107 protein-coding genes, 11 tRNA genes, 2 pseudogenes and 1 riboswitch (2 of these 121 running past the window's edge) are annotated in these 111,270 nt (G+C 68.4%); of the genes and pseudogenes, 63 read left to right on the plus strand and 57 right to left on the minus strand.

Annotated features, from left to right (window positions below; all coding sequences use genetic code 11):
- From AB0F43_RS26480 to AB0F43_RS26505, 6 genes are all read left to right on the plus strand, one after another.
- Positions 1–846 carry the 3' portion of a Gfo/Idh/MocA family oxidoreductase gene (locus AB0F43_RS26480; RefSeq protein WP_360482230.1) on the plus strand. The gene continues 252 nt to the left of window position 1, outside the view, so 846 of the gene's 1,098 nt are visible here — the last part of the coding sequence; the start codon falls outside the window, past its left edge; the stop codon is at positions 844–846.
- 122 nt (positions 847–968) lie between these two features.
- A complete protein-coding gene (locus tag AB0F43_RS26485) occupies positions 969–3,395 on the plus strand; it encodes a glycoside hydrolase family 2 protein (RefSeq protein WP_360482233.1) in 2,427 nt (808 codons plus the stop codon).
- Between the two features lie 23 nt (positions 3,396–3,418).
- Positions 3,419–4,771 (plus strand): APC family permease, encoded by a 1,353-nt coding sequence (locus tag AB0F43_RS26490; protein ID WP_360482236.1) that lies wholly within the window; start codon positions 3,419–3,421, stop codon positions 4,769–4,771.
- Positions 4,772–4,794: 23 nt separating this feature from the next.
- Entirely contained in the window at positions 4,795–5,181 is a 387-nt protein-coding gene (locus AB0F43_RS26495) for a hypothetical protein (protein ID WP_360482239.1), read from the plus strand.
- Positions 5,181–6,407 (plus strand): glutathionylspermidine synthase family protein, encoded by a 1,227-nt coding sequence (locus AB0F43_RS26500; protein WP_360482242.1) that lies wholly within the window; start codon positions 5,181–5,183, stop codon positions 6,405–6,407. The genes AB0F43_RS26495 and AB0F43_RS26500 overlap by 1 nt, the downstream gene beginning before the upstream one ends.
- A 32-nt stretch (positions 6,408–6,439) precedes the next feature.
- Positions 6,440–7,483 (plus strand): DUF3048 domain-containing protein, encoded by a 1,044-nt coding sequence (locus tag AB0F43_RS26505; RefSeq protein WP_360482245.1) that lies wholly within the window; start codon positions 6,440–6,442, stop codon positions 7,481–7,483.
- Here the strand turns inward: AB0F43_RS26505 and AB0F43_RS26510 are convergent.
- Positions 7,470–8,936, minus strand: coding sequence for an NAD-dependent succinate-semialdehyde dehydrogenase (locus AB0F43_RS26510; RefSeq protein WP_360482248.1), 1,467 nt, complete (start codon positions 8,934–8,936; stop codon positions 7,470–7,472). The genes AB0F43_RS26505 and AB0F43_RS26510 overlap by 14 nt on opposite strands.
- Before the next feature lie 56 nt (positions 8,937–8,992).
- Positions 8,993–10,066 (minus strand): MsnO8 family LLM class oxidoreductase, encoded by a 1,074-nt coding sequence (locus tag AB0F43_RS26515; protein WP_360482251.1) that lies wholly within the window; start codon positions 10,064–10,066, stop codon positions 8,993–8,995.
- Between the two features lie 186 nt (positions 10,067–10,252).
- Between AB0F43_RS26515 and AB0F43_RS26520 the strand changes: the two genes are divergently transcribed.
- From AB0F43_RS26520 to AB0F43_RS26535, 4 genes are all read left to right on the plus strand, one after another.
- The gene (locus AB0F43_RS26520; protein WP_360482254.1) at positions 10,253–13,231 is read left to right on the plus strand and encodes a type 2 lanthipeptide synthetase LanM family protein; all 2,979 of its coding nucleotides are present in this window, start codon (positions 10,253–10,255) and stop codon (positions 13,229–13,231) included.
- On the plus strand, positions 13,228–13,443 hold the full coding sequence (locus tag AB0F43_RS26525) for a hypothetical protein (RefSeq protein ID WP_360482257.1): 216 nt from the start codon (positions 13,228–13,230) through the stop codon (positions 13,441–13,443). Before AB0F43_RS26520 ends, AB0F43_RS26525 begins: the two co-directional genes overlap by 4 nt.
- Before the next feature lie 104 nt (positions 13,444–13,547).
- Positions 13,548–16,472 carry an AAA family ATPase gene (locus AB0F43_RS26530; protein WP_360482260.1) on the plus strand — a complete coding sequence of 975 codons (2,925 nt, stop codon included), beginning with the start codon at positions 13,548–13,550 and terminating at the stop codon, positions 16,470–16,472.
- Positions 16,473–16,648: 176 nt separating this feature from the next.
- Positions 16,649–17,878, plus strand: a complete 1,230-nt coding sequence (locus tag AB0F43_RS26535) for an ROK family transcriptional regulator (protein ID WP_360482263.1) — start codon at positions 16,649–16,651, stop codon at positions 17,876–17,878.
- Positions 17,879–17,977: 99 nt separating this feature from the next.
- Here the strand turns inward: AB0F43_RS26535 and AB0F43_RS26540 are convergent, their stop codons facing one another.
- Complete coding sequence (locus AB0F43_RS26540; protein ID WP_360482266.1) at positions 17,978–18,727, minus strand: alpha/beta hydrolase; 750 nt, start codon at positions 18,725–18,727, stop codon at positions 17,978–17,980.
- Positions 18,724–19,164 carry a hypothetical protein gene (locus AB0F43_RS26545; RefSeq protein ID WP_360482269.1) on the minus strand — a complete coding sequence of 147 codons (441 nt, stop codon included), beginning with the start codon at positions 19,162–19,164 and terminating at the stop codon, positions 18,724–18,726. Before AB0F43_RS26545 ends, AB0F43_RS26540 begins: the two co-directional genes overlap by 4 nt.
- Positions 19,165–19,273: 109 nt before the next feature.
- Between AB0F43_RS26545 and lysX the strand changes: the two genes are divergently transcribed.
- Both lysX and AB0F43_RS26555 read left to right on the plus strand, forming a co-directional pair.
- Complete coding sequence (gene lysX / locus AB0F43_RS26550) at positions 19,274–22,642, plus strand: bifunctional lysylphosphatidylglycerol synthetase/lysine--tRNA ligase LysX (RefSeq protein ID WP_360482272.1); 3,369 nt, start codon at positions 19,274–19,276, stop codon at positions 22,640–22,642.
- Between the two features lie 290 nt (positions 22,643–22,932).
- Positions 22,933–23,724 carry a hypothetical protein gene (locus tag AB0F43_RS26555; RefSeq protein WP_360482275.1) on the plus strand — a complete coding sequence of 264 codons (792 nt, stop codon included), beginning with the start codon at positions 22,933–22,935 and terminating at the stop codon, positions 23,722–23,724.
- Here AB0F43_RS26555 and AB0F43_RS26560 read toward each other — a convergent pair.
- Entirely contained in the window at positions 23,721–24,320 is a 600-nt protein-coding gene (locus tag AB0F43_RS26560) for a hypothetical protein (RefSeq protein ID WP_360482278.1), read from the minus strand. The two genes, AB0F43_RS26555 and AB0F43_RS26560, sit on opposite strands and share 4 nt — an antisense overlap.
- 178 nt (positions 24,321–24,498) lie before the next feature.
- Between AB0F43_RS26560 and AB0F43_RS26565 the strand changes: the two genes are divergently transcribed.
- Positions 24,499–25,173: an alpha/beta hydrolase gene (locus AB0F43_RS26565; RefSeq protein ID WP_360482281.1), complete on the plus strand. Its 675-nt coding sequence runs from the start codon at positions 24,499–24,501 to the stop codon at positions 25,171–25,173.
- Here AB0F43_RS26565 and AB0F43_RS26570 read toward each other — a convergent pair.
- Positions 25,160–26,533 carry an L-serine ammonia-lyase gene (locus AB0F43_RS26570; protein ID WP_360482284.1) on the minus strand — a complete coding sequence of 458 codons (1,374 nt, stop codon included), beginning with the start codon at positions 26,531–26,533 and terminating at the stop codon, positions 25,160–25,162. The two genes, AB0F43_RS26565 and AB0F43_RS26570, sit on opposite strands and share 14 nt — an antisense overlap.
- 89 nt (positions 26,534–26,622) lie before the next feature.
- A riboswitch (glycine riboswitch) is annotated at positions 26,623–26,715 on the minus strand.
- Positions 26,713–27,078, minus strand: a complete 366-nt coding sequence (locus AB0F43_RS26575; RefSeq protein WP_360482287.1) for a DUF3817 domain-containing protein — start codon at positions 27,076–27,078, stop codon at positions 26,713–26,715. Its footprint overlaps the riboswitch before it by 3 nt.
- Positions 27,079–27,201: 123 nt before the next feature.
- Between AB0F43_RS26575 and AB0F43_RS26580 the strand changes: the two genes are divergently transcribed.
- Complete coding sequence (locus AB0F43_RS26580) at positions 27,202–28,671, plus strand: alpha/beta fold hydrolase (RefSeq protein ID WP_360482290.1); 1,470 nt, start codon at positions 27,202–27,204, stop codon at positions 28,669–28,671.
- Positions 28,672–28,777: 106 nt separating this feature from the next.
- On the opposite strand, the gene AB0F43_RS26585 is transcribed toward AB0F43_RS26580, so the two are convergent.
- The 3 genes from AB0F43_RS26585 to AB0F43_RS26595 all read right to left on the minus strand — a co-directional run bounded on the left by AB0F43_RS26585 (position 28,778) and on the right by AB0F43_RS26595 (position 31,438).
- On the minus strand, positions 28,778–29,002 hold the full coding sequence (locus AB0F43_RS26585; protein WP_360482293.1) for a hypothetical protein: 225 nt from the start codon (positions 29,000–29,002) through the stop codon (positions 28,778–28,780).
- 195 nt (positions 29,003–29,197) lie between these two features.
- A complete protein-coding gene (locus AB0F43_RS26590; protein ID WP_360482296.1) occupies positions 29,198–30,628 on the minus strand; it encodes an aminopeptidase P family protein in 1,431 nt (476 codons plus the stop codon).
- Positions 30,629–30,715: 87 nt separating this feature from the next.
- Positions 30,716–31,438 carry a GntR family transcriptional regulator gene (locus AB0F43_RS26595; RefSeq protein WP_360482299.1) on the minus strand — a complete coding sequence of 241 codons (723 nt, stop codon included), beginning with the start codon at positions 31,436–31,438 and terminating at the stop codon, positions 30,716–30,718.
- A gap of 157 nt (positions 31,439–31,595) precedes the next feature.
- Between AB0F43_RS26595 and AB0F43_RS26600 the strand changes: the two genes are divergently transcribed.
- The 6 genes from AB0F43_RS26600 (at position 31,596) to AB0F43_RS26625 (ending at position 36,525) form a co-directional block, all read left to right on the plus strand.
- Positions 31,596–32,915 (plus strand): divalent metal cation transporter, encoded by a 1,320-nt coding sequence (locus AB0F43_RS26600; RefSeq protein WP_360482303.1) that lies wholly within the window; start codon positions 31,596–31,598, stop codon positions 32,913–32,915.
- A gap of 15 nt (positions 32,916–32,930) precedes the next feature.
- On the plus strand, positions 32,931–33,683 hold the full coding sequence (locus AB0F43_RS26605; protein ID WP_360482306.1) for a 5-oxoprolinase subunit PxpA: 753 nt from the start codon (positions 32,931–32,933) through the stop codon (positions 33,681–33,683).
- The gene (locus AB0F43_RS26610) at positions 33,683–34,288 is read left to right on the plus strand and encodes an allophanate hydrolase subunit 1 (RefSeq protein WP_360482309.1); all 606 of its coding nucleotides are present in this window, start codon (positions 33,683–33,685) and stop codon (positions 34,286–34,288) included. Before AB0F43_RS26605 ends, AB0F43_RS26610 begins: the two co-directional genes overlap by 1 nt.
- The gene (locus AB0F43_RS26615; protein ID WP_360482312.1) at positions 34,285–35,121 is read left to right on the plus strand and encodes a biotin-dependent carboxyltransferase family protein; all 837 of its coding nucleotides are present in this window, start codon (positions 34,285–34,287) and stop codon (positions 35,119–35,121) included. The genes AB0F43_RS26610 and AB0F43_RS26615 overlap by 4 nt, the downstream gene beginning before the upstream one ends.
- Before the next feature lie 81 nt (positions 35,122–35,202).
- A complete protein-coding gene (locus AB0F43_RS26620) occupies positions 35,203–36,117 on the plus strand; it encodes an alpha/beta hydrolase (RefSeq protein WP_360482315.1) in 915 nt (304 codons plus the stop codon).
- Between the two features lie 45 nt (positions 36,118–36,162).
- Positions 36,163–36,525: a hypothetical protein gene (locus AB0F43_RS26625; protein WP_360482318.1), complete on the plus strand. Its 363-nt coding sequence runs from the start codon at positions 36,163–36,165 to the stop codon at positions 36,523–36,525.
- A gap of 190 nt (positions 36,526–36,715) precedes the next feature.
- On the opposite strand, the gene AB0F43_RS26630 is transcribed toward AB0F43_RS26625, so the two are convergent.
- Positions 36,716–37,384 carry a helix-turn-helix domain-containing protein gene (locus AB0F43_RS26630; protein ID WP_360482321.1) on the minus strand — a complete coding sequence of 223 codons (669 nt, stop codon included), beginning with the start codon at positions 37,382–37,384 and terminating at the stop codon, positions 36,716–36,718.
- Between the two features lie 78 nt (positions 37,385–37,462).
- Here AB0F43_RS26630 and AB0F43_RS26635 point away from each other — a divergent pair, with 78 nt between their 5' ends.
- Entirely contained in the window at positions 37,463–38,218 is a 756-nt protein-coding gene (locus AB0F43_RS26635) for a DUF899 family protein (protein WP_360482324.1), read from the plus strand.
- A 105-nt stretch (positions 38,219–38,323) separates the two neighbouring features.
- Complete coding sequence (locus tag AB0F43_RS26640) at positions 38,324–38,665, plus strand: UBP-type zinc finger domain-containing protein (RefSeq protein ID WP_360482327.1); 342 nt, start codon at positions 38,324–38,326, stop codon at positions 38,663–38,665.
- On the opposite strand, the gene AB0F43_RS26645 is transcribed toward AB0F43_RS26640, so the two are convergent.
- The 6 genes from AB0F43_RS26645 to AB0F43_RS26670 form a co-directional block, all read right to left on the minus strand.
- Positions 38,666–39,667: a proline racemase family protein gene (locus tag AB0F43_RS26645; protein ID WP_360482330.1), complete on the minus strand. Its 1,002-nt coding sequence runs from the start codon at positions 39,665–39,667 to the stop codon at positions 38,666–38,668.
- Positions 39,664–40,566 carry a dihydrodipicolinate synthase family protein gene (locus AB0F43_RS26650; RefSeq protein ID WP_360482333.1) on the minus strand — a complete coding sequence of 301 codons (903 nt, stop codon included), beginning with the start codon at positions 40,564–40,566 and terminating at the stop codon, positions 39,664–39,666. The genes AB0F43_RS26645 and AB0F43_RS26650 overlap by 4 nt, the downstream gene beginning before the upstream one ends.
- Positions 40,563–42,245, minus strand: a complete 1,683-nt coding sequence (locus tag AB0F43_RS26655; protein ID WP_360482336.1) for an FAD-dependent oxidoreductase — start codon at positions 42,243–42,245, stop codon at positions 40,563–40,565. The genes AB0F43_RS26650 and AB0F43_RS26655 overlap by 4 nt, the downstream gene beginning before the upstream one ends.
- Positions 42,242–43,402, minus strand: coding sequence for an FAD-binding oxidoreductase (locus AB0F43_RS26660; RefSeq protein WP_360482339.1), 1,161 nt, complete (start codon positions 43,400–43,402; stop codon positions 42,242–42,244). Before AB0F43_RS26660 ends, AB0F43_RS26655 begins: the two co-directional genes overlap by 4 nt.
- Before the next feature lie 72 nt (positions 43,403–43,474).
- Positions 43,475–44,059, minus strand: coding sequence for a helix-turn-helix domain-containing protein (locus AB0F43_RS26665; RefSeq protein ID WP_360483197.1), 585 nt, complete (start codon positions 44,057–44,059; stop codon positions 43,475–43,477).
- Between the two features lie 93 nt (positions 44,060–44,152).
- A complete protein-coding gene (locus tag AB0F43_RS26670) occupies positions 44,153–45,205 on the minus strand; it encodes an SDR family oxidoreductase (protein ID WP_360482342.1) in 1,053 nt (350 codons plus the stop codon).
- A gap of 71 nt (positions 45,206–45,276) precedes the next feature.
- Here AB0F43_RS26670 and AB0F43_RS26675 point away from each other — a divergent pair, with 71 nt between their 5' ends.
- Entirely contained in the window at positions 45,277–46,137 is an 861-nt protein-coding gene (locus AB0F43_RS26675) for a LysR family transcriptional regulator (protein ID WP_360482345.1), read from the plus strand.
- Here the strand turns inward: AB0F43_RS26675 and AB0F43_RS26680 are convergent.
- On the minus strand, positions 46,128–46,310 hold the full coding sequence (locus AB0F43_RS26680) for a DUF3099 domain-containing protein (RefSeq protein ID WP_360482348.1): 183 nt from the start codon (positions 46,308–46,310) through the stop codon (positions 46,128–46,130). The genes AB0F43_RS26675 and AB0F43_RS26680 overlap by 10 nt on opposite strands.
- A gap of 1 nt (position 46,311) precedes the next feature.
- Positions 46,312–46,761: a MarR family transcriptional regulator gene (locus AB0F43_RS26685; RefSeq protein ID WP_360482351.1), complete on the minus strand. Its 450-nt coding sequence runs from the start codon at positions 46,759–46,761 to the stop codon at positions 46,312–46,314.
- Positions 46,762–46,884: 123 nt separating this feature from the next.
- Here AB0F43_RS26685 and AB0F43_RS26690 point away from each other — a divergent pair, with 123 nt between their 5' ends.
- Together AB0F43_RS26690 and AB0F43_RS26695 are read left to right on the plus strand one after the other, a co-directional pair.
- On the plus strand, positions 46,885–48,144 hold the full coding sequence (locus tag AB0F43_RS26690; RefSeq protein ID WP_360482354.1) for an MFS transporter: 1,260 nt from the start codon (positions 46,885–46,887) through the stop codon (positions 48,142–48,144).
- Between the two features lie 181 nt (positions 48,145–48,325).
- Complete coding sequence (locus AB0F43_RS26695) at positions 48,326–49,123, plus strand: serine protease (RefSeq protein WP_360482357.1); 798 nt, start codon at positions 48,326–48,328, stop codon at positions 49,121–49,123.
- Between the two features lie 34 nt (positions 49,124–49,157).
- Here the strand turns inward: AB0F43_RS26695 and AB0F43_RS26700 are convergent, their stop codons facing one another.
- The gene (locus AB0F43_RS26700) at positions 49,158–49,907 is read right to left on the minus strand and encodes a sortase (protein ID WP_360482360.1); all 750 of its coding nucleotides are present in this window, start codon (positions 49,905–49,907) and stop codon (positions 49,158–49,160) included.
- A gap of 1 nt (position 49,908) precedes the next feature.
- Positions 49,909–50,883 carry a hypothetical protein gene (locus tag AB0F43_RS26705; protein WP_360482363.1) on the minus strand — a complete coding sequence of 325 codons (975 nt, stop codon included), beginning with the start codon at positions 50,881–50,883 and terminating at the stop codon, positions 49,909–49,911.
- Between the two features lie 551 nt (positions 50,884–51,434).
- Between AB0F43_RS26705 and AB0F43_RS26710 the strand changes: the two genes are divergently transcribed.
- The gene (locus AB0F43_RS26710) at positions 51,435–52,142 is read left to right on the plus strand and encodes a TetR/AcrR family transcriptional regulator C-terminal domain-containing protein (RefSeq protein ID WP_360482366.1); all 708 of its coding nucleotides are present in this window, start codon (positions 51,435–51,437) and stop codon (positions 52,140–52,142) included.
- A gap of 83 nt (positions 52,143–52,225) precedes the next feature.
- Here the strand turns inward: AB0F43_RS26710 and AB0F43_RS26715 are convergent, their stop codons facing one another.
- From AB0F43_RS26715 to AB0F43_RS26725, 3 genes are all read right to left on the minus strand, one after another.
- Positions 52,226–53,515 (minus strand): dihydrolipoamide acetyltransferase family protein, encoded by a 1,290-nt coding sequence (locus AB0F43_RS26715; RefSeq protein WP_360482369.1) that lies wholly within the window; start codon positions 53,513–53,515, stop codon positions 52,226–52,228.
- A 76-nt stretch (positions 53,516–53,591) separates the two neighbouring features.
- Positions 53,592–54,578 carry an alpha-ketoacid dehydrogenase subunit beta gene (locus AB0F43_RS26720; RefSeq protein WP_360482372.1) on the minus strand — a complete coding sequence of 329 codons (987 nt, stop codon included), beginning with the start codon at positions 54,576–54,578 and terminating at the stop codon, positions 53,592–53,594.
- A gap of 3 nt (positions 54,579–54,581) precedes the next feature.
- A complete protein-coding gene (locus AB0F43_RS26725; protein WP_360482375.1) occupies positions 54,582–55,670 on the minus strand; it encodes a thiamine pyrophosphate-dependent enzyme in 1,089 nt (362 codons plus the stop codon).
- Positions 55,671–55,787: 117 nt separating this feature from the next.
- Between AB0F43_RS26725 and AB0F43_RS26730 the strand changes: the two genes are divergently transcribed.
- A complete protein-coding gene (locus AB0F43_RS26730; RefSeq protein WP_360482378.1) occupies positions 55,788–56,279 on the plus strand; it encodes an Lrp/AsnC family transcriptional regulator in 492 nt (163 codons plus the stop codon).
- Between the two features lie 63 nt (positions 56,280–56,342).
- Here AB0F43_RS26730 and AB0F43_RS26735 read toward each other — a convergent pair whose 3' ends face one another.
- On the minus strand, positions 56,343–57,320 hold the full coding sequence (locus AB0F43_RS26735; protein ID WP_360482381.1) for a LacI family DNA-binding transcriptional regulator: 978 nt from the start codon (positions 57,318–57,320) through the stop codon (positions 56,343–56,345).
- Between the two features lie 78 nt (positions 57,321–57,398).
- Between AB0F43_RS26735 and AB0F43_RS26740 the strand changes: the two genes are divergently transcribed.
- The gene (locus AB0F43_RS26740; RefSeq protein WP_360482384.1) at positions 57,399–58,712 is read left to right on the plus strand and encodes a Gfo/Idh/MocA family oxidoreductase; all 1,314 of its coding nucleotides are present in this window, start codon (positions 57,399–57,401) and stop codon (positions 58,710–58,712) included.
- On the opposite strand, the gene AB0F43_RS26745 is transcribed toward AB0F43_RS26740, so the two are convergent.
- Entirely contained in the window at positions 58,662–59,204 is a 543-nt protein-coding gene (locus tag AB0F43_RS26745) for an AAA family ATPase (RefSeq protein WP_360482387.1), read from the minus strand. The two genes, AB0F43_RS26740 and AB0F43_RS26745, sit on opposite strands and share 51 nt — an antisense overlap.
- Before the next feature lie 36 nt (positions 59,205–59,240).
- Entirely contained in the window at positions 59,241–59,672 is a 432-nt protein-coding gene (locus tag AB0F43_RS26750; RefSeq protein WP_360482390.1) for a VOC family protein, read from the minus strand.
- A 106-nt stretch (positions 59,673–59,778) separates the two neighbouring features.
- Between AB0F43_RS26750 and AB0F43_RS26755 the strand changes: the two genes are divergently transcribed.
- Positions 59,779–60,750 carry a 2-hydroxyacid dehydrogenase gene (locus AB0F43_RS26755; RefSeq protein ID WP_360482393.1) on the plus strand — a complete coding sequence of 324 codons (972 nt, stop codon included), beginning with the start codon at positions 59,779–59,781 and terminating at the stop codon, positions 60,748–60,750.
- A 6-nt stretch (positions 60,751–60,756) separates the two neighbouring features.
- Here AB0F43_RS26755 and AB0F43_RS26760 read toward each other — a convergent pair whose 3' ends face one another.
- Positions 60,757–61,281, minus strand: a complete 525-nt coding sequence (locus tag AB0F43_RS26760) for a DinB family protein (RefSeq protein WP_360482396.1) — start codon at positions 61,279–61,281, stop codon at positions 60,757–60,759.
- 125 nt (positions 61,282–61,406) lie between these two features.
- A complete protein-coding gene (locus AB0F43_RS26765; RefSeq protein ID WP_360482399.1) occupies positions 61,407–61,814 on the minus strand; it encodes a VOC family protein in 408 nt (135 codons plus the stop codon).
- A gap of 231 nt (positions 61,815–62,045) precedes the next feature.
- Between AB0F43_RS26765 and AB0F43_RS26770 the strand changes: the two genes are divergently transcribed.
- Positions 62,046–62,420, plus strand: coding sequence for a VOC family protein (locus tag AB0F43_RS26770; protein ID WP_360482402.1), 375 nt, complete (start codon positions 62,046–62,048; stop codon positions 62,418–62,420).
- Positions 62,421–62,424: 4 nt separating this feature from the next.
- Here the strand turns inward: AB0F43_RS26770 and AB0F43_RS26775 are convergent, their stop codons facing one another.
- Positions 62,425–62,841, minus strand: a complete 417-nt coding sequence (locus tag AB0F43_RS26775; protein WP_360482405.1) for a hypothetical protein — start codon at positions 62,839–62,841, stop codon at positions 62,425–62,427.
- On the minus strand, positions 62,841–63,215 hold the full coding sequence (locus AB0F43_RS26780; RefSeq protein ID WP_360482408.1) for a nuclear transport factor 2 family protein: 375 nt from the start codon (positions 63,213–63,215) through the stop codon (positions 62,841–62,843). Before AB0F43_RS26780 ends, AB0F43_RS26775 begins: the two co-directional genes overlap by 1 nt.
- Before the next feature lie 996 nt (positions 63,216–64,211).
- Between AB0F43_RS26780 and AB0F43_RS26785 the strand changes: the two genes are divergently transcribed.
- The 3 genes from AB0F43_RS26785 (at position 64,212) to AB0F43_RS26795 (ending at position 68,061) form a co-directional block, all read left to right on the plus strand.
- Positions 64,212–65,009 carry a GDSL-type esterase/lipase family protein gene (locus tag AB0F43_RS26785; RefSeq protein ID WP_360482411.1) on the plus strand — a complete coding sequence of 266 codons (798 nt, stop codon included), beginning with the start codon at positions 64,212–64,214 and terminating at the stop codon, positions 65,007–65,009.
- A gap of 62 nt (positions 65,010–65,071) precedes the next feature.
- Positions 65,072–65,812: a hypothetical protein gene (locus AB0F43_RS26790; protein ID WP_360482414.1), complete on the plus strand. Its 741-nt coding sequence runs from the start codon at positions 65,072–65,074 to the stop codon at positions 65,810–65,812.
- Between the two features lie 353 nt (positions 65,813–66,165).
- On the plus strand, positions 66,166–68,061 hold the full coding sequence (locus tag AB0F43_RS26795) for a heparinase II/III family protein (RefSeq protein WP_360482417.1): 1,896 nt from the start codon (positions 66,166–66,168) through the stop codon (positions 68,059–68,061).
- 198 nt (positions 68,062–68,259) lie between these two features.
- Here the strand turns inward: AB0F43_RS26795 and AB0F43_RS26800 are convergent, their stop codons facing one another.
- Positions 68,260–68,826, minus strand: a complete 567-nt coding sequence (locus AB0F43_RS26800) for a DUF664 domain-containing protein (protein WP_360482420.1) — start codon at positions 68,824–68,826, stop codon at positions 68,260–68,262.
- A 57-nt stretch (positions 68,827–68,883) separates the two neighbouring features.
- On the opposite strand from AB0F43_RS26800, the gene AB0F43_RS26805 reads away from it, so the two are divergent.
- A complete protein-coding gene (locus AB0F43_RS26805) occupies positions 68,884–69,354 on the plus strand; it encodes a GNAT family N-acetyltransferase (protein WP_360482423.1) in 471 nt (156 codons plus the stop codon).
- A 517-nt stretch (positions 69,355–69,871) separates the two neighbouring features.
- On the opposite strand, the gene AB0F43_RS26810 is transcribed toward AB0F43_RS26805, so the two are convergent.
- Both AB0F43_RS26810 and AB0F43_RS26815 read right to left on the minus strand, forming a co-directional pair.
- Complete coding sequence (locus AB0F43_RS26810) at positions 69,872–70,264, minus strand: hypothetical protein (protein WP_360482426.1); 393 nt, start codon at positions 70,262–70,264, stop codon at positions 69,872–69,874.
- A 133-nt stretch (positions 70,265–70,397) separates the two neighbouring features.
- A complete protein-coding gene (locus AB0F43_RS26815; RefSeq protein WP_360482429.1) occupies positions 70,398–70,997 on the minus strand; it encodes a hypothetical protein in 600 nt (199 codons plus the stop codon).
- A 549-nt stretch (positions 70,998–71,546) separates the two neighbouring features.
- Here AB0F43_RS26815 and AB0F43_RS26820 point away from each other — a divergent pair.
- Positions 71,547–71,825 (plus strand): hypothetical protein, encoded by a 279-nt coding sequence (locus tag AB0F43_RS26820; protein WP_360482431.1) that lies wholly within the window; start codon positions 71,547–71,549, stop codon positions 71,823–71,825.
- Between the two features lie 206 nt (positions 71,826–72,031).
- Entirely contained in the window at positions 72,032–72,379 is a 348-nt protein-coding gene (locus tag AB0F43_RS26825; RefSeq protein WP_360482434.1) for a hypothetical protein, read from the plus strand.
- Between the two features lie 925 nt (positions 72,380–73,304).
- On the opposite strand, the gene AB0F43_RS26830 is transcribed toward AB0F43_RS26825, so the two are convergent.
- A complete protein-coding gene (locus AB0F43_RS26830) occupies positions 73,305–73,640 on the minus strand; it encodes a metalloregulator ArsR/SmtB family transcription factor (protein WP_360482437.1) in 336 nt (111 codons plus the stop codon).
- An 87-nt stretch (positions 73,641–73,727) separates the two neighbouring features.
- Here AB0F43_RS26830 and AB0F43_RS26835 point away from each other — a divergent pair, with 87 nt between their 5' ends.
- Both AB0F43_RS26835 and AB0F43_RS26840 read left to right on the plus strand, forming a co-directional pair.
- Positions 73,728–74,831: a cation diffusion facilitator family transporter gene (locus AB0F43_RS26835; RefSeq protein ID WP_360482440.1), complete on the plus strand. Its 1,104-nt coding sequence runs from the start codon at positions 73,728–73,730 to the stop codon at positions 74,829–74,831.
- A 310-nt stretch (positions 74,832–75,141) separates the two neighbouring features.
- Entirely contained in the window at positions 75,142–75,315 is a 174-nt protein-coding gene (locus AB0F43_RS26840) for a hypothetical protein (protein WP_360482443.1), read from the plus strand.
- 2 nt (positions 75,316–75,317) lie between these two features.
- Here AB0F43_RS26840 and AB0F43_RS26845 read toward each other — a convergent pair whose 3' ends face one another.
- The gene (locus AB0F43_RS26845) at positions 75,318–76,604 is read right to left on the minus strand and encodes an adenylate/guanylate cyclase domain-containing protein (protein ID WP_360482446.1); all 1,287 of its coding nucleotides are present in this window, start codon (positions 76,602–76,604) and stop codon (positions 75,318–75,320) included.
- 315 nt (positions 76,605–76,919) lie between these two features.
- Complete coding sequence (locus AB0F43_RS26850; protein WP_360482449.1) at positions 76,920–77,165, minus strand: hypothetical protein; 246 nt, start codon at positions 77,163–77,165, stop codon at positions 76,920–76,922.
- A 215-nt stretch (positions 77,166–77,380) separates the two neighbouring features.
- Between AB0F43_RS26850 and AB0F43_RS26855 the strand changes: the two genes are divergently transcribed.
- On the plus strand, positions 77,381–78,151 hold the full coding sequence (locus tag AB0F43_RS26855; protein ID WP_360482452.1) for a trypsin-like serine protease: 771 nt from the start codon (positions 77,381–77,383) through the stop codon (positions 78,149–78,151).
- A 172-nt stretch (positions 78,152–78,323) separates the two neighbouring features.
- Here AB0F43_RS26855 and AB0F43_RS26860 read toward each other — a convergent pair whose 3' ends face one another.
- Positions 78,324–78,833 (minus strand): GNAT family N-acetyltransferase, encoded by a 510-nt coding sequence (locus tag AB0F43_RS26860; RefSeq protein ID WP_360482455.1) that lies wholly within the window; start codon positions 78,831–78,833, stop codon positions 78,324–78,326.
- A gap of 153 nt (positions 78,834–78,986) precedes the next feature.
- Positions 78,987–79,424 carry a hypothetical protein gene (locus AB0F43_RS26865; RefSeq protein WP_360482458.1) on the minus strand — a complete coding sequence of 146 codons (438 nt, stop codon included), beginning with the start codon at positions 79,422–79,424 and terminating at the stop codon, positions 78,987–78,989.
- Positions 79,425–80,167: 743 nt separating this feature from the next.
- On the opposite strand from AB0F43_RS26865, the gene smpB reads away from it, so the two are divergent.
- Positions 80,168–80,647 (plus strand): SsrA-binding protein SmpB, encoded by a 480-nt coding sequence (smpB, locus tag AB0F43_RS26870; RefSeq protein ID WP_360482461.1) that lies wholly within the window; start codon positions 80,168–80,170, stop codon positions 80,645–80,647.
- Positions 80,648–80,934: 287 nt separating this feature from the next.
- Positions 80,935–81,501 carry a hypothetical protein gene (locus AB0F43_RS26875; protein WP_360482464.1) on the plus strand — a complete coding sequence of 189 codons (567 nt, stop codon included), beginning with the start codon at positions 80,935–80,937 and terminating at the stop codon, positions 81,499–81,501.
- Here the strand turns inward: AB0F43_RS26875 and AB0F43_RS26880 are convergent.
- On the minus strand, positions 81,470–82,159 hold the full coding sequence (locus AB0F43_RS26880; protein ID WP_360482467.1) for a TetR/AcrR family transcriptional regulator: 690 nt from the start codon (positions 82,157–82,159) through the stop codon (positions 81,470–81,472). The genes AB0F43_RS26875 and AB0F43_RS26880 overlap by 32 nt on opposite strands.
- A 353-nt stretch (positions 82,160–82,512) precedes the next feature.
- Here AB0F43_RS26880 and AB0F43_RS26885 point away from each other — a divergent pair.
- The 3 genes and pseudogenes from AB0F43_RS26885 to AB0F43_RS26895 form a co-directional block, all read left to right on the plus strand.
- Positions 82,513–82,818, plus strand: a pseudogene (locus tag AB0F43_RS26885) (DDE-type integrase/transposase/recombinase); the annotation flags it as partial.
- Positions 82,819–82,925: 107 nt separating this feature from the next.
- Complete coding sequence (locus AB0F43_RS26890; RefSeq protein WP_360482470.1) at positions 82,926–83,141, plus strand: IS3 family transposase; 216 nt, start codon at positions 82,926–82,928, stop codon at positions 83,139–83,141.
- A gap of 487 nt (positions 83,142–83,628) precedes the next feature.
- Positions 83,629–83,775, plus strand: coding sequence for a helix-turn-helix domain-containing protein (locus AB0F43_RS26895; protein WP_360482473.1), 147 nt, complete (start codon positions 83,629–83,631; stop codon positions 83,773–83,775).
- A 591-nt stretch (positions 83,776–84,366) separates the two neighbouring features.
- Here AB0F43_RS26895 and AB0F43_RS26900 read toward each other — a convergent pair.
- Positions 84,367–84,891: an HAD family phosphatase gene (locus AB0F43_RS26900; protein WP_360482476.1), complete on the minus strand. Its 525-nt coding sequence runs from the start codon at positions 84,889–84,891 to the stop codon at positions 84,367–84,369.
- A 233-nt stretch (positions 84,892–85,124) separates the two neighbouring features.
- Here AB0F43_RS26900 and AB0F43_RS26905 point away from each other — a divergent pair.
- Positions 85,125–85,481: pseudogene (locus AB0F43_RS26905) on the plus strand (tyrosine-type recombinase/integrase); the annotation flags it as partial.
- 145 nt (positions 85,482–85,626) lie between these two features.
- Here the strand turns inward: AB0F43_RS26905 and AB0F43_RS26910 are convergent.
- A tRNA-Thr gene (locus AB0F43_RS26910) sits at positions 85,627–85,702 on the minus strand.
- An 899-nt stretch (positions 85,703–86,601) separates the two neighbouring features.
- Here AB0F43_RS26910 and AB0F43_RS26915 point away from each other — a divergent pair.
- The 15 genes from AB0F43_RS26915 to AB0F43_RS26985 all read left to right on the plus strand — a co-directional run bounded on the left by AB0F43_RS26915 (position 86,602) and on the right by AB0F43_RS26985 (position 91,316).
- Positions 86,602–86,670 (plus strand) — tRNA-Trp (locus AB0F43_RS26915).
- A 271-nt stretch (positions 86,671–86,941) separates the two neighbouring features.
- Positions 86,942–87,017, plus strand: a tRNA-Pro gene (locus tag AB0F43_RS26920).
- A gap of 92 nt (positions 87,018–87,109) precedes the next feature.
- A tRNA-Arg gene (locus AB0F43_RS26925) sits at positions 87,110–87,183 on the plus strand.
- A gap of 2 nt (positions 87,184–87,185) precedes the next feature.
- Positions 87,186–87,262, plus strand: a tRNA-His gene (locus AB0F43_RS26930).
- A 107-nt stretch (positions 87,263–87,369) separates the two neighbouring features.
- A tRNA-Leu gene (locus tag AB0F43_RS26935) sits at positions 87,370–87,443 on the plus strand.
- Positions 87,444–87,526: 83 nt separating this feature from the next.
- Positions 87,527–87,973 (plus strand): HNH endonuclease, encoded by a 447-nt coding sequence (locus AB0F43_RS26940; RefSeq protein ID WP_360482479.1) that lies wholly within the window; start codon positions 87,527–87,529, stop codon positions 87,971–87,973.
- Between the two features lie 32 nt (positions 87,974–88,005).
- Positions 88,006–88,078: transfer RNA gene (locus AB0F43_RS26945), tRNA-Gln, on the plus strand.
- A gap of 32 nt (positions 88,079–88,110) precedes the next feature.
- A tRNA-Ser gene (locus AB0F43_RS26950) sits at positions 88,111–88,203 on the plus strand.
- Between the two features lie 79 nt (positions 88,204–88,282).
- Positions 88,283–89,425, plus strand: coding sequence for an RtcB family protein (locus tag AB0F43_RS26955; protein ID WP_360483200.1), 1,143 nt, complete (start codon positions 88,283–88,285; stop codon positions 89,423–89,425).
- 44 nt (positions 89,426–89,469) lie between these two features.
- A tRNA-Ser gene (locus AB0F43_RS26960) sits at positions 89,470–89,559 on the plus strand.
- An 11-nt stretch (positions 89,560–89,570) separates the two neighbouring features.
- Positions 89,571–89,644 (plus strand) — tRNA-Glu (locus tag AB0F43_RS26965).
- Between the two features lie 84 nt (positions 89,645–89,728).
- The gene (locus AB0F43_RS26970; protein ID WP_360482482.1) at positions 89,729–90,559 is read left to right on the plus strand and encodes an alpha/beta hydrolase; all 831 of its coding nucleotides are present in this window, start codon (positions 89,729–89,731) and stop codon (positions 90,557–90,559) included.
- A gap of 77 nt (positions 90,560–90,636) precedes the next feature.
- Positions 90,637–90,981: an isoprenylcysteine carboxylmethyltransferase family protein gene (locus tag AB0F43_RS26975; protein ID WP_360482485.1), complete on the plus strand. Its 345-nt coding sequence runs from the start codon at positions 90,637–90,639 to the stop codon at positions 90,979–90,981.
- Positions 90,982–91,065, plus strand: a tRNA-Tyr gene (locus tag AB0F43_RS26980).
- Positions 91,066–91,127: 62 nt separating this feature from the next.
- Positions 91,128–91,316, plus strand: a complete 189-nt coding sequence (locus AB0F43_RS26985) for a hypothetical protein (protein ID WP_360482488.1) — start codon at positions 91,128–91,130, stop codon at positions 91,314–91,316.
- 137 nt (positions 91,317–91,453) lie between these two features.
- Here AB0F43_RS26985 and AB0F43_RS26990 read toward each other — a convergent pair whose 3' ends face one another.
- The 7 genes from AB0F43_RS26990 to AB0F43_RS27020 form a co-directional block, all read right to left on the minus strand.
- Positions 91,454–92,833, minus strand: a complete 1,380-nt coding sequence (locus AB0F43_RS26990; protein ID WP_360482491.1) for an FAD-linked oxidase C-terminal domain-containing protein — start codon at positions 92,831–92,833, stop codon at positions 91,454–91,456.
- On the minus strand, positions 92,830–93,696 hold the full coding sequence (locus AB0F43_RS26995) for a U32 family peptidase (protein WP_360482494.1): 867 nt from the start codon (positions 93,694–93,696) through the stop codon (positions 92,830–92,832). The genes AB0F43_RS26990 and AB0F43_RS26995 overlap by 4 nt, the downstream gene beginning before the upstream one ends.
- Positions 93,693–94,871 (minus strand): DUF2088 domain-containing protein, encoded by a 1,179-nt coding sequence (locus tag AB0F43_RS27000; RefSeq protein WP_360482497.1) that lies wholly within the window; start codon positions 94,869–94,871, stop codon positions 93,693–93,695. The genes AB0F43_RS26995 and AB0F43_RS27000 overlap by 4 nt, the downstream gene beginning before the upstream one ends.
- A 158-nt stretch (positions 94,872–95,029) precedes the next feature.
- On the minus strand, positions 95,030–96,862 hold the full coding sequence (locus AB0F43_RS27005) for an IlvD/Edd family dehydratase (RefSeq protein WP_360482500.1): 1,833 nt from the start codon (positions 96,860–96,862) through the stop codon (positions 95,030–95,032).
- Positions 96,859–98,310 (minus strand): aldehyde dehydrogenase (NADP(+)), encoded by a 1,452-nt coding sequence (locus tag AB0F43_RS27010; RefSeq protein WP_360482503.1) that lies wholly within the window; start codon positions 98,308–98,310, stop codon positions 96,859–96,861. The genes AB0F43_RS27005 and AB0F43_RS27010 overlap by 4 nt, the downstream gene beginning before the upstream one ends.
- Complete coding sequence (locus AB0F43_RS27015) at positions 98,307–99,197, minus strand: fumarylacetoacetate hydrolase family protein (RefSeq protein ID WP_360482506.1); 891 nt, start codon at positions 99,195–99,197, stop codon at positions 98,307–98,309. Before AB0F43_RS27015 ends, AB0F43_RS27010 begins: the two co-directional genes overlap by 4 nt.
- Positions 99,198–99,208: 11 nt before the next feature.
- Complete coding sequence (locus AB0F43_RS27020; RefSeq protein ID WP_360482509.1) at positions 99,209–101,956, minus strand: UxaA family hydrolase; 2,748 nt, start codon at positions 101,954–101,956, stop codon at positions 99,209–99,211.
- Between the two features lie 117 nt (positions 101,957–102,073).
- Between AB0F43_RS27020 and AB0F43_RS27025 the strand changes: the two genes are divergently transcribed.
- Both AB0F43_RS27025 and AB0F43_RS27030 read left to right on the plus strand, forming a co-directional pair.
- On the plus strand, positions 102,074–102,754 hold the full coding sequence (locus AB0F43_RS27025) for a GntR family transcriptional regulator (protein ID WP_360482512.1): 681 nt from the start codon (positions 102,074–102,076) through the stop codon (positions 102,752–102,754).
- Between the two features lie 89 nt (positions 102,755–102,843).
- Complete coding sequence (locus AB0F43_RS27030; RefSeq protein WP_360482515.1) at positions 102,844–103,479, plus strand: hypothetical protein; 636 nt, start codon at positions 102,844–102,846, stop codon at positions 103,477–103,479.
- 15 nt (positions 103,480–103,494) lie between these two features.
- Here AB0F43_RS27030 and AB0F43_RS27035 read toward each other — a convergent pair whose 3' ends face one another.
- Entirely contained in the window at positions 103,495–103,839 is a 345-nt protein-coding gene (locus tag AB0F43_RS27035; protein WP_360482518.1) for a VOC family protein, read from the minus strand.
- An 89-nt stretch (positions 103,840–103,928) separates the two neighbouring features.
- Here AB0F43_RS27035 and htpX point away from each other — a divergent pair, with 89 nt between their 5' ends.
- A complete protein-coding gene (gene htpX, locus AB0F43_RS27040; protein WP_360482521.1) occupies positions 103,929–104,807 on the plus strand; it encodes a zinc metalloprotease HtpX in 879 nt (292 codons plus the stop codon).
- Between the two features lie 49 nt (positions 104,808–104,856).
- Here the strand turns inward: htpX and AB0F43_RS27045 are convergent, their stop codons facing one another.
- From AB0F43_RS27045 to AB0F43_RS27075, 7 genes are all read right to left on the minus strand, one after another.
- The gene (locus tag AB0F43_RS27045; RefSeq protein WP_360482523.1) at positions 104,857–106,053 is read right to left on the minus strand and encodes a Gfo/Idh/MocA family oxidoreductase; all 1,197 of its coding nucleotides are present in this window, start codon (positions 106,051–106,053) and stop codon (positions 104,857–104,859) included.
- A gap of 152 nt (positions 106,054–106,205) precedes the next feature.
- Positions 106,206–106,883, minus strand: coding sequence for a glycerophosphodiester phosphodiesterase family protein (locus tag AB0F43_RS27050; RefSeq protein ID WP_360482526.1), 678 nt, complete (start codon positions 106,881–106,883; stop codon positions 106,206–106,208).
- Complete coding sequence (locus tag AB0F43_RS27055; protein WP_360482529.1) at positions 106,880–108,199, minus strand: ABC transporter substrate-binding protein; 1,320 nt, start codon at positions 108,197–108,199, stop codon at positions 106,880–106,882. The genes AB0F43_RS27050 and AB0F43_RS27055 overlap by 4 nt, the downstream gene beginning before the upstream one ends.
- Positions 108,200–108,201: 2 nt before the next feature.
- Positions 108,202–109,014, minus strand: a complete 813-nt coding sequence (locus AB0F43_RS27060) for a carbohydrate ABC transporter permease (protein WP_360482532.1) — start codon at positions 109,012–109,014, stop codon at positions 108,202–108,204.
- Positions 109,011–109,964, minus strand: a complete 954-nt coding sequence (locus AB0F43_RS27065) for a sugar ABC transporter permease (protein ID WP_360482535.1) — start codon at positions 109,962–109,964, stop codon at positions 109,011–109,013. The genes AB0F43_RS27060 and AB0F43_RS27065 overlap by 4 nt, the downstream gene beginning before the upstream one ends.
- Positions 109,961–110,767: an inositol monophosphatase family protein gene (locus tag AB0F43_RS27070; RefSeq protein ID WP_360482538.1), complete on the minus strand. Its 807-nt coding sequence runs from the start codon at positions 110,765–110,767 to the stop codon at positions 109,961–109,963. The genes AB0F43_RS27065 and AB0F43_RS27070 overlap by 4 nt, the downstream gene beginning before the upstream one ends.
- Before the next feature lie 142 nt (positions 110,768–110,909).
- Positions 110,910–111,270 carry the end of a 2-hydroxyacid dehydrogenase gene (locus AB0F43_RS27075; RefSeq protein WP_360482541.1) on the minus strand. Its footprint extends 659 nt past the window's final position, so 361 of the gene's 1,020 nt are visible here — the last part of the coding sequence; its start codon lies off the right edge, out of view — the gene reads right to left on this strand; the stop codon is at positions 110,910–110,912.

The raw sequence follows: 111,270 nt of genomic DNA on the forward strand, positions 1-111,270 counted from the left end.
GTTGCCGCAGGCAAGCATGTGTGGAGCGAGAAGCCGTTCTCCCTGGACCAGGACAGCGGCCTCAAGCTGCTGGCGACGGCCAAGGACGCCGGCCTGCGGCTGGGTTGCGCGCCGGACACCATCCTGGGCCCGGGCCTGCAGGAGTCGCGCCGGATCATCGAGCGCGGTGAGATCGGTACGCCGCTGACCGCGCTGACCCTGATGCAGTCCCCGGGCCCGGAGTCCTGGCACCCGAACCCGGCGTTCCTGTTCCAGGAGGGCGCCGGCCCGCTGTGGGACATCGGCCCGTACTACCTGACCACGCTGGTCCAGCTGTTCGGGCCGGTCGCGGCGGTGGCCGGGCTCGGCTCGAAGTCGCGGGAGAAGCGGACGATCGGCTCGGGCCCGCTCGCGGGCACCGACTTCGACGTGACCGTGCCGACGCATGTCAGCGCGATCGCGAAGTTCGAGTCGGGACAGTCGTCGCAGAGCATCTTCAGCTTCGACTCGCCGCTGCCGCGGGCCGGGTTGGTCGAGATCACCGGGTCCGAGGCGACCCTCGCCGTACCGGACCCGAACCGGTTCGACGGGGAGATCAAGATCCGCCGCCGCGGCGCGGAGGACTGGGAGACGATCGCGAACACCGAGGCGTCGGCCGAGCGCGGTACCGGAGTGCTGGACATGGCGCGGGCGATCCGGGAGGACCGGCCGCACCGGGCCACCGGCGCACTCGCGTTCCACATCGTCGACGTGATGGCCTCCATCACCCAGTCGATCGACACCGGCGCGTTCGTGGACGTGACCAGCACGGTCGAGGTCGCGCCGATCCTGCCGGGCGACTGGGACGTGCACGCCGCCACCCTGTGACCGCACTCCTGCTGGATCCCCGGTGAACCGTCGTGTTCGCCGGGGATTCCGTCCCTGACAGACCGCCCCCGGCCCCAGGGAGCGGTGTGCGCCAACTAAACCGGTTCATCTGGAGAGCTCCTGTGACATCCGTGAATGCAGTCCCGCTGACCACCGCGGGCGGCGCCGCCTGGACCGTGCGTGCGCTCGACGGGCAGTTCGGCAAGACGATCGCCGCGACGGTTCCGGGTGAGGTGCACACCGATCTGCTGGCGGCCGGTGAGATCCCGGATCCGTTCGACGGTGACAACGAGTCCGCGCTGGGGTGGATCGGGCGGACCGGCTGGAGCTACCGGACGTCGTTCGAGTGGGTTGCGGACGGCAACGACGTCCAGGAACTGGTGGCCGAGGGCCTCGACACGGTCGCGACCATCACCCTGAACGGCCAACAGATCGGGCGTACGGCGAACCAGCACCGCACCTACCGGTTCGACGTGACCGGCCTACTGGTAGCCGAAGGCAACGAGCTGGTGATCGACTTCGCCGGGCCGGTGACGGCGGCCGAGGAGATCGCGGCCGGGTACGGGACCTGGCCGCACACGAACCTCCATCCGTACAACGCGTTGCGGAAGATGGCCAGCAACTTCGGCTGGGACTGGGGACCGGACGTCGCCACGGTCGGCATCTGGCGGCCGATCCGGATCGAGTCGTGGTCGGGCGTCCGGATCGACTCGGTTCGCCCGCTGGCCGGCCTCGACGGGGATCGCGGCGTACTGAACACCGAGTTCACGCTGGCCTGGGCGGACGGCTTCACCGAGGACGTGACCGTCACCGTCGAGGTCGGCGGGACCACCACGGAGCTGACTGTTGCCGCCGGCACCAAGACCGCCTCGGTCACGTCGACCGTCGATACGGTCGACCGCTGGTGGCCGCGGGGACACGGCGAGCAGCCGTTGTACGACGTCACCGTCTCGGCACACGGTGATCGCTGGCACGGCCGGGTCGGATTCCGGACCGTCTCGCTGAACGTCGACCCCGACAAGGACGGCACGCAGTTCGTGCTGTCGGTCAACGACAAGCCGATCTACGTGCGCGGGGCGAACTGGATCCCCGACGACGCGTTCGTGACGCGGCTGAACCGGGCGACGTACGAGACCAGCATCCAGGACGCGGTCGACGCGGGGATGAACCTGCTGCGCGTGTGGGGCGGCGGGATCTACGAGAGCGAGGACTTCTACGACATCTGCGACGAGCAGGGGATCCTGGTCTGGCAGGACTTCCTGTTCGCCTGTGCGGCGTACTCGGAGGACGAGACACTGGCCGCCGAGGTCGAGGCCGAAGCGCGGGAGGCGGTCACGCGGCTCAGCAAGCACGCGAGCCTCGCGGTCTGGAACGGCAACAACGAGAACATCTGGGGGTACGTCGAGTGGGGCTGGCGGGTGCCGCTGGCCGGGCGACCCTGGGGTGCGGGCTACTACTTCGACCTGCTCCCCCGCATCGTCGCCGAGCTCGACCCGCGCACGCCGTACTCCCAGGGCAGCCCGTACTCGTTCGACCAGTTCATCCACCCGAACGACGAGCGGCACGGCACCATGCACATCTGGGACGTCTGGAACCAGGTGGACTACACGACGTACCGGAAGTACAAGCCACGGTTCGTGTCGGAGTTCGGGTTCCAGGGACCGCCGGCCTGGTCGACGCTGACGTCGGTGGTGCACGACGAGCCGCTGGATCCGTACGGCGAGCAGATGCTCGTGCACCAGAAGGCGTTCGAGGGCAACCTCAAGCTGGAACGCGGTCTGGGTGATCACCTGCCGAAGTGGAAGGACATCAACGACTGGCACTGGACGACCCAGCTGAACCAGGCCCGGGCGATTGCCTTCGGCATCGAACACTTCCGCAGCCTGTACCCGTTGAACACCGGTGCCGTCGTCTGGCAGCTGAACGACAACTGGCCGGTCGTCTCCTGGGCCGCCGTCGACGGTCACGGCATCCGCAAGCCGCTGTGGTTCGCCTTGAAGCGCGTGTACGCCGAGCGGCTGCTGACCGTCCAGCCCCGCGAAGGCGAGCTGGTAGTTGCCGCGCACAACGACACCGATGCGACGTGGTCGACCGAGCTGACCGTCACCCGCCGGTCCACCGGCTCCGACCTGCTCGCCCGGGAGACCTTCGCCCTGGAGGTCGAGCCGCGGTCGGCAACGCTCAGTTCGCTGCCCGGGTCGATCGTCAACCCGACCGACCCGACTCGTGAGTACCTCGAGGTCCGGGGTGCCGACGGCACCACGACGTACTGGTACTTCGTCGAGGACACCGCGCTGCGCCTGGCCGGCGACGCTTACACCGCGTCGGTCGTGCCGACGGACGAGGGGTACGACGTGACCGTGACCGCGACCGCGTTGGCCAAGGATCTGGCGCTCTTCCCCGACCGCCTGGACCCGGCGGCCCGCGTCGACTCCGGTCTGATCACCCTCTCCGCGGGCGAGTCCCACACCTTCCACGTCACCGCATCCGAGGCGCCGACCAGCGTCGGTGTACCCGTTCTGCGCTCGGCCAACGACCTGGTGAGCTGAGAAGGCAGGCATACTGGCCCACCATGGCCCTTCAACGGGAGTCGCGGGGGCGGAGTCTGCGGCGGGACGCGCTGGGCGTCGGCTCTTCGACCGCGATCGGCATTGCTTCGACGGCACCGGCGTACTCGCTGGCTGTGTCGGTGGGACTACTCGCCGGGTACACCGGCGCGGCGGCTCCACTGGTGCTGGCGGCGAGTGCGGTGCCGGTGATCCTGGTTGCGCTGTGCTTCCGTGAGCTGAACAGGACCGAGCCTGACTGCGGTACGACGTTCCCGTGGACCGAGAGGGCGTTCGGCCTGGGCACCGGGCGGATGGTCGGTTGGACCACGGTGATGGCGTGTGTGCTGGTGATGAGCAACCTCGCTCAGGTCGCCGCGGTCTACACCTACCTGCTGCTCGGCCTGGACAGCGCCGCCGACTCACGGCTCGCCCAGGCCGGGCTCGGCACCGCCTTCATCATGGTGATGGCCTTGCTGGCCTATCGCGGCATCCGGGTCGCGGCGGCCACGCAGTTCGTGCTGCTGACGGTCGAAGTGGTCGCGCTGCTGTGGTTCGCGATCAACGCGCTGCGTGAAGCGGGATCACTCAATATCCGCGATGGGGCGACCGGCGAGGGTGCGTGGGCGGCCGGCGTACTGGTCGCGGTGTTCCTGTACTGGGGCTGGGACTCGTCCTTCAGCGTCAACGAGGAGTCGCGCAACCCGCGGCGTACACCGGCCGTCGCTGCCCTGATCGCGAGCGGCTTCCTGATCGTCCTGTACGTCGTGGTCGCGTGGGCCGCGGTCGCGTACGCCGGGGTGGATCCGCTCGCGGACATCGCCGACGACGACTTCTTCGCCGTACTGTCGAACGATCTGCTCGGCACGGCGGGTGGGAAGGTCCTGGTCGGGGCGGTGCTGGTGTCGGCACTGGCGTCGACGCAGACCACGATTCTGCCGACGGCCCGGACGATGTTGTCGATGGCCCGGCGGGACGCGTTCCCCGGGCAGTTCGCGCGGGTCTCGGTCCGCTACCAGACGCCGACCGTGTCAACCTGGGTGTTCGCCGGGGTGAGTGTGCTGGTGTACGTCGTGCTGGTGCTGACATCGGACGCCGTACTGGCCGACTCTGTCGCCGCTGTGTCGGTGCTGGTGTCGCTGTACTACCTGGCGACGGCGGCCGCCGTACCGGTGTACTTCAAGGGTGCTCTGCGTGAGCGACTGGTGCAGCGCCTGGTGGTGCCGTTGCTGGCGAGCCTGTCGTTCGTGGTCGTGCTGGTGCTCGCGGTGGCGGATGTGGGGGCTGGGCCGCTGCTTGTGGTCGGTGTAACGATGGTGGTCGGAGCGGCGATCATGTTCTCGATGAAGCCGCCGGCCGAGGGGGAAGGCAGGCCGTGACACAAGCCGGGAAGCGTAGGCGGATGCGCAGCGGGGCGGTGACGCTAGGGCTCACCGCGCTGGTGGCCGCCTCGCTGACGGGTTGTTCCAGTGAGGAAGAGCAGCCGGACTACGCCGCGATCTGCGTGGACCCCCAGACAGAGACCCGCACCGACGACGACAACTGCAAGGACGAGACCGAGTACCACGGGTCCGGTGCCGGGTTCTTCTGGTTCTACATGGCCACCCGGGGCAGCGCGATCGTGCCGCCGGTCGGCGGTCGCTACAACGCTGCCAACGGCACCTACACGATCCCCCGGACCGGGTCGCCGACGATCAGGCGCGGTGGCCTGGACAGGGGTGGCGGCGATATCGGGACCATCACCCGCGGCGGCTTCGGCAAGTCCGGTCACGGGAGCTCTGGCGGCTGATGTGGCGGCACGCGATCAAGGCCCGGCCGCGCTGGAAGGACACCGTCGTCGAGCAGGGGCTGGTGTTCCCGATGACCGACCTGCCGGACGGCACCGAGACGCCGTACTGGAACGAGAGCGCCTGGTACGAGGTGACGATGGAGGAGGTCCTGCACCTCGAGCGCGTCACCGAGGAGCTGTACGAGATGTGCAGGCACGCGGCGTCGGTGATGGCCTCCGGTGACCGGTTCTCCGACACACAGCTCGGCCTCGCCCCCGGCACTCTGCCGCTGGTCCGGGAGTCGCTGAAGCGGGACGACCTGTCCGTGTACGCGCGGTTCGACCTGGGCTGGAGCGGGGCCGAGCCGAAGATGCTGGAGATCAACGGCGACACTCCGACCGGGCTGGTCGAGTCCGCGGTGATCCAGTGGAACTGGCTGGAGGACGTGTTCCCGGACGCCGACCAGTGGAACTCGGTGCACGACCGGCTGGTCAAGTGGTGGGCCGAGCACCTCGCGGCCGGCCACTTCCCGGGTAACGAGGCGCACTTCTTCAACTCCGGCGCCGAGACCTCCGGCGAGGAGGCGATGACAGTGGCGTACCTGCGCGACACCGCCGCGATGGCCGGACTGGCGACGTACGGGCACGAGATCGAGGACGTCGGCTGGGACTCGGCCCGGCGGTCCTTCGTCGACTGGGGCGGGAGGCCGATCCGGACCGCGTTCAAGCTGTACCCGTGGGAGGACATGCTCGACGACGAGTTCGGCCGCTACATCCTGGCCGGGCTGGAACCCGAGCCGGTGCGGTGGATCGAGCCGATCTGGAAGACGATGCTGTCCACCAAGGCGATCCTGCCGGTGCTGTGGGAGCTGTACCCGGACCACCCGAACCTGCTGCCGGCGTACTTCGGTGATCCCGGCGACCTGCTCGAGTGGGTGGCGAAACCGCTGCACGGCCGGGAGGGCAGCAACATCCGGATCCACACCGTGGCCGGCACCGAGGACCACATCCACGACGGGCCGTACGACACCTCGACGATGGTCTACCAGGAGTGGCATCCACTGCCGTCGTACGACGGGAATCGCGCCGTCATCGGCAGCTGGATCATCGACGGTGTCGCGGCCGGCATGATGGTCCGCGAGTCCGACGGACCCATCACCGACTACTACGCCCGTTTCGTCCCGCACGCCATCGGCACCAGCCCACGCCCGGACCAGGAGACGATCCAGGGCTGGCTGGCCGAATAGCGCGAAAGGTCGTCGTGGGCGATCGTTGAAGGATGAGATCGACACGGGTGGGCCTGGTGGCCCTGGCCGCTGTGGTCGCGACCGGCGCCTGCAACGACGCCCCGGCTGGGTCCCCGGTCCCGACCGCGCCCACCACGTCGACGGCACAACCCGACGACGGGGCGATCTCGATGAACGGTCGCGCCCCGCTCACCGGCGTACCCGTCCGCGGGCCACTGAGTCGGCCGGCGGTGACAGTCAAGGTCTCCAACACGTCGGACGCTCATCCCCAGCGCGGGCTCGGCCAGGCGGATCTGGTGTTCGTCGAACCGATCACCGGGTCGACCACGCGGCTCGCGGCCGTGTTCCACTCGCGGTTGCCGGCCCAGGTCGGTCCGGTGCGGTCGCTGCGACCGATGGACGCGGCACTGATCGGCCCCACCCGAGGTGTCGTCGCCAACACGATGGCCGACCGCTGGGTACTCGCGTACTTCGACAAGATGACGGACGTCGACGACTTCGGGACCCTGACCGTTGCGCGCGGCACCTACCACCTGGATCCGCGCCGGCCCGCGCCGAACCACGTGTTCGCCCAGCCCAGCAAACTCCTGGCCCTGACCAAACGGACCGCACCTACGCCGTACTTCACCTATGCCCCCGGCATTGCCCAGTCGACCGCAGGGCGCCTCGGTACGCCGGCAGCTTCGGTGCGGATCGGGTACGGCGGTCCCGCGACGGCGACCTGGATCTACCAGGCGAGCACCAAACGCTGGAGCCGCGCCGAGCAGTGGTCTCCGCACCGGCTCGAAGGCGGTGCCCTGGTCGCGGCCGACAACGTGCTTGTTCTCCGCGCCGCACCCGACCGTGGATTCCCGCAGGCCAAGGGCTCGATGACGATCCTCGACCTCACCGATGCCTTCGGCCCGCTGCAGCTGTTCACCGGCGGCAAGGTGGTCACCGGCCGCTGGGCCAAGGCCGGGGTCAACGATCCCTTCACCTTCACCGGCCCGGACGGCAAGCGGCTACTCCTCACGCCGGGCACGACCTGGGTCGAGTGCGTGCTGACCGGTATGCCGGTGGCCGTCAGTCCACGTTGATGGCGACGTACTTGATCTCCAGGAACTCGTCGATGCCGGCGGTGCCGCCTTCGCGGCCGAGGCCGGACTGTTTGACGCCGCCGAAGGGTGCGGCCGGGTTGGAGACGATGCCCTGGTTCAGGCCGATCATGCCGGTCTCCAACTGCTCGGAGACGCGCAGCGCCCGGCTCAGGTCGTTGGTGAACAGGTAGGAGACCAGGCCGTACTCGGTGTCGTTCGCCATCCGGACCGCTTCCTCCTCGGTCTCGAAGGCGGTCAGCGGGGCGACCGGGCCGAAGATCTCCTCCTTCTGCAACCGGGCGGTCCTCGGTACATCGGCCAGCACGGTCGGCTGGTAGAAATATCCGTTGCCCGAGGCAACCGCTGCGCCGGTGAGCACCCGGGCGCCCTGGCCGACCGCGTCGTCGACCAGGTCCTTCACCTTGTCCCGCTGCTTGGCGTCGATCAGCGGGCCGACGTCGACCCCGTCCTCGGTCCCGCGGCCGACCTTCAGCGCACGCATCCGCTCGGACAGCCGGGTCGCGAAGTCCTCCATCACCGACGACTGGACGTAGATCCGGTTGGCCGCCGTACAGGCCTCGCCGCCGTTGCGCATCTTGGCCAGCATCGCGCCGTCGACCGCCTTGTCCAGGTCGGCATCGGCGAACACCAGCAGCGGCGCGTTCCCCCCGAGCTCCATGCTCGTGCGCAGCACCTGCTCAGCGGACTGTTCGATCAGCTTCCGGCCGACCTGGGTGGAGCCGGTGAAGGACAGCTTGCGGGCGCGCCCGTCGCGGATCAGCGGCTCCATCACGCCGCCGGAGTCGCTGGTGGTGATCACGTTGAGCACACCGGCAGGCAGCCCGGCCTCGGTCATCAGCTCGGCCAGCTTGAGCATCGACAGAGGTGTCTGCGCGGCCGGCTTCATCACCATCGTGCAGCCGGCGGCGACGGCCGGGCCGATCTTGCGGGCGCCCATCGCGGCCGGGAAGTTCCACGGCGTGATCAGCAGGCACGGGCCGACCGGCTGCCGCATCACCAGGAAGCGCCCCTTGCCGTTCGGTGCGACCTGGTAGCCGCCGTCGATCCGGACCGCCTCCTCGGCGAACCAGCGGAAGAACTCGGCCGCGTAGGCGATCTCGCCCTTCGACTCGGCGACCGGTTTGCCCATCTCCAGCGTCATCAGCAACGCCAGGTCGTCGGCCCGCTCGGTCATCAGCTCATAGGTACGGCGGAGGATCTCGCCACGGTCCCGTGGCGGTGTCGCAGCCCAGTCCGCCTGCGCCGCGACGGCCGCGTCCAGGGCGGCCACGCCGTCCGCCGGACTCGCATCAGCCACTTCGCACAGCGTCGTACCGGTGGCCGGGTCCTCGACAGGCAGGGTCTTCCCGCCTGCGGCCGTCTGCCACTTGCCGCCGATGAACAACTCGGTCGGACACGCCTTGACGACTTCCTGCTCCCGCTCCCGTGACATGAGCCCGCCTTTCTCTAGTCCGGCAGTACCCACATTAGGTCGCGGTGACGGGAGATTCAGGCTGTGGCGATGAGCGGTGGGGCGTGCCGGGGGATGGTCCGGACCGTGCGGGTGAGACCGGCGGCGATGGTACGCAGGATGGCTGACCTCACCAGGCCGTCGAAGGCGAGCGGGACCAGCATGACCTCGTCGGCACCGGTGCTGGCGACCAGTGAGCCCAGTCCGGACACCACTGTGGCCCGCGAGCCGACGATATGGCCGGGATCGTCCAGCAATCGCTCAGCCCTGCCGCGCTCCCGGCCGGTCAGCGGTGGATCGAGTAGTTCCATCAGCTCCGCCGGTGTGGCCCGAGGCGACGCGGCAGCGAGGCGCGTCTTCACGCGGACGTACTCCGCGAACCGGATGATCGCCTCTTCCTCGGAGTCCGCCGCCACCACTCCGACCGTCACCGCGAGATACGGCTTCACCGTCGGCCCGCTCGACTCGAACTGATCCTGGTACGCCGCCACAGCCGCGGCCGTCGTCGCAGCAGCGCAGTGATGCGCCAGGAAGACCGGCAGCCCTCGTACGGCGGCAGTCGCGGCAGCACCAGGGTGATCGGCCAGAACGAAGACAGGTGGTGGCAGCCCAGCCAGCGACAGCCGTACGTCGCCGACTGGGGCTCGCCCGGGCAGGCCGTCACGCAGGAACCCACACAACTCGTCCAGCCGCTGCGGGAAGGTGTCACGGGCGGCACCGCCGAGTGCGGCCGCCGTACTGGGGACCAGACCAGGCTGCTGCCCTACGCCGAGGTCGATCCGGCTCGGATACGCCGCTGCCAGCGCGGCGAACTGCTCCGCGATGACAAGTGGCTGGTGCGTCGTGACCAACACGCCACCCGCGCCCAGGCGGATCCGGTCCGTCCGCGCGGCCAGGACGGCCGCGAGTACGGCCGGTGTCGCGCTGCCGACGCCTCGGACGCCGTGCTGTTCCCCCAGCCAGAACCGGCGGTATCCGAGGTCGTCGGCAGCCTGTGCGACCTCCGCGGTCTCCCGGAGCGCGGCCGCAGCAGACTGACCGGGCAGCTGCGGTACGACGTCGAGCACCGAATGCGCTGAGACGGGCAGTCCGGGATTCACGGGGGAGAGCACCCGCCAACCGTGGCAGCGTGACAGCGCATCGCGCATGGGTGTTCGGCACCCATGTTCAGGCCGGCGAACACCCACCTCCTGGCGGCAGCGCCGAATCCCGAAGATGGGGGTCGCTTACGCACTTCCAGGAAATATGGGGGCTCGTTACCCATGTCTAGGGCAGGGTGCCGATGGCAGCCTGTCCGCGTGCTCAACTCAGCGACCGCCCGGCCGGCCCGGACCGACCACCGCAACGCCTGGTGGTCCGCCGGGATGCGCCCGCACGAGCTGGCCCAGTCCGCGCCCGCCTGGGCCGAGTACGTCGAACGCAGCACCAGCCAGACCGCGTCTGCCGCCGGTCGCAGCCCCGCAGGGACCGATGCCGCCGGTGGCCACACATCAGGTGGGGCTGACGGAGCTTCGGGTGGGCACAGCGACTGGCGGCAGGCGCTTATGCGCTGCCTCGAACCACTGCTCTCCTCGGCGCGCCGCGATCTGGCCGCCGCCGGGCACACCGGCGTACTGGCGGAGCAGTTCCTGCACCGGCTCGGGCTTCGGCTGGTGAAGCTGGCGTCGCGGACGCTGGTCTTGGAGCTGGCCCGGGCGCGGGACCGTGGTGAGCTGGCCGGCGACACCCCGGCCGAACGTTTTCTGGACTTCACCCACCGGCTCGTTGGAGGGAGCGAGCTGGCGGAGTTCCTGGCCGCATACCCGGTGTTGGCCCGGGTCCTGGGCGAGTCGTGCCGGCAGGGCGTCGAGGGTCACCTCGAACTGCTGGCACGGCTCGCCGAGGACCGTGAGTCGCTCGTCACCGGGCTGCTGGACGGCCGTGATCCCGGTGCACTGACCGCCATCGACCCCGCGGGCGATCCCCACCGGGGCGGACGGTCAACGGCGACCCTCACCTTCGCGGACGGGCGACGGCTGGTTTACAAGCCGCGGTCACTCGACCTGCACGGCCACTTCAACGAGCTGGTCGAATGGCTGAACGACAAGACCGGGCTGGACATCCGCACCGTCGGCCTGCTCCCCCGCGACGGGTACGGCTGGTCGGAGTACGTCGTTCATCAGCCGTGCGCCGACCTGGCGGAGGTGCGCCGGTTCTACCACCGGCAAGGCGCTCTGCTGGCCCTGCTGTACGTGCTGGACGGCACCGACATGCACTACGAGAACCTGATCGCCGTCGGTGAGCAGCCGGTTCTCGTCGATGTCGAGACACTCTTCCACCCCAGCCACGCCGCAGACGGTGCGCTCAACCGTGACCCGGCGTACCGCGCACTGCTGAACTCGGTCTACCGCACCGCGCTGTTGCCGTTGCTGGTCAGCGGCGAGCACGGTGTGGCGGACATGTCCGGCCTGGGCGGCGACGCCGACGCGGTCACACCGACCAGCGTGGTCGACTGGGCAGACGCCGGTCTGGACTCGATGCACCTTGTCCGGCGCCCTGGGAAGACGCCTGGCGCGCGGAACCGGCCACGGCTCGATGGTGCGGACATCGAGCCGCGGGATCACGAGATCGCTTTGCTGACTGGGTTCCGGGCCGCGTACGAGGCGATCGCCTGGTACCGCGAAGAGCTGATCGGAGCGGACGGCATGCTGGCCCGTTGCGCGACGGACCAGATCCGTTTCGTACCGCGGAGCACCAGCCTCTACACCGGCCTTCTGGACGAGGCGACGCATCCGGACGCTCTCCGGGACGCGGCCGGCCGGAGCCGGCTGCTCGACCTGTTGTGGGACGCCGACGAGGCGCTGCACGTCGTGGTGCCGTACGAGCTGGCCGACCTGTGGGCGGGCGACGTACCGCTGTTCACCGCCCGTCCGGACAGCCGTGACGTGTGGGCGTCCGACGGCACCCGCATCTCCAACGTGCTGGCCATCGAAGGGCTCGCTGCGGTCGAGGCGAAGATCGCCGCCCTCAGCGACATCGACGAGGACCGCCAGAAGTGGCTGATCTCGGCGACCCTCGCCACCAGGCCGGAGCCGATCGTGCACTCCAGCATTGCCGGCCGGCCGGGTCTGGGCGCCACCGAGGCGGACCCGGTTCGCCTGCTCGCCGCCGCCACGGACATCGCCGACGAGATCATGGCGCAGGTCCACAGCGAGCGCGACGGTGCGGCGAACTGGTTGGGCCTGGAGCTCATCGACGACCACCACTGGGCCGTCAGGCCAATGGGCGCAGGGCTTTCGCACGGCTACACCGGTACGGCGCTCTTCCTCGCACAGGTCGGTGTGCTGACCGGAGCGCAGAAGTACTGCGAACTGGCGCGGGACGCGATCCGCCCGATCCCTGCCCTGCTGGAGAGCCTCGCGGCGGACCCGGAGTCCGCACAGCTCATCGGCCCGGGCCTGCACGGACTGGGCGGCATCAGCTACGGCCTCGACCGCCTGCACGCCCTCCTCGACGACTCCGACATCGCCACCTGGCTGGCCGCCTCGCTCGAACTCAGCGCAGGGCTCCAGCCCGACGAGTTCCCCTCGTACGCCGAGGGCGCGGCCGGTGGACTCGCCGCCATGCAGGCGATCCAAGGGTTCCCGGCGGCCACGCACCTGGCCAAGCGGTACGCCGACGAACTCGTCAACACCGTGGAGCTCGGGCTCCGTCGTGGCCGAGTAGCAGCGGACCACGGTTTCGCCCGGGGCTATCAGGGCATTGCCTGGGCTCTCGGCCGGTACGGCGTACCTGGTGACAGGTACATGGACGCCGCGCGTGCGGCGGCCGATCTGGACCGTCGAGAGCGCCCTGGTGGTCATGGCTGGTGCGCAGGTGACGCCGGGACCGCACTGAGTCGGCTGAGTGCCGGCGTACCCGCGGACCTCGACGCCTACCTGAGGACCGCAGCAGAACGTCCGGTGCTCGCCGACCTGAGTCTGTGTCACGGCGAGCTCGGCGCGGTGGAGCCACTGGTGTGGCTCGCCGAACGCGATCACCCAGCTGTTGAGCTGGTCCGGCGACGCCGGGCCGGGCTGGTGCTCGCCGCAGTACAGCAGTACGGACCACAGTGCGGGACACCGCGGGGGGTTCCGTCACCAGGCTTGCTGACCGGCCTGGCGGGAATCGGCTACGGCCTGCTCCGGCTGGCGTTCTCCGAACGCGTTCCGTCCGTCCTGCTGCTCGAACCAACCGCCGGGTCGACGCGCCCACCCATAGCGCCGGCACCCAATCCTTCGACAGGGGAGACAACATGACCGCCCAGCACCACAACTCGCACCACGACGAGCAGCCGGACGTCCAGCCGCAGCCGGCCGGTACCGACCCGATCGGTCCGATCACGTTGCCGAAGCGATCCAAGATCGGCGCCCGGGCGATGGCCCTGGTCGGCACCGTCGGCCTGAGCGCGTTCGCGGCCGCCGTCGCCGCGGACGGCCTCGCCAGCACCTGGCCGACGATCGAGAGCTAGGCCAAGCGTTTGATCACCGGGGTCGACCGGTCCACTGGAGGGTGGCCGGTCGACCTCTGCTGATCCGCTGCGGTGGCAGCAATACGTCGTTAGAGTTGGCAAGCATGCAGACCCGTGCGCCCAAAGTGGTCGGCAGAGACCGGGAGATCGACCATCTCCACGGTCTGCTGGCCGCGACCAGAGGTGGTCAGGGGGGTGCGGTCTTTCTGGTCGGCGAGCCCGGTATCGGCAAGAGCCGGCTGGCCGGGGTCGGTACGACGCGGGCGCTCGACGACGGCATGGCGACGCTCCGCGGCCGGGTCGGCGCCATCGGCACGATGGTTGCGTTCCGCCCGTTCACCGAGGCCCTGCTGTCACTCATCCGCCGGGGTGAGATGCCCGCCGCGGATGGGCTCGGTCCCTACCGTCAGGTGCTCGGCCGGCTCGTCCCCGACTGGGACGACGGTACGGCGCACAACACGGCAACGTCGGCCGTCGTACTGGGCGAAGCCGTCCTGCGGTTGCTCGCACTGGTCGGCAAGGACCGTGGCTGTCTGCTCGTGCTGGAAGACCTCCACGGGTCTGATCCCGAGACGCTGGCAGTGATCGAGTATCTGCTCGACAATCTCGAGGACCAGCCCATCGCTCTGGTCGCCACACTGCGCTCGGAGACCTGTGCGGCCTTCGAGCTCGCCCGGCTGTCGGCACAACGCGGTGCCGCCCACTTGATCGAGCTGCAGCCGTTGGACCGGGAGCAGGTAGGTGAATTGGCTGCGGGGTGTCTCGAGGTGTCACCGGACGGTGTACCCGACTCCTTGGTCGACAGGTTGTGGCGAGACAGCGCCGGAATCCCTTTTATCGTTGAGGAACTGCTGCAGGAGGCGAGCAGGTCCGGGCAGTTGCTGTCCAAGGCCGACGGCAGTGTGCAGGTCGTCGACGGGCTCCAGACCAATGTCCCGGCAGCCGTTGTCCGGAGCATCAGTAGCCGGACCGACCAGCTCGGGCCACAGTCACGTGACCTGCTGGTGCTGGCTGCGGTCATCGGTCACCGATTTCCGCTGAGCGTCGTACGTAAGGCCACAGGGACTGATGAACGGTTGCTGCTGGCTACCTTGCGGGCAGGTCTTGCCGCGCAGTTGGTCGGGCCGGACGAGCCGGTGCCGGACTGGTACGCGTTCCGGCATCCACTCACCGCTGACGCGCTGCTGGCCGGTCTCACCCCGACTGAGCGGTCCACACTCGCCAGGCGTTGTGCCGACGCGATCGAGGAGCTGCACCCAGGACTGCCCGGTGAGTGGTGCCAGATGGTGGCCGAGCTCGCAGAGACCGGCGGCGACATGGCACGGGCCGGCCGACTGTTCGCGACCGCTGGGCGGCGTTCGTTCGACGAGGGATCGATGGCCTCGGCGGTGAAGTTGCTGGAGCGCGCGACCGCCTTGCTGGCCGGCGATCCCGACACCGCCTACCGGGCCGAAGTACTCGGATCGTTGCTGATCGCACTGAGTGAGACCGGCCAGTTCGAGAACAGCACGGTCCACGCGGCGACGATCGAGGAGATGGCCGACCGCAACCTGGACAGCCGCAAGGTCGCCGCCTTGCACGTCCAGCTGGCGAACCTGGAACACATGGCCGGCCGCTGGTCGGCCGCGCTGACCCAGGTGGCGACGGCCCGCTCGTTGCTCGGTGTCGACGCCTGCGACGCCGACCTCGCGCCGGTCGACGCGATCGCCGCCCACCTCGAGCTGGCGCGGCCCAGTCCCGGCCGGCTCAAGGCGGCGACCGAGCTGGCCACCCGTGCCGCCGAGGCGGCCGAACGCGCCAAGCTGCCCGCGGTCGCCTGCGACGCGTTGCAACTGCTCGGCATCCTGTCCCGCGAGCACGACCTCGATCGGTCGATCGACTACTTCCATCGCGCCCGGCTGGTGGCCGAAGAGCACAACATGACCTTCCAGCGGGTCTGCTCGCACATCTTCCAGGCCGGCACGATCTGCCTGGCCGGCGGCAGCATCGTCGAGCTCGAACGAGCCCGCCAGCAGGCGCTGCGGATCGGCGCCATCCCGCTGGCCTACGAGGTGGACGGGATCCTCGGCCAGCAAGCGATCCTGCGAGCCGAGTACGACAAGGCCGCGGTCATCATCGACGAGTGCCTGGAGGTGACGCGGCGGCTCCGGCTCGGCCGCTCGGCGACGTACTTCCTGTCCACCAAGGCGATCCTGGAGGCACACCGAGGACGCCGTACGGCGATGGAGGAGACGCTGGCCGAGGCCGCCAACTGGGGTGGCGAGCGCGCGTCGTACGAACTGCCCTACTCCTACGGGCTGGCGCGGACGTTCTGCGCGCTGCTGGAGGAGAACCGCGAGCTGGCCGACTCCGAGATGGCCCAGGCCCTCGCGTACGACGCCCAGAACCCGACCACACTGCACACGTCGGGCAAGTACGGGCTGGGGCTGTTGCTCGGCGTACTGTCCGGCCGCAACAGCTGGGCGCACTTCGAGGCGATCACCGCCGCGGCGGCCAGTGGGATGCGGTGGAACAAGCAGTTCGTCCAGTTGGCGCACGCCGTACTGCTCGGCCGGGATGGTCAGGTCGACGCGGCGAACAACAAGGTCGTGGAGGCGCTGGAGACCGCGTCGCTCTACCCGCTGGCGCGCCACCTGGGTCTGCGGCTGATCGCCGAGCCGGCCCACGCCGACGGCTGGGGTGAGCCGGTGGCATGGCTGCGGCAGGCCGAGGACTACTTCCACAACGCGGAGATCCAGGCGGTGGCGAGTGCGTGCCGCAGTCTGCTGCGTCAGCTCGGCGTGACGGTGTCACAACGCCGGAGCGGGATCGAACAGGTGCCGGCGCATCTGCGTCAGCTCGGGATCACCAGCCGCGAGTACGAGGTCTGCAGGTTGCTGGTAGACCGGATCGGGAACAAGTCGATTGCGTCCCGGCTGCACATCTCGCCACGGACCGTGGAGAAACATGTGGCCAGCCTGATGACCAAGACCCAGCAACCGGATCGGGAGGCACTGAGCAGTTTCGCTCGGACCGTTCTGCAGGACTGAGTGCCCGGTCCGATTCCGGCACTGGTGCGTGTGCTGGGAGACGGGACGGTCGGAGGGTGATACTTGTCGACTCACGCTTTCGGCGACCGCCCGTCGGCGCGATACGGCACGACACGGTAATTTATGAACGCTCGCTTTCTATATAGGATGGGCGAGTGGCAGGCAAGGGGTCGGACATGAGCAAGGGAACGGTCGGCGGCGGCGGTACGACGATGCTGCGGCGGATCAACGTGGCCGCGGTACTGGACGCGGTACGCCGCTCCGCGCCCGCGCCACTGCGCGTCGCCGAGCTGGTCGAGCGGACCGGTCTGGCCAGACCGACCGTGGCCCAGGCCGTCGACGAACTGCTGGACGCCGGCTGGTTGCAGCAGCACGGCCCGGATTCCGCGGATCGCTCACTCGGCCGCCCGGCCATCCGCGTCTCGCTGCGCGGCCGTGCCGCGCCGGTGCTCGGCCTGGACGTCGGGCCGCACCGGGTCACCGTGGGTGTCTCCGACCTGGCCGGCCGCAAGCTCTCCCTGGTCCGGCGATCCGGCCCCGGCTGGACCGCGCAGGAGCTGCTCGGAGTCATCAGCGAGGTGATCACCGAAGCCCTGGCGGAGGCCGAAGTACCGGCCGAGGACATCGCCGCCGCGGTTGCCGCCAGCCCCGGCATCGTGGACGAGCACACCGGCCGGGTCCAGCTGGTCCCGAGTGTGCCGGGCTGGTCCGCGATCGACCTGACCAAGCACGTCCGCAGCCTGCTCGACTGCCCGGTGATGCTCGACAACGACGCCAACCTGGCCGCACTGGCCATCGCCGCCGCCCGTGGTGGCACCGGCACGCTGCTGGCCGTGCAGTGGGGTGAGCGGCTCGGTGCCGGCATCGTGATCGACGGCCGACTGCACCGGGGCACCGGCGCGGCCGGTGAGATCGGCTTCATCGCCACCGCGCCGGACGACGTCATCAACCCCGAGGACAGTCGGGGACCGCTGGAGCGCGCGGTCGGCTCGGAGGCCATTGCCGCACTCGGCCGCCAGGCTGCCCTCGATCACCCCAACTCCCGGCTGGCCGAGCTGGGCGGTGGGCAGCTGGACACGGCCGACGTGTTCGCCGCCGCGGCGGAGCGTGACCCGGTCGCGCAGTCCGTCGTACAGCAGGTCGCCCGCGACTTCGCGCGCGCGTTGGCCCCCGCCGTACTGGTGCTGGACCCGACTGCCGTGGTGATCGGTGGCGGTGTCGCCCGGGCAGGCGCCGTACTGCTCGACGCCATCTCCGACCAGCTACGACTGCTCACGCTGAACCACCCGAAGCTGGAGTTGTCCGCTCTGGCCGAGGACGCGGTCGTCACCGGCGCGATGCGGATGGCCCTGGACGAGGTCTGGCAGCGCAAGCTTCCGACCCCGGCCCTCACCAGCACGGCCTAAGCCGTCATCGGCCCTCTCACGCACCTCGCCCCGGCCGCACCGCACCAGCACGTGTAGCTGAGCTCGTAGACGACCCGACCGCCGCCATCGACGCGGCGGCTACCGGCGGACGGCGGCGGCGATGGCGTCGGGGCGATCGAGATGCACGAGATGGGCGGCGTCGGGCAGCACCTCGATCGTGCCGCCCAGCACGTCGGCCAGCCGCTGCTGGCCCGCCAGCCATTGGTTCGCGGTGAACCGCGAGCTCCCACCGGTGCCGACCAGGAGAGTCACCGGCGCGACCTCACCGACCGGCCCGGCGACCAGCTTGTCGACCTCGGCTGCCAGCACCCAGCTGCTCGCCAGCTCGTCCCAGAACAGCAGCCACGACAGGGCGTCGCCGTACCGCTTCCGTGCGGTTGCTTTGGACAACAGGTCCCGGTTGCTCGTGCTGCCCATCCAGACGATCAGCCGTCGCACCGCGGGACCCAGCAGCTGCGGTACGCCGATCCGCCCGAGCAACCGCAGGACCGCGCGGACCGCCCGATCACCAGGTGTCCCCGGGTAGAGCCAGCGCCAGCCGGTCTCCGAGGTGAGGCTGGTGTCGACGAGCACGAGCCTGGTCACTTCGAGCGGCCGGGTCAGGGCCCAGCGCAGCAGGGCCAGTCCGCCGATCGAGTGCCCGATCAGGCCGATCTTCGCCTCGGCCGGTACGCCGGCCGCCATCCGCAATTCGTCGACACTCGACGTGATCGGCGTACACCAGGGATCGATCACCCGGAGGTCCAGGCCCGGTAGCAACTCGACGACCCGGTCGAACTCCTCCGGAGTCTCGGCCAGACCGGGCAAGACGATCCAGATTGTTGTCATCGAAACAAAGCTTGCCTCAGGCCTGGTAACAATGTCGCCAGAAATAGACAAACCAGGAGGATCGAGGCCCGTTGCAGGATGCCCGGCGGATGCAGGTCGCCGCCGGTGAGCACCTCGAGGCCGGCCTCGATGCCGAGCCAGGCCTGGGTCACCGCGACCCCGCCGGCCAGTACGGCGACCACGCCGCCCCACGGACCACCCCAGCCGGAGCGGCGCAGGACCAGGACGGCGAAGATGCTCATGGCAACGCTTCCGACGCCCGCCATGGTCGAAGTGATCTCGTGCAGGATCAGCGCCGTACCGGCCTGGCCGGTCTGCTCGGCGGCTCGGCAGGCTTCGCTCAGCGACGGCGCGCAGTCCATCGGGGAGAGCGAGTCGAAGAGCACGCCGGCGGCGATCATCACGTTGCGCAGCAAGCGATACCGGACGGTCACCATGCCCGCCAGCGTCGCACACCGACCAAGGTATTGACTGTCACCTCAGTCCACCAGCTCGGTAGCACCAGCACTACCGAAAGTACCTTCGGCTTAGTGGGATGATCGCTGGGTGCGGTCGGAACAGGCAGAGGCGGCGGTCCCGCAGTGGCAGCAGCGTGCCGCGGTCTGGGTGGGCCGCATCGTGGTGGCCGCCTCGGTCTGGTCGTTCATCGCGATCCCGCTGCACCTGTTCGCGCCGACGTACGTGAAAAGGGTCGATCAGGCCTTCGACTTCTTCGGTATCCCGGCCGGGCACACGTTCTTCTCGGCCGTCTACCTGGCCGTTGTCGGCAGCGCGCTGCTGCGCGGCAAGCGGGCGGCGCTGCTCTGGGTGCTGTGGGTCTTCGAGGCCCTCTGGCTGATCGCGCAGACCACGGCCGTCGCCTTCACCAGCGTCCGGCTGGCCAACCCGAACGACACCGAACTGCTCCGCGACTTCGGCCCGGCCACGGTCCAGGACCTGGAGTGGGGCATCGTTCAGGTGATCGTGGTGGCCGCGATCATCGTGCTGCTGTGGAAGATCCGCGGCGCGTTCCCGGCCCGGCTGGCGCCCGGCACCCGGCGGCTCGCGGTCAGCGCGCTGCTGGGCGGCCTGCTGATCTCGGCCGCGGTCAGCATCACGCTGACCCAGATCTTCCCGAAGACACTGACCGGTCAGCGGGAGAAGATCGGCTGGGCGATCATCGCCGCACTTGGCCAGTCCCGCAGAGGGATGGGCGGTCACGAAGGACACGGCTGGATCGGCTTGTCGGTCGGTGCGATCTCGGCCGCTTCGGTGGTGATCGCGTTTGCCATCTTCCTGCGCTCGGTGCGCCGGGTCCGCTACCTCACCCAGCCCGAGGAGCTCGACGTACGGCGCCTGCTCCTGCTGCACGGTGAACGGGACTCGCTCGGGTACTTCGCCACCCGCCGGGACAAGGCGGTCATCTTCTCCCCCGCCAAGGACGCCGCGATCGCGTATCGCGTGGTCAACGGCGTCAGCCTGGCCAGCGGGGATCCATTGGGCGATCCGGCCGCCTGGCCCGGCGCGATCAAGGTCTGGCTCGCCGAAGCACGCACGTACGGCTGGTCCCCCGCGGTCCTGTCCGCCAGTGAGGAAGCGGCCCACGCGTACGTCGATGCCGGCCTGCGCGCGTTGTCGATGGGCGACGAGGCGATCATCGACGTCGCCGACTTCACCCTCGAGGGCCGGACGATGCGGCCGGTCCGGCAGGCGGTGACACGGGTTCAGCGGGCGGGATACCACGCGGAAGTGGTCCGGCACGGCGAGCTGTCGCCGGAGACGTTGTCGGAGTATGTCCACCTGGCCGAGAAATGGCGTGGCGGGCAGAGCGAGCGTGGATTCTCGATGGCGCTCGGGCGGCTCGGTGATCCGGCCGACGCGCGGTGCGTGATGGTGATCGCGCGAGATGCCGAGGGGTCCGTGCGCGGGTTGCTGTCGTTCGTGCCGTGGGGTGTGCGGGGCGTGTCGCTCGACCTGATGCGGCGGGATCCCGAGTCCGCGAACGGCTTGATGGAGTTCATGGTCACGTCGCTGGTGGACGCGTGCGGGGATCTCGGACTGCACCGGATCTCGCTGAACTTCGCGATGTTCCGGGAGATCTTCAGCGACGCGGAGCGGGTCGGGGCGGGCCCGTTCCTGCGGTTGACGAACGCCTTGCTGACGGCGGCTTCCCGGTTCTGGCAGCTGGAGAGTCTCTACCAGTCGAACGAGAAGTACCTGCCGCGGTGGTCACCGCGGTTGATCTGCTACTCGCGTGGCGCTTCGCTGGCCCAGGTGCTGCTCGCGGCCGGAACCGCGGAGGGGTTCCTGCCGGCGCCGCGGCCGTGGACCCGGGTCGACACTGTGGAGACGGCCGAGCGGCACGCGATCATGGCGGCGGACGGTGGTGCGTTCGCGACCGCCGTACGGGCGCAGGAGGAGGAGTTGCTGCGGCCGGCGTTGCCCGATCGGAAGCTGACCGAGCAGGAGCGGATCCGGCGGACGAAACTCATCGAGCTTGTTGCTGCTGGCATCGATCCGTATCCGGTGAGTGTGCCGCGAACGGAGACGCTGGAACGGGTCCGCGCGCTGTACCCGAACCTGCCGGCTGACCGACGTACCGGCTTCACCGTGTCCGTCACCGGGCGGGTGATGCGGATGCGGAACCACGGCCGACTGGCGTTCGCGTCTTTGCAGGACGGGCCGGCGCAGTTGCAGGTGATGCTGGCGGCCGACAGTTGTGGTGCCGATGCGCTCGACCACTGGCGGCGGCTCGTCGACATCGGCGATCACGTCAGTGTCACCGGCGAGGTGGTCACCAGCCGCCGGGGCGAGCTGTCGATCGCGGTGACGAGTTGGCTGATGGCGGCGAAGTGCCTGCATCCGTTGCCGGACAAGCGCAAGGGGTTCACCGATCCGGAGGCGCGGGTCCGGCAGCGGCATCTCGACCTGGTGATGAACCCGGACTCGCTGCGGATGATGCGGCACCGCAGTACCGCCGTACGGGCCTTGCGCAACGGCTTCGAGACGCGTGGGTTCATCGAGGTGGAGACGCCGATGCTGCAGGCGGTGCACGGCGGGGCGAACGCGCGGCCGTTCGCGACCCATATCAACGCCTACGACACCGAGTTGTTTCTCCGGATCGCGCCGGAGCTGTTCCTGAAGCGGCTCAGCGTCGGCGGGCTGGGCAAGGTCTTCGAGCTGAACCGGAACTTCCGCAACGAGGGCGCGGACGCGACGCACAATCCGGAGTTCACCTCGGTGGAGGCCTACCAGCCGTACGCCGACTACCACGTGATGCGTGAGCTCACCCGGGAACTCCTGATCGAGACCGCCACCGCGGTCTTCGGCAAGCCCGTCCTCCAGCGCCCCGACGGCGAGATCGACATCTCCGGCGACTGGCCGGTCATCCCCGTCCACGAAGCGGTCAGCCGCGCCACCGGTACGACGATCGACGCCGGCACCCCCGTCGACACCTTGCGCGACCTGTGCGCCGCCCACGGCGTACACACAACCGTCGAACTCACCGCCGGCGAACTGGTCCTCGAGCTGTACGACGAGCTGGTCGAGCCCACCACGACCCAGCCGACCTTCTACACCGACTTCCCGCTGGAAACCTCGCCCCTCACCCGCACCCACCGCACCGACCCCCGCCTGGCCGAACGCTGGGACCTGGTTGCCTTCGGCGCCGAAATAGGCACCGCCTACTCGGAACTGGTCGACCCGGTCGAACAACGCCGCCGCCTGACCGAACAGTCCTTGAAAGCGGCCGCCGGCGACCCCGAAGCCATGTCCCTCGACGAGGACTTCCTCACCGCCCTCGAGTACGCCATGCCCCCCACCGGCGGCCTGGGCATCGGCGTAGACCGCGTCATGATGATGCTCACCGGCCAGAACATCCGCGCCACCCTGGCCTTCCCCTTCGTCCGCCCGGCAGAAGGTCATCGCCGTCGGTAGCGGCCGGTAGCGGGTTTTTCATCGCTGGCGCGTTGCCACCCGCCAGCGGTTTCACAAGCCGCTATCGGGCCAGGCTTCGAGGCAACTTCGGCTGGCCCCTCGCCCCAACCCCCTAGGTCCGCATACCCTTTGCGGCACAGGGGGTGTGGGGCAACCTGTGGGGGAAGTACATGAAACGCTTTGCCGTGCTGTGCGCGGGCTTGGTCCTGCTGACCGCTTGTGGTGAGCCACCCGCGGCTGAGTCACGGGCAATTCCCACTGCCAACACGACGCCCGTGCAGGCACCGGTCGTGTCGACACCACGCGGGCCGCTCGGCTCGGCGGCGTACCAGGCCGAACTGACGAAGATCGAGCAGAGCCTGGCCGGTGACCTGCGGGCCCTGACCCGGGTACGAACCGCCGAGGCGCTGACCCAGACGATGGACAGCCTCGCCTCGTCGTTGAGCACCGCGGCGGAGGACTTGGCCGAGCTCTCGGTCACGACTCGGCTGGCCGGTGCCCACAAGGTGCTGTACGGCGGGCTGGAGACCGCGGCCGACTCCTTGTCCACGTCGGACCGGACCGAGCTGAACGCCCGCTGCGGTGGTGTCCCCTACGCCTCGCAGAAGGTCCAGCGTCAGCTACGTGCGGATCTGAACAGCGCGATCGTCTCGCTGCGCAAGCTCAAACTCCGCTTCGGCAGCACGCTGCCCGACCCCGGCCCCGAGCCGGAGACCGTCCGCCCGTCGAACGGCGACGTCCTGGTACGCCGCGGGCCCACCGGCAGCGGCCGGCTCCGGATCACGAACGGAACGACGAAGGACGTCGCGATTTCGATCGTCAGCACCGGGCAGCCGCCCAGCAAGCCACACGTGATGATGTACGTCCAGGCGCGCAAGACCGCCACCATCAGCCGGATCGGCGGACCCTACTCCATCTACTTCAAGACCGGCACCGACTGGAACCCGGAGCGCCGCCAGTTCAGCGCCGACTGCACCTTCCAGAAGTTCGCCCAGTCCTTCGCCCGCAACGAGGCCTGGCAGGTAGACCTCAAACCCACCATCACCGGCAACGCCCCCACCACCGAAGTCGAGGCCTACTAGAGGCCGAGCTTGTTCAGGAGGGAGCTGAGGACGGTGCCGAGGGTGGGTGGGTTGGGGTCTTCGGGGTTGTCGGGGGTGGGTGGTGGGTTGGTCGGGGTGGGTGGAGGCGGGTTGGTGGTGGCTGGGGGCTTGGTTGGCTGGGTGGTGGGGTTCTCGGTGGTGGCGGGGGGCTTTGGTGGGAGCTTGGTGGCTGACGGGAGGCTCGGGTCTTCCTGGTCCACCAATTGGGGGGCGGGTTTGGTGGTGGGGCAGGGGGTGGTGGGCTGCTGACCGTTGCTGGTTGTTGTTGCTGAGGGCAACGGTGTGGTGTGGCCGGGGGTCGGCGGGATGGTCGGCGCCGGGGACTCGGTGCCGCGCGGGACGGTCGGACCCCCGGTCGGGAGCCGGCTGGGCTCGAGGCCGGCGACCGGGTCGGCAGGCTCGGGCCCGCCATCGGGGAGCGGTAGGAACGCGGCGCCGATCCGGGCACCACCGAGCAGGGCGATGACGACGAGGACGGTGTACAGGAGCAGCAGCGCACCGGCCACGAGGGCGGCCTGGCGAAGCCGTCGGCGGTTCTGCCCAGGCGGAGCCAGTGCGGCAGAGATCGGTTTCACAAGTCCCGCAGAGTATCGGCTCCACCAGCGCTTGAAACAGCCTTTGGAAGAAATTCCACACTAGATCGCAACTATTCGGGAATCCCATTCCGATACGCATGCGTAGAATCGCGGTGAGTTAGCTGACGGCGCGCCAATCGGCCCGTCGTCGCAGGGATTCCTGTGTCAGCCTGCTCTCATGTCTTCTCTGGTGCTGCTGCACGGACTGGGGGCCAACGGCCGGGTCTGGGATGCCTGGCCGCAACCGCGGTTCGCCCCCGACCTGCCCGGACACGGCTCGGCCGCCGCGCTACCGGCGTACACCTTCGCCTCGATGGCCGCCGCGATCGCCGAGACTCTTCCGGTACGGCGTGACGTCGTGATCGTGGGCCATTCACTCGGCGGGGTGATCGCGCTCGAACTTGCCAGCGGCCGCTACGGCATCGAGGTGAATCGCGTGGTCGCCCTCAGTGTGAAGGTCACCTGGTCCCAGGACGACCTGGGCAGAGCCGCAGCCTTGGCGCGGAAGCCGATCGCGTGGTTCGACACTCGAGAGGACGCGGCCGCGCGCTTCCTCAAGGTCTCCGGCCTGCAAGGACTCGCCGACCCGTGCGATCCGGTGGTCGAGCATGGCTTGGCCGAGGCCGACGGGCGCTGGCGACTCGCCATGGACCCCGGCACCTTCGGCGTCGGCGCCCCCGACATGCCCGACCTGATCGCGGAGAGCAAGGCCGAGGTCGTCCTCGCCCGCGGCGAGCGCGACCCGATGAACACCGACGACGAGCTCCGTACCCTGCACGATCAGGTCGTGACCTACCCGGGTCTCGGACACAACGCCCACGTAGAGGACCCAGGACTGCTCAGCACTCGATGACGTTGACGGCCAGGCCGCCGCGTGACGTCTCCTTGTACTTGATCTTCATGTCGGCGCCGGTCTCGCGCATCGTCTTGATCACCTTGTCCAGGGTGACGACGTGCACACCGTCGCCGTGCATCGCCATCCGGGCCGCGTTGATCGCCTTCACCGACGCCATCGCGTTGCGTTCGATACACGGGATCTGCACCAGTCCGCCGACCGGGTCGCAGGTCAGGCCGAGATTGTGCTCCATCGCGATCTCGGCCGCGTTCTCGACCTGTTCCGGCGTACCGCCGAGGACCTCGCACAGGCCGGCCGCCGCCATCGAGCAGGCCGAGCCGACCTCCCCCTGGCAGCCGACCTCGGCACCGGAGATCGAGGCGTTCTCCTTGTAGAGCACGCCGATCGCGCCGGCGGTCAGCAGGAACCGGACGGCACCGTCATCCGTTGCCCCCGGCACGAACCGACGGTAGTAATGGAGCACGGCGGGAATGATGCCCGCGGCACCGTTCGTCGGCGCGGTGACGATCCGGCCGCCGGACGCGTTCTGCTCGTTCACCGCAAGCGCGAACAGGTTGACCCAGTCCATCACCTTGAGCGGATCGACCGACCACGGGTCCGCGCTCAACCGGGTGTGCAGCGCGTGCGCCCGCCGTGGCACCTTCAGACCGCCCGGCAAGATCCCCTCGGTCTCGCAGCCCTCGCGCACACAGTCCTGCATCACCTGCCAGATCCGCAGCAGCCCGTCGCGGATCTCGTCCTCGGTCCGCCAGGCCAGCTCGTTCGCCAGCATTACCTCGCTGATCGACAGCTGCGACTCGCGACACCGGTCCAGCAACTCGGCACCGGTTGTGAACGGGTACTTCAACGGCGTCGTGTCCGGCACGATCCGGTCCCCGGCGGCCGCGTCCTCGTCGACCACGAATCCGCCGCCGACCGAGTAGTACGTGCGTTCCCGCAGTACGTCGCCATCCGCCGTACGGGCCGCGAACGTCATCCCGTTGGGGTGGTAGGGCAACGCCTTGCGCCGGTGCATCACCAGGTCGGTGTTCTCGTCGAAGCGGATCTCTCGCACCCCGGCGAGCGACAGCCGGCCACGCTCGCGGATCGTCTCGACCCGCGCGTCGACGGAATGGGTGACCACGGTCTCGGGGTCCGCACCCTCGAGCCCGAGCAGGACGGCCTTGTTGCTGCCGTGCCCGTGACCGGTCGCACCGAGTGAGCCGAACAGTTGCGCCTGGACCGTCGCCGTCCGGGCGAGCAGGCCGTCGGTGGCCAGGCCGAGTGCGAACGTGCGGGCCGCGCGCATCGGGCCCACGGTGTGCGAGCTCGACGGGCCGATCCCGATACTGAACAGGTCGAAGACGCTGATCGCCATCGTGTGGAGGTTCCTTCCGGTCGCCGTTGACCGTTTGGTGTCCTCCCCGCTCTGTCAGACCGGATAGGGCCTAAGTCTTCCAGAGGTGCCTCGCCCGTACGGTGAAGGTGCCTGAGAGATTCTTGGGGAGAGTTGCTCCTACGGCGCCCGGGTCGTGCCCGGGACTCTCCCGCACGGGTTCATGCGGCTGTTGAGTTGACTGACGTGCGTGACGGTACGGCGACCCGCCGGCCGGCGTCAATCCGGCCGGTCCGCACCGCCCAGATCTCGAAGAACCAGGTGAACAACGGGGGAACGCTTGCCGCCAGCGCGGCCAGCGTGACCGGCCAGGACCAGCGCAGCGGCCCGCGCACCACCAGCACGGTGAGCACGTAGACGATGAAGATGCCGCCGTGGATCGGGCCGAAGACCTTCACACCGAGCTCGTTGTCGGACAGCACGTACTTGAACAACATGCCGATCAGCAGTCCGGTCCACGAGACCGCCTCCGCGATCGCCACCCACCGGAACCACACCGCGTGCTTGCCACTCGTCATCTCTGTCATCAGCGACAGACCCTAACAAGTCCCCCAAGACCCGGCCGGGGTCGGGCGAGGGGTCGTCCCCGATGTGGCCGAGCAAGCGATTGCCGAGGATCGGAGGAGCTTTCCAGACAGGAGATCTCCCGTATGAAGTTCAGACAACGCGCCCTCGCTTGCGGTCTGGCGCTGGGTGTCGCGACCGCCGGGCTCACGACGCTCCCGGTGTCGGCGGCACAGACCACCCCGACGATCCAGTGGGCCGACTGCAAGCCGGAGGGCAATGACAAGCCCGAGGTGGTCGCAGGCTCGCAGTGCGCGACCCTGCAGGTCCCGGTCGACTGGCGGAACCCGAACGGTCCCACCTTCGGCCTCGCCATCGCTCGTCGTACGACGAAGGGCGACCGCGTCGGCGTCCTGGTGTGGGGGCCGGGCGGTCCCGGTGACTCCGGCGTCGACCGGGTCAAGACCGGGATGAGCCGCTTCAGCCAGACGCTGCAGGACCGGTTCGACGTCGTCAGCTTCGACCCACGTGGCATCGCCCGCAGCAACCCGGTGAAGTGCTCGGCCGCGCTGCTGGCCAGGCAGCCGTCACCGATCATCAAGAAGCAGGCCGAGTTCACCGCGACGATCCACTACAACCGTGAGCTGGCCGCGGACTGCCGGGAGAACACCGGCCCGGTGTTCGACCACCTCGACACCTGGCAGACCGTGCGGGACGTGGACGCGATCCGCGCCGCACTCGGCGAGCCGAGGATCTCGTTCCACGGCAGCTCATACGGGACGCTGCTCGGCGGCCAGTACGCCGAGACATACCCGAACCGGATCCGTGCGATGGTCCTGGAGAGCGTGGTCGACCACAGCGCCGCGGGGGCCCGGTCCTTCCTCGACGCTCAGGCGGCCGCGGTCGAGGACTCGTTCGACGAGTTCGTGAAATGGTGCGACGCGGCAACGACCTGTGCACTGCACGGTCGCGACATCCACGCACTCTGGGCGGATCTGCTCGTCCGGGCCGACCGGGGCGAGGTGCCCGATCCGCGGCAACCGAACCTGCCGGTCACGCCGTACTGGCTGAGCTTCAGCGTTTTCCGCATGCTCTACGGACCGAGGTGGCCGCAGTTGGCGGAGACGCTGAAGACGCTCGAATCCAGCGCGCCGCCGACCGGGCAACCGCCGATCCCGACCGGTCTCGCCTCGAACCCGCTCGCGGTGTTCTGCCAGGACTGGAACCTTCCGGTCCGCGACTACAAGGAGTACGCCGGCTTGCTCGACCGACTGGCCCGGAACAACCCGGACATGCGCTATCCCGGCCAACTGATGGCCGTGTCGATGTGTCTCGGCCTGCCACCGGCGAACAACCCGCAGCACCGGTTGAAGGTCGGCGGTCTGGACAAGCCGATCCTGCTCGCCAATGCGATCCACGACCCGGCCACCGGCTACAACTCGGCGCAAAGCGTGGCCCGCCAACTCGGCCGGCACGGCGTCCTGCTGACTTATGAGGGCTGGGGTCACGGCAGCTACGACGGCGGCCCGTGCATGGAGACCACGATCGACGCCTACCTGATCTCGCTCGACGTCCCGAACCGCGGCACGGCCTGTCCCGCCGTACCACCGGTGTGAGAACTGCCCCAGGCAGGCGCCTCCCAACCTGGCCCTAACTGCTGATCCCGCGGAGTAGGCCGGGATCGGCAGCCAGGGCCCAGGCGCCTGCCTGGGCGTCGTGGACTCAGACCGGTACGCCGGAGACCTCGAGGACGCGATTGAGCTGGTCGCCGCGGACCGCGCGGCGGGACAGCAGGCGAAGCTCGGCGCAGGCGGTTTCGAGTGCCTGTCGCTGGGATCGGCAGCGATCGACGTACCAGAACGGGTCGTCGGGTTGCGGATCATCGGCGTCATCGATGTCGGCGTACCAGTGCTGGCCAGAATGCATCACTCGCACCCGCAGATTCATGGCTACTACTCCCCCGTGACTGGGGATCCCCGGGGTCCCCCCTGGACCCCAGTTGAATGCCGCCTCGGCCTGGCACGTGGTCGCGGCCCCCCACTGCCACGAGCCGGGCCGAGTCCGACTCTCCCCGCTGGCTACATCGTTGCCGACGGCGTCAGTGTTACTGCTTGTGACCGATAATTTTGTGTACTCGGCGAGCTACCGTGCGTTGAGGTGCGACTGGGTCCACTGTTCCAGCCCCGACGCGGTGATCGGCAGGTCCTCGGTGAGGATCTCGAGCCGGTCGGAGTGCACCACGACGTTGTCCTCGATCCGGATCCCGATACCGCGCAGCTCCGGCGGCACGGTCTCGTCGTTCGGATGGAAGTACAGCCCCGGCTCGACCGCGAGCGCCATCCCCGCCTCGATCTCTCCGGCGAAGTACGCCTCAGGCCGGGACGCGTCGCAGTCGTGCACATCCAGGCCGATGTAATGCCCCGTGCCGCAGACGATGTACCGGCGGTGCTGCTGCCCGTCCGGGCCGAGCAGCTCGTCGAGCGACACGTCGAGCAGGCCCCAGTCCCGCAGCCCCTCGGCCAGCGTGCGCAGCGCGGCGTACTGGAAGGCGCGGTACGGCGCTCCGACCTTGACTGCGTCGAGTGACGCCAGCTGCGCCTTGTGCACCAGGTCGTACACCTGCCGCTGAGCGTCGGTGAACTCGCCCGTGGCCGGGAAGGTTCGGGTGACGTCGGCGGTGTAGAGCGTCCGGGTCTCGACACCGGCGTCGAGCAGGATGACGTCTCCCTCGTTCACCGGGCCGTCGTTGCGGACCCAGTGCAGCACCGGCGCATGCTTGCCAGCAGCAACGATCGAGGCATACCCGACACCGTTGCCCGCGGTCCGCGCGCGCCGGTCGAAGGTGCCCTGCAGCCACCGCTCACCGCCGCCGCGAATGGCCTCGGGCAACTCGCGGGCCACATCGCCGAAGGCGAGCACGCTGGCCGCGACCGCCTCGCGGAGCTGGTCCAGCTCCCAGTCGTCCTTGATCCGGCGCAGCTCGGCCAGCGTCTGCCGCAGCGAGTTCCCGTCCGTCGGCGACGTCCGGACCAGTGCGTCCAGCATCGGCTCGACACCCGGCGTCGACAGCATGAACGGTACGGCGCCCCGCACGGCCGTCGGCAGCTCCTCGATCGGGCGGCAGGCGATCTGCAACGCCTCCGACCAGTCCTTCAGCCCCGGCACCGGGCCGACCCACAACTCGCCGTCGCGCGCGTTGGCGAAGAAGTCGGCCTCGTCCGGCCCGGCCGTCTCGCGCAGGTACAGCGTCGCGTCGCCGTCAGCCGACAGCACCAGCACGGCGCCCTCGGCCTGACAGCCGGTGAGCCAGACGAAGTCGCTGTCGGCGCGGAACAGATAGTCGGTGTCGTTCGACCGAACCGGCGCCCGGCCGGCCGCGACCGCGATCCGCCGGCCCGGCAGCGCCGCGGACAGCTTCTGCCGGTGCTCGGCCGCCGCCTCCGCCAGCCCCTCGGGCACTGTCACCGACCGGTCCACCGGTCCCCAGCCGCGCGAGATGAACTCCCGGAAACCCTTGGCGTCGATCGGGCGGTAGGACTTCGGCGTATCGTCGGTCCGGTCGTCTTCGGTCATGTGCTGAGCTCCCCTTTGCAGCTGACGGTCACAGCCATCAACTCAGGTGAGAGCAGGGCCGCGCAACCCCTTATCGAAAGTCGTGGATCACCTGGCGCGAAACGCCTCCAGCAGGCCTTGCTCGGAGTCGAGAAGGTACTGGTGGAGGTCGGCCGCTGCCTGTTCGTACTTGCGGGCCTCGAGCAACTCGAACAACCCCCGGTTGCGGGCGATGTACGGCTCGTGCAGCTCCTGCGGCGTCGCGATCACGTGGAAGAGAAGCCGCAACTCCGCCAGCAGCCGGCCGGTCATCGCGTCCATCCGGGCGCTGTCGGCCAGACCGATCAGGTGCTGGTGGAAGCGCATGTTCGCCGTACCGACCGCGGCCCAGCGGTCGGCGAGCGCGGCCGCCTCGGCCGCCTCGACATCGTCCTGCAGCGGCTCGAGCCGGCCGGCCGGCAACTCCGGGTCACGATCGGCCAGACCGCGTACGACGTCCACCTCGAGCACCCGGCGGAGCCGGTACAGGTCGACCACGTCTCGCTCGTCCAGCTCCGGCACGAACACACCGCGGTGCAGCTTGTAGACGAGCAGCCCTTCGTGGGTGAGCAGCCGGAACGCCTCACGCAACGTGTTCCGGCTGACTTCCAGCACCTCGGTCAGCTCGATCTCGGAGAGCTGAGCACCCGGCGGCAGCGCACCCTCGGTGATGCTGCGGCGCAGGATGTCGGCGGCCCGCTCGGCGGAGCTGCTGCGGTCCAGCCGCGCAACGTCGGCGGCGACCGTCCGCAACCACGCCTGCCGACCTTCGTCCACCTCACTCGTGCTCATGACCGCATCATCGCCCACTCGAGGTGTTCAGGGGAAGTTTAGTAGAACAAGACTCTTGCAGGATTGTTGAACAATCTCTACTCTCGTGGTCATCAGTCATCACTCACAGCCATGGAGACCATCCCGACAGCAATCCACCCGATCAGGAGCCACCGCCATGTCCGTCCGCACCGCCAAGCCAGGTAAGCCCCCGACCCGGCGACCCACCAGCAAGCCGGTCGCCCGCCGTACCAATCCCTATGCCCGCCGGCTCACCCCCGCGGCCGGGCGGAAGACGCCGGACAGCGCGATGAAGGCCGGGACCCGGTCGACGCTGATCGGCGCCGTGTTCCTGATGGCGACCTCCGCGATCGGCCCCGCGGTCATCACCCAGACCGCGCTGTTCACGGTGTCACTCGGTGCGGCGTTCGCCTTCGCCGTCGTCGCCTCGGTCCTGGTCGACCTCGCGGTCCAGCTGAACGTGTGGCGAGTGATCGGCGTCTCCGGCCGCAGGGCGCAGGAGCTGGGCAACCTGGTCGCCCCAAGACTCGGTACGGCGATGGCCGCTCTGCTGTTCGCCGGCGGGCTGGTGTTCACTGTCGGCAACCTGGCCGGTGCCGGGCTGGGCACGAACGCGATGTTCGGCCTGGACCCACGGCTCGGCGGCGCGCTCTCCGCAGTGGTTGCCATCGGCATCTTCTTGGCGAGGCAGACCGGCTTCGCACTCGACCGGGTGGTCGTGGTGCTCGGTGGGGTGATGCTGATCATCGTGGGCTGGCTGACTGTCGTCTCCGGCCCACCGGTTGGCCGGGCGCTGCGGAACGTCGTACTGCCCGAGCAGGCCGACTTCCTCGTCATCACCACCCTGATCGGCGGCACACTCGGCGGCTACGTCATGTACGCCGGTGTGCACCGGCTGCTCGATTCGGGAGTGAGTGGGCCGCGGTACGTCCGGGAGATCAGCCGGGCCTCGGTCGCCGCGATCCTGATCACCGGGCTGCTGCGCGCCGTACTGTTTCTCGCGATCCTCGGCGTCATCGCCGGCGGCGCGACGCTCGACCACTCGAACCCGGCCGCGTCGGCCTTCCGGCACACGGCCGGTGAGTTCGGCCTGCGGGCCTTCGGGCTGCTGTTGTGGGCGGCCGCGATCGCCGGTGTGATCGGGGCGGCGTACACGACCGTCACCTTCGTCACCTCGCGGACGAAGACCCCGGACGGGACCAGGACGACGCTGGTCGTGCTGTTCATCGCGGTCAGCACGGTGATCCAACTGTCCATCGGTACGGCGCCTGCGAAGCTGCTCGTGTTCGCGGGAGCAGTCAACGGACTGCTGCTACCGCTGGGGATCGGGGTACTGCTGTGGGTGGCGTGGCAGCGGGCCGACCTGCTGCGCGGCTACCGCTATCCGCGGCCACTGCTCGTGCTGGGCGGCGCGGCATGGCTGCTGACCGTGTATCTGGCCGTCCGGTCGGTCAAACCCGTGTTCTCATTGCTCTAGGTTGTAGGAGTGTTCATGGACCTCAACGCGGATCTGGGCGAGGGCTTCGGATCCTGGCCGATGGGTGACGACAGCGCGCTGCTGGACGTCGTCACCAGCGCCAACGTGGCCTGCGGTTTCCACGCCGGCGACCCGTCCATCATGCGCCGGGTGACCGGCCAGGCGGTCGAACGCGGGGTGGCGATCGGGGCGCACGTCGGGTACGCCGACAAGGCCGGGTTCGGCCGCCGGTTCGTCGACATCGAGCCGGCCGCCCTGCGCGACGAGGTCGTCTATCAAATCGGCGCCCTGGACGCGTTCGCCCGGCTTGCCGGCGACCGCGTCCGGTACGTGAAGCCGCACGGCGCGCTCTACAACACGATCGGGCATCACGAGGAGCAGGCCGCGGCCGTGGTCGGTGCGGTCCTCGACTACGACCGTTCACTGCCGGTGCTCGGGTTGCCCGGGTCCGCTTGGCTGCGGCTCGCGGCTGACGCCGGGCTGACCGTCGTACACGAGGCTTTTGCCGACCGTGCGTACACACCGTTGGGGACGCTGGTGTCCCGCCGGGAGGCCGGGTCGGTGCTGCACGACGCGGACGAGATCGCGGCGAGGTGTACGGCGATGGCGACCGGCGCGCCGATTCGGGACAGTGCGGGTGGGACGTTGAAGGTCGAGCCCGCGTCGATCTGCGTGCACGGCGACACGCCGGGGGCGGTCGAGATCGCGCGCCGGGTCCGGTCCGCGCTGGAAGGGGCGGGCGTCACGCTGAGCCCGTTCAGCCGGTGATGCGGATCCTGCCCTCCGGCGACCACGCCCTCCTGGTCGAGCTCGACGACCTTGACCAGGTCCTCGGCTACTACACCGCCCTGTCCGCCGACCCTCCTGAGAATGTCGTGGACATCGTCCCGGCTGCCCGCACCGTCATGATCACGACCACGGGCAGCCTGGGCGACTTGTCACGAGCCCTGCAGGCGGTCGAGCCGCGCGCCGGCACGCGCACCGCCGGCGACCTGCTCGAGATCCCGGTGACCTATGACGGCGAAGACCTCCAGGACGTCGCCGATCTGCTGGGCTGCACCGTCCCCGAGCTGATCCAGCGACACACGCTCGATGAATGGACGGTGGCCTTCTGCGGCTTCGCGCCCGGGTTCGGTTATCTCACCGGCGCCGGGAGCTGGGACATTCCACGGCGGAAGTCGCCCAGGACCAAGGTTCCGGCCGGCGCCGTGGCGCTGGCGGGTGAGTTCAGTGGGGTCTATCCGCGGGAGTCTCCGGGCGGGTGGCAGTTGATCGGGCGGACGGAGCTGAAGATCTTCGATCAGGAGCGGGAGCCGGCTGCCTTGTTCCATCCGGGGCGCCCGGTGCGGTTCGTCGACGCGGGTCGTGGATGAGCAGCCTCACCGTCCTCGAATCGGGGCCTTTGGCAACAATCCAGGACGGCGGCCGGATCGGCCAGGCGTCCCTCGGGATCCCCGCGTCCGGCGCCTGCGACCGTACGTCGTACGCGCTGGCCAACCGCCTGGTCGGCAACCTGCCGGGAGCGGCGACGATCGAGGTCACCTTCGGCGGACTCGTCCTGCACGCCGACACCGACCTCGTCCTCGCCATCACCGGCGCGCCCTGCTCCGGCGTACCGCTCAACGCGCCGACCGTGGTCAAGTCCGGCCAGGTGCTCGAGTTCGGCCCGCCGCGGACCGGCCTGCGCACGTACGTGGCCGTCCGCGGCGGCCTGGCTGTGCCCGCCGTGCTCGGATCGCGCTCGACGGACTTGTTGTCCGGTCTCGGTCCTGCCCCGTTGAGCTCCGGCCAGACCCTCCCCGTCGGCTGCGAGTACGGCCCGATGCCCGGCGTCGATCTCGCCCCCGTCGCGAACCCGCCCGGCGGCGAGGTCGTCGTACGCGTGACTCCGGGGCCCCGGCGGGACTGGTTCACCGATGCCGGCTGGCAGTCCCTCATCACCCAGTCGTACGTCGTCAGCAGCAACAGCAACCGGGTCGGCGTACGTCTCGACGGCGAACCGCTCGAACGCGCCCGCGAAGGCGAACTGGCCAGTGAAGGCATGGCCCTGGGTGCCATCCAGATCCCACCCTCCGGCCTGCCCGTCATCTTCCTCGCCGACCACCCGGTCACCGGCGGCTACCCGGTCATCGCCTACCTCACCACCGACGACATCAACACCTGCGCCCAACTCCGCCCTGGCCAACCCCTCCGCCTCACCCCCTGACGCCAGCCGGTCCACGCGGTGTCAGTGGGCGTGTCAGGGCGGCGGCGGGGCGGTGTCAGGCCGGACGTTGATAGTCGGGGCATGACAGAAAACAAGACTTCCTCAACTCGACTCACTCCTCCGCTCGGAGGGTTCCAGGAGATCGACGGGCGCCGGATCTTCGTGCACCGGTCGGGCAGCGGCGGGCCGGCCGTCGTGTTCCTGCCGGGCGCCAGCGCCGTCGGCCTGGACTACTACGGTCTCCAGCAACAGGTTTCGCAGTTCACCACCGCTGTGGTGTACGACCGCGGCGGCACCGGCTACAGCGATCCGCTCCCGCTGCCGCGCACCGCTGAGGCAGTCGCCACGGAGCTGCACGAGCTACTCCACGCCCAGAACATCGCCGGCCCGTACGTTCTGGTGGCGCACTCCCTCGGCGGGGCCTACGCGCATCGGTTCGCGCAGCTGTACCCGCAGGAGGTGGCCGGGCTGGTCTGGCTGGACGCCTTCCACGGCAACTGGGACGACTTCATGCCTCCCGAGGCGAGTCTGGCCGCGGGCGAGCAGATGGTACCGACGCGGGAGCAGCTCCAGCAGGCCGTGCCGTTCATGCGCGACATGGTGGCCGAGATGTTCGCGGACTGCCCGGAGCACGTGCGGGACGCGCTGGTCGACTACCACGTGAGTGACACCTGGATCCACGTCGGTATGGCCGAACGCGGCACCCTGGTCCCGCTTGCCGACGAACTGCGGGCCGGGCCGAACCTCCCTGACGTCCCGGTGATCGCGCTCACCCCGCTGGGCGTCGACCCCGGCCAGCAGGCGCTGATGTCGGAGGAGACGTTGCAGAAGGTGCATGACGGCAAGACGAAGTTGGACGCGGCCCTGGTGAGCTCGGTCTCGCACGGGGAACAGCGCGTCCTCTCCGACACCGACCACACCCGGCTGATCGCTGATCGCGCCGACGCCGTGGTCCAGGCGATCCGCGACGTCGTCGACCGGGCGACTCACGCCTGAATCCCCACACCTCGATCCCACAACAGATTCAAGGAGTACACCACCATGTCCATCACCCTTTCCGACCAGGACAAGAGCACCCTCCGCACCGCCGCGTTCGGCGCCGTCACGCTGATGTCGTACGCCGGTGTCGCCGGCTCGCCCCACAAGGTCGCCACCGAGGGCACGCTCGCCCTGGCCTCCGCGACCGGCCCGGTCGGGCACGTGCTCGCCGAGAAGACGAAGGACGTGAAGCTGAACAGCAAGTCCGGAGCCGCCCTCGCCGACCAGGTGCTGCCGGCCCTGACGGAATCCGTGGTCCTGCTCAGGAAGCAGGATCCGGCCGAGGCCGACAACTTCGCAACACCGTCCTCATCGCCGTCGAAGCCGCCGCCGGCACCCACCGCGGCGAGCCCAGCCCACCCGTGACCGAGATGGTCCGCAAAATCACCAAAGCCCTCGACGCCTGACGACACCTCAACCCACGCCACCGCGCCACCGCCCCCCGTGTCACCGAGTCCGGAGAGGACCGCGCGACACGGGGGCGTGGCGGGTCACGTAGGCCGATGTCGGGAAGGCGGGCGGCCCTCGCGGGGTGCTGGTCAAGCCTGTGGTGCGGCTAGTGCCGATCTGCGGAGGGCCGGATGCGCACGTTCGCGACGAGACGGCGTACGACCTCGGAATCGCCGGCGATCACGGCGTCACCCGCTACCAGCCCGGTCAGGTCGTCACCACCAAAGGCGGCGAGCAGGGCATCCGTCGTGGTGACCAGGGCCGCGTCCGGTTCTTCGGGCGGCTCGTGGGCAACCTCGGCTTCGGACGACGTGAGGCGTACGCCGAACACGCCGGCAGGACCGTGGTCGCGTAGTTCGACCCGGAGCGTCGCCTCGGGCTGCTCCGGAGTCGGCTCGAAGAAAGTGCGGATGGTCAGCATGGCGCTGTCCACACTCACGAAGCGCTGCTCCGCGGTCGGCGGCGCGGCCAGCGCCCAGGTGCCGAGCGCGACCACGATCGGCTCGAGGCCTCGACCCCACGTGGTCAGCTCATAGACCCGCACATTGCCTGGCGAAGGCAGCTGCCGACGGCGTACGACGCCCGCGTCGGCCAGCTCGCGCAGCCGGTCGGACAGCGCGTTCGGGCTGGCGGTCGGGAGCGCCTGCTGGAGTTCGGTGAACCGTTTCGGCCCGAGCAGCAGCTCGCGCACCACGAGCAGCGACCACCGCTCCCCCACGATGTCGAGGCCGCGCGCGATGCCGCAGGCCTGCCGATAACCACGCTGGACCGGCATGGAACACCTCCCTCTCGTACTTGCTAGATCATAGCAGTCACTATTAGCCTCATAGCATTCAACTTGAGGAGGAACCCCTTGTCCACGCCAGCGGCACCCCAGCTCACCGACCGCGAGACCTGGCAGCAGCAACTCGACGAACTCCGGCTTCGCGAGAAGGCGCACACGCGTGAGGGCGACGCGATCGCCGCGGCCCGCCGACGGCTGCCGATGGTCGAGGTCGACCCGACCACCCAGCTGGTCGGTGCCGACGGCCCGGTGCCCCTGCTCGACGCCTTCGAGGGGAGGTCCCAGCTGTTCGCGTCGTACCACATGTGGCACACCGGCAGGCCGGCCGCCGATCAGTGCGAGGGCTGCACGTTCTTCACCGGCCAGGTGCTCGAACTGTCCTACCTGCACTCGCGGGACGTCACGTTCGCGGTCTTCTGCCAGGGGCCGTTCGAGGAGTCGTCGCGCTACCGCGACTTCATGGGCTGGCAGGCCCCCTGGTACTCAGTGCCCGCTGAGTCGCTCAACTCCCTCGTCGCCGGGCGCGCATTTGGGATGAAGGCGTGCTACTTGCGCCAGGGCGACCGGGTGTTCGAGACCTACTGGACTACCGGGCGGGGCTGTGAGGCGATGGCGCCGTCGTACGGCCTGCTCGACATGACCGTCTATGGCCGGCAGGAGAACTGGGAGGACTCGCCGGAAGGCTGGCCGCAGGGCTTCCGGACCGACGGCGACCAGTTCCGGCTCGACGGCCGACCCACCTCGCAGTGGTCACGCCTCCACGCCGGCCGTGACGACGACCTGGGAGCCACCGAGCCCGCCGGCGGCAAGCACCACTGCCACTGAGAGTCACCGCCCGCGGCCAGCCCACGCGACGGGGCGGCCTGGCGGCGCGTGGGTCGACTGCCGGGTTGCTTGTCGGGGGGCGGGGAGCAGGCGAGGATGGCGGGCATGACGACACCGGGGATTGACAGTACGGTTCCGCCGAGTGGGACCGGGTGTGGGGATTGTCTGGAGGTCGGCGGGTGGTGGTTCCACCTTCGGCGGTGTGCGCAGTGCGGGCACGTCGGGTGCTGCGACTCGTCGCCGGCGCAGCACGCCTCCGCGCACGCCCGGGAGAGTGGCCACCAGATCGTGCAGAGCTTCGAGCCGGGCGAGGACTGGTTCTGGCACTACGGCGAGTCGCAGTACTACGACGGCCCGGCCCTCGCCCCACCGGACTCCCGCCCCGAGGACCAGCCGGTGCCGGGCGGCAACGTCCCCGCGGACTGGAAGTCCAAGCTCAACCGCTGATCACAGCACGAAGCCGGCCGGGAACGGGTCGTCGGGGTCGAGCAGGTACTGCCCCATCCCGGTGATCCACGCCCGTCCACGCACCGTCGGTACGACGCCAGGCCGGTCGCCGACCATGGTCTCCTCGAGGAGCCGGCCGGTGAACGTCGTACCGATGAAGGACTCGTTGACGAAGTCGGTGTTCAGCGCGAGCTCACCGCGGGCGTGCAACTGAGCCATCCGGGCGCACGTCCCGGTGCCACACGGCGACCGGTCGAACCAGCCCGGGTGGATCGCCATCGCGTTGCGGGAGTGGCTGCCGTTCTGCCCGGAAGCCGTGAACTGGACGTGCTTGCAGCTGTGGATGCCCGGGTCCAGCGGGTGCACCGGCCGGTCGGTGGCATTGATCGCGGCCATGATGTCCAGGCCGGCCGCCAGGATCCGGTCCTTCTCGGCCCGGTCGAACGGGATGCCGAGCTGCTCCAGCGGCAGGATCGCGTAGAAGTTGCCGCCGTACGCCAGGTCGTACGTGACCGTACCGAGGCCGGGTACGTCAACGGTCGCGTCGAGGGCATGACTGTACGCCGGGACGTTCTGCAGCGTCACGTGCTCGGCCCGACCGTTGCTCACGGCAACGTCCACCACGACCAGGCCGGCCGGAGTGTCCAGCCGGACCACCGTGGTCGGCTCGGTCACCTCGACCATGCCCGACTCGACCAGCACGGTGGCGACACCGATGGTGCCGTGACCGCACATCGGCAGGCAGCCGGACACCTCGACGTACAGCACGCCCCAGTCGGCGTCGGACCGGGTCGGCGGCTGCAGGATCGCGCCGCTCATCGCCGAGTGGCCGCGCGGCTCGTTCATCAGGAACAGCCGCAGGTCGTCCAGGTGCTTGACGAAGTACTCGCGCCGCTCGGCCATCGTCGCACCGGGGATGACGCCGACGCCGCCGGTGACGACGCGGGTCGGCATCCCCTCGGTGTGCGAGTCGATCGCGGTGATCGTCCGGACGGACCTCATCGCAAACTCTCCACTGCCTTCTTCATGTCCTGCTCCAGCTGGGCGACGTGCTCGGGCACCAGCGGTCCCCGCGGCGGACGACAGGGGCCGCCGTACCGGCCGACGTAGTCCATGCCGTACTTGATCGCCTGGACGAACTCGGTCCGCGAGTCCCACCGGAACGCGGCGACGAGCGGCTCGTACAGCGCCCGCGCCTCCTCCAGCTTGCCTTGTACGGCGAGGTCGTACAAACGGACCGACTCCTTCGGGAACACGTTCGGGAACCCGGCGAACCAGCCGGTCGCCCCCATCAGCAGCGCTTCCAGGGTGAGGTCGTCGGCGCCGGCGATGACGGCCAGGTCCGGCGCGAGTTCGCGGATCTCCAGGATCCGGCGGACGTCCCCGGAGAACTCCTTCACCGCGACGACGTTCTCGATCTGCGCGATCTCGGCGAGCAGGTCGGGGGTCAGGTCGACCTTGGTGTCGATCGGGTTGTTGTAGACCATCACGGGCAGGCCGGCCTTGGCGACCTCGCTGAAGTGGTGCACCACCTCGCCGCGGTTCGCCCGGTACATGGTCGGCGGCAGGCAGAGCACGCCGTCGGCACCGTCCTCGGCCGCCTTCTCGGCCCAGGCGCGCGCCTGGTGCGCACCGGCGCCGTGGACGCCCACCACCACCACACCGTCGTCACCGACGGCCTCGATGGCGGTCCGGGCCACGGCCCGGCGCTCGTCGTCGGTCAGCGACGAGTACTCCCCCAGCGAGCCGTTCGGGCCGACCCCGCGGCAGCCGTTGTCGACCAGCCAGCGGCAGTGCTCGGCGAACTTGTCCAGGTCCGGCCGCAAGCCGGCCGGCGCCTTCGCGTCCTCGGCGTACGGCAGTGCGGTGGCGACGATGACGCCGTCCAGCTTCTCGGTCACAGCTCCTCCTTGGTCGTGGCCTCAGCCTCAGCCAGATCCCGCAGCCTGACTGGCACGGCGATCGGTCGTTTCATTGATGGTTTGGGTACGTCGTTCTGTCCGGCCAACTCGGCCACGGTCCGGGCGCAGACCCGGCCCTGGCAGAGCCCGAGACCGGCACGGCTGGTGAGTTTCAGCGCCCGGCCGTCGGACACTCCCCGCTCGGCGACAGCGTCTTCGATATCGCCCCGCGTCACTTCCTCACACCGGCACACCACAGTGTCCCGCCTACTCCAACTCCGCCACCCGTCCCGCACCGGGTACGCCGCGGCCAGAGCAGCCGCGAACCGCCGGCCCTTCACGACCTTCTTGTAATCCGCCGGTGCTGCCGTATGCCCAGCAGCGGCAGCACCAGCGACTCGTCCTTCAGCCGCGGCCAGATCGGCCCCACCGATTCCGGTGAGCTCGCCGGCCGCGAACACAGCTGGGGTGCTGGTCTGCTGGTCGGCATCGACGACAACAGCCTGCCCACCGTCGGGTCCGGTGGTCAGCTCACACCGAGCCGACACCGCCAACTCCAACTGAGCCGTGAACCCGAACCCCAGACAGACCGCATCGACGGCTATTCGGCGCTCGGTCCCCGCGACCGGCCTCCAATCCTCATCCACCCGCGCGACCGTTACCGCCTCCACGCGCCCGTCTCCGTGGGCCGCGGTCACCGTCCACCCGTGCCGGAGCGGAATCCGCTGCCTGGCCAGCAAAGCGCCGTACCCGATCGCCTCACGAATCTTGCCAGAAGCAACCAAAGGATCGGTTGCCCAGCCCTTGCATACGGTCGTGATCGTGTTCGCCTCGAGCAACTCGACGACTTCGGCGCCAACGCCGACGAGGGATTCCGCCACCGGAAGCAGGAACGGACCGGTCCCGGCAACAATCACTCGCTTCCCCACCGCGACCCGCTGCCCCTTGGCCAACGCCTGCGCCGCCCCCGCGCTGTAGACGCCCGGCAGATCCCAACCAGGAAAGGGAAGTACGCGATCATAAGCCCCAGTCGCAAGGACGACTGCCTTGGCGTCAATCGCAAAGACCTCCCGCCCCACCCCATCAGCCGCCCCCCGCTGCGCCCACAACCGCTTCCCCTGCTCGAACGCCCAAACAGACGTCTCCGCCAAGCGCGTGATCCGGGGATGCGCCGCCAACCGATCCCGCTTCGCCACAAAGGCTTTCCACCCATGCTGGAACCGCCCAGGCCGGCGCACCCCGAACTCCGCCGCCACCTGCCGATTGAACTGCCCACCCACAGCCCGCGCGCTGTCGATCAACAGCACCTCAGCCCCACCATCCGCCGCGGCCAAAGCCGCCGCAATCCCGGCCGGCCCAGCCCCCACGACCGCAACATCCACTGTCCGGGCAGTTCCTGCCTGGGTGTTCGGTTGCCCGGTCGGCTCCGGCAGGACCGCGCCTTGTTGGGTGGTGATGGCGTCGCCGTCGTGGATTGTGCGTTGGCAGGCTCGGATGTCGGGGATGCCGTTGACGACCACCAGGCAGTCGTAGCAGGCCCCGATGCCACAGAAGACGCCTCGGGGACGTCCGGCGAAGCGGGTGGTGCGCCACGAGGGTTGGCCGTTCGCCAGGAGGACGGCTGCGACTGTCTGGCCGGGTGTCGCGTCGACCGGTTTGCCGTTCACGGTGATCTTCATGAGGCGAGCACCGCCGGGCGGTCAACGCGGAACGGATCCGGGGTGACGTGGGGTGTCAGGCCCAGGAAGAGTTCGGTGATGAGGCGGCCGGTGGAGGCGGCCAGGCCGATGCCGGCGCCTTCGTGGCCGGTGGCGTGCCACAGTCCCGCAAGTCGCGGGTCCGGCCCGATGACCGGCAGGTGGTCGGGCGCGTACGGCCGGAATCCGCCGTACGCGCGCATCACCGGCACGTCACCCAGGAACGGGAACAACCCGACCGCCTTCCGCGCGAGCTCCCGCAGCACCTTCACCCGAACCGAGTCATCGAACCCGATCCGCTCACGGCTGGACCCGATCAGCACCGTCCCGGCCCGCGTCGATTCCACCACCGTCGACGTCTGCAGCTCGGCGTCCCCGCTCCCGACCGCGCCGACGTAGTCCGCGTCGTACACCTTGTGCCGGACGCATTCCGGCAGCGGCGCCGTCACGAGGATCATCCCGCGCCGCGGCAGCACCTGGATCGGCGCACCCGCGGCACTACCGAACGCCCCGGCCCACGGCCCACACGCGTTCAGCACCGCACCACAAGCGATCTCTCCAGCAGATGTCTCAACACCCACCACCCGCCCCGCGAAGGTACGCACCGACAGCGCGGACACCCCCGACCGCACCGAACCCCCGCGATCCCGTACGGCGGTGAGCAGGGCCGTTGCCGCGAGCACCGGCTGAAGCTGCGCGTCATCGGGGTAGTGGACCCCGATCGTGACGTTACGCGTGAGCAGCGGCTCGAGCTCGAACACCTCAGCCGGCGTGATCACCCGCGCATCGACACCGGCCGCCTGCTGCTTGGCCGCAAACGCCTTGAGCGGCCCGGGATCGGTCGTCGCCACGACGACCCCACCCTTGGACTCCCACTCGACATCCGCGACCCGCTCCGGCAGCCGAGCCAGTACGGCGCCCCACTCGGCGCGCGACGCGATCGCCAGCTCCAGCTCGGGCCCGGGCTCCTTGTCCGAGACGAGCACGTTGCCCTCACCGGAGGCCGTCGTCTCCGCGGCAACCGCATCACGGTCGACAACGACGACCTTGACCCCTGCGGCGGTCAGCGCCTCCGCGCAGGCCGCGCCGACGATGCCGGCGCCGACGACAACCACGTCGGCCGTCGCAGCTCCAGGCATCGCACCGTCTCCTCGCCGTTCACTAAAATGAACGATATCGAGCGTACGGCGCGAGCCCGGCCCAGGTCAACGTCACGTCGGCAGATGCGGGCTGCCGGGGGTCACCGGCTGCGCGTCCGGCGGGTACTCGAGCAGCAGGACCGACCGCACCGGGCCGTCCAGCGCCTCGTACTCGTGCGGTCCGCCGGCCCGGAACGCGAGGTAGTCACCCTCGCCCAGTTCCTCGGTCCGTCCGCGTGACGTCACCCGGAGTCGCCCGCTCAGCACAATGTGATGCTCGGTCCCGGGATGCCCGTCCGAATGCTGAACCGCACCCGCCCGGACCTGCTGGTTGTAGATCTCGAACAGCCCACCCGGGTGCTCGAGCCGGCGCAGCATCCGCAGATCGATCGCCTCGCCGGACAGGACGTCGATGTCCGCGGACCGCACCAGCACCAGGTCCGCGCTCGGCGCCTCGCTCAGCAGGGCCGATACCGGTACACCGAGAGCGTTCGACAGACTGAACACCGTCTCGATCGTCGGATTACCCGCCCCGGACTCCAGCTGGGACAGCGTGCCCTTCGCGATCCCGGACCGCCGCGCCAGTTCCGACAACGAGATCCCCTGCTCGTCCCGTCGCGCCCGCAGATTCGCCCCGAGCAACCGTCCCGCACCCATCGCCGCCACAGCCGGAGCATGCCATACACATGGCCGCGCCTCCGGCACGGCGTGGTCACGGGGCCTTGGCTCCCGGCACCGGCGTGGGCCTGCTCACGGGATGACGCGGCGCCGCCGCAGCTCGGCGAAGATGCCGAAGAACATCTGGTCGGTGGCGACGTACTCGTGGAAGCCGGCCCGGCGCGACTTGGACGAGTCGGCGAAGAAGTCGTAGTCCCAGCCGAAGACGAAGTCGGCGAACGGCCACGAGGAGACTTCGGCGTACGACGTCTCCGCCAGGCCGTGCGTCGCCTGCATCTCCTTCCAGAGTGGCTCCTTGTCGGCCATCACGTCCTGCAACGACATCCGCAACGGCGGCGCGACGTCGAGGCCGAACCAGCCGGCCAGCTTCGGCCACAACTCGTTCCACCGGAACAGGTCGCCGTTCGTGATGTTGAACGCCTGGTTCGCCGCGGCGGGCGCGGTCGCCGCCCACACCGTTGCCTTGGCCAACAAACCGGCATCGGTCAGTTCGAGCAGAGCGCCGTACGCGCCGGGCTTGCCCGGGAAGCGCAGCGGGACGCCGAGTTCCTTCGAGATCGACGCGTAGACGGCGATCGCCACGGCCAGGTTCATCGGGTTGCCCAGGGCGACGCCACCGACGACGGACGGGCGCAGCGCCGACCAGGTCCACGTCTTGCCCTGCTGCCGCTGCTCCAGGAACTGCTGCTGGTCCACGTTGAACTCCGGCGGCAGGTGCGGCGGGTCGTCCTCGCGGGCGGGCGTCTTGAACGGTCCGAGGTGGGCGCCGTACACCTTGTAGCCCTGCATCAGGCTGGCGTGCCGCAACCCACGCGCGACCGGCTCGATCGCGTCGACCACGTTGACCAGCATGGCGAGGTTCGGCGGGACCAACTCGGCCCAGGTGGGGCGGTCCTGGTAGGCGACGTAGAACACATGTGTCACCTCGCTGAGGCCGGCCAGCTTCGCCCGCGTGTCGTCCGGATCCAGCAGATCGACGGCCACGTGCCGAACCCTGCCCGGCACGTCGGTACCGCCGCGACGGGACAGCCCGATTACTCGCCAATCACCAAGAGACGCCAGGTGCTCGACCAGATTCGTCCCGATCACCCCGCGCGCACCGACTACCAAAGCAACCTTGTCCATGCTGGACAGCCTTGCTGACCTGCGCTCATTAGTCCAAGACATAGTTTTTACCGAAGCCATAAACTGAGATCATGATGACGCTGCGGCAACTCGAGTACCTGGTGACGGTGGTCGACCAGGGGTCGTTCACGAAGGCCGCCGAGTTGCTACACGTGACCCAGCCGGCGTTGTCCCATCAGATCCGCGCGCTGGAGCGATCCGCCGGCGGGGCCCTGCTGGAGCGGCTGCCGCGCGCGGTCCGGCTGACCCCGACTGGCCGCGCGATGATTCCACACGCCCGAGCCACGCTCGCCGACGCCGAACGTGCCCGCTGCGCTGCCCGCCAGGCCGCCGGCCTGGAAGCCGGCGAACTGGAGATCGCCACCCTCTACTCGATCACCCTGGGCGTGCTGCCCGCCGCTCTGCGCAGGTGGCGGCAGAGCCATCCGGACGTCGGCATCCGGCTGTTCGAGCACCGCCACACCGATGAATTGGTGGAGGCGATGAACGCCGGTCAGGCAGATCTGGCCGTCGGCCCGGAACCCACCGGCTGGACCGGCAGGGCCTTCACGTTAGGCACCGAGGAACTCGTCGTCGTGGTCGCCGCCGACGACCCTGCAGCCGTCGGCGACACGATCTCTTTGAAGGACCTGGCCGACCGGGCCTGGGTGCACTACACGCCGGGTCATGGTCTGGCCGATGTACTCGATCTCGCTTGCGCACAAGCTGGTTTCGAGCCTCGGGTCGCCGTACGCACCGAGCAAACCGCTGCTGCGCCGGCCCTCGCGAGCGCCGGACTCGGACCGGCGCTGGTTCCCGGCAACATCCTGCCCGAGGGCTTCGAGGGGCACGTCCTACGCCCCGATCCCCCGGTCTGCCGGACGCTGACGGCGTACACCCGCGGCGAACCCGATCCTCTCGCCGCCGCCTTCATCACGGTCCTTCAGTCCTGACCCCTGTTGGCCACGATCACGGCGATCGGCGGCAGGACCGCCGCGACCGCGCTCATCCCGATCGCCACCGGGACGGAGAACAGCCGGACGACGAACCAGGCCAGCCCGATCAGGACCAGGCAGCTCCCCATCAGCCAGAAGTAGAGCTTGCGGTTGCCGGACCGCGGGGCCATCTCAGACCTTCAGTGAAAGCTTGCCCAGGGCATCGACCAGCGGAGCCAGCTCGGGCAGGTCGGCGGCCTTCTGCAGGGCAGCCGTCAGTACGGCGTCGTGCGTGGGCTGAGCCTGGTCGAGCAGGTCGCGGCCGGCCTCGGTGACCTCGGTGTAGATGCCGCGCCGGTCCGTCGGACACAGGTACCGCTGCAGCAGCTTGCGGTCCTCCAAGCGGTTCACCAGCCGCGTCGTGGCCGACTGGCTCAGCACGACCGCGTTCGACAGCTGGTTCATCCGCAGGTGGTAGTCGTCCTGCCGGGCGAGCACGTCGAGCACGCTGTACTCACTCACCGACAGCCCGTGCTGCCGCTGCAGGGCACGCTCCAGCTCGTCCTCGATCCGGGCGTGCAGAGCCGCCAGGGTTCGCCACCCCTGCGCCCGCGCCTCCGCAGCGTCGTCCGGCAGTCCCATCGCGCCTCCACTTGAACTTCACGATTGCATGCGCAATCATAACGCTTATGCAATAGCCCGCGTGTGCAACTATCGCGCACGCCGGTAACAGCCACCAGACTACAATCGAGGTGTTACCCAGTCATGCCTGCAGCCCTGCCGGCAGCCGCAAGAGGTGCGTCCGGGAGCGGAACCACCACACACCCCAATCCCGGAACGAAGCGACCGGTCGCCTTGCTCGCCTTGGCGATCGGTGCGTTCGGGATCGGCACTACCGAATTCGTCATCATGGGACTGCTGCCCGAGGTCGCCACCGACTTCGGCGTCAGCATCCCGTCCGCCGGTCTGCTCATCTCCGGCTACGCCCTCGGCGTCGTCGTCGGCGCCCCGCTGCTCACCGCGATCGGGTCCAAGGTCTCCCGCAAGACCGTGCTGGTCGCACTGATGGGCGTGTTCATCGCGGGCAACCTGCTGTCCGCGATCGCCCCGACGTACGACGTCCTGATGACCGGCCGGATCGTGGCCGCACTGTCCCACGGAGCGTTCTTCGGCGTCGGCTCGGTGGTCGCCGCGTCGCTCGTACCGAAGGCCAAAGAGGCGAGTGCGATCGCGTTGATGTTCACCGGCTTGACTGTCGCGAACGTGTTCGGCGTCCCGGGCGGTACGGCGCTCGGCCAGCAGCTCGGCTGGCGGTCGACCTTCTGGGCCGTCACCGCGCTCGGAGTTTTCGGGTTGCTCGGGATCATCTTCCTCGTGCCGCGACAGAACAGCTCCGAAGGACCCGGTCTGCGCAGTGAACTGGCCGTGTTCAAGAGCCTGCAGGTGTGGCTCGCACTGGCGATGACCGCGCTCGGGTTCGCCGGGGTGTTCGCGTCGTTCACATACATCGCGCCGATGATGACCGAGGTCGCGGGCTTCTCGGCCGGTGCGGTGACCTGGCTGCTGGTGCTGTTCGGCGGCGGTCTGGTCATCGGCAACCTGCTCGGCGGTAGGGCGGCTGACCGGTGCCTGATGCCGAGCCTGTACGTGATCCTCGCGCTGCTTGCCGTCGTGCTGGCCGCGTTTGTGTTCACCGCGCATGGGCGGGTGTCCTCCGCGGTGACGATCGCGGTGTTCGGGGCGGCTGGGTTCGCCACCGTGGCGCCGCTGCAGAAGCGGGTGATGGACAAGGCGATGGGCGCGCCGGCACTCGCCTCGGCGGCCAACATCGCCGCGTTCAACCTGGGCAACGCGGTCGGTGCGTACCTCGGTGGGCTGACCATCGAGCACGGCCTCGGCTACACCGCGCCCAACTGGGTCGGCGCCGCACTGGCTGCCTCCGGCCTGACCGTCGCAGTGATCTCCGGCCTGCTGGACCGCCGCCGTACCCCAGTCGTCGAGCGGTCCGCGCTCACTACGGTCTGAAGGCTTCAACGCGGTCTGGTGGGTCAGATAGAAGGGGCCGCGACTTAGGTCGCGTGACACAGGGATGACCCGTCACCGATGTGCCCAAACAATCGCTTGCACTACTCCTTGTGGCCAGGCAACTCTTCTTGGTCATGAGGCCGCACCGCCCAAGCGGCCCACGAACTCTGGAGTGTGAGGCATGTCCGGAAAGCTCAAGCTCGCCCGTGCCGCCTGCGCCGCCGCTGTCCTGGTCGCGGCCGCAGCCGGCGCGGTCGGCACCGCCGAGGCGAAGACCCCGCCACCGACGACGAACATCGTCGGCGGCACGCTGGCGAGCACCGCGCAGGCGCCGTGGGCGATCGCGCTGAACAACAGCCGTTCGCCGTCACCGAGCGGTCAGTACTGCGGTGCCACGCTGGTCAAGGCCAACAAGATCGTCACCGCGGCGCACTGCGTCACCCAGCCGATCAGCACCTACACGGCGATCCAGGGCCGGGACAACCTGAACACCACGACCGGCCGGACCTCGAAGATCTCCAAGATCTGGAAGGACCCGCAGTACGGGCAGGCGCCGGGCCACGACGTCGCCGTACTGACGCTGACCACACCGTTCACCGGTGTCGCCACGCTGCCGCTGGAGTCGAGCCGGTCCGCGGACGCGGTCGGAGCGCAGTCGACGGTCTACGGCTGGGGCAACACCGAGGGCACCGGGCCGGCCGACCGGTTCCAGAAGGTGCTCGTCCCGGTGCTCGGCGATGCGTACTGCAGTGATGTGTACTCCGCCTACGACTACGTGTCGAACGGCGAGATCTGCGCCGGCTACAAGCAGGGCGGCAAGGACTCCTGCCAGGGCGACTCCGGTGGACCGCTGGTGCTGAACGGCCGGCTGTTCGGGGTCGTGTCCTGGGGTATCGGGTGCGCCGACGCCGGCAACCCGGGTGTGTACGCCGAGGTCGCGGCGTACTACTCGGCTCTGACGGCCCAGATCAACAGCTGACCACTGACAAGTGGCCGGCCCGCCGGGCCGGCCACTACCTCTTCTTGGGTACGGCGATCACGACGGCGTTGCTGAGGTACGCCGTACCGTCCCAGTCCTCGCAGGTGACCAGGACCAGGCGGCCCGGCACGCTCTGGTTGAAGAGCTGCGCGGCCTGCTTGGCCAGCGCCTTCTTGCGATAGGTGAGCACCGACGTGACCACGTAGTTGAGCGTGCCGCGTCCGGTCGTCACCGCGACCGCGTCGCCGGCGGTCAGCTCGTCAAGATCGTCGAACGCACCGCCACCGTCATGGACGGTGTGACCGGTGATGATGGCCGAGCCCGTGGCCGCGCCGGGCTGGGCGCCGTCGGACCACCAGCCGACGAGGCGTGGGTTGGCCGGCGGGATGAGCGTGCCGCCGCGAGCGCGGATGCCCAGCACCCGGGCGGAGATCCCCAGGCTCGGCACCGTCACCTTGATCGGGTTCCCCGGCCGGGGCGGAGCTGTGCTCCTGATCTCCGGCGGAAGCGTGGTCCCGCTCGGACTGGTCGCCTTCGACGATGGCTGGGTCGACGACGGCTGGGTCGACGACGGCTCTCCGGATGACGGCTCGCCCGGCACGGCGGGCGCCGTACTCGTTGCTGACGGCAGAGACGACGAACCGGCCGCGGTGGGCGGCCGGTCGTCGTCACTTTTGAGCTGGATGTAGCCGCCGGTGAAGAGAAGTGCGGCGCCGGCCGCCAGGGCCCCGATCGTCCACCACGATGAACGAGCGCGGCCCGGACGGCGACGCTTCGCGGACATGTCAGGCAGAGTGCTGACCGCGCGTCTGCCGGGACTTCAGGATGCCGGCGAACACGAGCACACCACCGAGCATGAGCAGGGCGACACCCCAGGTGCTCTGCTTGCCGGCGATCGCGGACATGTTCTGCAGACCGCCGGACTGACCCGCGTCGACCTCGGTCGGGACCGCGACGGGCGGCGTGCTGGTCGAGCTGGCCGGGCCGTCAGACGGCGTGACCGCCGGGGTCTGGCTGGGCGTCTCGCTCGGGGTCTCGGACGGAGCTTCGGAAGGCATCACCGACGGCGTCTCGCTCGGCGTCACCGACGGCGTCTCGCTCGGCGTCACCGACGGGCTTTCGCTCGGCATCACCGACGGGCTTTCGCTCGGCATCACCGACGGGCTTTCGCTCGGCATCACCGACGGGGTTTCGCTCGGCGTCACCGACGGCGTCTCCGAAGGAGTCTCCGACGGAGTCTTCGACGGCATCGGCGTGCTGGTGATCTTCTTGACGCAGAAGGTCACGTGGCTGATGCCGTAGTACTTCCCGTTCTTCGCGTTCACCGGGGGGTGCAGGTTGTACCCAGCGGCGGTGCCGTTCGGCTGGTAGTTGTAGTAGTTGGCCGCCGACCCACCCTTCATCAGCGCGGCGAGCACGACGCCGCCGCTCGCGGTGAAGTCGACCTGCTCGCCGCCGGTCTGGTCACCGTCGTGATCCGGGTCGTCCACCGTCAAGGTGTGCTTGGTCCAGCTGACCGTCACGCCGTCCGCGGTCTGCTCACCGGGCGTCGCCGTGTCGAACTTGATCTCGGTCGAGCCCGGGACGACGTTCTCGCAGTTCGGGTTGCCGTCGATGATGTTGCCGTCGGCCGAGGCGGACGGAGCCATCGCGAGCGTGACGCCGCCCAGCGCGAGTGCCAGTGCGCCGGCACCGCTGAGCAGCGCGACCGCACGGGACCGCTTCGAGCGCCCGCGCGAGTCCACCGATGTGTCGTTCACAAGTCATACCCCATGTCTGAGGCCGGTCGTCCGACCGGCACGGTCGTCGGTGGCCCGCTGAGGCGGATCCCCCAGCCGGACCAGACGGCAATTGCCCATCCGTCGAACCGGCAAGAACCGGTGCGCCGAATCCCAGACCAGGCACGCCTTGTCGCGTACTCCGGCCCACCCCCGGGAGCCTCGGCCCTCGGGATTTTGGTGCCGTGGAGTCGTGACGCGCAACTGGTCGGTGCCAGACTCATCACGTTCTTTACGTTTTGCCACCCAACGTTTTCGGCCTCCGGCGGAGAGTAGTTGTCTCTCGCCACTGCTCCCGACTGGAGACCAGCGGTCCGCGGATGCAGTAGGTGCGCAGGTGTCCGTCGACGGCTGAGGCAACACCGAGAGAACCGGACCGGCCGGCCGGTGCCTGAAGGTCGTGGTGCCGGTGCTCGGAGACGCCGATCCTTTGACGAGTGGCCCGGTCGCACGGCGCTGAGAAAGTTAGTTGCTCCTCGCCACTAATACAGCGTTTTATGCTCTGATACGGCGTTTTCGCTACGCTGCTCCCCGTGGCGCGCGAAGCGGATCGGAAGACGGTGCTCGGATCGGTGTGGTTGCGGGCCGATCCGGCGCAGACGCGGGCACCGCTGAGCCGGGACGACATCGTCCGTACGGCGGTCAAAGTGCTCGACCGGGACGGGCTCGAGACGTTCTCGATGCGGCGGATGGCGGCCGAGCTCGGAACCGCCGCGACCTCGGCGTTGTACTGGCGAGTCGCGAACAAGAACGACCTGCTCGAGCTCGCCGTCGACGAGGTCATGGGCGAGGCGCTGGTGCCGGCCGACGAGGGTGACTGGCGCGACCAGGTGACGGTACTGGCACGAGCGGCGTACGAGGCCCTGTGGGCGCACCCGTGGGCGCCGCAATTGCTGGCGTCGCACGCCGGGCTCGGGCCGAATTACCAGGCGTTGGCGGAGCGGATGTTGACGATCCTCAGCTCAGCCGGCTTCAAAGGTGCGCATCTGGATGCGGCGGTCTCCGCGGTCTTCCACTACCTCATCGGCGCCGCGGTCACCGACGCCGCGTGGACGGCGACGGTACGGCGCAGCGGCCTCGGGCAGCACGAGTGGGCCACCGCCGCGGGCGACCAGCTCGGCGTCGGCGCCACGACTCTCGCGGCCTACCTGAGCCGCGAAGACCTGGCCGGCCCGGAGGCCCGCTTCACCACCGGCCTCCGCGCCATCCTGATCGGCCTCCGCCCACGCCAGCTCTCCTGAGCCCACTGTGTGCACGGCTCGAGCATTCCCACGCGATCAGAATGGAAATCCGGTGCACAAAGTCGGGGTGCGGAGGTCGGCGGTCAGAGGTCTGCGAAAACGGACGCCGGGTTCTCGAAAGCGTCCGCGACGAAGCGGAGGAAGGCGGCCGCGGTTCCGCCGTCGCAGACGCGGTGGTCGAAGACGAGGGACAGCTGAGTGAGCTTGCGGATCGCGAGTTCACCGCCGACCACCCACGGGCGGTCGATGATCCGGCCGACGCCGAGGATCGCGACCTGCGGATGGTTGATGATCGCGGCGCTGCCGTCCACACCGAAGCTGCCGTAGTTGTTCAGCGTGAACGTCCCACAGGACAGCTCGTACGGCGTCAGCCGTCCGGCCCGGGCGGACTCGGTCAACCGCCTGATCTCGGCATCGAGCGCCCGCGTGGTCAGCCGGTGCGCGTTCTGCACCGCCGGTACGACGAGACCGCGGTCGGTCTGCGCCGCCAGGCCGAGATTGATCCCGTCGTACTGGACCAGTTCCTCGCGCTCGGTGTCGACGAAACCGTTCAGTTCCGGGTACTTCTGCAACCCGGCCGCGACGAACCGCGCCATCAGCGCCAGCAGCCCCGGCCCGGAATCCTTTGCCGACCGCAACGACTCGCGCAACTCCACCAGCGCCGTGGCGTCCACGTCGACCCAGGTCGTCGCCTCCGGAATCTCCGCCCGGCTCCGGCTCAGCGTCGCCGCCACCGCCTTCCGGAACCCACTCATCGGGATCCGCCGCAGCTCCGGCAGTCCGGTCCGCGTGTCCTCCCCGGCCGGCACCTCCGCCGTCCGCTCGAGCCTTTGCGCGATCGCCTGCTCCACGTCCCGCCGCACGATCAATCCGTCCGGACCCGACCCGGTCAGGCTCTTGAGATCCACCTCGGCGTCCCGCGCCATCCGCCGTACCAGCGGCGAAATCACCAACGGCACCCGAGGCGCAGCGCTTTCCGGAACAAGAGTTGCACTGGGTGGCAGTGATCCTCCGGAAACCGTGGCCTGCGGCCGGGGTTTACGGCGGCGACCGGACGTGTTCCCGGCGCCCGTGCCGTAGCCGATCAGGACATTGCCCGATCCCGCCTTCTCCTCCTCGCGATACGTCGTCCCCGCGTCGGCTTCCGCGATGCTGATGAGTGGTTTGCCGACGGGGATGACCGTGCCCGGTTCGCCGTGGAGTTCTTCGACGACACCGGCGTACGGCGACGGCAGTTCGACCACCGACTTGGCGGTCTCGACCTCGGCGACCGGGGCGTCGACGGTGACCACGTCGCCGACCTTCACCAGCCAGCGGACGATCTCCGCCTCCGTCAGGCCTTCGCCCAGGTCCGGCAGCAGGAAGATACTCATCCGCGTCCTCGCTTCGCTCCGGGCGCCGATGAGGCACAAGTCGTACTGTACTTTCTGGTGAACTCGCTCCGCTCGTTCACGAGTCCTCCCACTGCAGGTCGTCGACCGCGTCGAGGATCCGGTCCACGCCGGGCAGCTGGTACTTCTCCAGCTTGGGCGGCGGGTACGGGATGTCGAACCCGGTCACCCGCCGGATCGGCGCGGCCAGCGAGTGGAAGCACTGTTCGGTGATCCGGGCAACGATCTCCGACGACACACTCGCGAATCCGCTCGCCTCCGCGACCACGACGGCCCGGCCGGTACGACGTACGGCCGCGGCCACGGTCTGGTCGTCGAACGGCACGATCGACCGCAGGTCGACCACGGTCAGCTGCCGGCCCTCGGCCGCCGCGACCTCGGCCGCCTCCAGCGCGACGGGCACCGTCGGCCCGTACGCGATCAACGTCGCGTCCGCGCCTTCCCGGCGTACGACGGCCGTCCCGATCCCGGGCTGGTCCTCGGTGAGATCGACTTCCTCCTTGGCCCAGTAGAGCTTCTTCGGCTCCATGAACACCACCGGGTCGGGGAACTCGATTGCCTTACGCAACAAGGTGTAGGCGTCCGCCACGGTGGCCGGCGTGACCACGGTCAGCCCGGGCGTGTGGGCGTAGTAGCTCTCGGAGGAGTCGCAGTGATGCTCCACGCCGCCGATCCCACCGGCGTACGGCATCCGGATCACCATCGGCAGCGTGACCCGGCCGCGGGTGCGGTTCCGCATCTTGGCGACGTGCGAGACGATCTGCTCGAACGCCGGGTACCCGAACGCGTCGAACTGCATCTCGACCACCGGCCGCATCCCGTTCATGGCCAGCCCGACCGCCATTCCGACGATGCCGGACTCGGCCAACGGGGTGTCGAAGCAACGATCCGCACCGAACTCGGCGGTCAGCCCGTCGGTGATCCGGAAGACTCCGCCGAGCGCGCCGACGTCCTCACCGAACATCAGCACCGTGTCGTCGGCCTTCATCGCGTCCCGCAGGGCCTGGTTCAGCGCCTGCGCCATGGTGATCTTCACGTGCGTCATCGCTCAGGCCTCCTCTCGCGCGAGCTCGTCCCGGAGGAACGCGGCCTGGTCCCGCAACTGCTGTGTCTGCGACGCGTAGAGGTGCGCGAAGAGGTCCGCCGGATCCACCTCGGGCTCGGGCATCAGCCCGTCTCTGAGCTGTGCGGCGACCTCCTGAGCCACGGCCTCTGCCCGCTGCCTGACCGAGTCGTCGAGCAACCCTTCCTGCGTGAGGTAGGTCTCCAGCCGCTTGATCGGGTCGCGATCGAGCCACGGCGTGACCTCGTCGTCGTCGCGGTACCGGCTCGCGTCGTCGGCGTTCGTGTGTGCCTGCACGCGATAGGTGTGCGCCTCGACGAGCTGCGGTCCCTCACCCGCCCGGGCCTTGTCCACGGCCTGTCCGAGGACGGCGAGCAGGCCGGCCAGGTCGTTGCCATCGGCCCGTTCTCCGGGAACGCCGTACCCGATGCCCTTGTGCGCGAGAGACGGCGCGACGCTCTGCCGGGCGAGCGGCACGGAGATCGCGTACTCGTTGTTCTGGATGAAGAAGACGACGGGTGCGTGGAAGACGGCGGCGAAGTTCAGCGCCTCGTGGAAGTCACCCTCGCTGGTGCCACCGTCACCACATAGCGCCATCACCACGGTGTCCTCGTGGCGAAGCCGGGCGGCGTGCGCGACACCGACCGCATGCGTGAGCTGGGTCGCCAATGGCGTGGACTGAGGCGCGACCTTGTGCGCGTACGGGTCGTAGCCGGAGTGCCAGTCACCGCGGAGCAGGGTGAGCGTCTCGATCGGGTCGACGCCGCGGCTGACGATCGACACGGTGTCGCGGTACGTCGGGAACAGCCAGTCGCCCTCGCGCAGCACCATCGTGGCCGCGATCTGACAGGCCTCCTGGCCGTGCGACGACGGGTAGACGGCGAGCCGCCCCTGCCGGACCAGCGCACTGGCCTGGTCGTTGATCCGGCGCCCCTTGATCAACTGAACGTAACCATCGACCAGGGCTTTCTTAGTGGGCAGCCGGTACGACGGATGGTCGTGCGGTACGCCGTCCTGGTCGATCAACCGGACTGGCTCAGCGGAGGGGAGCAACAGCTCCTCGACGGTAGTCATGGACCCTCCAACGCAGGAGACGGACGGTGGCCTCATCGTCATACTTCTGGCCAATCGGATCCAGACCTGAGAAAATCGCGAGACGTTTGGTCAACCAGCCCGCGCACGAGGAGCACAATGTCCGACGACACGACGGTGAGCCCCGGTCTGCCTGGACAGATGGTCGTCGCACCTGCACTGGACGAGATCGACCGGCAGATCGTCGAGGCGCTCGGCCGGGACGGACGTCTCTCGATCCGGGCGCTCGCCGACCAGGTGCATATCTCCCGGGCCAACGCCTACGCCCGTGTCGAGCGGCTCACCACAACCGGCGTCATCACCGGTTTCACCGCCACCGTCGACCCGCTCAAGCTCGGGCTGGCGACGTCGGCGTACGTCACGCTCAGTCTCCGGCAGAGCTCCTGGCGGACGCTGCGCGAGCAACTGCAGGCGATCCCCGAGGTCAAGCACATGGCCCTGGTCGGCGGTGACTTCGACGCCATCCTGCTGGTCCGCGCGGCCGACAACGAGGGCCTGCGCCGGGTGGTCCTGGAGAAGCTGCAGGCCATCCCCGAGGTGCTGGCGACCCGGACCGCGTTGATCTTCGAGGATCTAGGTCGTGTCTGGTAATTCAGCGCCGTGCCGAGTGCCGCGCAGTAGGCGGGGAATTACCAGACACGGCCTAAGGACGCTCTAGCAGCCGCAGGATCTCCTGAGAATCAGCTCGGTCGGGTAGGTCAGCGCCTCGATCGCGTCCTGTCCGTCGATCAGCCGACTGACCGCCTCGCGTGCCATCTGCTCCAGCGGTTGCCGTACGACGCTCAACGGCGGCCAGCTGTACTCCGTCTCCGCCGTACCGTCGAACGCCAGCACCGCGATGTCGTCGGGGACCGTCAGACCCGCCTCGTGGATCGCCCGCAGGACCCCGACCGCCTGCAGATCCGAGCTGGCGAAGATCGCCGACGGCCGGTTTGTTGCCGCAAGCAACTCCAAGCCCGCCTCGTGTCCACCGGGCCGGCTGAAGGTCGTGCGCGCGATCGGCCCGTCCTCCAGCCCGGCCCGCCGCAGCGCGTCCCGCCAGCCCAGCTCCCGTTCGGCCGGTCGCCCGTCGCGACTGCGACCGATCACCAGGCCGACGGTGTGGTGACCGTGACCGATCAGGTGCTCGACCCCAAGCCGCGCGCCCTCGCGGTACTGCGGTCTGACCGACGACGCCGCCGGGAGGACCCGATTGATCGCGACCACCGGGACGTCGACCTCACCGAGATCCAGGTCGTCGGTCGGCGCGACGAGCAGCAGTCCGCTGACCCGCCGGACCAGCAGCTCCGCGATCTTCGCCTGCTCGGTCTCCGGATCACCGTCGGCGCTGGTCTGCAGAACGACGTGCCCGCGGGCCGATGCCGCCTTGTCGATCGCCTTGGCGAGCTCGGCGAAGAGCGGGTTGCCGCCGTCCGGGGTGATCAGCCCGAAGGTGCGCGTCGTACCCAGCCGCAGCGCCCGGGCGGTCGCGTTCGGGCGGTACCCGAGGACGCGGATCGCTTCCAGCACCCGCTCCCGGGTCTCCGGCGAAACCGGCCGCGGGCCTTCGTTCACCACGTAGCTGACCACCGCCGTACTCACCCCGGCGTACTCCGCCACATCGTTCCGGGTGACTGGGGTGGCCTTGGGCATGTGCCGATAGTACGACCTTGACCGACCTGGAAAGCGATTGCTAGCGTGCTGGTTCTACACGAGTAGAAAGGGTCCGCCGTGCCCAGACGTTATGCAGTCGCAGGTACCGGTTCGCGGGCGCGGGCGTACGTCCGCGCGATCTTCGAGGAGCACCCCGAGGACGCCGAGCTGGTCGCGTTGCTCGACCCGAACCCGGGCCGCCTCGCGGTCCACGACCGGTGGGTGAAGGAGCTCGGCGGGCCGGAGCTGCCGCAGTACGGCGCCGACGACCTGGAACAGATGATCAAGGAACAGTCGGTCGACCGGGTGATCGTGACGAGCCCCGACTACACCCACGCCGAGGTCGTCTCCCGGGTACTGCGGGCCGGCGCGGACGTGATCGTCGAGAAGCCGCTGACCATCGACGCCAACGGAACCCGGCAGATCGTCGACGCGATGAACCAGTCCGGTAAGTCGGTCGTCGTCACGTTCAACTACCGCTACTCGCCGCGGAACAGCGCGCTCCGGCAACTGATCGCCGACGGCGAGATCGGCACCGTCACCAGCGTCGAGTTCCAGTGGGTGCTCGACACGCGGCACGGTGCGGACTACTTCCGCCGCTGGCACCGGGAGAAGCGGTTCTCCGGCGGCCTGCTGGTGCACAAGGCGTCCCACCACTTCGACCTGGTGAACTGGTGGATCGCCTCCACCCCGGTGCGCGTGTTCGCCTCCGGTGGACTGTCCTTCTACGGTGCCGACAACGCGGCAGCTCGTGGCCTTGGGCAACGACCTGCCCGCGGGACGATCGACCGTTCGGCCGACGACCCGTGGTTGCTCGACCTGCGCACCGACGACACCAACCGGCAGCTGTACCTGGAGAGCGAGCAGTACGACGGGTACATCCGCGACCAGGACGTGTTCGGTCCGGGGATCACGATCGAGGACAACCTGGCCGTGATCGCGGAGTACGCGAACGGTGCTCGGCTGAGCTACTCGCTGAACGCGCACTCGCCCTGGGAGGGGTACCGGGTCAGCGTCAACGGCACCGAGGGTCGCGCCGAGCTGGAGGTCGTGGAGCGCGCGGCGGTGATCGACGACCAGATCGACCCGAGCTACCCGGCCGAGCGCGTGGTCCCGGGTGACGTGCGGTCCGACGGCGAGCGGCTGGTGTTGCAGAAGCACTGGGCCCCGGCGGTCGAGGTCGAGATCCCGCGCGGGGTCGGCGGCCACGGCGGTGGCGACCGGCTGATCTACGCCGACCTGTTCCAAGGCCCCGGCAACGACCCGCTGAGCCGCGCAGCCGACGTCCACGACGGCGTACGGGCGGTCGCGGTCGGCATCGCCGCCAACGAGTCCCTGATGTCAGGCCGGCCCGTCGTGATCGCCGACCTGAACCTCGGCGGCTGGTCGTAACCCGGTCTCACCGAGGATCCGCTGGACGGTCGCCTCGAGCGAGCTCGCCTGATCGATCACGGTCTCGCGCGGCCGCTCCAGCAGATCCCTCGGTCGATACCACTCGGCCATGTCCTCGGCACTGAAAGCGGTTGCCTTCGCACGCATCCCGTGCCGCCGGACCGTCTCCGCCAACGGGATGTCCAGGTAGTAGAAGTACGCCGGGCCCGCGTGGTCGTCATGCAGTTGCTCGAGCATGTCGCCGTACCGCACCGTCGGCATGATGCCCTCGACCACGGCGTGGTAGCCGCGGTCGAGGGCATGCTTGGCGAGCTGCCGGATCGCCTGGATGTTGGCGCCGCCGGGCTGGTCCAGCTCCTCGAAGATGATCCGCCGGACGTAGTCCTGCTCAATCCAGGCGATACCGCGGCCGTACGTCGCTCGGATGGCTTCGACGATCGAGCTCTTGCCCGAACCTGAGTTTCCCCGGATGACGACCAGCGTTGGCTTCACCGGCCCGGACGGTAGCGGCCGGGTGTTTCCGCCGAATTACCAGGAGGCGGGGAGGCCCGGGCGGTGGGTGCCGAAGGTCCATTCGTAGCCCTCGGGGTCGGCGACGCGGCAGCGGTAGTTGCCCCACGCGGTGTCGGCCGGCTCCCAGATCGACTCGGCACCCGCGGCGACCGCCCTCTCGTGGATGGCGTCGACCTCCGCTGGGGAGTCGAAGGCGAGGTAGCTGCCGTGGCCGACCGTCTCGCCCTTGCGGATCGGCTTGTCGTAGCCCTCCTCGTCGGTGAACAGGGTGAAGGACACCCCGCCGTGCCGCATCTCCGCGTGCATGATCCCGCCCTTGTCGTCGGGCACCTCCATCGTCGTCTCGAACCCGAACGCCTTCTCCAGCCAGCGCAGGGCGCCGACCGCGTCGCGGTAGCCGAAGTACGCGTGGAACGTGGCTGAGGTGTTGTTGCTGTTGTCGGTCATGTCTCCAGGATCTAGAAGGTAGCGGTCAGTTTCTGGCCGCTACTTCGAGAGATCTCCCGACCGCGTCACTTGGTGCGGCTGGTGCGGTTCGGTGAGGATGTTGAGCATGGGATTGCCTGTGGTGCTGATGCCGGGACCGATGAATCCGGTGGTCGCGGAGGGTCTGGACGGGAAGGCCGAGGTGATCCGGCTGTGGGACGAGGCTGATCCGGACGCCGTGCTGGCCGAGCGGCGCGACGAGATCGTTGCCGTCGCCACCGGTGGGACACGGATCGACGGTGCGTTCCTGGACCGGTTGCCCGCGCTGCGGATCGTGGCGAGCTTCGGTGTCGGCTATGACCAGATCGACGCGACGGCGGCGGCCGAGCGGGGCGTGGTGGTGACGAACACCCCCGGCGTACTCGACGACGAGGTCGCCGACACCGCCCTCGGCCTGCTGCTGATGACGGTCCGCGAGCTTCCCCAGGCCGAGCGGTACCTGCGCGCCGGCAAGTGGCAGGACGGCCCGTATCCGTTGACCAAGGCAACCTTGCACGGCCGCCGGATGGGCATCCTCGGCCTGGGCCGGATCGGCCAGGCGATCGCGGACCGGGTCGCTCCCTTCGGCGTCTCCGTCGGCTACCACAACCGGCACCGCAAGGACGTCGAGTACCACTACTACCCGTCCCTGCTCGAGATGGCCCGCGACGTGGACATCCTGATGATCGTGATCCCGGGCGGCGACGACACCCGGCACCTGGTCAACGCCGAGGTCCTGGAGGCGCTCGGCCCCGACGGCATCCTGATCAACGTCGCCCGCGGCACCGTCGTCGACGAGTCGGCCCTGGTCGACGCCCTCCGCGACGGCACCATCCTCAGCGCCGGCCTGGACGTCTTCGAAGCCGAGCCGACCGTCCACCCCGGCCTCCTCGACCTTGCCAACGCCGTCCTGCTCCCCCACGTCGGCTCCGCCACCGTGCCCACCCGCAACGCGATGGGCAACCTGGTCGTCGAAAACCTCCTGAACTGGTTCAACTACGGCACCCCCCTCACCCCGGTCCCCGAGTCAGCCGACCTCCTCAAGCCCCACGACACCTGACCGGCATCAGGCGGTGGGGCGTTCGGATTCGGGGAGGTCCCAGATGCGGTTGTGGGTCCAGGCGTATTCCCAGGCCTGGATGTCGGGCGGCTGGATGCCGAGGCCGGTGAGGATCGCGCAGACCTGCTCGCGGTGGTGGTTGGCGTGGTTGAGAGCCTGGGCGATGAAGATGCCGACCCGGGTACCGCGGGTGTTGTTGTCGACGACCATCACCCGTTCGACGTCGATCGGCTTGATGAGGAACTCCTCCCAGAGCGCGCCCGCCTCGTCGTTCCAGCGCTCGAGCGTGTCGAAGTCGGCGGCCGGCTCACCGTCCACGTAGTCGAGCGGACTGTCCGCGATCCGGCGCAGGTAGCTGGCGTCGCACCGGACGATGTGATCGAGGGTCTCGAGGATCCCGCCGTACGTGCCGACGCCGGTGACCTCCAGCTGCTCGGCGGTGAGCTGCTGGTCGCGACAGAACTTGATCAAGCTCTTCGTCGCCCAGTTGTTGTGCCGGATCGGGTCGTACAGCAGGTCGTTGAGTCCCATGCTTCACGGTAGACCTCCGCCGACCTGCCGCCGTACCCGATTTCCGGATATGCGACAGCCGCAACACCCCATGCCGGTAAAGCGCCAGCCGTCCGTCCGGCAGGCGCGCCAACCCGGTCAGTTGATCAGCTCTGCGCGATGTTCACCATCCAGTTGATGCCGAACTTGTCGACGACCTGGCCGAACTCGTCACCCCAGACCTGCTTCTCCAGCGGCACCGTCACCTTGCCGCCCTCGGCCAGCTTCTCGTAGTACCCGCGCAGGTCCTCGTCGTCACCGCTGAGGCTGATCGAGATGTTCTCGCCAGGGTTGTACGACATACCGGGCGGCGTGTCCGAAGCCATCAGCGTGAACCCGGCCGGCGTCTCGAGCTGGGCGTGCATCAGCTTGTTCTCGTCGTCGGGCCCGCTGCTCGCACCGAACTCGGCGAACGTGTTGGTCGCCACGTCGCCGCCGAAGATGCCCTGGTAGAACTCCATCGCCTCCCGCGCGGTGCCGTCGAACTGGATGTACGGATTGAGCCGAGACGCCATCGGACTCCCCTTCCCCCTTGGTGGAAACACTCTTGGCCGCACAGTAGACCCGGCCACCGACAGTCCGCGAGACCCTGTCGGTCGCGATCCCGAGCCGTCACCACCCGGACGCCGACCGTGCCCCGATCCGCCGTCCACCGTGCGCCGCCCGGCTTCCGCCGTACGCCGGTTGTGCACAGGCGCGGGGAAAATCAGCCACCGATTGCCCGTGCTCGCGGTTAGGGTCTCGGCATGATCCTGCGACACATCACCATCGACGCCGGCAACCCGTACGAGCTCGCCCAGTTCTGGAGCACCGTGACCGGCTGGCCGATCGCGACCGGCGACGCACCCGGCGACGACGAGGTGCTCGTGGTCGCGCCGGATCCCGTCCCCGGCCTGCTGTTCATCGCCGTACCCGAGGCCAAGTCGGCCAAGAACCGCGTCCACATCGACTGGGTCCCGGACCAGCGCACCCGCGACGAGGAGGTCGAGCGCCTGGTGTCCCTCGGCGCCACCATCTACGAGGACCACCGCAAGCCCGACGGTCGCGGCTGGGTCACCATGCAGGACCCCGAACACAACGAGTTCTGCATCGAACGCAGCGAGTCCGAACGCTCCGCCTGACCCTTCACAGACGGTCCGCAAGCGCCGTCATCAGCCGGATGACGGCGTCAGGCTGAGCCGCCCGAAGCTCCGCCTCGTGCCGCGGCGACTTGGCATAGGCGATAGCAGCAAGCCCCGCCCGCCGACCGAACTCGATATCGCTCGGCGCCGTACGCGCGGCCGCCACCTCCCCCTTGATCGCCGCCCTCTCCACATCTTCGAGTACGGCGGGAGCCCGCTCGGCCGCGAACCGAAGCACGACCAGGTGTTCGACCGTACGCGCGATCGCCTCCGGCAGCACCACCCCCGCCGCCCGCAACGGCTCCCGAGCCGCATCCCCAATCGTCGACCCACTCCCCGGCGGAAACAGATCACACACCGGCCCATCAAAGTCGAGCAGAAACCCCTCCACCCGCCCCACAACCTCAACCAGCGAAGGCATCAGGTGATGGCGGTTGCCTGGGACCAGCCGATCTGCCAGCCGGAGGGCGTACGGCGGTAGCAGTCGAGATGCCAGGCCTCCAGTTCGCCGGGCTCGCGGCCGCCGACCGAGATCGAGATCGAGGATTTGTAGCGCAGTACGGCGACGTCGCCGTCGAGCATCACGTCGATCACCGAGACGGGCTCGAATCGCCGGTAGTCGATCTCACCGGACTCGATCCCGCCCAGGTACTCGGCCTTGGACCAAGTGTGCCCACTCGGCGTGACGATGACGAAGTCGTCCGCATGCACGGCGTCCGCCTCGGCAACCCTGCGTTCCACCAGACATGTCAACCGCGCCCGCTCGATCTCCCTCAGCCCATCGGCATCCAGCATGCCCAGCAACCTACCGCTCGTGGGGTGGGGGAGGAGTTGGGCTTTGGGGATGCCCAGCAGGCGGAGGGGTCGGTCGCGGGCGTAACCGTCGAGCTATCCAATGAGGTGGACTGTGGTGAGGCGTGCTCAGGGGACAACCCTCGGGAGCGGCTCCGGGCTGCGGGAGTGTGCTGGGAAGGACGCAGCTATTCCGGAGCAGCTCACCCGCGTGGTCACCTGCCTGCAGTGGATGCGATGAGCGGGCGTGGAGTCGCCAGATTTTGTCGGCCGGATGCGTCGGATTCCCTGGCCTTGGATAGGGGAGGGGCCGGTGTTCGATGGGTGGGCGATTTTGCCCGCATGCCGGTCACAATTAGGCAGAACCCGGGACCTTGAACACCCTCTGGGGTCCTAAGACAGGCAATGGCATGTCCCCGGTCCCCAGAAGGTGTTCAAGCCCGGCGACCAACTCTCGGATCCCGGGATGCGGACAAAACCGGTCACATGCCGGGCAAACCGCCAAGCAGCGCGTCCCACTGGCGGGTTATTTCACCGCTGACGTGCTGCAACCCGCCAGCGTAGACATAACCCGCCAGCCGCCACTCCCATCGCCCCGCAACACAGGCGCCACCCCGGCCCATCCACCGTGACGGAGCACCTGCGGGGCGTGTTGCCGGGGTTTCGGTGCGTGGGCGGTTTGGTCCGCATGCTGGTCGAAACCGGGCCACAACCGGGGCCGGCGATTATATACGGAGAGCCACGCGGTGTGCACGGTGTGAGACTATTGGTGCCTGGGGCAAGTAAGGCACAACTTTTGTCACCTGATGATCATCCTGCGTGGTGTAGGGGTCCACCGCCGGCGTACGCACCTCGATCGGAATCACTGCTGGCGGATCACTCGTGGGCCTTGCTTGACTCGGCACTACCCGGCGGGCTCTGCGCCATGCAACGAAAGGAACCGTTCGACGCGTCGAGACAAGTAGAGGGGTAGGACGCGAATGGGGGGATGTGGGGTCGTTGAGACAGCGACGCAGGGTCCGTGATCACCTCGGCGGCCCGATGGTCGCCATGATGGTGACGCTGGTCCTGCTGGCGCTCACCGGTGGTGTTCTGGTCTTGCTCGAGCCCGCCAAGCCGAGCGCGGTGCCGGTCAGCAGCGCCACCGGGACCGGGGCCGCGTCGGTGAACCCAGGGCCGTTCGGCTCCGGAACGCTGGGTCCGTGGGAGCGCCTGGGGAAGCACATCTCGCCCGACGACGAGATCCGGGACGCGCTGACGTTCAACGGAGTGTTCATGTTCGGCGACAGCATCGCCGTCCAGGACGGACCGGCCCTTGAGCAGCTCCTCGCGAACCGGACCGGCGACTCCATCGCCGTCCACGACTGGTCGGGTCAGCCCACGTCGGCGGCCGTCGACGCGCTGGAGGACTGGGAACGGCGGTTCGGCCTGCCCAGCCGGATCGTGATGGCGGTGGGCTCGAACGACATCTTCGACCCACCTGCCTTCGCCGCGCAGGTCGAGCGGGCCATGCGCATCGCCGGACCGTCGCGGATGGTGTACTGGGTGAACGTGTACGTCAGCCGGGTCCGTCAGCCGGCCGAGGTGCGGGAGGCCGATCGGGCCAACAGCGCCTGGATCAACCAGCAGCTGGAGCAGGCCGCCGTACGCCACCCGAACCTGCAGATCGTGCGATGGGCCGAGCACGTCGCGTCACAACCGGGCGGCGGCGCGAACTATCTGCGCGACGGTATTCACACCTCCCCACTCGGGCGGACGGCCCGCAACGAGCTGATCGTCGCTGCCCTCGGAGGCTGACGAGGCAACCTCCTCGCCGCTTTCCGCGTTCTCAGGTTGTGGCTCGAAATTCTGCGCGCTCCGTGACATCCGCGGTCATCCTCGTGGTCCTGGTCGCCACCTTGTTGACTCTGATCCATCTGGAAACGACGACTGCGCACGCGAAGAACAGCGCACCTGCACCGACAAGTACGGGACGTTACGGGTCGGGCACGCTCGGTCCGTGGCAGGCGCACACGAAGGTGATCTCGAGCGCCGCGCAAATTCGGCACGTGGTGGCGACCGACGGGGTGGTGCTGTTCGGCGACAGCATCGCCGTACAGGATGGGGATGCTCTCGGGCGGCTCCTTGCACGACGGGCTGGTACGACGTTCGCGGAGCACAGCTGGTCCGGTGAGCCGACGTCGGCCGCGGTCGACGCGATGGCGATCTGGGCGCAGCAGTTCGGCTTGCCGCACCGGATCGTGATGGCGGTCGGATCGAACGACATCTTCGATCCGCCGGCCTTCACCGCGCAGGTCGACCGGGCGCTGCGGATCGCCGGGCCCTCGCGGACGGTGTACTGGGTCAACGTGCAGGTACGGCGGACGGATGAGCCCGTCGCGATCCAGCTCGCCGATCAGCGCAACAGCGAGTGGATCAACCTGCAGCTGGAGCAGGCCGCCGTACGTCATCCGAACTTGCGGATCGTGCACTGGGCCGAGTACCTGGCGGCGCGGCCCGGCCGACTGCGGACGGATCTGCGGGACGGGCGGCACACCACGGTGCCCGCCGGACAGGACGCGCGGAACGCCCTGATTCTGCAAGGGATTCTGGACCATTGACCTTGCCCTGACGGGCAGCGAGGTAACCGAAGTAGGGGGTCCGGGCAACTTTGCCGTGGGTACGGGCATCAAAGCGGGCAGAGGGAAGACTTCGACTCGGGGGGAACCGATGACGGCGAACATGAAGCCGGAGTGACAGCGGTACAACGCCAGGGCCGCGGCATCGATTTCGATGCCGGATGCAACGTCAGAGCGGCCGCCGGGCGTTATTAGAGCAACACCTCGCGCCCCCGAGCTCCGCCCCCTCGGGCATCGCTACGAAACCACTTGACCGGTCCCAGGGACCCGTCCGGCCCGAATTCAGGTCTAGGCCAGAATACGCATGCCCTTGGGGCTGCAGTGAGGAACCAACCATGCCCGCGCACCGCCTTCGCAAGGCCGGAACGACCGTGCGACTCAGCCTGGCCCTGCTGCTGAGTGCGGTCGTCGTGGTCACATCCCTGGTGATCCCCTGGGGTGGCTCGATGCCCGAGGCCGCACCGGACCCGACGGTGGCCCGGACCCCGGAGCCGCCCACTCCGACGATCACCCAGGCCCCGAGGCAGAACGTCTACACGTGCCCGGCGTACAGCGGGATCGACCGGGCGAACCCGCCTCCGAGCCTCTACCGCGACACCTTCGCCTGGGGAACGACGGCGCCGTACCAGGTCGGCAACGGAAAGGGCGACGTCGACTGGAGCCTGAACCCGTACGACAACCCGAGCTGGTACATGTGGTTCCACTCGCTTCGTTGGCTTGGGCAAGGAATCGCCGCGGCCGGCAAGGGCGACCAGCGCGCCCTGGCCCAGGTCAGCGCGATCACCCGCGACTGGGTCAAGGACAACCCGTACTCCTGGAAGTCGAACGTCGGCGCCTACGAGTCGACCATGCACCGCACGAACGTGCTCATCTGCTTGCGCCAGGCAACCTTGACAGGCCTGAAGGTGACTCGGCTGCCGCTGTCGTACACGTGGCTGGACAAGGCGCTGCAGGAGCACGCGTGGTTCCTGCAGAAGAACTACAGCGGTGACTGGAACCACGGCACCGACGAGAGCCTCGCCCTGTTCGGCATCGGTTGCACACTTGGCCGGAACGACCTGAAGCAAATCGCCGCGGACCGGCTGACCAATGCGATCAAGACGTCGATCGACACGCAGGGTTCCACCAACGAGCAGTCGACCGCGTACGCACAGTTCAACTACTCGCTCTGGGGACGGGCGATCGACGTACTGCAGAAGTGCGGTGTCGACCCGGGTACGACGATCAAGGCGCGCCGGCGTGAACTCGCCAAATGGCTCGCGCTGGCTACCAACTCGCTCGGCAACCTGCACCAGATCGGCGACTCCGAGGTGGTTCGCACGTTTCCCGTTCCCGGCACCGTGCTCGAGTACGCCGGGACGCTCGGCACGAAGGGGATCCGGCCGACCCAGCGGATCGGGATCTTCGACGCCGGGTACATCTTCGGCCGGACCGGGTGGGGTGAGACGCGTCCGTTCACCCAGGAATCGACGTACAGCATCCGGTTCGGGCCCTCGCGGAAGCTGCATGGGCACGAGGACCACACGTCGGTCACGTACACCTCGCGTGGTCGCGACATCCTGATCGACGGCGGCCACTCCGGCTACAAGTGGGACGACTGGCGGAGCTGGGCGAAGAGCCAGTTCTCCCACAACCAGATGACGGTGTTGTCCACGGCAACGGACCACCCGGTGACCAAACTGAACCGGTCGGCGATCGGGGCGACTTCGGAGTTCTACGAGCTGAGCGACAAGCTGGGCGGCGGGATCGACCGGACGCGTGGTGTGCTGGTGCTGAAGGACCCGGACCTGATGGTCGTGCTGGACCGCGGCACGTCGGTTTCGGACGAGGAGTACCAGACCTTATGGCATCTCCCGTCGGACCAGAAGGTGCAAGTCAGCGGCAACTCGGCCGTTGCTCAGGCGCCTGGGGACCGGGTGAAGACCACGTTGTTGCAGATCCCGTTCGAGCAGGCGACGACTCCGATCCAGGTCGCCACCGGCAAGACCGACCCGATCCAGGGCTGGCACTACGACACCATCGACACCCGCAAGCCCTCCCCGGTCGTCAAGTTCACCCGGTCGGGGCGCTCGGCGTCGATCCTGTCCGTGATCGCCCCGACCCGGGTCAACGCCGCGGTCACGTACACGACAAGCCGGCAAGGCGATCGCACGGTGATCAATCTGATTGTCGACAATGTCAAGACCGCGATCGCGATCGCGCCGGACGGCACCCTGCAGCGGCTGAAATAGAGTCGCCTTGTGCGCCACCGTCAGGCCCGCTTCGAGATCCGTCCGTGGGAGGACTCAGGCCGTCGTTGATCCTTGCCCGTCTGGGCAGTTAGCCGCAGGTGCTCACCGTTTGACCAGCTAGCCGCGGGCGCTCACCGTTGACCAGCTAGGCGCGAGGCGCTCACCGTTTGACCAGCTAGGCGTTCGGCGTTTGAGCGGCTAGGTGCGGGCTCCTACTGGGTGCCAACCGGGGGGTGGGTCTTCGCCTACTCGGCCGTCTACGGCTTCGCGGACGAGGTCGGCGTGGCCGGTGTGGCGACCGTACTCCTCGATCAGGTCGCAGATGAGGCGGCGCAGGCTGGCGTGACGGCCGTCCGGCCAGGTGATGTGCGCGGGCTGGTCGAGTCCACCGTCGGCGAGAGCTGCGGCCAGGCGCGCACGGGAGCGCTCGACCGCGCCGTCCCAGAGTGCGTAGAGCTCCTCGGGTTTGTCGTCGGCCGCGGACTCGAACTCCCAGTCGTTGTTGCCGTTCCAGCCGTTCTTGTCCCACGGCTCACCCATCGGCTCACCGCGGAACTTGACGTTGAACAGGTAGTCCTCGTTCGCCGCCAGATGCTTGAGTAGTCCGCCGAGCGTCAGCGACGACGCACCGATCCGCGTCCGCAGACCGGCCGCGTCCAACTCGTCGGCCTTCCAGCGGAACGTCGTACGCAACCGCTCGAGCGCCCCGACCAAGTGCTCGACCTCGCTACCGGCGATCGGAGGTTCCCACGGGGTTTCAGTCATACCGCCACCGTAAACCCGGTTCCGGACGCTCCCCTTCCGGAACTATTGTCGACAAGCATGATGCTCCGCCTGGAGATGACGTCACCCTCCCAACTCGTCCCCGGCAATCCACCACCCGCACCCCTGTCTCTGCGTGAGGTACGCGCGGACTCCGCACCGCTGATCCGCGCCCTCTACAACCGCATCTGGGACCCCCTCGGCTCCAGCGGCCGCAGCACGTGGACCGACGCCGATTGGACCACCGAGCTCTCGCTACCGGGAGTCCACAGCTGGCTGGCCCTGATCGCCGACGAGGTGGCCGGCTTCGCCGAACTCTCCGCTGAACCAGCCGGCGACGTAGGCATCGTCGTCTTCGGCCTGGTCCCCGAGTTCCAGTGCAGAGGCTTCGGCGCCGCCTTGTTGACCCTCACCACGCAAACCGCCTGGCACCTCAACACCCCCACCACCCGCGTCTACCTCCACACCAACCCCCACGAACACCCCCACGCCCTGCCCAACTACCAATCCCGCGGCTTCCAGCTCGTTTAGGCAGACCCCGGGCGCCTGGCTGAGCCACGGTCCGTCATGATGCAGGTCGACGGCTTCGGCGTTCGTTCGCGTCCTGCAGCCGGTCCAACTGGACGGCGGTTACACCGTCACGTACGGCGCCTGGCTCGGCATCCACCCGTCGCAACTCCATGAGGTCTTCGCCGCCTGGTGGTCACCGGAGTACGACGCTCTCCGCATCGAGGGACGACTCGCGAACACCATCGAGCCCTGGGCCTGCTCGGCGCTCCGGCCACGGCCACAGTCCGCCACTCGGACGAAACGCCATACCTTACCGAGTCGGAAGACCCCACACTCGCCAGAGTCATCACCAACACCTGGCCCCACGCCGACATCCTCCCGCACCTCCCCGCCTCACCCGCCTGCGTCAGATGCCCTACCCACCCATCACGGTCCCGGCCCTCGCCTACCTGCAAACCGCAGCCCACGCGCCTGGCACTTCACGCTGTCCGGCTCAGGGGACTGGACCTGGCACTCCGCTCAGTTAGAGCGGCCGGTCTTACCGGTTGGCGCGGTCGCGCAAAGTGGTGATCAGGTCGGTCGCCCAGCTGGTGATGGTCGTGGAGGTGAACAGGTCGGTGCTGTATTCGAGGTCGAGCGTGAAGGTGTTGTCGGTCAGCGTGAAGACGACATAGAGCTCGTCCCGCGCCTGGTCCGGGCAGGGCGTGGACGGGGAATCCGCCGCCTTCGCGCTGCTCGACGACGTACGAACCGTCGTGACACCGCAACGCCTGAGCGTACGTGTTCCGCTCGGATCGCTCGTCCGCTCGACGATGAGGTAGTTACCTTCACCTCGTTCGACCTCCGAGAGCAGCTTGAAGAGCAGGCCCTCCCCCGGGTCATTCCACCGCTCAGCCAATTCGGTGATCGCACATAAGATCGGCGTACTCATCCAGTCATACGTCCAGCTCCGGGGGCGCCCACCCGCCGCCGAAAACGTTGCACCCGGCAACCATCGCCCCATCAGCACCGGCGTTGTCTCCCTGGGGCATCGCCCACCGCTCCCGGACAACGTAACTGTCGACTCAGGCGTCGTACTCCTTCGCCTGGTCTGCTTGGCAGGTGCTGATCCAACGCTCGAGGATGGCGACGGAGTGCTCGAGGGGTTGGTCCGTGGTGTCGAGCAGGTGCGTGGACCAGCGAGGATCGTCCTTGGTCCAGGTCGACCAGCGATGCCAGGCCATCTCCGGCCAACTGCCTTCGATGATCACCTCCGGTCGGTACTGAGGGTCGCGCGCATGCCCACGGTGCCAGGCGCTCCAACCGACGAACGCTTCAACGGCCGCCGCCGACCACCGATCGCCGTCGCGCCTGGCAAGCCGGCGCCGCCGCTCGTCGTCGGCCACATCGACCAAACAAACGGCTATCCCGTCGAGCAGCGGCGCGGACGGGCACGCCAGGACCTCGCCCAGCGGCGATTGCCCGGTCAGCAGAAGATCCAAGCCTTGATCCTGATACTCCAGTGCCCGGCGGATCCACAGCTCCATTGTCCGGTTGCGCCATTGCGTGTCGGCATCCTCCGGTACGCCGATCTCGTCGTGATCGTGGACGACCACACCCCGCACCCGCGCACCGACCTCACAAGCCAAGGTGGTCTTGCCCGAACAACTCGACCCAGTCAGCATCAGCAACATCCCACCAACCTGACACCACGACCGCGGCCCAAGCCAGCGATTTGATCAGCCCTCGGATTCCTGCGCGAGCCTCAGAGCCTCATGATGCTCGGCCCGCGCCAGCCGCAGCATCCACAACGGAGCCGCCAGCACGACAAGCATGCCGCCCCCCGGCCACAGCCTTCAGCTGCCACTCAGGCCTAATCGCCAACACCATCACCAAGGCTCCGATGACCGCCGCAGTGGCGAAACCAAGAACAACAGCGGTGAAGAAGACACGCTGCTTCGTCCACAGTCTCGGCGCGGGCGGATTCCTGACGTGCCGAAAAGCCACGGCACCCACACAAACCGCCCCAAACGCCGACGGCAGAGCCGACAGCAATCCGTTTGTCAACACGTACCCCACCGTCGCGACGGCAAGTCGAGGCCTGGGCCCGGCTCACAAGATTCCGGATTGGCGCTTGTGGACCCTAGGTCGCGGGTGGACACTGCCATTAATGGCCACATAAGCGCCAATGGCTGGGGAAAGGGCTCGGGATAATGGACAGAAAAGACTTCCCGGTGCTACGCGCCGGCGACATCGTCAAGGCATTCCCTGATCTCAAGGCGGGTGACATCCTCAAGATCCACCGCGACGACCTGGGCGGCGTCGACGTCGGTCAGTTCGTGGTGATCCAGAAGAGCGGGGCCAAGGAACTCGACTTCACATTACTGCTGGCCGACGAGGCCGACGAGGCAACCGGCAGTGCTGACGAAGTGGGCACAAGGGTGTCCCTGGTGGACGAATCGGCGGTGACGCTCGAGGTCATGAGCCCGCCGGAAGGCGGTAGGGAAGCATGACCTCCCAAGCAGCATCAGGAGCTACCACCGGCGCCACTACGGCCACCGCTGCGGCATCTTCAACCTCAGCCGCCGCGGTGATGAAGCTAGTGCAGGACCAACTAACGGAGGAGCGCAGCACCAAGTCGTCGTTGGAGGCGCGTGCCATCGGGGTAATCACGTCATCGGGCGCTTTGGCGACGTTGCTCTTCGCGGTAGCTGCGTTAGTGACCAAACCGACGGCCTACGAGCTTCCCGACCTATCCCGACTGACGCTCATTGCCACGCTCGTCGCCTTCATGGTCGCCGCCGTCTTGGCGATCATGGCGGCTCGACCGGGGACGTACCAGGAAGTCACGATTGACTCGCTGCGTCAGGCCTCGGCCGCGGAGGCCATGGCGGCTCCGGCAGAGCAGGGCGAGTCGTCGATTGCGAACGTGCTGGTTGACATCATTGCCACAGCTCGCGAGCAGAACGGGGTCAAGGCGAACTACCTCAAGGGGGCCGTGACGGTTGAGGCGATTGCTGCGGTACTGCTCGCGGTCGCGGTCGCCATCGTACTGCTGGAGGGCTGATGCCGCGCCACACCTGACGGCGGCGGAGTGATCTGCACGTGTGGCTGCTTAGGAGCCTCGCCGGCCAGTTCGCCAGCCGTGTCCGTTGTCCTGAGCCTTCTGCCGATGCCCGCCAAGCCTGAAGTGAATGTGCTCGGTGCCCGGAATCGTCGCTGTGCAGGGCGTGTGAGGTGCCGAACCTGCGAGCCTGGTCCACTGCACAACCAACCCGCCTGACTGGCTGCTCTGCTAATAACCGGCCAACTCGGGGAGAGATCTGCTGAGATTTACCAGGACTGCCCCACTAATGGGCATGTCTGAGAAATCAGCTCCCGAATCTGTGGACTGAGTAGCAGGAGCTTCGAGACGAGGTCAGCACCTGGCATTTCTTTGTCGGCCCAGTCGGATGAGTGCGCGGTTCAACTCGATGCGACTTGCGACGTACTTCGCCGGATTCACTTCCTGGAATGAGGACTCGCGACTGCACAGCTTCCTCGTCGACTTTCCCCGGACAACGTCAGCCACGTCGGCGTCCGCATCAACGGCAAGGAGGGTTGCTGGAGCCGACCGAGAGCCGCACGGGACATTGCCGAAGGTGCCTCGCTTCAGCGCGATGTCCTTGTCGTCGAACTCGTTCCCGCGCCATGCGAACCCGCTGCACGCTATATCGCTGGAAAGTTCGACGGCGGACTGGCAGCTCGACATCCGGCTCAACGTCACTCATCCGCGACGGATCGAGCACCTCGCCGCAGCTGCTGAGTTCAGAGATCCGCAGCTGCAACTCTTGAGCGCGGAGCCCGGCGGGCGTTCTACGAGAAGCCTTCCACACAGGCAAGCACTTGGCGCATTACGCAGCTACGGACCCACTGTGGATGAGGTCGTCGATAGCAAGACATTCGCGACGGACGGGGTCGACTCGGCCATCGGCAGCAGATGAGCGTCCTGGTCAGTCGTGGGGCGGAGCCCCGGTCAGAGTGTGATCGGCATGGAACAGGCCCTCGGCGATCACGCGGCGAAGGTGCACGCCACGGATCGAGTACAGCGACCGGCGACCGACCTTGCGGACCTCGACCGCCCCGGCGAGTCGCAGCCGGGCCAGGTGCTGAGACGTGGCCGGCTGCGCGACCCCGGCAATCTCGGCGAGTGTCGTCACATCCAGTTCTGCGCCGTCAGCCAGGGCACACAGCAACCGGACCCTCGTCGGGTCGGCGAGCAGGCGAAACGTATCGACAGCAACCTGGACCTGGTCCGCGGTCGGGTCGAGCGCCTCATACGACTTCACGTGTGCATCCATGCGCATGCAAGCATACGTCGTGCTAGCGTGAAGAGCTCCTCCGAACCGCGGCAGCGACCTTCCCCGAGGCTCCCCATGACGCAGCACCACCCTTCCGACGATCACTCCCATCCGGGCGAACACACCCCCGGCAGCTCCGATCCTCACACCTCCCCCGGCGAAACCGGGCACGGGCACGGCCACGGGCATCGCGGTGGGGCGTTGGGCTGGGTCGGGTCATTGTTCCGGCCGCACAGCCACGATGCCGCCGACTCGATCGACTCGGCGCTGGCGGCCAGCGGCGAGGGCATCCGGGCGGTGAAGATCAGCCTGATCGGTCTCGGCATGACCGCGATCGCGCAGCTGGTCGTGGTGTTGCTGACCGGGTCGACGGCGCTGCTGGCCGACACCATCCACAACTTCTCCGATGCCCTGACCGCGGTGCCATTGTGGGTCGCGTTCGTGCTCGGACGGCGCGCCGCGAGCCGCCGCTACACCTACGGCTACGGCCGCGCCGAAGACCTCGCGGGCGTGTTCATCGTCTTGATGATCGCCCTGTCCGCGGTGATCGCCGGCTACGAGTCGATCCGCCGCCTGCTCGACCCACAACCGATCAGCAACGTCGGTGTCGTCCTGGTCGCGGGCTTGATCGGATTCGCCGGCAACGAACTCGTCGCTGTCTACCGGATCCGGGTCGGCCGCAAGATCGGCTCCGCTGCCCTGGTCGCCGACGGACTGCACGCCCGCACCGACGGGTTCACATCCCTGGCCGTGGTCGTCGCGGCCATCGGGGTGATGCTGGGCTTCCCGCTGGCTGACCCGATCATCGGCCTGTTCATCACCGCAGCGATTCTCGTTGTGCTCAAAGGCGCGGCCACCGACATCTACCGGCGGCTCATGGACGCTGTCGAGCCCGAACTGGTCGACGCCGCCGAACAATCACTACGCAGCGTCCCCGGCGTACTGGACATCGAGTCCCTGCGGCTGCGCTGGACCGGCCACCGCCTCCGCGCCGAAACCGGCGTCGTGGTCGACCCGGCACTCGACCTGGTCGCCGCACACGACATCGCCGTCGACGCACACCACGCCCTCCTGCACGGCGTCCCCCGGCTAGTCGACGCCACCGTCCACATCAGCCCCGGCGGCCGCGCAGGCGCCGACCAGCACCAACGTCTGGCCCACCACCAGATACTGAACTGACAGCGGGCTTGACTAATGCAGTGAATGACGACCACTGCTCGGGGCACGTAGGGGGCACGGACGCGGAGCGTGGCCTCGACCCTGCGATCAGGCTCCCGATAACTCGTCGAAAAAGGTGGCCATCTTCGACGACGCGGACTGGAGTCGTCGTCACTACGGCGAACGCAAGCGGAACCCAGGTAGTGACGATCACGACGGCTCAACCGTGGGGCATCGAAACCCAGGATGGACAGTCGAATTTCGGGTCCTGCCGGCACAGCTCAACCACAGCTAGGGCGGTCAGGCTCGGCGAGACGGCGTTCTCCTCAGCGTGCCCCAGCTCTACGAACTCGCTGATGCCTGCCACGGTCGATACGCCGAACTCGTACTGGTCCTGGGGCTGGCCGGTCTCCGCTGGGGTGAGCTGGCTGATCTACAGGCCGGCGACCGGGTCCGGGTTCCGGGCCGTGGGCTACGACTTCAGCAGACAAAGCTGGCCGAGTAGCGTCAGAGGGCGCTAGGCCGGTCAAGGAGGAAGGTCCGCATCGGGCCCTTTCCCTTGACCTCGATGGTGCCGCGTGGACGTACCGTGAACTCCGGGCCGAGGGCGGCGGCCACCCGACCCGTGACCTGGATCTCGCCGGGTGGGCCGTGGGACTCCATCCGGCTCGCGGTGTTCACGGTGTCGCCCCAGAGGTCGTAGATGAACTTGCGCCGCCCGATCACGCCGGCCACCACCGGTCCCGAGTCGATTCCTATCCGCACCGCGAGCCAGTCCTGCCCGGGCAGGGCTGCGATCCGGGCGACCTCGTCGCGCAGCGCGAGCGCGGTACGGGCGACCGCTGCGAGGTGGTCCGGCCGCGGCTCCGGCAGGCCGCCGACCAGCATGTACGCGTCGCCGATCGTCTTGATCTTCTCGACCCCCTCCGCGTCGGCGATCCGGTCGAACGCGGAGAACACCTGGTCCAGCAGCTTCACGACGTCCGCAGCGGCCATCACCGCCGATCGTGCCGTGAAGCCGACGATGTCGGCGAAGAGCACGCTCACCGCGTCGTGGTGTTCCGCGATCACCCCTGGCTCTGTCTTGAGGCGCTCGGCGATCGGCTCCGGCAGCACGTTGAGCAGGAGCCGCTCCGAACGCTCCCGCTCGGCCCGGAGGTCCCGGTGGGCTCGCTCCCGCTGCTCCACGAAGTAGCTGAGCATCACGTACGCGCTCACCATCACGCCCGCGATGTTCAGCACCAGGAACGTGACCACGAAGGCGGGTGGCAGCGCCGACGGGGATTGTGCGAGTCGGGAATCGACGAGGGCGAGCGCGGCCAACTCGACGAAGAACCCCACCAGCCACGGCACGGAGCGCCGGATACCGAGCAACGCGAGCGCCGCTAGTGGTGTGAACACCGCCCAGAGGCTCATCGCGCTCGAGGCCACGAACCCGCCGAGCGAGACCTGCAGCAAGGCTGGCAGCACCAGGAACGCCAGCAGCTGCGTGGTGCGAAACGTGGCGAACCGCCGCCTCCGGGCCAGGACGGCCAACCCGATGACAGTGATGACCTGGTAAAAGCCCGGGATCATCGCCGAGACCGGGTCGCCGTAGGCGAGGTACGTGGACACCCAGATCGTGGAGATGGCCGTGATCAACAGCGACGAGAAGATGAGCGTGCCCTGTCGGAGCCGCTCGTCGTGGGTGTCCTCCGGCCGAGCGCCGAGATCGGCCAGCCGCTCCAACCGGCGCACGACAGCCCGCCCCGGGCCACGCCCGTGGACGGCAGCCTGGAGCCAGGACCCGGTCACCTGAGGATCGTATGCGCGCAATCCCCTGGCGACGTCCTCCGAACAGGCCGTTCGGCGCCGGCGCGACCCGCGGCGCCCCGCCCCTTCAACCCCGGCATGGCGCCCGCTCCCCTTCTCCCACGCGGAGTCGTTGGCCTGGGTGACGTACTCCTGAGGTGACGGTGCGCTGGGCTTCGCTGCGGGGTGTTCCGCCGCGGCGAACGTTGTGAGACGACGTCGTCGTGGGATCAATCCTGGTGCGAAATGGAGTCGAACAGGGTCATTTGCTGGGCTCAGAACGTAAGCGCGTTCGGGTGCTGCGCACAGCTCGATGGGCTATGCGTCTCCGGAAACCTTCCTGGCGTCCATCTTCCGCTTCAGGTCCGCATAGGCCTCTTCCGGCGAGGACCCTCCGCCGACCTCGTGGGCGTGGTCAGCCCAAAACCGAGCGCAGAGAAGGTCGCCGGCATCCCAGTCGTCGGGCAACCTGTGTGGAAGCTCGGCAAAAGCAACCCAGTCCCCTGGCTCGTAGATTCCCCCGTAGCGGGTGATCGTCACCGGCCAGAGGTCGTCTTTACCCATGATCACATTGTGATGGCGGTCCATCACCGGCGCGGCACACGTCAGGAGCCGGTTTGCCCTTCTCGACGAGGAACCGGGGCAGGTCCGCGACACCTCCGACTCGAGTGGCCGCCAGCAGCCGAATGGATCATTTCTCCGAGCATGCCGATCCATGGACCTCGGGGTGACTCAGTTACTAAAATGCGGATCGCACAGTCGAGTGCGGAGGTGGGATCATGCGCAAACTCCTCGTACTGCTCGCCGCGATCGCTTCTCTCGTGGTCACCGCAGGCCCGGCCCAAGCCGTGCTCTACGGGCAGCCCGACAACAACCAGCATCCCTACGTGGGGGTCATCCGCTTCTTCGACGAAGACGGCAACTACCTTTGGCGCTGCACCGGCACCCTCATCTCGCCGACGGTCGTGCTGACCGCTGGCCACTGCACCTTCGGAACCGCATCCGCGGAGGCCTGGTTCACCGAAACCGCGCCCTCCACCGCCGAGGTCCTCTCCGGCGACTACACCCGCGGCGTCACCGGCGAGACCTACACCCACCCCGACTACGACGACTTCGCCACCTTCCCCAACACCAGCGACGTCGGCATCGTCGTCCTGGACAAGCCGGTGCGGTTGTCCACCTACGGCTCGCTGCCCACCGTGGGGCTGGCCGAGACCCTGTACAAACACGAGCTGTTCACCATCGTCGGCTACGGTGTCCAGGACACCCAGCCGGTCCAGGTGGCCGACGTGCGGCGGCTGCAGGCCACAGTCAAGCTGGTCAGCCTGCAGAGCGGCTATTCGGCGGGCTTCAACCTGCACCTGTCCAGCAACCCGGGACAGCCGCACCAAGGTGGGCTTTGCTTTGGTGACTCGGGCGGCCCGGTGCTGTACGGAAGCACCATCGTGGCGGTGAACTCGTTTGTGATCAACCAGAACTGCGCCGGGGCGGGCTTCTCCTACCGGATCGATCAGGCACACATCCTGAGCTGGATCGAGACCTTCCTGTAGACCGAGACTGCAGCAGGTACGAGGAGAGCTGAGAGGCCCTCCTTGGCGTCCGTACCGGCAAAGCCGCAGCCTGCCGCCCGCGGCTGGAGCGACTACGTCGCCAACCGCGTTGCCGGGCCGCTGCGGCCCAACGAGGCGAGGACGTCAGCGCGGAGTCCGCCCGCGAACTGGATCAGCGACTGTTCTGCAGACCCCGGATCATGCGGATCTCCCGCACCCCGCCGTCGACCTGGGCCGTTCCGTCGGCAACGAAGCCCTGCTTGCGGTAGAACGCCTGTGCACGAGGGTTCGGGTCGGCCACCCACAGCGCCACCGACTCCTCCGGATCGACGACCGCCTCCAGCAGCGCCGACCCAACGCCCGTGCCGTGGTCGGCCGCATACACGTAGAGCACATACAGCTGCCACGCCCACGCCGACTCGGCGTCCAAGGGCGGGCCTGACATGGCGATCCCGACCAGCTCGCCGTCCCGCTCGGCGACAGCCACGCGGTTCTCGCGATACCGCTCGTCGGTCAACGCGGCAGTCCAAAAGCGCTCCCGAGCAGCCAGGAATCCCGGGTCGTCGAGCACCGCGTCCGACATGAGTCCCCGATACGTCTCCTGCCAGCACCGCACATTCACGCGCGCCATCTGCGCGACGTCCTCGACCCGAGCCGGGCGAACAGTCAACGAAGAACTCACCGCCGCATCGTAGGCCGCCAACCGCCGCCCGCCGCGCCGGTTGGCGAAGAGACGAGCCGACTTCGCACTAGCGGCACATCGCGACGACCACGCCCGCGACAGCACCGATGAGTGGACGATCACGAAGACTGCCGCCACAGCCCTCGATGGTCGTCACCGCACCGGCGTCACGAAAGCGATGACGCTGCCCTCACCCTGGAAAGTCACCAGCCCCAACTCGGGGTCGGTAAACGTGTCCTCGAAATCGAAGGTGCAGGTGACCGACGTAGCGCGATCCTGGGGCGCGTTCCCCTTCAACAACGGCGGATCGGTGAACTCCTCCAACACATTGCCCTGGGCATCGGTCAGCACGCCGTGGAACTCACCGAACTCCACAGGGACGAGGATGGAGTTGGTCGCCAGGTCGTGCGCGGGAGTAAACGTCCCGGCCCCGGTCACGACGATTTCGTACGTCTCGCCGTTGTCGCAGGCGAGCTGCTCGACGAACGATCTCGGCGACCGGATGGGATCCGCGCTCGCGATGCCCGCCGCCGACGACAACGCCGTGGTGAAAGCCAGAGCCACGACGATCCGGCCAATGGTTCGCTTCATGATGCCCTCCCCCGCCCGCGCTCCGCTGCGGGCTGAATGTGTTTACACGTTAGGTCTGTGGCGCAGTCTGGTCCCTGATCGGCTAGTCCAAGGGGGATCGTTTGTGAGCCACCGGGCTTGCGTACGTCTAGCAGCCGGGCTCCGCGGGCGGCTCCTGCGCCGCCGACGGCTGCAGGAGGCTTGCGGTGGCCAGGAGGAGAGCGATCAGGCCCGCCCCGAACATGACTCCTCGCTTGTTGATCATCTCGGCTCCCCTCTCCGATCGAGGGAGGGCACAACCGACGGCCGACCTGTCCCCCGACCGCTCATGAGCACAGCGATCCTGCTTCGACGGCACCACCAGCGATGCGAATTGTCAAGGTCAACGGCACAGGTGCGTGAGCGCCCCACAAGGATGCGACTGATGCGCCCCCAGAGTGTGTTCGGAGCTGAACACAGCGTCGAAGTCGGCGGCCAGCGGGTCGAGTATTCGATCCTGGCGACACCACCGCCGATCACCATGCGGTCTCTCCCAGAGAACCTTGCCGCTGGCTGAAAGGCACTCCGACGGTCGGTCACGACACCGGCCACGACGCAGGCTCCCAGGTCAGCTACCACGTCGAAGGGGTCCTCACACATGAGCCGGCGGACCACTTGGCCCTGCCATACAGGGTCTCGCTGCTCGGTCAGGGCAGCCTGCTCGGCCTCAGTCGGCTCGCAGGTCGGGCTGTCGGGCTGTCGGGCTGTCGGGGCAGAATCACCCTGTGAAGAAACCCGAGGCCGACCCCGTGGTCGCGCGCAACCGCAAGGCTGCCCACGACTACCATCTGGGCGAGTCCTGGGAGGCGGGGATCGTGCTGCAGGGTGCAGAGGTGAAGGCGCTCCGTGCCGGGCGGGCGTCCCTGGTCGGCGGCTTCGCCGCTGTCGAGGACCGGGAGATCTGGCTGCATGCCGTGCACATCCCGCAGTACTCCCAGGCCCGCTGGTTCAACGACGGCTCACGCCGCAAGCGGAAGCTGCTGCTGCATCGTGCCCAGATCGACAAGATCGAGCGCAAGGTCAACGAGAGCGGGCTCACGATCGTCCCGGTGACCCTCTACTTCAAGGACGGTCGCGCGAAGGTCGAGATCGCCCTGGCCCGCGGCAAGAAGACCTGGGACAAGCGGCACGCGCTCGCCGAGCGCGAGGCGAGCCGGGAGGCCGAGCGTGCGGTCAGCCGCCGGCGGAAGGGTCGCCCGGACTGATCATCTGTGGCGTCCGATCGTCCCAGGTTTCGCGCGGGTGATCGCCAATCAGGACCGCGACCGCCGTGGGCGGCCTATCGGCGAACGATCCCACACCTGTGTCGCGTCCTCCGGCGGGAGCAGAGGGTCGAGCCTCTCGGCGCCTGCGTCCACGCAGACGCTCGTCACCACTTCCTGCCAGTCGTGGCCCTGGCGCCAGTTCGGATGCTCGAGTCGCCAGATCCAATGACCTCTGCTCGACGTTCGGATCATGACCCTCACCAGACTCATACTGAACTTAGTTCAGTATGAGTCTGGAAGAAGGTGGCGCGTTGATGGTTGGGATCGCAGTAGCGGTGCTGGTGCTGCTTGGGATGACGTTCTGCGTGATCCCTGTCGTTGCTTATCGTTTCGGTGATGCGGCTGAGCGTGCGGCGGAGGCTGCGGTGGAGGCGCAGGGTGCCTCGGCGCGAGTGTTGGCTGAGCATCGGATTCAGTTCAAGGAATCGGCCGCAGAGATGCTGCTGCCATTCGGGATCGCGGTGGTGCTCTTCGCGGTCGCAGCGCTTGACTTGGCGGGCATCGGGGCCGCTCGAGTGCTGACCTGGATCGTGGCCGGCCTGCTCTTGGTTGTCGGTGGATTCGTCACGTCGGGGCAACTGATGGCCGTTCGCTGGACCAGGACAGCGTTTCGCCGGTCCAGCGATCCTGTGGTGCGTCGACTCGATGCTGAGTCGGTCGTCGCTGCGGCGGCACGCGAGTTTCCGGCGTGGCTGCGACCTTTGCAGATTGCGCGGTTCTTGCTCACCACGATCGGGCTGTTGGTGGTGATCGTCGCGCTGGCTACTCCGTCAGCGGGTGCGCACTTCCGTTGATCAGCGAGGCCTGCAGGCCGTCAAGGATGACTTGCAGGCCAAACCGGAATGGGTCTTGATCTCCCGCCGGAGGCGTGCTGGGCAACTGGCGGTCACGCAGACGCGGAAACTGCTGCGCAACGGCGTTGATCTCGTCGATCGCCGCCTGGAGCGCTGCGTGTTCATCAGCGCCGGACCGCCGCACCCGGGCCTGCCACGTTCGCTCGGAAGCATCGCCTTGCGCAGCGCCGATGACGAACATCAAGACCGTCGCGGCGACTTGGTCGGCCTGCGCCGCGGTGAATCCGGCCGACTCATAGATGCCGAGACTGTGATCGTCGACGCGCGCCTTGCCCGGGCCGTAGATCACATGGGTGCTCATGGTGGTGACCAGCCAGAAGTGGTTCGTCAGCATCCGACGAACGCTGCTCGCAAGCGCAACGATGGCCGTTTGCCATCCGAGCTGATCGGCCTGCGGCAGGTCGACTTCGTTCCAGACATGGTCGCCAGCCAGAACAATCAGGTCGTCCTTGTTGCGGACATGCCAGTACAGCGCCGACGGAGCAACGCCGAGCTCGGCACCGAGACGCCGCAGATTCAGCCCTCCGACGCCCTCGGTATCCAAAATCTGCACCGCAGCCCGCACGATCTGCTCCAATGACAGCTTCTCGTGCGGCATGCCACAGAGCCTACGACCTTGGCACCGCGCCCGATGGCGTTGTTCAGCAATCCGTCGCGGCGGGTCACTCACCTGCTGCTCGCGGCCAGTGGTCGAGCAGGGCACGAGCGTCTGAGCTGCTTCGTCCCGGCCGGCACTGGGGAGCGGCTGCAGGATGACCGACACCGTCACCACCGGCCTTGGGCTATGAACTCTCGGTGGCGAGGCTGCTGGGTGTGGCACGGTGGCCGGTCAAGCAGTTGTATCGTCGCTGGCGGATCTGGGGCAGAGGAGCGCTGGTGGGCAGGCCGACGAAGCGGTCGTACTCGTACGAGTTGAAGCTGGCTGTGGTACGGGCCGAGCAGGGCTGGCGGGTGGCGAAGAAGACCGTCCTGAAACTGATGCGCCGACTCGGCCTCGAATGCCCGGTACGGCGGAAGAAGCGTTACAACTCCTACCGGGGCGAGGCCGGCAGGACCGCCCCGAACCTGCTGGCCCGCGACTTCACCGCGGCCGCCCCGGCCCAGAAATGGGTTACCGACGTCACCGAGTTCAGCGTCGGAGACCGCAAGGTCTACCTGTCGCCGGTCATGGACCTGTTCGACCGCCAAATCATCGCCTACACGATCGGCGACTCACCGAACCTGGACCTGACCAACAACTCACTGCGAGACGCTCTGGCCGCCCTCGAGCCCGGTCAGGCGCCCCTGGTTCACTCCGACCAAGGGTTCCAGTACCAGCACCCCCCTGGCAGCACCTGCTCGCCGCGGCCGGCGCGGCCCAGTCGATGTCTCGCAAAGCCAACTGCTACGACAACGCCGTCATCGAGAACTGGTTCGGACACCTCAAAGAAGAACTCTTCAACCACACCACGTTCACCACCACCGAGGAGTTCACCATCGCACTCCACAACTACATCAGCTGGTACAACAACCACCGCATCTCAACACGACTCGAGGGCCTGAGCCCGGTGCAATACCGGGCCCAAGCCCTCGCGGCCTAGGCACCCCATAACCTCTTACTTAACCAGTCCAACTCTCGGGGACCAGTTCACACCTGCCCCGTCCCCCCGATAGCTGCCAAACCCAGGCCAGCGCGGCGCAGGTCAAGAGTCGCCTCCCGCAGCGACGCCGTAGGCGCTCTTGACCTGGGTCGTGGTGGCCGTACGATCGAGCGGCCGGGGGACGGGCAACCGGGGGTCAGACGCCGCGCACGTCGGTCATTGGGAGTTGGGATCGCGTGGACGTGGAAGCGTCCTGCTCGATAGGCCCGGCGAGGACGGCGCGCCAGCGCCGCCCGCAGTCCGGGCCTGCGCGCCGAAGCGCGCCCCTTGATCCATAAGAGCCAAACTCGGCAGAGAGTTCGCGGAGCTGGTGTCCTCCGTCAACTGATGTGCGACACCCGTCCGCCAAGTGATCTGCGACAGTGGCTGGTTCGGCCAGTCTGGGTTCGACGTCTCCGTGGGGCGTCTGGGACTCGGGAGGCCGGGATTGGCGCTGGTTGTCTTGTCGGTGGTCGAGCAACGTCTGGACGCGGTTCGTGCGGTGCTGGAGGGCGCGGATGTCGTGGAGGTGGCCGCGCGGATTGGGGTGCATCGGTCGACGCTGCATCGCTGGATGCGGAAGTTTGTCCCCTGAGAACGACCCCCGACGCCGGGCCGGGGGTCGTTCACTCGGCACACCACAAGCTAGTTACCAACGTGTCCACACTGTTCGTCGAGCTTGTGACCGAAGGCGGCGGGCGTGTCGATTGCCTCCGCGACCGCGCGCAGCGTGCTCGTCTCCGAGTGGCTTCCGTAGCCGGGGGTCTGTCCCGGGGGATCTGCCACGTCACCGAGCGGGTGCGCTGCGTCGGCAGTCGCGTTGGCACAGTCTGCGGATTCGACGATCGGATGGATCGTCGCCGATGCACTGGGCGCGAAGGCCACCGTCGCAGCGACGGCCAAAACGCTGGCCGTAAGTGCTCTCCTCATGAAATGTCCCCTCCTCGCAACACGCGCGAGGTCAACCCGGAAATCGGAGCTGAGGAACCCCGCGCCACACAGATTCATTAACGGCCCTGTTGTCCTTACGTTGCAATAGCTCACAGGAGCCATGCCCCCCGGGTGCGCCGTGCCCGAGCCGACGCCCAGGTGGTCGCCAGGCTTCTAGCCTGTCGCACATCAATTGGCGGACGAGTGTCGCGCATCTGTTGGCGGATCACAGCCTGCGGAGCTGTTGTCGGCCGCCCTAGTTGGCGCGGATCGCCTCGGTGAGTTCGTGGAAGCGGGCGATCACGGCGTCGGCTCCAGCGGCGGTCAGGTCGTCGGCCTTGCCGGGCTTGTTGGCGTAGCCGATGCTTGCAGCTCCGATTGCTCGGGCGGCCTGTACGTCGGTGGTCTGGTCGCCGATCAGGGTGCAGGCGCCGGGTTCCACCTCCAACGCCTGGGCGGCTCGTTCGATCAGGTGCGGGCTCGGCGTCATCAACGCCGGGTCGGACGGGTCGCGCGCCTCGATGTGCTGGACGAGATCGGCCAGGCCGACTCGGTCGACGTAAGCGCGCACCGACGCGCCGGTGTTGTTGCTGACGATCGCGAGCTGGCGACCGGCTTCCTGGCATGCCGTCAGGAAGTCGTCTACACCGGGTGTAGGGGTAGCACTCTCGACGGCCTTGGTCTCGGCGGTCTGGAGTGCGGCCTTGATCTGTCGGGCCAGCTCGGGAGAGACCTCGGCGGCTGCACTCAGAAACTCGTGCGGGCTGGTGATCGCGGACATAGCCGGCGGCAGCTCGTCGACCTGGCCGAGCGCCAGGGCGCGCAGCTCGTCGGTGATCTGCGGCTCGACAGGACGGCCCGTTGGAGCCGAAGCCCACGGCCGGGCACGTATACCCGGTCACCGACTTGCAGGCCAGCCAGCTCACCCCAGCGCAGACCACCCAAGCCCAGGACAAGGATCAGCTCGGCGTATGGGCCGTGGCAAGCGTCGCCAGCTCCTCCAGTTGCCGAACAGTGAGGAACAGGCGCTCACGCTTCCCTGGTGAGCTGTTCGTCGACACTCTCAAGAACAAGCGCGCGCGGACCGTGCCGCTCGTCGCCGGCATTGTTCCGATCATCGACCGGTGGGCGGCCGACAAAGCCCATGACGCGTGGATCTTCGGTGCTCCACGTGGCGGTCCCCTGAGCGAGTCGAATTGGAAGCGCTCGGTGCGCTGGACTAGAGCGACACGAGCAGTGGGCGTGCCTGGGTTCAGGGTGCATGACCCCCGGCCCACTGCCGCGTCCGTCTGGCTGGGCTCGGGCGCTGACCCGAAGGTGGTGCAACGCATCCTTGGCCACGCAACCGCGTCGATGACGATGGACCTCTACGGACACCTGATCGACCAGAACCTCTTGGATGCCGCCAGGAAGGTCGCCGAGCACACCGGGGCCTCTCGGGGGCCTCGAAGGGAACCGAGGCCGAAATCACAGAACCCCCAGCGTCGGAGAGTGGCCTCTGACCTGGGGGTTTGGGTGGAGCCGCCTGTCGGAATCGAACCGACGACCTTCTCATTACGAGTGAGACGCTCTGCCGACTGAGCTAAGGCGGCGGGTGGCACGGGGGCCGAGGCAAGAGTGTAGCGGGAGGGTGGGGGAGATTCCGAATCGGATAGTCGAACAGGGGGCATTGGTGGCGGCTCGTCGGGGTCTTCGGCCGCCGCGGCTGTGCTCAGCAGACCGGCAAGGTCACCGGTGCGATCACGTGCCGAGGGCGTCATGACCGGCTCGTATGGTGCTCTGTCCTGCTGAATCGTCCGTCACGGTCCCGATCAGCCCACCCGCGGCCTCCGTCGTGCCTCCGCGCTCCCGGCGTAGGCCGAACCTGCTCCAACTTGTTCCGCGATCTCGGTGAGTAGCCGGCGCACCTCCTCGCGTAGTTGCTTGGCTGTATGCGCGATACGGGCTTGCGGGGCATGTGGCCAGCTCAGTCAGTACCAGCCGTAGTTGCTCGCGCACGTGCGTCGTCGTACTTGCTTCCAGCGCTGTACCGCCAACTCGATCGGTAGGCGATGCGGCACAACTCCAGCAGTCCGCTGTGGTGGTCCGAGCTCACTTTGTGATCGGAGGAACCTGGCGGGGGCGGGTGGCGTCAGAGGGATGGGAATTGGCGGTTGGAAGGAATGGCTGGGGAAATGCGTTGACTTTCTTGTGGGGGTTGGGTGAGAATAATGCCCGCAGGAACTACAGACTGAGGAGATCACCGTGCACGGGAAGTGGAACGCTATGCGGGCTTGGCAAGCAGCCATTGCCTTGCCGGCGTGCTCGCGACCGGTGTGCGATGAGCGATCCGTCGACCACGAAGCCTTTTACTACCAGCTCGGCACCGAGCTGAGCCCGAGTTCGGGCGGTCCACCTGTGTGATCTCCAGTGGGAGATCGTCCCAGGGAGCCGTCTGAGCCGGGTATCCGGCGCCAGGCGGCTCTTTTCTTTTGCTCGTACCTCGGAGCGTGTCGGTGAGCAATGGTTGCTGACCGGATTCCAAACCCGTGTCATGAGGGTTCGATTCCTTCCACCGATGCTTTTGTCTGGCATTTACGAATGCCGACTCGAACAATTGACAACTGGACATTCATCGCATTTTCCGCCGGGCCGCCGAGGCTCGGTGGACCTTCCCTGCGGCGCCGCCCGTGCGCCGGGGAAGACGCCCGGGTCCGCCCGGGCAACCACCTCGGGACCGCGCGGTCCTGGGACAAACGTTCCTGGGGCCCCGCGGTCCCTGGGGCAGTCGTTCCTGGGACCCGCGCGGTCCTGGGGCAATCGTTCCTGGACCGCCCGGTCCGGGGACGTGACCAGCTGTGGGCCAGTGGCTAGGCCGCCTCATTTGGGATGAGGACGACGGGGGTTCGAGTCCCTCCAGCTGGACCAGGCGCCCGCAGGATGCTCAGCTACCGGCCGAGCGGGCGCCACGAACGTGCCCTGCGACGGAAATCCGCACCACATCCGGCGCGGGGCACTCCACGCCCGTGGCTCAACAGGAGAGAGCACCGGTCTACGAAGCCGGGGAGTGCAGGTTCGAGTCCTGCCGGGCGTGCTGTGTCCGAAGCGGAAGTGGGCGATGCGCCGGGACGTGGCCCCGGAGGAAGCGGGTTCGAGCCCCGCCGGACACCCCAGTACGACCAACAACCACAACCACGCCGTACGACGGCCGCACACGACCCACCGTCGTACCAGCAGGACCCGTGCGACACAGCGTCGTACCAGAGCACCACCAGTACCCGCGGCCCTCGCCCAATTGGTAGAGGCAGCTGGCTTAGGACCAGAAGGTTCGGGGTTCGAATCCCCGGGGCCGCACCCAACGCCCGACCCATGACCACACCGAGATCACCCGACCTGGCGGCGCGCTGTCGGGCACACTGGAAGGGAGGAGGAACCACATGAGCGGTGTGATCGTGCTCAACGCCTCGTACGAGCAACTGCATGTCGTGTCGATCCCGCACGCCATCCGGATGCTCGTTCGGGAGGTCGCCGTCGTCGAGGAAGCGCATGACGGCGCGAGCATCGGACCGTTCCCTCTCCCCCGGGTGCTGCGGCTGGTGCGGTACGTCGTGACGAAATGGCGGTACGCCTCCGGCCGGCTCCAGTACACGCGGGCCGGCGTACTGAAGCGCGACAAGCACACGTGCGCGTACTGCGGTAGGCCCGGCGCGACGACCATGGACCACGTGGTGCCGCGCTCCCGGGGTGGACGCGGCGAGTGGCTGAACGCCGTCGCCGCGCACGCGTCCTGCAACGAGAAGAAGGGCTCACGCACGCCCGAGGAGGCCGGTATGCCACTGCTGTGGCAGCCGTGGATCCCCTCACGTGCTGAGCTGGCGATCTGACGCGGTACCCACCCGGTGCCGCGTCAGCGCGATGCCAGGTGGGCGACGGCGTCCCACCCTCGGTTCTGACCCGAGGTCCCGCAGGTTCGAGCCCTGCCCTGGCAGCTGTACGCCGTACCGCACGGCGGACGCGACCTGGTGAGATAAGCCGAGTGTCAGGCCTAGCGGCAGCCGTCTCGAAAACGGCCGGTCCTTCAACGGACGTCTGGGTTCGAATCCCAGTCTCACCGCATGCGGACGATAGAGGAGAGTGAGGAGATGAACGTGGAGTTCCCGGTCGAGCTCAGTGGGGCCAAGAGCTCTACGCTCATGTGGGCGCACGAGCACGAGGTGGGCGCGCAGGCGCTGCAGCAGCTGCGGAACATCGCGGCACTGCCGTGGGTGCACGGTGTCCGGGTGATGCCGGACGTCCACCTCGGCAAGGGTGCGACAGTGGGGTCGGTCATCGCGATGAAGCAGGCGGTGTCGCCGGCCGCGGTCGGGGTCGACATCGGCTGTGGGATGGAAGGCGTCCTCACCTCGCTGACGGCCGCGGACCTGCCGGACGACCTGTCGCCGATCCGGTCGCGGATCGAGGCCGCCGTACCGGTCGGGTTCCGGGCGCACGAGGACCCGGTCAGCGTGCGCAAGCTCGGGCTCGATCGTGGCTGGGACCGGTTCTGGGGGTCGTTCTCGAGTCTGCACGACGGGGTGCAGGACCGGGAGAAGAAGGCCCAGCAGCAGATGGGTTCGCTGGGTGGCGGCAACCATTTCATCGAGGTCTGCCTCGACGACGAGGACCGCGTCTGGCTGATGCTGCACTCGGGCAGCCGCAACATCGGCAAGGAACTCGCCGAGCGGCACATGCGGATCGCGCGGGCCCTGCCGCACAACGCGGACCTGCCGGACCGCGACCTCGCGGTCTTCCTGTCCGGTACGCCGGAGATGGACGCGTACCGCCGTGACCTCACCTGGGCGCAGGAGTACGCGTCGCGCAACCGTGCGGTCATGCTGGCGCTGGTGATGCAGGCCGTGCGGGAGTCGTTCGTGCAGGAAGTGCGGTTCGAGCAGCCGATCTCGTGCCACCACAACTACGTGGCCGAGGAGCACATCGACGGGCTCGAGCTCCTGGTCACCCGCAAGGGCGCGATCCGCGCCGGGCGCGGGGATCTCGGGCTCATCCCCGGGTCGATGGGCACCGGTTCGTACGTCGTTCGCGGGCTCGGCTCGGAGCGGTCGTTCTACTCGGCCTCGCACGGGGCAGGCCGGCGGATGAGCCGCAACGAGGCGAAGCGCCGGTACACGGTCGACGACCTGATCGCCCAGACCGCCGGGGTCGAGTCCCGCAAGGACGCCGGTGTGGTCGACGAGATCCCGGCCGCCTACAAGGACATCGAGTCGGTCATCGCCGCTCAGTCCGACCTGGTCGAGGTCGTCGCCCACCTCAAGCAGGTCATCTGCGTCAAGGGCTAGCGGTACGGCGGCCGCCGTCGTCAGGGGAGACGGCGGCCGCCCGGGGTGAGGTCCGCCTGTAGGCAGAGGCAGCGGTTTGCTAAACCGTCGGCCGGGGTCCGCCCGGCCCGCGAGTTCGAATCTCGCTCTCACCGCGGAAAGACAGGCCCCGTTGGTCTAGCTGGTCAGGACGTCCGGTTCTCAACCGGAAGATCACCGGTTCGAATCCGGTACGGGGTACATAGTTCTGCGCAGTCGCGCGGCGGCGGGGTTGCGTGATTCTTCGGACGCGGGCGGGTCTCACTCGGACCTAGCCTGAAGGACGTGACGATCGAACGCGCGCGGCTGCTGCGCGGTCTGCCTGTCGAGGAACGGCGGATCGACGTGAACGGCGTCTCCACCATCGTTCTCGAGGGTGGGGACGGGCCGCCGCTCGTGTTGCTGCACGGTGGGATCGAGTGCGGCGGGCCTTACTGGGCTCCGGTCGTGTCGAGTCTCGCGCGGAATCACCGGCTCGTCATTCCTGACATGCCGGGGCTCGGAGAGTCCGACCCGGTCACACGCTTGGACTCGCCTGCGTTCGACGGTTGGCTGAGGGCGCTGCTGCGGTTGACCTGCGATCAACCGCCGATGGTGATCGCGCACTCGTTGATCGGAACGTTGGCCGCACGGTTCGCGGTTCGTGATGGTGAGCTGCTGCAGCGGTTGGTGCTGTACGGCGCGCCAGGAATCGGGCCGTATCGGATGCCGGCCGGGCTGCGCGTCATCGCGGTCAGGTTCGCATTGCGGCCGTCCGAGGCGAACATGGTGCGGTTCGAGCGATGGGCGTTCGCTGATCTTGACCGGGTACGGCGACTGGACCCGGACTGGATGAACGCCTTCACCACCTACACGCGGAGCCGGGCAGTGGTGCCGCACGTCAAGCGGACGATGCGCTACCTCGTAGGCACATGCACCAAGCAAGTTCGCGAACCGATCGACGTGCCGACGACGCTGGTGTGGGGTGCGAAAGACCGATTCGTACCACTGGACCTCGCCACCGCGGCAAGCAAGCGGCAAGGCTGGCCGTTGCGGGTGATCGACGATGCCGGGCACGTCCCGCACATCGAACGCCCCGATGCCTTCGTCGAGGAGGTCGCACGAGCGCGAAGCTGACGAACGTACCGATCCCCGAAGCCAACCTGGCCGGGATCGGACTCGGGCTCGCGCTCGAACAAGTACGCCCGTGGACGTTGAAGCGCCGGCGATCGATCGGCTGGACAACTGTGATCGCGGGAGGCGCCCTCATCGCGAGCTCGCTGACGGCGGCAGGGATCACCGAGCTCGCCGAGCCCGAGAGGCTCGTCACCAGCGGGCCGTACGCCGTCAGCCGCAATCCCATGTACGTCGGCTGGAGTCTGCTGCACCTGGGGATCGGAATGATCGCCGGGTCCGGGTGGATCATCGCCACTCTGCCATTCGTCGGCGCAGCGATCCACCGCGACGTGGTCGGCGAGGAACGACGGCTCACCACGCGGTTTGGGGACGAGTACAAGCACTACGCCGCGAGGGTCGGGCGCTACTTCCCCAAGCGATGAGCAGGAGCGCCACCGTGGGAGAGGTGGGGCGGGCTGTAAACCCGTTGCCGTGAGGCTGAGCAGGTTCGAATCCTGTCTCCTGTACGCAGCGAGGCAAAGGCGCCTCGGGCAACAATCAACGATGTGACGAGAGAGGAGGACCGGCCATGGCCGACCTCAGGAAGCGTGTTCCGGGTGGCAGGACCGGTGCTCCGGTCAAACAGGGTCACGCGATGCGCCGGGTACGGCTCGCCTGCGGGCACGTCCAGCGCGACCGGATCGCCCACCGCGGCGATCACGTGTGGTGCGAAGCCGACTGTTCCGACTGGGTGCGGGTCGTCTCGGTCGAGGAGTAAGCCACCCAGGTACGCCGCCCGCTCGCAGGGCGGCGTACCAGCAACCCTCTGGTGACGGATGCACGCCCGGCCCTCCGAAGGCCGGATCCCTGGTTCGACTCCAGGCAGGGGGACCTCAGGCTCCAAGCAGGGGAACCTCAGAGGAACAGCTTGTCCGGGTTGAGGAGGTTGTCGGGGTCGAAGACGGCCTTGATCTCGCGTTGCAGGCGCAGGCCGACCGGGCCGAGTTCCTGGGCCAGCCAGTGGCGTTTGAGCTTGCCGATGCCGTGTTCGCCGGTGATCGTGCCGCCCAGCCCCAAGCCGAGCTCCATCACCGCGCCGAACGCCTCCAGCGCCCGCGCCTCGGCGGCTGGGTCGTGTCGCTCGAAGATCACGGTCGGGTGCATGTTGCCGTCGCCTACGTGCCCTGGGCAACAGATCAGTACGTCGTACTTCGTGCCGATCTCGGCGATGCCGCGCAGCAACGGGACCAGTTTCGAGCGCGGTACGGCGACATCGTCGACCAGCGTGACACCCAGGGGCTCCAACGCCGGATTCACCAGCCGGCGGGCCTCGAGCAGCATCCGCGACTCCTCGGCGTCCGCCGCCTCGGCCACCTCGACGGCTCCGTGCTCGGAACAGATCGCGGCGATCCGCGCGACGTCCTCGGCCGCTCGCGGACCACGATCCGACTGGGCGATCAGCAGCGAGCCGACGTCGGCCGGCAGCCCCATGTCCCGGTAGTCCTGGATCGCCCGCGCCGTCGGCCCGTCCAGGAACTCCAGCAGCGACGGCCGGAGTCCGGACGCCATCACCGCGGCAGCGGCAGCAATCCCGTCCTCGATGGACAGGAACGTCGCCGCCGCGGTCAACGCCGCCTCAGGTGCGGGACGCAGCGCCAGCGTCGCCTCCGTGACGACGCCGAGCGTCCCCTCGGATCCGACGATCAACCGGGTCAGGTCGTACCCGGCGACGCCCTTCGCCGAGCGGCGGCCGGTCCTGACCACCTCACCTGACGCCAGCACCACCTCGAGGCCGCGTACGAAGTCCGACGTCACGCCGTACTTCACGCAGCACAAGCCACCGGCGTTGGTGGCGATGTTCCCACCCATCGTGGACATCTCCCACGACGACGGATCCGGCGGGTAGAACAAACCCTTGTCGAGCACAGCCCGGGACAGCTCGGCGTTGACCACTCCCGGCTGCACGACCGCGACCTGGTCCTCGACCGAGACCTCGAGAATCTGGTCGAGCCGCGACGTCGACAGCAGGATGCACCCGTCGAGCGCGTTCGCCGCCCCCGACAACCCGGTCCGCGCTCCCTGCGTCACCACCGGCACCCCGAACGCACTGGCCGCCCGCAACACCTCGGACACCTCAGCGGTCGACGAGGGCCGAACCAGCACCCGCGGTACGCCGGCCGTGCAGAAGGTCGCGTGATCGTTGCGATGAGCGTCCAGTACGTCGGGATCGTCCAGCACGGCCTTGTCGCCCAGCACCGAACGAAGCCGGTCGACCAGATGATCGGATGACCTCATCCTTCGTCCTGTTCGGCCAGCAGGCGCAGGATCAACTCCGCGCGGCGGACGCGCTCCCGGCCGAGGGCTTCCGCCGTACCGGCGAGGTGGGCGCCGACCGGGTAGATGTTCGGCGCGTTCCGCAGGCCCATCTTCAGGTACACTGGCGCGGCGACGCGGACGATCTCCGGTACGTCGTAGAACCGCACGTGGCCGCCCTGGTCGTCGGGCACCTCGATGTACATGTCGATCGGCACCGTCGTCACCGACCGGATCTCGGCCAGCACCGGCACCGGCAGGTCGGTCGAGACGTTCAGGCTGGTCGCGCCCAGCCGCTCGTACAACCGCGCCGTCGGAGCATTGGCCAACGGCATCAGCACCGACGTCTTCAGCACCAGGTCCGACGGCAACGACCCGTCGACCTTCAGCTCGCCCAGGATCTCCAGTACGCCGAGATCCCCGACGAGCAGGCTGCGCACCCCGAGCTCGACCGCGCGGAAGGCGTCACACAGCGACGCGGCAACGTTCTCGTTGCCCCGGGCAACACCACCGACCGCGGCCGACACCTTCGCCTGGCCGCCGATGTCCCAGGAACCGCGCGGCCCCAGGAACAGGCAGACCTCGACACCGGCGGACGCACCCAGCGAGAGCATCTCCTCGATCTCGCCGTCGGTCAGCATCATCACCCCGCTGCCCTGCGACACCCGGTCGATGGTCACCCCGCGGGTCTTGGCCTCCTCCAGTACGGCGGCCATCACCCCCGGCCCTTCACAGGAGGGGATCTCCACCTTGTACGGCGATCCGTCCGGGAACGTGGCCGTGGACGTCTCCCCCGGGCGGAAACCACGATCGGCCAGTAGCGCGTGTGCGTCGCGAAGGTTCATGCGTCACTCCAGGGTCCGAGCCGGCCGGCCGACGTCAGGTTCCGGGCCGTACCGGTGATCTCCAGGTCGAGTCGGTCACCCGCCTCGGTCAGCAGTGCGGGCGTCACCATCAACTCGTTCGGGGAAAGGGTGTCCTTGATCCGGGCCAGCCGGAGCTCGGACCAGTCGCGCCGGCCGCACATCGTCGCGGCGGCGAGAACGGCGGCCTCGTCGTCCTCCATCACCATCGGCAGCCGGGACCGGCGGGCTCCGCCGGCGCCGGAGGTCAGCGCGTTCACGTAACTCGCCCGCAGGTCGATCTGCTCCAGGATCCGGGCCGGGATCACGTCGGCCAGGCCGAGGCCGGACGCGTTTCCGTGGGAGGCCTCGGACAGCGAGTGCACGCTGATCGCCGCGATCGACGGCGACTCGAACTCGGGGATCCCGTGCACCCAGCACCGGCCGATCACGTTCGTGTCCATGCCGGCCCCGGACTTGTCCTTGCCCATCTCGTCCACGACCAGCACGTCCAGCTCGGCGAACGGCAACCGCCCGAGCAGACTGCCCGCCCGCTGCAGCAACGCGTTCTCGGCCGGCCCGGCGATCCCGTCGGCGTCGACGAACTCCACCGCGGCGGTCCGCTCCAACGCGTTCTCGAGAATGCCGAGACCGCCCAGAACCTTGCCTTGAGCAATGACCATCCGGGCGGCGGCCTCGATCGCACCGCCGAGCGAGGGAATCCCACCGGCGTGCAGGGAAGCCGCGCCGGAGTGGTTGCCCAGGCCGATCGCCAGGATCTTCGCCAGCCCGCTCTCGATCGGGCCGTGGAAGTCGGTGTGCGGTTTGATCCGGTTCACCAGCAGTACGCCGTCCGCCTTGGCGGCGAGCGCGTCGTGGTGCACCGGCGTACCGTCGGACAAGGTGCCGACGACAACGGTCTCCATCGTCGCCTCGATCGGGCAGCCGACCGAGGCCTCGGTGATCCCCAGCCCGGCCAGCATCTCCACCTGACCGGGCGCGGTGGCGCCGCCGTGCGATCCCATCGCGGGTACGACGAACGGCGCGGCGCCCACGGACTTCAGCCAGTCCACCGCGGCGCGGACGACCGGCACGAGATCGTGGATCCCGCGGCTGCCCGCCGTCACCGCGATCCGCGCACCGGGAAGGATCCGCTCGCGCAGCGGCTCGAGGGCCATCTGAGCCTCCGCATACGGATCAGCTGAGCTGGGCAGACCCGGAAGCAGCCGGCGGATCGGCGTGACCGGTGGGATCACACCGGTCGGCCTCAGCCCCCGGATCGCGTCAAAAGGCCCCCAAGCACGCCTCGCTTCGCTCGGCGGTTGTGAGGAGGTCATCAGTGACTCTGCCGGGCCACGGCCGAGCCGGTGCGGCCGACCAGGAAGTCGAGGTCGCAGCCCTGGTTCGCCTGGGTGACATGGTCGACGTACAGCCGCGCCCAGCCGCGATCCGACGGCGGCGCCGGCGGCTGCCAGTCGGCCCGCCGCTTCTCCAGCTCCTCCTCGGGTACGTCGAGGTGCAACCGCCGAGCCGGTACGTCGAGCTCGATCCAGTCACCCGTCCGCACCAGTGCCAACGGACCACCAACGGCCGCTTCCGGCGTGACATGCAGTACGACGGTGCCGTACGCCGTACCGCTCATCCGCGCGTCCGAGATCCGCACCATGTCCTCGACGCCTTGCTCGGCGAGCTTGCGCGGGATCGTCAGGTTGCCGACCTCGGGCATGCCCGGATAGCCGCGCGGACCGGCGTTCTGGAGCACCAGCACGGTGTCCTCGTCGACGTCCAGATCCGGATCGTCCACGGCCTTGTCATAGTCCTCGATGGCGGTGAACACCAGCGCCTTGCCCCGGTGCCGCAGCAACCGCTCCGACGCCGCCGACTGCTTGATGACGGCACCGTCCGGCGCCAGGTTGCCCTTCAGCACGGCGGTCCCGGCGCCACTGCCCAGCGGGTTGCCGACGCTCCGGATCACATCGGTGTCGACCGTCCGCTCGGCGTTCGCGACGTTCTCGCCGATGGTCTTGCCGGTCACGGTGATCGCGTCGGTCTTGAGCAGCGGGAGGATCTCCTTCATCACCGCGGGCAGGCCGCCGGCGTAGTAGAAGTCCTCCATCAGGTACTTGCCCGACGGCTGCAGGTCGACCAGCCACGGCACGCCGCGGGCCCACTCGTCGATGTCGTCCAGCGTCACGTTGACGCCGACCCGGCCGGCGATCGCGAGCAGGTGGATGACGAAGTTGGTCGAGCCGCCGATCGCCGCGTTCGCCCGGACCGCGTTCGCGAACGCGTCCCGGGTCAGGATGTCACTCGGCTTGAGGTCCTCGTGCACCAGCTGGACGATCCGCTGCCCGGTCTGCTGGGCGATCGAGTAGCGGCGCGAGTCGACCGCGGGAATGGCCGCGCCACCGGTCAGCTGCAGACCGAGCGCCTCGGCCATACAGGCCATCGTGGACGCCGTACCCATGGTCATGCAGTGCCCGTTGCTGCGGGACATGCCGGACTCGGCCGCCGCGTAGTCCTCCTCGGACATCCGGCCGGCGTTGCGGTCCTGGGTGAACCGCCAGACCGCCGTACCGGAGCCGATGTCGCAGCCGCGGAACTTGCCGTTCAGCATCGGGCCGCCGGTCACCACCATGGTGGGCAGGTCGACGCTGGCGGCACCCATGATCGAGCCCGGCGTGGTCTTGTCGCAGCCGGTCAGCAGGACGGCGCCGTCGATCGGGTTGCCGCGCAACGACTCCTCGACGTCCATGCTGAGCAGGTTGCGGAACAGCATCGCGGTCGGCCGGAGCATCGTCTCGCCGAGCGACATGACCGGGAACTCCAGCGGGAACCCGCCGGCCTGCCAGACACCGCGCTTGACCGAGTCGGCGACCCGGCGCAGGTGCGCGTTGCACGGGGTGAGCTCGGACCAGGTGTTGCAGATGCCGATCACCGGTCGGCCGTCGAACACCTCGTCGGAGAACCCCTGCGCGCGCATCCAGGACCGGTGGATGAACCCGTTGCGGTCCTTCTCGCCGAACCAGTGGTCGAAGCTGCGCCGCCCGATCGGCGCCTCCGGCCGATCTCCGCCGAAGCCCCCAGTCTTCTCAGGGGTCGGCGCACCGGGGACGTCGCCCGGCAGCTCGGCGTCGACCGGGTCGTTGGTCGGGGGGAGATCGCTCATCGAGACACCTCACCTGTGGTCACTGTGCCGTTGACCCGGCGGCTGATCCCGGCCGGGTTCGAGTCCTTCAGTACGGCGGGCAGCACCGCGTCGGGTGCGTCCTGGTAAGCCACCGGACGCTGGAACCGGCGGGCCGCGGTCACACCGACGCTGGTGTGGATCGACCCGACGGTCGAGGGGAACGGGCCACCGTGGTGCTGGGCCCAGGAGACGGCGACACCGGTCGGCCAGCCGTTCCAGAGCACCCGCCCTGCCCTTGCCGTCAGCAACGGCAACAGCTCGGACGCCAGCTCCACGTCCGAGTCCTCCGCATGCAGCGTCGCGGTGAGGTTGCCCTCGAAGGCTTCCACCGCGGACCGCAGCTCGTCGAGACCGTCGTACTCGACGACGATCGAGACCGGGCCGAAGCACTCCTCGAGGATCTCGTCGCGCCGGGCGAGCAGTTCGGTGACCGTTGTCTGCAGCAACGTCGCGCCGCCGGAGGCCCAGACCCGAAGGCCGTCGACCTTCTGCAGCCGGTCCAGTCCGGAGGTGAAGCCCTCCTTGATCCGGTCGTTCAGCATCGGCGCCTCGGCGACACCGCCGGCCGCCTCCGTCAGCTGGTCCTGCAGGCCGTGCCCGGAGGGCAGGAAGAGCAGGCCGGGCTTGGTGCAGAACTGGCCGACGCCGAGCGTGAACGAGCCGACGTACCCGCTCGCGATGTCCTTGCCTCGGGCATCGATCGCGGCCTGGGTGACGAAGACCGGGTTCAGGCTGCCGAGCTCGCCGTAGAACGGGATCGGCTCGGGCCGGGTGACCGCGATCTCGTGCAGCGCCTTGCCGGCCGGGACCGAACCGGTGAAGCCGGCCGCGGTGATGCGCGGGTCCTTCAGCGCGGTGACGCCGACGTCGAAGCCCTGGATGAGGCCGAACGTGCCGGCCGGCGCACCGGCGACCCGCAGCGCCTCCATCATGACCTCAGCCGTCTTCACCGACAGCTCAGGGTGGCCGGGGTGTGCTTTGACGATCACCGGGCAACCAGCGGCCAGTGCGGATGCGGTGTCACCGCCGCAGACGCTGAAGGCAAACGGGAAGTTGCTGGCCGCGAACACCAGCACCGGCCCGAGCGGGACCAGCACGCGACGCAGGTCGGGACGCGGAACCGGCTTCGCCTCGGCGTCGGCCGTGTCGATGACGACTTCCAGCAGCGAGCCCTCTTCCAGCACGTCCGCGAACAGCCGCAGCTGACCGGTGCTGCGCGCGACCTCGCCGCGCAGCCGCGGCTCGGGCAGCGACGACTCCCGCATCGCGATCGGCACGAGCTCGTCCGCGGCCGCGTCCAGCGCGTCCGCCACGGCGCGGATCCACCCGGCCCGAACGGCGGGCTCGGAGGCGCCGAACGCCGGTGCGGCGGCCGCCGCGTCGGCCAGGGCCTGCTCGAGCTCGGCGGGGGTGGTGTCCGGAATCATCGCTTGCCCTCCAGGTTGTCGGTTGCCAGGAACGCGAAGGGTTCCCGGCCTACTGCCACCGTATTCGTCAGCGCTCCGACCTCGGCGATGGTGATCGTGATGACGTCACCCTCGGCCAGCGCGAAATCCAGCTCGGGCACGATCCCGGTCCCGGTGGCCAGGATCACGCCGTCCGGGAAGTCGTTGGGCAGGAACAGGGCGTCGATCAGGTCCTGCAGCTCGCGGACCAGCTTCGCGGTGGACGTCGTACCCGCGAACACCTCGTCACCCGCGCGCTCGATGACCAGGTCGATGCTGAGGTCCTTCGGGTTCTCCACCTCCCAGACCGGCCGGATCCCGGCGGCCAGCGCGCAACCGCCGGCGAACAGCTTGGCCTGCGGCACGTAGAGCGGGTTCACGCCTTCGATCGAGCGCGAGCTCATGTCGTTGCAGACGGTGAAGCCGACGATCTCGCCGTGGCTGTTGGCGACCACGGCGAGCTCCGGCTCCGGTACGTCGTGACCGGAGTCCACCCGGATGCCCACCGGCTCGCCGTCCGCGACGACCCGCCAGGCCGGCGCCTTCTGGAACAGCTCGGGCCGGTCTGCGGTGTAGACCTTGTCGTACACGGACTGCTCGGTGCTCTCCTCCATCCGGGCGCCACGCGACCGCTCGTAGGTGACGCCCGCGCACCAGACCTCGCCGCGCCCGTCGAGCGGCGGCAGGAACCGAACGCCGTCGGCCGGCACGGACTCACCGACCTTGGCGACCGCGGTCTGCAGCTCGTCGACGGTCAGTCGAAGGAGCTCGGCGAAGCTGCCGGCGCCTTCGATCGGAGCCACCGTCTCACCGGTGCGCACACCGACGACCGGCCGCCCGTCCTGGGACTGGTAACGGACCAAGTGCATATGACTGCCTTTCACATCGAGGTACCGAGCAAACCACGGGTGATCTGGAAACCGACGTTGCCAGAGGCAACCGCCTTGGGAACCATCCGGCGGCTCGCCACAGCAGCGATCGTGTCGAGTCCGGCCCGGGCCTGCTCCGCCGCGTCGCCGGTCGCCACCGCGTCGAGGTCATCGCCGTACTTGACGACTGTGTCCGGGTCGTTGCTTAGCTCAACGACCGGCACGAACCGTTGCGCTGACAAGGTGCCGCCGGCTACGTGCGCGAGGATCTGCTGGACCCCACCGGCCCCGAAGCCGGTCGCGGTCTCCATCCAGTCGGTGCCGGGCATCCGCATCACGTGCCAGCCCGGCTCGGCGAACCGCTGCCCGTGCGCGATCGTCGATGGCTGGGAAGCCGCAGAGCCGAAGGCAGCGGTGCGGAAGCCGTCATGAGCCAGCAAGGCACCACGCGACGACAGTACGACGGAGCCGCCCGAGCCGACGATCTCGCGGCCGATCAACGCCAGCGCCTCGGCGGTCACGTCGGACAAAGGCCCGCGGGCTTCCAGGCCGATGGTCAGGTCGCCGAGTGTCCCGTCGTACTCGACCGGTGCCTGCAGGTCGAAGCCGCTGAACCACTCCCTGACCTTGTCCGCGACAGCCGAGAGGCCGCCGTCGGCTTGGATGCTGGCCCAGCCGAAGCGGGACGGATCCGCACCGGACTCGACCAGGCGGGACCGGAAGTAGTCGTTGTGCGTCTTCTCGCAGCCGTGCTCGAGGAGCAGCGCCAATCGAGTGTTCGGGTGCAGCAGGTAGCCGAGCATCGTGCGCGCGAACGTCTCCTCGGACGCGCCGCCACTGCTGCCGCATCCCTCGGTGTGCGGGAGCGCAACCATCCGCGTGACCGCGTCGCCGGCCCATTTCTCCAGCTCCGCCTGGCCCGCGAGCCGCAGCGCGATCTGCCCCGAGCACAGGCTGGTCGGCAGGATCAGGCCGACCGACTCCGGCACGAGGCGGTCGTCGACCTCGAGCAGCTGTACGGCGGTCCGCGCGTTGGTTCCGAGGCCGGTCAACGGGAGGCCGTCGAGTGGTGCGTCGCGGTCCTCGGCCGGGAGCTCGGTCAGCTTGCGACTCATCCGGCCGTCGGTGCTGATCGAGATGCCTTCCCGCGGTCCGCTCTGCCGCCAGTTCCGCCAGATCGACACCTGGCTGTGGCCGGCCCGCTCTCCGGCGGTCGGCTCACCCGACGCGACCCGGACGGTGAGGTCGAACGTCTCCGCGGTCAGCTGCGCCATCGGCGTACCGGTGAGGTAGCGGCCCGCGTCCACATCCATTTCGGCGTGCAGGCGCTCGTACCTGGCCGAGGTCGTGACGAACTTCACGGTCGGGACGAACGGGAAGTTGGTGATCGAGCCGTTGCCGGTGGTGAAGAAGATCAGGTTGCAGCCGCTGGCGACCTCACCGGCGACGGACTCGAGGTCGTTGCCGGGGCTGTCCATGAAGATGTAGCCGTTGCAGCGCCCTGCCTTCGGCCCCACCCCATCCCACCCAGGCAGCAGTTCGCCGTACTCGATCACGTGGTCGAGCCGCACCTCGCGCGGCAGTTTCCGCGCGGCGCCGATCGACTTCAGCACGATGTTGTAGAGCCCGCGGTACACGTTGCCGCCGGACGGGTTGCCCTCCGCGGTGTGCCCGTGCCAGCCGACGCGTTCCTTGAACGACCGGACAGTGGCGAGGAAGCGGCGGGCGGTGGCCAGGTCGCGGACGTTCTTCAGCACGTACCCCTCGGCGCCGATCAGCTCGTCGGTCTCCGCGAGTACGGCGGCGCCGCCGTGCTTGATCACCTCGGCGCCGACCTGGCCGGCCAGCGGATTGGCGGTGATCCCGGAGAACGCGTCCGATCCCCCGCACTGCAAGGCGATCTTCAGGTCGGCGAGCGGGACCTCGACCCGCTGCTGGGCGTCCACGACCGGAAGCCACGGCTCGACCAGCGCGCCGGCCGCGGTCAGGTCCTGCTCGAAGCCGGCCCGGCGGGTGAAGTACGCGTGCGGCACCTTGATCGACGGATAGCCGTGCTCCGTCATGTAGTCCTTGATCGCCTGGCCGGACACGACGTCGTCCTCGGTGTCGACGATGAGGACCGCGCCGACGTTCGGGTTCAGCGTGAAGCCGGCCAGCGTCCGGAGCAGCAGGTCCAGGTTGTTCGGCGCCTCGTCCTCGCCACCCTCCGTGTGGGGCACAGGTACGACGCCGTCTCCGGCGGACGCGCCGTCGAAGCGACGGGCGAGCTCGGTGACGAACCCGCTGCTGCGCGAGCTGGTCGCCATGATCACCACGTGGTTGCGGGTTCCGGCCGAGCCTTGCTCGCGGGGATAGCCGAGGAACGTGCCGGGCTGCTCGACGCTGGTCACCTGGGCGCCGAAGTTCAGCGTGGACTCGTCGAGCCGGTACGGGTCGAGCGGTTCGTTGGTGGCCGACGGCTCGGCCGGGAGACCTTCGACTCCGCGGGCGCTGACCGCGGCGAGGCTGGTCGGCGTACACACGTAGTCGCCGGGGACGAGATCACGGGAGGCTCGGGCGAACGGCGTCCCCCAGGACAGCAGTGCCTCGCCGGTGCGGACCGGTGACGTGACGAAGCGGTGACCTTCGAGCACGGTGTGCGACAACGTCAGGACACTGTCGCCGAGTTCGACCCGGGTGCCGGCGTCTAGGCGGCGAGAGGCGATCGCGACGTTGTCACCCGGCTCGGGCAGGACGCCGATCTCTTCGAACCTCACCATCAATTCTGCCTTCCGGTAGCTCCGGGACCATGAATCGTGCATGATGCATGATTACCAGTGCAACCCTGCCTAACCCGACCGGACGGGTCAAGGCCGCGACCAGGATCCGGAGAATCGATGACGGAGATCGTGGAGCCGCAGAATCGGCGGCTGACGCGCCGGCAGATGCTCGCCGACGACGTGTACGAGGCGATCAAGACGATGCTGATGGACCACGTCATCCGGCCCGGCGCACGGATCTCGATCGACGGGCTGGCGCGCGAGTTCCAGGTGTCCTCGACCCCGGTCCGGGAGGCGCTGGCGCGGCTGGAGTCCGAGGGACTCGCGGACAAGGAGCCGCTCAAGGGATACCGCGCGACACCGTTGCTGTCGCTGGAGGAGTTCGACGATCTGTACCGGTTCCGCCGGTTGCTCGAGCCGTGGGCCGCGCGGCGGGCCGCCGAGTTGATCGACGACGAGGGCCGCGCCCGGCTGAAGGCCGAGCTGGCGAACGCGGTCGAGCCGACGTCGGTGGACTATGCCGGCTACAAGTCGCTCACCGCGCACGACAACCGGTTCCACTCCCTGATCGCCTCGCTGTCCGGCAGTGAGCAGGTCCGGCTCGCGTTCGAGCGGACCCACTGCCACCTGCACATCTTCCGGCTGCACTACGAGCGCGACATCGGCCCCGAAGTCCTCACCGAGCACCGCACCCTGGTCGACGCGATCAGCTCTGGCGACCCGGACGCCGCCGAAGCCGCGATGAACCAGCACATCGACAACTCCATGTCGGTGCGCCTGCGCCGGATCTACGACTAGGCGGTGTCTGACGGTTCAGCGCCTTCGCCGAGTGTCGCGCAGTACGCCTCGGCTTGTTTCGGAGTGCTGGAGTCGGGCACGCGCAGAGGATGACGGCACCGCAGCTTCCTGAACCGCTCCCCGTTCTGTGGCCGCTCCGCCCGCTCGGGTCCGCAGCCGTCTGGACCGCCGCGAAGGACGGCCGGACCGTGGTCACCATCCGCCACGCACCACTGGCCCAGGTGACGCCGGAGATGCTCGCCTGGTGGTACCACCATGTCCCCGGGACGATGAGGTACGCCGGTGAGACCTGGCCCCGCTATCTGGTCTGGCATCCGCTCGACCACATCTCGTACCAGGCCTCGAGCCCTGTGGTCCATCCGGGCACCAGCCTGCACATCACCGAGGCGCCGGGCCGCGACACGAGCAAGCTGATCGACGTCCAGGTGACGGTCGAGACGATCGACACCCAGGCGGCGATCATCTCCAAACGTCTCTTCGGTACGTCGATCATCCGGCTGGAGAACGAGTTCACGGCGTACAACGGCGGCACCCGCTATGTCACCCGCCTCACCATCGGCGACAACACTCCCCTGGGCGGCCTGGTCCTCAACCGGATGGCCCACCGGCGGGCGTTCCCGCCGGCCAAGCTCGCCGCCTGGATCCGCCACCACATCGAGGAGATCGGCAACCTGGAGAACTTCCTCCCCGACCTCTTCCGCTACCGCTCCGACCACGAGCCGTAGTACGGGTGCCTGCCCTTACTCGGCCGGGCCGCCGCCGAAGCCGATCTCGTTGCCGTCCGGGTCGTGGTAGATGACCTTGCGGACACCGTTCTCGTACGTCTCCCGCTCGGCCGGATCGACTCCTCGGGCGGTGATCGCCTCGATCCGCTCGTCGAAGTCCGCGGAGAAGATCGTCACCTGTCCGTGGCCGGCGTGATCGGGCCGGTGCTCGACGACGAGGTACTGATGCTCGGCGAGTTCGAAGACCGCCTCGATGTCATTCGGGTACATGATCGGCGGGGCGCCGAGCAGCCGCTCGTACCACTCGAGCGCCACCGTGTAGTCCTTCACGGACATCTCCGCAAACAGGTCGAGAGCCATACCGCATCCTACGAACCCACCCAGGAATACCGGCCCAACCGGTGACGTTGTTGCGGCCAAAGTCATTTCCTGATGGAGAGTGATGAACGATGTCCGGTCTTCGCCGTGCGGGTAACGCGGTCAGGACCGCTGCCCTGCTGGGCTTGCTGACCGCACTCATCATCGTCGTCGGCGGATACCTCGCCGGTACGACGGGTGTGCTGCTCGCGACTGTGGTGTCGCTGGGCCTGAACGCCTATCTGTACTTCAACTCCGACAAGCTGGCGCTGCGGTCGATGGCGGCCCGTCCGGTCAGCCCGCAGCAGGCGCCGGAACTGTACGCCGTGGTGGCCGAGCTCGCCCAGCGCGCGGGTCAGCCGATGCCGCGGATCTACGTCAGCCCGGTGGCCCAGCCGAACGCGTTCGCCACCGGGCGGAACCCGGAGCACGCGGCCGTCGCGGTGACGGACGGGATCCTGCGGATCCTCAACCGGCGTGAACTGCGCGCCGTACTCGGGCACGAGCTTGCGCACGTCTACAACCGCGACATCCTGACCTCGAGCGTCGCCGCAGGGCTGGCCGGCATTGTCACGATGCTCGCCAACCTGGCGATCTTCCTGCCGTTCGGCTCCTCGGACGACGAGGACGCTCCGAACCCGCTGGTCACCTTGCTCACCGTGCTGCTCGCCCCGTTTGCGGCCGGCCTGATCCAGCTGGCGGTCAGCCGTCGCCGGGAGTACGCCGCCGACGACGACGGCGCCGAGCTGTCCGGTGATCCGCTCGCCTTGGCGAGTGCACTGGCCAAGATCAGCCGCGGTACGGCGGCCCTGCCGCTGCCCGCCGAGGCGGGTGTGGCGACCCAGAGTCACCTGATGATCGCCAACCCGCTGAGCAGGCACGGCATCGCGGCGCTCTTCTCCACCCACCCTCCGATGGAGAGCCGCATCCAGCGCCTCCAGCTGAAGGCCCGCGAACCAGCCGCCGCCTGACCCACAACGAGAAAGGCCGACCGGATTGCCGGTCGGCCTTTCTTCTGCTTCAGGCGGGCGCGTCGCCGTGGTCGGGGATCTCCAGTTGTACGCCGCCCTGGAGAGCGGACTGGTGGGCGTAGATGCCGGGGAGGGTGTAGCGGGCGGCGACCCAGGCGTTGACGGGTGGGAGCGTCTTGTCGGCGACCGCGCGGACGAAGTCGTCGGCGAGGAAGTGGTGCGAGCCCTCGTGACCGTTGTGCAGGCCGGCGAACTCGGCGGGCAGCCGGCTGCGGTCGTGCACCGGAGACAGCCCGGACAGGAACGCGTCCCGCAGCGCCGGGTCCACGTTCGCCAGGTCCTCGTCCTCCAGCGAACCGCTCGGCTTGGTCTCCATCAGGTGGCTGATGTCCTCCACGCCTCCCTTGGTCTGCCAGACCGTGGTCGTCGCCAGCTGCTCGAAGCTCCCCTCGGTGCCGAAGACACGCAGCCGGGACTCACGGATGTGCGACGGGTAGCCGACCCGGCGCATCTCGTTGGTCCGCATCACGCCGCCGTCGGCCAGCTTGAACAGCGCGGTGGCGTTGCTGAAGTCGTTGTCGAACTGGCTGATCTCCTTGTCGAAGACGCCGTCGCCGCGATCGTCCTGGACGCCGATGCAGGACACGTGGGTGGCATGCTGCCCGGTCACCGAGAGAACGTTGCCCACCGCATGCGTCGGGTACAGCATGGGCGGGAACGAGGCGGTCTTCTTCCAGTCGTCGCCGCCGCTGTACTGGTACGCCGCGTAGAACCCGAGATCCATGTCGTGGACGTAGTCGCCCTCGCAGTAGAACACCCGGCCGAACTCACCCGCGGCCAGCTTCTGCCGGCAGTACACCGAGGACGGGTAGTAGTAGCTGGTCTCGCCCATCATGTAGGTCAGGCCGGTCTCCTTGACCAGCTCGATGATGCGGGCGATCTGGTCCGCCTCGATCGCCATCGGGACGGTCGAGTACACGTGCTTGCCGGCCTCCAGCGCGCGGATCGCCATCTCACCGTGCAGCCAGCGCTGGGTGAAGATCGCCACCGCGTCCACGTCGGACGCGAGCATCTCCTCGAACGACTGATAGGTGAGGGTGATCCCCTGCTTGGCCGCCATCTCGGCGGTGCGTTCCGGGACCACGTCGGTCAGCCGCACGTCGGACACATCCGGGTGCGCGGACCACAACCGCAGGAACGAGGGGGCGAACTGGCCGGCTCCGACCACACCGATGCTGATGCTCATGCCACTAGGCAATCACACATTATTGTTCCGCGAAAGAACAAATTTAGACGTTGGAATGTGAGCGGACCGGCAGGCCATCACAACTGGCGCGGGCGGCCGCCAGCCCGCGGGGCGGTCGGCAGGGAGGGCACTTGTGATGGCCTGGCGGTCCGCTACCGCACCGGCTGGAGGAGGTGCGGATTGTCCGTGGTGATGCCGTCGACGCCGAGGTCGAACGCTCGGGCCAGGGTCTCCGGCTCCGGGACCGGCCACGCCGTGACGTCCAGGCCGGCCGCGTGCAGCTCGGCCACCCCCTCAGGTGACAGGCCGGCGATGCCGCAGAGCGCCGTACCTGCCTCGGCGGCTCGGGTGAGCGAGAGTACGTCGGCGATCGCGGGCGTGCGGCCGAAGATCAGGCCGGTGTTCGCGGACGGCATGGCACGGCGTACGGCGAGCAGGATGTCGACGTGGGACGACGTGACCATCGTGCGGGCGGCCAGCGACGGATCGGCCTGGAGGGATTCGACCAGCAGCGGTACGGCGCGTGCCGCCTTCACCTCGGCCTGGAACCGGACGTCGATCGCGGCGACCGTCTCGGCCCAGGTCGGCACCACCTCGCCGAGCCCGGCATCCAGCGACCGCAGCTGGTCGAACGCCAGCGACGCCACCTCGCCCGAGCCGGACGTGGTCCGGTCCACCGTCGCATCATGCAGTACGACGAGCTCGTCGTCGGCCGTGACGCGGAGATCCAGCTCGATCTCGTCGCAGCCGTCGGAGACCGCGCGGTGGAAGGACCGCAGCGTGTTCTCCGGCTCGGTCCCGAGCGCGCCGCGGTGGCCGGTGATGATCACAGAACCCTCTCCTCGTAGAGTCGGCGGACTTCGTCCCCGATCGCCTCGAGCCGGCGGGCGACCGACTCGAACACCTTCTTCGGTGCCGCGTTGTCGGCGTAGATCTGCTGCAGGCCGGTGTAGATGACGACGTTCGCGTTCCGTCCGTACAGCCGGATCGCGTCCTGCTGCCGCGCGTTCGCCAGCTGGGCGATCGCGACACCGTAGTTCGGCTGGTCCGCGATCAGCTTCTTCAGCGCCGGATCCTCGCGCGCCGCGTCGACCACCGGGAGGTAGCCGGTCTCGGTCGTCCACCAGGCCGAGTTCTCCGGCCGGGCGAGGAAGGTGAGGAACGCGGCCGCGGCCTGCTTCCGTTCGGTGGAGATGTTGCGCAGCATCCCGATCCCGCCGCCACCGGTGGCGATCCCGGCGGCGACCTCGGACGGGATGTACCCGGCGCCGACCTCGAACTTCGCCTTGCTGGTGATGGTCTTCAGGCCGCCGGTCGACTCCTGGATGACACCCACCAGGCCGTTGGCGAAGTCGGTGCTCGGGCTGCTGGACATGTAGGCCTGTCCCTGCTCATGGATCAGCTGGCGCTGCCACTCACCCGCGGCGACCGCGCCGTCCTGGTCGATGGTGACGTCGAGCCCGTGCGAGTACGCACCGCCGAACTGCCAGACGTTGCCCTGGAACTGCCAGTCGCCGTCGATCTTCGCGAACGCGATGGTCCGCAGCGACCGGCCGCCTGACTGCACCTTGGCGAGCTCCGGCCCCCAGGACCGCAGCTCACTCCAGGTGCGCGGGGCCCGATCCGGCAGTCCGGCCTTCGCGAACGCGTCCCGGTTGTAGTAGAGGATCGGCGTGCTGCGGGCGAACGGGACACACCAGCTCTGCCCCTTCACGACGTACTCGCCGAAGAGCTTCTTCTGGAAGACGGCCGGCCCGAATCCGTCGGTGAAGTAGCCGTTCAACGGTTCCAGCGCGTCGTTCAGGAAGAACCGCTCCCAGGTCACGTCGGACAGGACGGCGAGATCCGGCGCCTGCTTGGCGACCAGCGCGGCCGCGACCTTCTGGGCGACGTCGTCGTAGCTGCCCTGGAACTGCACCTCGACGTACACGTCCTGCTGGGAATCGTTGAACTTGGCAACGAGCTTGTCGACCGCCTTGCCGTTCACCCCGCCGTACGGCGACCAGAACACCACCCGGACGCGATTGGCGTACTGCTTCGGCACGGCGCCGGCGGGTTGGGAGTACTCCGCGTCGACCGAGCGGTAGCCGCAGCCCGCCAGGGTGGCGCCGGCCGCGAGCCCGAGGAACACTCTGCGGTTCAGCATGCTCATCCCTTCAACGCCCCCTGGGTGATACCGCCGACGATGTAGCGCTGGGCGATCAGGAAGATCACCAGCATCGGCGCGAGGACGAGCAGCGTGCCGGCCATGATCGTGCCCCAGTTCGCCAGACCCTCCTCGTCCTTGAGGATCAGCAGGCCGACCGGCAGCGTCCGCATCGACGCGGTGTTGGTCACGATCAGCGGCCAGACGAAGTTGTTCCACTCCTCCACCGCGGTGATCACCACCACCGTGATCAGCATCGGCCGCGACATCGGCAGCACCACCCGCCACAGCGTCCGCAGGTGCCCGGCGCCGTCGACCGCCGCCGCGTCCGTCACCTCCGACGGCAGGGTGAGGAAGTGCTGCCGCATCAGGAAGGTCGCGAACGCCGAGCCGATCCCCGGGATGATCAGGCCGGCGTAGGTGTTGATCCAGCCGAGCGATGCCACGGTCAGGTAGTTCGGCAGCAGGGTGACGTGACCGGGCACCATCATGGCGCCGAGCACCGCGAAGAACAGCACCTTCTTGAACGGGAAGCGCAGATAGGCGAACGCGTACGCCGTCAGCACCGCGTTGGCCACCTTCAGCAGCGTTCCGGCGACCGTGATGACAGTGGAGTTCAGGAAGAACCGGTCGAACGGCGCCGCCTTCCAGGCCAGGCTGAAGTTCTGCCAGGTCAGGTCCGGCCACCACGCCGGCGGCCACTGGTAGATCTGAGTGGGCTGCTTGAACGCCGTCGACAGCAGCCAGTACAACGGCCCGAGGAAGACGGCCGCCACCCCGATCAGTACGACGTACTGGATCGCACGCACCTTCATCGGTAGTGCACCCGCCTCTCCATCACCCGGGCCTGTACCGCTGTGACGACCAGCAGGATGACGAACATGATGATCGACAACGTCGCCGCCCGGCCCGCGTTGAAGGCCTGGAAGCCCTCGTTGTAGATCGACCAGCTCAGCGTGGTGGTGGCGTCACCAGGGCCACCACCGGTCATCACCGCGATCACGTCGAACGCCTGGAAGGTCCCGATCACGGTGGTGATCAGCAGGAAGAAGGTGATCGGGGCAAGCAACGGGAGCTTGATCGCGCGGAACCTGGTCCAGGTACTCGCACCGTCGATGGCGGCTGCCTCGTCGAGCTCCTTCGGCAGCCCTTGCAGGCCGGCCAGGTAGATCAGCGCGGCGAAGCCGATGTTCTTCCACAGGTAGACGATGACGAGACCCGGCAGCGCCCAGTCGGAGTTGTTCATCCAGTCCGGCGGCTCGGCGCCGAACGGCTCGATCAGCGCCCGCAACAGGCCGTAGCCGGGGTCGAAGATGAACAGCCAGATGGTGGCGACCGCGGCACCGGACAGGATGTGCGGGGCGAACGCGATCGTCCGGACCGCACCGCGGCCCTTCAGCGGCAGGTTGAACAGGAAGGCGAGCGCCAGCCCGATGACCAGGCTGCCGGCCACGACGAAGCCGGTGAACACCACGGTGATCCACAGCGTCTTGTGGAATGCCGGATCGGTCAGGGTGCGGCCGTAGTTCGCCAGCCCGACGAAGGTCGGCCGGGCCGCGATCATGTTCCAGTCGGTCAGGCTGAGGAACGCGTTGTAGAGGATCGGCCAGTACGCGAACACGGCGATCACCAGCAGGTTGGGCGCCACCAGCAAGGCGAACAGCCCGTACTCACGCCGTCGCCTGCGGCGTTGCTGCTGACCGCCGCCCTCGGCCTGACGGCGTTCGTCCGGATGGGTCCGGACCGGCAGGTCCAGTGCTGTCACACCGACCTCCTCGGGGTTGATGGCACGAGCAGTTCGACAAGCGCGGCCGCCAGCGAAGGCGCGGCCGCCAGAACCCCGTGGGGTAAAGCGGTTCCGCCGATGACCTGCGCACCCGCCTCGCGAGCGATCAGCGATCCGGCGGCGATGTCCCACGGCTGGATCACGTGCTCGTAGTAGGCATCCGCCGTACCGTCGGCGACCGAGCACAGGTCGAGTGCGGCCGAGCCGCCGCGGCGTACGTCACGTACGGCGGGGAGCACGCGGCGCAGGTGTTCGGCCTGCTCGGCGCGACGCTCCGGCAGGTAGGAGAACCCTGTGCTCACCAAGGCGGCCTGGAGCGCGACGCCACGAAGCGGGCCGAGGGCAACATTGTCGCGGGCTGCGCCCTCGCCGCGGATCGCGGACCAGGTGCTGCCGGTGCGCGGCTGGTGAACCACGCCGACCAGTGCACCAGCCTCGTCCTCGGCCGCGATGGAGACACACCAGTCGAGCCTGCCGTAGAGGTAGTTCACCGTCCCGTCCAGCGGGTCGATCACCCAGGTGAGACCGGTGGCCGAGGCCCGGGACGTCCCTTCCTCACCGAGCAGGCCGTCGCCGGGGCGGGCCGTGGTGAGGCCGTCCGTGATCAGCTTCTCGGAGGCGCGGTCGGCGTCGCTGACCGGATCGCTGGACGAGGTCTTGGTCTGGACACCGGCGGCGTCGATGGATAGACCTGGTTGGCGTGCCAGCAACTCCTGGCCGGCCGCGACGGCCAGCCGGAGGGCCAGGTCGCGCAGCTCGACAGGGGGCGGAGTGTTAAGCACGGCGTGAAATTATCACTGATCTATGGTGACGTATAGAGAATCTATGTGATTTTCTGACTGAGTTCACACGCCCAAGGTCAGTCGTCGTCATCGTTGCGGAGCCGGACGCCGGTGACACCGTCCAGCGCGAGCACCTTGATGATCAGGCGGAGACCAGGCCCAGCGGGTCCTTTCCGGCCAGGTACGCGGCGACGGCCTCGGCCGCGAGCGTGCCGGCCCGGTGCGCGGTCTGGCGGGTGGCGCCGGCCAGGTGCGGTGTCATCACCACGTTAGGTGCCGTCAGCAACCGTGCGCCGGCCGGGACCGGCTCGGACGGGAAGACGTCGAAGGCGGCCGCACCGAGCTGGCCGGACTCCAAGGCATCGACGGTCGCGTCGTAGTCGAGCAGACCCCCGCGAGCCGTGTTCACCAGTACGGCGCCCCGCGGCATCAACGCGAGCTGGTCGGCGCCGATCATGCCGCGGGTCTGGTCGGTCAGCCGGGCGTGCAGGCTGACCACGTCC

The sequence above is a fragment of the Kribbella sp. NPDC023972 genome (genome assembly GCF_040639075.1).
In the GTDB taxonomy this organism is placed as follows: Bacteria; Actinomycetota; Actinomycetes; order Propionibacteriales; family Kribbellaceae; genus Kribbella.

What these genes read in the sequence shown, in the direction of transcription:
- AB0F43_RS26490 (WP_360482236.1), top strand. Translation starts at nt 3,419, where the DNA reads ATGGCCCTTCAACGGGAGTCGCGGGGGCGGAGTCTGCGGCGGGACGCG.
- AB0F43_RS26495 (WP_360482239.1), top strand. Translation starts at nt 4,795, where the DNA reads ATGCGCAGCGGGGCGGTGACGCTAGGGCTCACCGCGCTGGTGGCCGCC.
- AB0F43_RS26500 (WP_360482242.1), top strand. Translation starts at nt 5,181, where the DNA reads ATGTGGCGGCACGCGATCAAGGCCCGGCCGCGCTGGAAGGACACCGTC.
- AB0F43_RS26505 (WP_360482245.1), top strand. Translation starts at nt 6,440, where the DNA reads ATGAGATCGACACGGGTGGGCCTGGTGGCCCTGGCCGCTGTGGTCGCG.
- AB0F43_RS26510 (WP_360482248.1), bottom strand. Translation starts at nt 8,936, where the DNA reads ATGTCACGGGAGCGGGAGCAGGAAGTCGTCAAGGCGTGTCCGACCGAG.
- AB0F43_RS26525 (WP_360482257.1), top strand. Translation starts at nt 13,228, where the DNA reads ATGACCGCCCAGCACCACAACTCGCACCACGACGAGCAGCCGGACGTC.
- AB0F43_RS26530 (WP_360482260.1), top strand. Translation starts at nt 13,548, where the DNA reads ATGCAGACCCGTGCGCCCAAAGTGGTCGGCAGAGACCGGGAGATCGAC.
- AB0F43_RS26535 (WP_360482263.1), top strand. Translation starts at nt 16,649, where the DNA reads ATGAGCAAGGGAACGGTCGGCGGCGGCGGTACGACGATGCTGCGGCGG.
- AB0F43_RS26540 (WP_360482266.1), bottom strand. Translation starts at nt 18,727, where the DNA reads ATGACAACAATCTGGATCGTCTTGCCCGGTCTGGCCGAGACTCCGGAG.
- AB0F43_RS26545 (WP_360482269.1), bottom strand. Translation starts at nt 19,164, where the DNA reads ATGGTGACCGTCCGGTATCGCTTGCTGCGCAACGTGATGATCGCCGCC.
- AB0F43_RS26565 (WP_360482281.1), top strand. Translation starts at nt 24,499, where the DNA reads ATGTCTTCTCTGGTGCTGCTGCACGGACTGGGGGCCAACGGCCGGGTC.
- AB0F43_RS26570 (WP_360482284.1), bottom strand. Translation starts at nt 26,533, where the DNA reads ATGGCGATCAGCGTCTTCGACCTGTTCAGTATCGGGATCGGCCCGTCG.
- AB0F43_RS26575 (WP_360482287.1), bottom strand. Translation starts at nt 27,078, where the DNA reads ATGACAGAGATGACGAGTGGCAAGCACGCGGTGTGGTTCCGGTGGGTG.
- AB0F43_RS26580 (WP_360482290.1), top strand. Translation starts at nt 27,202, where the DNA reads ATGAAGTTCAGACAACGCGCCCTCGCTTGCGGTCTGGCGCTGGGTGTC.
- AB0F43_RS26585 (WP_360482293.1), bottom strand. Translation starts at nt 29,002, where the DNA reads ATGAATCTGCGGGTGCGAGTGATGCATTCTGGCCAGCACTGGTACGCC.
- AB0F43_RS26590 (WP_360482296.1), bottom strand. Translation starts at nt 30,628, where the DNA reads ATGACCGAAGACGACCGGACCGACGATACGCCGAAGTCCTACCGCCCG.
- AB0F43_RS26595 (WP_360482299.1), bottom strand. Translation starts at nt 31,438, where the DNA reads ATGAGCACGAGTGAGGTGGACGAAGGTCGGCAGGCGTGGTTGCGGACG.
- AB0F43_RS26600 (WP_360482303.1), top strand. Translation starts at nt 31,596, where the DNA reads ATGTCCGTCCGCACCGCCAAGCCAGGTAAGCCCCCGACCCGGCGACCC.
- AB0F43_RS26605 (WP_360482306.1), top strand. Translation starts at nt 32,931, where the DNA reads ATGGACCTCAACGCGGATCTGGGCGAGGGCTTCGGATCCTGGCCGATG.
- AB0F43_RS26610 (WP_360482309.1), top strand. Translation starts at nt 33,683, where the DNA reads ATGCGGATCCTGCCCTCCGGCGACCACGCCCTCCTGGTCGAGCTCGAC.
- AB0F43_RS26615 (WP_360482312.1), top strand. Translation starts at nt 34,285, where the DNA reads ATGAGCAGCCTCACCGTCCTCGAATCGGGGCCTTTGGCAACAATCCAG.
- AB0F43_RS26620 (WP_360482315.1), top strand. Translation starts at nt 35,203, where the DNA reads ATGACAGAAAACAAGACTTCCTCAACTCGACTCACTCCTCCGCTCGGA.
- AB0F43_RS26625 (WP_360482318.1), top strand. Translation starts at nt 36,163, where the DNA reads ATGTCCATCACCCTTTCCGACCAGGACAAGAGCACCCTCCGCACCGCC.
- AB0F43_RS26630 (WP_360482321.1), bottom strand. Translation starts at nt 37,384, where the DNA reads ATGCCGGTCCAGCGTGGTTATCGGCAGGCCTGCGGCATCGCGCGCGGC.
- AB0F43_RS26640 (WP_360482327.1), top strand. Translation starts at nt 38,324, where the DNA reads ATGACGACACCGGGGATTGACAGTACGGTTCCGCCGAGTGGGACCGGG.
- AB0F43_RS26645 (WP_360482330.1), bottom strand. Translation starts at nt 39,667, where the DNA reads ATGAGGTCCGTCCGGACGATCACCGCGATCGACTCGCACACCGAGGGG.
- AB0F43_RS26655 (WP_360482336.1), bottom strand. Translation starts at nt 42,245, where the DNA reads ATGAAGATCACCGTGAACGGCAAACCGGTCGACGCGACACCCGGCCAG.
- AB0F43_RS26660 (WP_360482339.1), bottom strand. Translation starts at nt 43,402, where the DNA reads ATGCCTGGAGCTGCGACGGCCGACGTGGTTGTCGTCGGCGCCGGCATC.
- AB0F43_RS26665 (WP_360483197.1), bottom strand. Translation starts at nt 44,059, where the DNA reads ATGGGTGCGGGACGGTTGCTCGGGGCGAATCTGCGGGCGCGACGGGAC.
- AB0F43_RS26670 (WP_360482342.1), bottom strand. Translation starts at nt 45,205, where the DNA reads ATGGACAAGGTTGCTTTGGTAGTCGGTGCGCGCGGGGTGATCGGGACG.
- AB0F43_RS26675 (WP_360482345.1), top strand. Translation starts at nt 45,277, where the DNA reads ATGATGACGCTGCGGCAACTCGAGTACCTGGTGACGGTGGTCGACCAG.
- AB0F43_RS26680 (WP_360482348.1), bottom strand. Translation starts at nt 46,310, where the DNA reads ATGGCCCCGCGGTCCGGCAACCGCAAGCTCTACTTCTGGCTGATGGGG.
- AB0F43_RS26685 (WP_360482351.1), bottom strand. Translation starts at nt 46,761, where the DNA reads ATGGGACTGCCGGACGACGCTGCGGAGGCGCGGGCGCAGGGGTGGCGA.
- AB0F43_RS26690 (WP_360482354.1), top strand. Translation starts at nt 46,885, where the DNA reads ATGCCTGCAGCCCTGCCGGCAGCCGCAAGAGGTGCGTCCGGGAGCGGA.
- AB0F43_RS26695 (WP_360482357.1), top strand. Translation starts at nt 48,326, where the DNA reads ATGTCCGGAAAGCTCAAGCTCGCCCGTGCCGCCTGCGCCGCCGCTGTC.
- AB0F43_RS26700 (WP_360482360.1), bottom strand. Translation starts at nt 49,907, where the DNA reads ATGTCCGCGAAGCGTCGCCGTCCGGGCCGCGCTCGTTCATCGTGGTGG.
- AB0F43_RS26715 (WP_360482369.1), bottom strand. Translation starts at nt 53,515, where the DNA reads ATGAGTATCTTCCTGCTGCCGGACCTGGGCGAAGGCCTGACGGAGGCG.
- AB0F43_RS26720 (WP_360482372.1), bottom strand. Translation starts at nt 54,578, where the DNA reads ATGACGCACGTGAAGATCACCATGGCGCAGGCGCTGAACCAGGCCCTG.
- AB0F43_RS26725 (WP_360482375.1), bottom strand. Translation starts at nt 55,670, where the DNA reads ATGACTACCGTCGAGGAGCTGTTGCTCCCCTCCGCTGAGCCAGTCCGG.
- AB0F43_RS26730 (WP_360482378.1), top strand. Translation starts at nt 55,788, where the DNA reads ATGTCCGACGACACGACGGTGAGCCCCGGTCTGCCTGGACAGATGGTC.
- AB0F43_RS26735 (WP_360482381.1), bottom strand. Translation starts at nt 57,320, where the DNA reads ATGCCCAAGGCCACCCCAGTCACCCGGAACGATGTGGCGGAGTACGCC.
- AB0F43_RS26750 (WP_360482390.1), bottom strand. Translation starts at nt 59,672, where the DNA reads ATGACCGACAACAGCAACAACACCTCAGCCACGTTCCACGCGTACTTC.
- AB0F43_RS26755 (WP_360482393.1), top strand. Translation starts at nt 59,779, where the DNA reads ATGGGATTGCCTGTGGTGCTGATGCCGGGACCGATGAATCCGGTGGTC.
- AB0F43_RS26760 (WP_360482396.1), bottom strand. Translation starts at nt 61,281, where the DNA reads ATGGGACTCAACGACCTGCTGTACGACCCGATCCGGCACAACAACTGG.
- AB0F43_RS26765 (WP_360482399.1), bottom strand. Translation starts at nt 61,814, where the DNA reads ATGGCGTCTCGGCTCAATCCGTACATCCAGTTCGACGGCACCGCGCGG.
- AB0F43_RS26770 (WP_360482402.1), top strand. Translation starts at nt 62,046, where the DNA reads ATGATCCTGCGACACATCACCATCGACGCCGGCAACCCGTACGAGCTC.
- AB0F43_RS26775 (WP_360482405.1), bottom strand. Translation starts at nt 62,841, where the DNA reads ATGCCTTCGCTGGTTGAGGTTGTGGGGCGGGTGGAGGGGTTTCTGCTC.
- AB0F43_RS26780 (WP_360482408.1), bottom strand. Translation starts at nt 63,215, where the DNA reads ATGCTGGATGCCGATGGGCTGAGGGAGATCGAGCGGGCGCGGTTGACA.
- AB0F43_RS26795 (WP_360482417.1), top strand. Translation starts at nt 66,166, where the DNA reads ATGCCCGCGCACCGCCTTCGCAAGGCCGGAACGACCGTGCGACTCAGC.
- AB0F43_RS26800 (WP_360482420.1), bottom strand. Translation starts at nt 68,826, where the DNA reads ATGACTGAAACCCCGTGGGAACCTCCGATCGCCGGTAGCGAGGTCGAG.
- AB0F43_RS26805 (WP_360482423.1), top strand. Translation starts at nt 68,884, where the DNA reads ATGATGCTCCGCCTGGAGATGACGTCACCCTCCCAACTCGTCCCCGGC.
- AB0F43_RS26810 (WP_360482426.1), bottom strand. Translation starts at nt 70,264, where the DNA reads ATGAGTACGCCGATCTTATGTGCGATCACCGAATTGGCTGAGCGGTGG.
- AB0F43_RS26815 (WP_360482429.1), bottom strand. Translation starts at nt 70,997, where the DNA reads ATGCTGACTGGGTCGAGTTGTTCGGGCAAGACCACCTTGGCTTGTGAG.
- AB0F43_RS26835 (WP_360482440.1), top strand. Translation starts at nt 73,728, where the DNA reads ATGACGCAGCACCACCCTTCCGACGATCACTCCCATCCGGGCGAACAC.
- AB0F43_RS26850 (WP_360482449.1), bottom strand. Translation starts at nt 77,165, where the DNA reads ATGGGTAAAGACGACCTCTGGCCGGTGACGATCACCCGCTACGGGGGA.
- AB0F43_RS26855 (WP_360482452.1), top strand. Translation starts at nt 77,381, where the DNA reads ATGCGCAAACTCCTCGTACTGCTCGCCGCGATCGCTTCTCTCGTGGTC.
- AB0F43_RS26865 (WP_360482458.1), bottom strand. Translation starts at nt 79,424, where the DNA reads ATGAAGCGAACCATTGGCCGGATCGTCGTGGCTCTGGCTTTCACCACG.
- AB0F43_RS26875 (WP_360482464.1), top strand. Translation starts at nt 80,935, where the DNA reads ATGAGTCTGGAAGAAGGTGGCGCGTTGATGGTTGGGATCGCAGTAGCG.
- AB0F43_RS26880 (WP_360482467.1), bottom strand. Translation starts at nt 82,159, where the DNA reads ATGCCGCACGAGAAGCTGTCATTGGAGCAGATCGTGCGGGCTGCGGTG.
- AB0F43_RS26890 (WP_360482470.1), top strand. Translation starts at nt 82,926, where the DNA reads ATGTCTCGCAAAGCCAACTGCTACGACAACGCCGTCATCGAGAACTGG.
- AB0F43_RS26900 (WP_360482476.1), bottom strand. Translation starts at nt 84,891, where the DNA reads ATGTCCGCGATCACCAGCCCGCACGAGTTTCTGAGTGCAGCCGCCGAG.
- AB0F43_RS26940 (WP_360482479.1), top strand. Translation starts at nt 87,527, where the DNA reads ATGAGCGGTGTGATCGTGCTCAACGCCTCGTACGAGCAACTGCATGTC.
- AB0F43_RS26955 (WP_360483200.1), top strand. Translation starts at nt 88,283, where the DNA reads ATGTGGGCGCACGAGCACGAGGTGGGCGCGCAGGCGCTGCAGCAGCTG.
- AB0F43_RS26985 (WP_360482488.1), top strand. Translation starts at nt 91,128, where the DNA reads ATGGCCGACCTCAGGAAGCGTGTTCCGGGTGGCAGGACCGGTGCTCCG.
- AB0F43_RS26990 (WP_360482491.1), bottom strand. Translation starts at nt 92,833, where the DNA reads ATGAGGTCATCCGATCATCTGGTCGACCGGCTTCGTTCGGTGCTGGGC.
- AB0F43_RS26995 (WP_360482494.1), bottom strand. Translation starts at nt 93,696, where the DNA reads ATGAACCTTCGCGACGCACACGCGCTACTGGCCGATCGTGGTTTCCGC.
- AB0F43_RS27000 (WP_360482497.1), bottom strand. Translation starts at nt 94,871, where the DNA reads ATGGCCCTCGAGCCGCTGCGCGAGCGGATCCTTCCCGGTGCGCGGATC.
- AB0F43_RS27005 (WP_360482500.1), bottom strand. Translation starts at nt 96,862, where the DNA reads ATGAGCGATCTCCCCCCGACCAACGACCCGGTCGACGCCGAGCTGCCG.
- AB0F43_RS27010 (WP_360482503.1), bottom strand. Translation starts at nt 98,310, where the DNA reads ATGATTCCGGACACCACCCCCGCCGAGCTCGAGCAGGCCCTGGCCGAC.
- AB0F43_RS27015 (WP_360482506.1), bottom strand. Translation starts at nt 99,197, where the DNA reads ATGCACTTGGTCCGTTACCAGTCCCAGGACGGGCGGCCGGTCGTCGGT.
- AB0F43_RS27020 (WP_360482509.1), bottom strand. Translation starts at nt 101,956, where the DNA reads ATGGTGAGGTTCGAAGAGATCGGCGTCCTGCCCGAGCCGGGTGACAAC.
- AB0F43_RS27025 (WP_360482512.1), top strand. Translation starts at nt 102,074, where the DNA reads ATGACGGAGATCGTGGAGCCGCAGAATCGGCGGCTGACGCGCCGGCAG.
- AB0F43_RS27030 (WP_360482515.1), top strand. Translation starts at nt 102,844, where the DNA reads ATGACGGCACCGCAGCTTCCTGAACCGCTCCCCGTTCTGTGGCCGCTC.
- AB0F43_RS27035 (WP_360482518.1), bottom strand. Translation starts at nt 103,839, where the DNA reads ATGGCTCTCGACCTGTTTGCGGAGATGTCCGTGAAGGACTACACGGTG.
- htpX (WP_360482521.1), top strand. Translation starts at nt 103,929, where the DNA reads ATGTCCGGTCTTCGCCGTGCGGGTAACGCGGTCAGGACCGCTGCCCTG.
- AB0F43_RS27045 (WP_360482523.1), bottom strand. Translation starts at nt 106,053, where the DNA reads ATGAGCATCAGCATCGGTGTGGTCGGAGCCGGCCAGTTCGCCCCCTCG.
- AB0F43_RS27055 (WP_360482529.1), bottom strand. Translation starts at nt 108,199, where the DNA reads ATGCTGAACCGCAGAGTGTTCCTCGGGCTCGCGGCCGGCGCCACCCTG.
- AB0F43_RS27060 (WP_360482532.1), bottom strand. Translation starts at nt 109,014, where the DNA reads ATGAAGGTGCGTGCGATCCAGTACGTCGTACTGATCGGGGTGGCGGCC.